Origin of the sequence: Hydrogenophaga sedimenti (genome assembly GCF_051857515.1) — a bacterium.
Lineage (GTDB): Bacteria > Pseudomonadota > Gammaproteobacteria > Burkholderiales > Burkholderiaceae_C > Hydrogenophaga.
The window spans coordinates 275,579-386,803 of the sequence record NZ_JBPZHA010000002.1; the positions used below are offsets into that span (position 1 = coordinate 275,579).

General features: G+C 68.0%; 102 protein-coding genes (2 of these 102 only partly in view). 46 read left to right on the plus strand and 56 right to left on the minus strand.

Translation table 11 applies throughout. The annotated features are described in order from the left end of the window. Positions 1 to 1,513, plus strand: partial view of an arsenical pump-driving ATPase gene (arsA, locus tag ACS5NL_RS03990; protein WP_439352327.1) — the 3' portion only. 275 nt of this gene lie to the left of the window's left edge; only the last 1,513 of its 1,788 coding nucleotides appear in the window; the start codon falls outside the window, past its left edge; its stop codon occupies positions 1,511 to 1,513. Between the two features lie 12 nt (positions 1,514 to 1,525). Here the strand turns inward: arsA and ACS5NL_RS03995 are convergent, their stop codons facing one another. Then, complete coding sequence (locus ACS5NL_RS03995) at positions 1,526 to 2,443, minus strand: LysR family transcriptional regulator (protein WP_439352329.1); 918 nt, start codon at positions 2,441 to 2,443, stop codon at positions 1,526 to 1,528. Between the two features lie 94 nt (positions 2,444 to 2,537). On the opposite strand from ACS5NL_RS03995, the gene ACS5NL_RS04000 reads away from it, so the two are divergent. Together ACS5NL_RS04000 and ACS5NL_RS04005 are read left to right on the plus strand one after the other, a co-directional pair. Beyond that, positions 2,538 to 2,882 (plus strand): protocatechuate 4,5-dioxygenase subunit alpha, encoded by a 345-nt coding sequence (locus ACS5NL_RS04000; RefSeq protein ID WP_439352331.1) that lies wholly within the window; start codon positions 2,538 to 2,540, stop codon positions 2,880 to 2,882. Positions 2,883 to 2,902: 20 nt separating this feature from the next. After that, a complete protein-coding gene (locus tag ACS5NL_RS04005; RefSeq protein ID WP_439352333.1) occupies positions 2,903 to 3,751 on the plus strand; it encodes a class III extradiol dioxygenase family protein in 849 nt (282 codons plus the stop codon). Between the two features lie 409 nt (positions 3,752 to 4,160). On the opposite strand, the gene rpoD is transcribed toward ACS5NL_RS04005, so the two are convergent. Next, complete coding sequence (gene rpoD, locus ACS5NL_RS04010) at positions 4,161 to 6,485, minus strand: RNA polymerase sigma factor RpoD (RefSeq protein WP_439352335.1); 2,325 nt, start codon at positions 6,483 to 6,485, stop codon at positions 4,161 to 4,163. A 305-nt stretch (positions 6,486 to 6,790) separates the two neighbouring features. After that, positions 6,791 to 8,791, minus strand: coding sequence for a DNA primase (gene dnaG, locus ACS5NL_RS04015; protein WP_439352336.1), 2,001 nt, complete (start codon positions 8,789 to 8,791; stop codon positions 6,791 to 6,793). Between the two features lie 43 nt (positions 8,792 to 8,834). Between dnaG and ACS5NL_RS04020 the strand changes: the two genes are divergently transcribed. Next, positions 8,835 to 10,481, plus strand: a complete 1,647-nt coding sequence (locus tag ACS5NL_RS04020) for an acyl-CoA synthetase (protein WP_439352338.1) — start codon at positions 8,835 to 8,837, stop codon at positions 10,479 to 10,481. Between the two features lie 123 nt (positions 10,482 to 10,604). Here ACS5NL_RS04020 and ACS5NL_RS04025 read toward each other — a convergent pair whose 3' ends face one another. Continuing rightward, entirely contained in the window at positions 10,605 to 12,437 is a 1,833-nt protein-coding gene (locus ACS5NL_RS04025; RefSeq protein ID WP_439352340.1) for a gamma-glutamyltransferase family protein, read from the minus strand. A gap of 114 nt (positions 12,438 to 12,551) precedes the next feature. Between ACS5NL_RS04025 and ACS5NL_RS04030 the strand changes: the two genes are divergently transcribed. Further along, complete coding sequence (locus tag ACS5NL_RS04030) at positions 12,552 to 14,492, plus strand: GspE/PulE family protein (RefSeq protein ID WP_439352342.1); 1,941 nt, start codon at positions 12,552 to 12,554, stop codon at positions 14,490 to 14,492. Positions 14,493 to 14,634: 142 nt separating this feature from the next. Here the strand turns inward: ACS5NL_RS04030 and ACS5NL_RS04035 are convergent, their stop codons facing one another. Both ACS5NL_RS04035 and ACS5NL_RS04040 read right to left on the minus strand, forming a co-directional pair. Continuing rightward, the gene (locus ACS5NL_RS04035) at positions 14,635 to 15,393 is read right to left on the minus strand and encodes a 3-hydroxyacyl-CoA dehydrogenase (protein WP_439352344.1); all 759 of its coding nucleotides are present in this window, start codon (positions 15,391 to 15,393) and stop codon (positions 14,635 to 14,637) included. Between the two features lie 190 nt (positions 15,394 to 15,583). Beyond that, entirely contained in the window at positions 15,584 to 16,627 is a 1,044-nt protein-coding gene (locus ACS5NL_RS04040) for an extracellular solute-binding protein (protein WP_439352346.1), read from the minus strand. Between the two features lie 53 nt (positions 16,628 to 16,680). Here ACS5NL_RS04040 and ACS5NL_RS04045 point away from each other — a divergent pair, with 53 nt between their 5' ends. Further along, positions 16,681 to 17,610, plus strand: coding sequence for a patatin-like phospholipase family protein (locus ACS5NL_RS04045; protein WP_439352348.1), 930 nt, complete (start codon positions 16,681 to 16,683; stop codon positions 17,608 to 17,610). A gap of 219 nt (positions 17,611 to 17,829) precedes the next feature. On the opposite strand, the gene ACS5NL_RS04050 is transcribed toward ACS5NL_RS04045, so the two are convergent. Beyond that, positions 17,830 to 18,372 carry a phasin family protein gene (locus ACS5NL_RS04050; RefSeq protein WP_439352350.1) on the minus strand — a complete coding sequence of 181 codons (543 nt, stop codon included), beginning with the start codon at positions 18,370 to 18,372 and terminating at the stop codon, positions 17,830 to 17,832. Positions 18,373 to 18,600: 228 nt separating this feature from the next. On the opposite strand from ACS5NL_RS04050, the gene ACS5NL_RS04055 reads away from it, so the two are divergent. The 3 genes from ACS5NL_RS04055 to ACS5NL_RS04065 all read left to right on the plus strand — a co-directional run bounded on the left by ACS5NL_RS04055 (position 18,601) and on the right by ACS5NL_RS04065 (position 20,845). Further along, entirely contained in the window at positions 18,601 to 19,569 is a 969-nt protein-coding gene (locus tag ACS5NL_RS04055; protein ID WP_439352352.1) for a histone deacetylase family protein, read from the plus strand. 26 nt (positions 19,570 to 19,595) lie between these two features. Beyond that, positions 19,596 to 20,048, plus strand: a complete 453-nt coding sequence (locus ACS5NL_RS04060; protein WP_439352354.1) for an acyl-CoA thioesterase — start codon at positions 19,596 to 19,598, stop codon at positions 20,046 to 20,048. 71 nt (positions 20,049 to 20,119) lie between these two features. Further along, positions 20,120 to 20,845, plus strand: a complete 726-nt coding sequence (locus ACS5NL_RS04065; protein ID WP_439352356.1) for a nitroreductase — start codon at positions 20,120 to 20,122, stop codon at positions 20,843 to 20,845. Here ACS5NL_RS04065 and ACS5NL_RS04070 read toward each other — a convergent pair whose 3' ends face one another. Then, positions 20,846 to 21,670 (minus strand): hypothetical protein, encoded by an 825-nt coding sequence (locus ACS5NL_RS04070; RefSeq protein WP_439352358.1) that lies wholly within the window; start codon positions 21,668 to 21,670, stop codon positions 20,846 to 20,848. It lies immediately after the preceding gene. A gap of 186 nt (positions 21,671 to 21,856) precedes the next feature. Here ACS5NL_RS04070 and ACS5NL_RS04075 point away from each other — a divergent pair, with 186 nt between their 5' ends. Continuing rightward, positions 21,857 to 22,204 carry an FKBP-type peptidyl-prolyl cis-trans isomerase gene (locus ACS5NL_RS04075; RefSeq protein WP_439352360.1) on the plus strand — a complete coding sequence of 116 codons (348 nt, stop codon included), beginning with the start codon at positions 21,857 to 21,859 and terminating at the stop codon, positions 22,202 to 22,204. 10 nt (positions 22,205 to 22,214) lie between these two features. Next, positions 22,215 to 23,195: a 2-hydroxyacid dehydrogenase gene (locus tag ACS5NL_RS04080; protein WP_439352362.1), complete on the plus strand. Its 981-nt coding sequence runs from the start codon at positions 22,215 to 22,217 to the stop codon at positions 23,193 to 23,195. A gap of 10 nt (positions 23,196 to 23,205) precedes the next feature. On the opposite strand, the gene ACS5NL_RS04085 is transcribed toward ACS5NL_RS04080, so the two are convergent. From ACS5NL_RS04085 to ACS5NL_RS04100, 4 genes are all read right to left on the minus strand, one after another. Further along, positions 23,206 to 24,213 (minus strand): ankyrin repeat domain-containing protein, encoded by a 1,008-nt coding sequence (locus ACS5NL_RS04085; protein WP_439352363.1) that lies wholly within the window; start codon positions 24,211 to 24,213, stop codon positions 23,206 to 23,208. Then, positions 24,210 to 24,785, minus strand: a complete 576-nt coding sequence (locus ACS5NL_RS04090; RefSeq protein ID WP_439352365.1) for an RNA polymerase sigma factor — start codon at positions 24,783 to 24,785, stop codon at positions 24,210 to 24,212. Before ACS5NL_RS04090 ends, ACS5NL_RS04085 begins: the two co-directional genes overlap by 4 nt. Positions 24,786 to 24,814: 29 nt before the next feature. Beyond that, on the minus strand, positions 24,815 to 25,708 hold the full coding sequence (locus ACS5NL_RS04095; RefSeq protein WP_439352366.1) for a hypothetical protein: 894 nt from the start codon (positions 25,706 to 25,708) through the stop codon (positions 24,815 to 24,817). A gap of 105 nt (positions 25,709 to 25,813) precedes the next feature. After that, entirely contained in the window at positions 25,814 to 26,746 is a 933-nt protein-coding gene (locus ACS5NL_RS04100) for a LysR family transcriptional regulator (protein ID WP_439352367.1), read from the minus strand. Positions 26,747 to 26,973: 227 nt separating this feature from the next. On the opposite strand from ACS5NL_RS04100, the gene ACS5NL_RS04105 reads away from it, so the two are divergent. From ACS5NL_RS04105 to ACS5NL_RS04120, 4 genes are all read left to right on the plus strand, one after another. Beyond that, on the plus strand, positions 26,974 to 27,591 hold the full coding sequence (locus ACS5NL_RS04105; RefSeq protein ID WP_439352368.1) for a DUF4148 domain-containing protein: 618 nt from the start codon (positions 26,974 to 26,976) through the stop codon (positions 27,589 to 27,591). A 58-nt stretch (positions 27,592 to 27,649) separates the two neighbouring features. Further along, a complete protein-coding gene (locus ACS5NL_RS04110; RefSeq protein ID WP_439352369.1) occupies positions 27,650 to 28,033 on the plus strand; it encodes a cupin domain-containing protein in 384 nt (127 codons plus the stop codon). A 70-nt stretch (positions 28,034 to 28,103) separates the two neighbouring features. Then, on the plus strand, positions 28,104 to 28,373 hold the full coding sequence (locus tag ACS5NL_RS04115) for a MoaD/ThiS family protein (protein WP_439352370.1): 270 nt from the start codon (positions 28,104 to 28,106) through the stop codon (positions 28,371 to 28,373). Positions 28,374 to 28,404: 31 nt separating this feature from the next. Beyond that, on the plus strand, positions 28,405 to 29,499 hold the full coding sequence (locus ACS5NL_RS04120) for a WD40/YVTN/BNR-like repeat-containing protein (RefSeq protein WP_439352371.1): 1,095 nt from the start codon (positions 28,405 to 28,407) through the stop codon (positions 29,497 to 29,499). A 76-nt stretch (positions 29,500 to 29,575) separates the two neighbouring features. On the opposite strand, the gene ACS5NL_RS04125 is transcribed toward ACS5NL_RS04120, so the two are convergent. The 6 genes from ACS5NL_RS04125 to ACS5NL_RS04150 form a co-directional block, all read right to left on the minus strand. Continuing rightward, positions 29,576 to 30,613 carry an endonuclease/exonuclease/phosphatase family protein gene (locus ACS5NL_RS04125; RefSeq protein WP_439352372.1) on the minus strand — a complete coding sequence of 346 codons (1,038 nt, stop codon included), beginning with the start codon at positions 30,611 to 30,613 and terminating at the stop codon, positions 29,576 to 29,578. A gap of 76 nt (positions 30,614 to 30,689) precedes the next feature. Then, positions 30,690 to 31,037 (minus strand): hypothetical protein, encoded by a 348-nt coding sequence (locus tag ACS5NL_RS04130; protein ID WP_439352373.1) that lies wholly within the window; start codon positions 31,035 to 31,037, stop codon positions 30,690 to 30,692. A 76-nt stretch (positions 31,038 to 31,113) separates the two neighbouring features. Next, complete coding sequence (locus ACS5NL_RS04135) at positions 31,114 to 32,532, minus strand: sensor histidine kinase (RefSeq protein WP_439352374.1); 1,419 nt, start codon at positions 32,530 to 32,532, stop codon at positions 31,114 to 31,116. Beyond that, positions 32,529 to 33,191, minus strand: coding sequence for a response regulator transcription factor (locus tag ACS5NL_RS04140; protein ID WP_439352375.1), 663 nt, complete (start codon positions 33,189 to 33,191; stop codon positions 32,529 to 32,531). Before ACS5NL_RS04140 ends, ACS5NL_RS04135 begins: the two co-directional genes overlap by 4 nt. A gap of 80 nt (positions 33,192 to 33,271) precedes the next feature. After that, positions 33,272 to 33,535 (minus strand): hypothetical protein, encoded by a 264-nt coding sequence (locus tag ACS5NL_RS04145; RefSeq protein WP_439352376.1) that lies wholly within the window; start codon positions 33,533 to 33,535, stop codon positions 33,272 to 33,274. A 134-nt stretch (positions 33,536 to 33,669) separates the two neighbouring features. Further along, positions 33,670 to 35,445 (minus strand): DEAD/DEAH box helicase, encoded by a 1,776-nt coding sequence (locus tag ACS5NL_RS04150; RefSeq protein WP_439352377.1) that lies wholly within the window; start codon positions 35,443 to 35,445, stop codon positions 33,670 to 33,672. A 327-nt stretch (positions 35,446 to 35,772) separates the two neighbouring features. Here ACS5NL_RS04150 and ACS5NL_RS04155 point away from each other — a divergent pair, with 327 nt between their 5' ends. From ACS5NL_RS04155 to ACS5NL_RS04175, 5 genes are all read left to right on the plus strand, one after another. Beyond that, positions 35,773 to 37,956, plus strand: a complete 2,184-nt coding sequence (locus ACS5NL_RS04155; protein WP_439352378.1) for a DUF1631 family protein — start codon at positions 35,773 to 35,775, stop codon at positions 37,954 to 37,956. A 24-nt stretch (positions 37,957 to 37,980) separates the two neighbouring features. Further along, positions 37,981 to 38,535 (plus strand): hypothetical protein, encoded by a 555-nt coding sequence (locus ACS5NL_RS04160; protein ID WP_439352379.1) that lies wholly within the window; start codon positions 37,981 to 37,983, stop codon positions 38,533 to 38,535. A gap of 53 nt (positions 38,536 to 38,588) precedes the next feature. Continuing rightward, positions 38,589 to 40,250, plus strand: coding sequence for an energy-dependent translational throttle protein EttA (ettA, locus tag ACS5NL_RS04165; RefSeq protein ID WP_439352380.1), 1,662 nt, complete (start codon positions 38,589 to 38,591; stop codon positions 40,248 to 40,250). Positions 40,251 to 40,387: 137 nt separating this feature from the next. Beyond that, positions 40,388 to 40,936, plus strand: a complete 549-nt coding sequence (locus tag ACS5NL_RS04170; RefSeq protein ID WP_439352381.1) for a DUF1415 domain-containing protein — start codon at positions 40,388 to 40,390, stop codon at positions 40,934 to 40,936. A gap of 94 nt (positions 40,937 to 41,030) precedes the next feature. Beyond that, a complete protein-coding gene (locus ACS5NL_RS04175; protein ID WP_439352382.1) occupies positions 41,031 to 43,079 on the plus strand; it encodes a DUF1631 family protein in 2,049 nt (682 codons plus the stop codon). A gap of 22 nt (positions 43,080 to 43,101) precedes the next feature. Here the strand turns inward: ACS5NL_RS04175 and ACS5NL_RS04180 are convergent, their stop codons facing one another. The 12 genes from ACS5NL_RS04180 to ACS5NL_RS04235 form a co-directional block, all read right to left on the minus strand. Next, entirely contained in the window at positions 43,102 to 44,436 is a 1,335-nt protein-coding gene (locus tag ACS5NL_RS04180; protein ID WP_439352383.1) for a TAXI family TRAP transporter solute-binding subunit, read from the minus strand. A gap of 54 nt (positions 44,437 to 44,490) precedes the next feature. Further along, positions 44,491 to 44,835, minus strand: a complete 345-nt coding sequence (locus ACS5NL_RS04185) for a copper-binding protein (protein WP_439352384.1) — start codon at positions 44,833 to 44,835, stop codon at positions 44,491 to 44,493. Between the two features lie 16 nt (positions 44,836 to 44,851). After that, entirely contained in the window at positions 44,852 to 45,325 is a 474-nt protein-coding gene (locus ACS5NL_RS04190) for a DUF411 domain-containing protein (RefSeq protein ID WP_439352385.1), read from the minus strand. Positions 45,326 to 45,346: 21 nt separating this feature from the next. Next, on the minus strand, positions 45,347 to 45,868 hold the full coding sequence (locus ACS5NL_RS04195; protein WP_439352386.1) for a cupredoxin domain-containing protein: 522 nt from the start codon (positions 45,866 to 45,868) through the stop codon (positions 45,347 to 45,349). Between the two features lie 8 nt (positions 45,869 to 45,876). Next, positions 45,877 to 47,274 (minus strand): multicopper oxidase family protein, encoded by a 1,398-nt coding sequence (locus ACS5NL_RS04200; protein WP_439352387.1) that lies wholly within the window; start codon positions 47,272 to 47,274, stop codon positions 45,877 to 45,879. A gap of 1 nt (position 47,275) precedes the next feature. Further along, entirely contained in the window at positions 47,276 to 48,529 is a 1,254-nt protein-coding gene (locus ACS5NL_RS04205; RefSeq protein WP_439352388.1) for a TolC family protein, read from the minus strand. A gap of 73 nt (positions 48,530 to 48,602) precedes the next feature. Then, entirely contained in the window at positions 48,603 to 48,962 is a 360-nt protein-coding gene (locus ACS5NL_RS04210; RefSeq protein WP_439352389.1) for a DUF2946 family protein, read from the minus strand. Positions 48,963 to 49,031: 69 nt separating this feature from the next. Then, positions 49,032 to 49,319 (minus strand): hypothetical protein, encoded by a 288-nt coding sequence (locus ACS5NL_RS04215; RefSeq protein ID WP_439352390.1) that lies wholly within the window; start codon positions 49,317 to 49,319, stop codon positions 49,032 to 49,034. 15 nt (positions 49,320 to 49,334) lie between these two features. Then, positions 49,335 to 50,090, minus strand: coding sequence for an amino acid ABC transporter ATP-binding protein (locus ACS5NL_RS04220; RefSeq protein ID WP_439352391.1), 756 nt, complete (start codon positions 50,088 to 50,090; stop codon positions 49,335 to 49,337). Between the two features lie 31 nt (positions 50,091 to 50,121). Then, entirely contained in the window at positions 50,122 to 51,228 is a 1,107-nt protein-coding gene (locus ACS5NL_RS04225) for an amino acid ABC transporter permease (RefSeq protein WP_439352392.1), read from the minus strand. Positions 51,229 to 51,238: 10 nt separating this feature from the next. Continuing rightward, the gene (locus tag ACS5NL_RS04230; protein WP_439352393.1) at positions 51,239 to 52,438 is read right to left on the minus strand and encodes an amino acid ABC transporter permease; all 1,200 of its coding nucleotides are present in this window, start codon (positions 52,436 to 52,438) and stop codon (positions 51,239 to 51,241) included. A 113-nt stretch (positions 52,439 to 52,551) separates the two neighbouring features. Then, positions 52,552 to 53,580 carry an amino acid ABC transporter substrate-binding protein gene (locus ACS5NL_RS04235; protein ID WP_439352394.1) on the minus strand — a complete coding sequence of 343 codons (1,029 nt, stop codon included), beginning with the start codon at positions 53,578 to 53,580 and terminating at the stop codon, positions 52,552 to 52,554. A 310-nt stretch (positions 53,581 to 53,890) separates the two neighbouring features. Here ACS5NL_RS04235 and ACS5NL_RS04240 point away from each other — a divergent pair, with 310 nt between their 5' ends. Beyond that, complete coding sequence (locus tag ACS5NL_RS04240) at positions 53,891 to 55,585, plus strand: long-chain fatty acid--CoA ligase (RefSeq protein ID WP_439352395.1); 1,695 nt, start codon at positions 53,891 to 53,893, stop codon at positions 55,583 to 55,585. A 6-nt stretch (positions 55,586 to 55,591) separates the two neighbouring features. Here the strand turns inward: ACS5NL_RS04240 and ACS5NL_RS04245 are convergent, their stop codons facing one another. After that, positions 55,592 to 56,446 carry a DUF2189 domain-containing protein gene (locus tag ACS5NL_RS04245; protein WP_439352396.1) on the minus strand — a complete coding sequence of 285 codons (855 nt, stop codon included), beginning with the start codon at positions 56,444 to 56,446 and terminating at the stop codon, positions 55,592 to 55,594. 88 nt (positions 56,447 to 56,534) lie between these two features. Further along, positions 56,535 to 56,978: a bacteriohemerythrin gene (locus ACS5NL_RS04250; RefSeq protein ID WP_439352397.1), complete on the minus strand. Its 444-nt coding sequence runs from the start codon at positions 56,976 to 56,978 to the stop codon at positions 56,535 to 56,537. Between the two features lie 143 nt (positions 56,979 to 57,121). Here ACS5NL_RS04250 and ACS5NL_RS04255 point away from each other — a divergent pair, with 143 nt between their 5' ends. Next, a complete protein-coding gene (locus ACS5NL_RS04255; protein WP_439352398.1) occupies positions 57,122 to 57,862 on the plus strand; it encodes a 2OG-Fe dioxygenase family protein in 741 nt (246 codons plus the stop codon). Here the strand turns inward: ACS5NL_RS04255 and ACS5NL_RS04260 are convergent. From ACS5NL_RS04260 to ACS5NL_RS04300, 9 genes are all read right to left on the minus strand, one after another. Then, positions 57,832 to 58,143, minus strand: a complete 312-nt coding sequence (locus tag ACS5NL_RS04260) for a YkvA family protein (RefSeq protein WP_439352399.1) — start codon at positions 58,141 to 58,143, stop codon at positions 57,832 to 57,834. The two genes, ACS5NL_RS04255 and ACS5NL_RS04260, sit on opposite strands and share 31 nt — an antisense overlap. Before the next feature lie 135 nt (positions 58,144 to 58,278). Then, the gene (locus ACS5NL_RS04265; protein WP_439352400.1) at positions 58,279 to 59,736 is read right to left on the minus strand and encodes a VWA domain-containing protein; all 1,458 of its coding nucleotides are present in this window, start codon (positions 59,734 to 59,736) and stop codon (positions 58,279 to 58,281) included. Positions 59,737 to 59,763: 27 nt separating this feature from the next. Continuing rightward, positions 59,764 to 61,122: an AAA family ATPase gene (locus ACS5NL_RS04270; protein ID WP_439352401.1), complete on the minus strand. Its 1,359-nt coding sequence runs from the start codon at positions 61,120 to 61,122 to the stop codon at positions 59,764 to 59,766. 4 nt (positions 61,123 to 61,126) lie between these two features. Continuing rightward, on the minus strand, positions 61,127 to 62,311 hold the full coding sequence (bktB, locus tag ACS5NL_RS04275; protein ID WP_439352402.1) for a beta-ketothiolase BktB: 1,185 nt from the start codon (positions 62,309 to 62,311) through the stop codon (positions 61,127 to 61,129). Positions 62,312 to 62,424: 113 nt separating this feature from the next. Next, the gene (locus ACS5NL_RS04280; RefSeq protein WP_439352403.1) at positions 62,425 to 63,192 is read right to left on the minus strand and encodes an SDR family NAD(P)-dependent oxidoreductase; all 768 of its coding nucleotides are present in this window, start codon (positions 63,190 to 63,192) and stop codon (positions 62,425 to 62,427) included. A gap of 32 nt (positions 63,193 to 63,224) precedes the next feature. After that, on the minus strand, positions 63,225 to 63,881 hold the full coding sequence (locus tag ACS5NL_RS04285; protein ID WP_439352404.1) for an RluA family pseudouridine synthase: 657 nt from the start codon (positions 63,879 to 63,881) through the stop codon (positions 63,225 to 63,227). Next, positions 63,878 to 64,360 carry a HugZ family pyridoxamine 5'-phosphate oxidase gene (locus ACS5NL_RS04290; protein WP_439352405.1) on the minus strand — a complete coding sequence of 161 codons (483 nt, stop codon included), beginning with the start codon at positions 64,358 to 64,360 and terminating at the stop codon, positions 63,878 to 63,880. The genes ACS5NL_RS04285 and ACS5NL_RS04290 overlap by 4 nt, the downstream gene beginning before the upstream one ends. 8 nt (positions 64,361 to 64,368) lie before the next feature. Next, complete coding sequence (locus tag ACS5NL_RS04295; RefSeq protein WP_439352406.1) at positions 64,369 to 64,965, minus strand: OmpA family protein; 597 nt, start codon at positions 64,963 to 64,965, stop codon at positions 64,369 to 64,371. A 57-nt stretch (positions 64,966 to 65,022) separates the two neighbouring features. After that, positions 65,023 to 65,571 carry a FecR family protein gene (locus ACS5NL_RS04300; RefSeq protein ID WP_439352407.1) on the minus strand — a complete coding sequence of 183 codons (549 nt, stop codon included), beginning with the start codon at positions 65,569 to 65,571 and terminating at the stop codon, positions 65,023 to 65,025. A gap of 127 nt (positions 65,572 to 65,698) precedes the next feature. Here ACS5NL_RS04300 and ACS5NL_RS04305 point away from each other — a divergent pair, with 127 nt between their 5' ends. The 3 genes from ACS5NL_RS04305 to ACS5NL_RS04315 all read left to right on the plus strand — a co-directional run bounded on the left by ACS5NL_RS04305 (position 65,699) and on the right by ACS5NL_RS04315 (position 69,341). Further along, a complete protein-coding gene (locus tag ACS5NL_RS04305) occupies positions 65,699 to 66,754 on the plus strand; it encodes a tRNA dihydrouridine synthase (protein ID WP_439352408.1) in 1,056 nt (351 codons plus the stop codon). 31 nt (positions 66,755 to 66,785) lie between these two features. Then, positions 66,786 to 68,351, plus strand: coding sequence for a glutamate--cysteine ligase (gene gshA / locus ACS5NL_RS04310; RefSeq protein WP_439352409.1), 1,566 nt, complete (start codon positions 66,786 to 66,788; stop codon positions 68,349 to 68,351). Positions 68,352 to 68,441: 90 nt separating this feature from the next. Further along, positions 68,442 to 69,341: a dienelactone hydrolase family protein gene (locus ACS5NL_RS04315; RefSeq protein ID WP_439352410.1), complete on the plus strand. Its 900-nt coding sequence runs from the start codon at positions 68,442 to 68,444 to the stop codon at positions 69,339 to 69,341. 17 nt (positions 69,342 to 69,358) lie between these two features. Here the strand turns inward: ACS5NL_RS04315 and ACS5NL_RS04320 are convergent, their stop codons facing one another. Continuing rightward, positions 69,359 to 69,655 carry a 2Fe-2S iron-sulfur cluster-binding protein gene (locus ACS5NL_RS04320; RefSeq protein WP_439352411.1) on the minus strand — a complete coding sequence of 99 codons (297 nt, stop codon included), beginning with the start codon at positions 69,653 to 69,655 and terminating at the stop codon, positions 69,359 to 69,361. A gap of 214 nt (positions 69,656 to 69,869) precedes the next feature. Between ACS5NL_RS04320 and ACS5NL_RS04325 the strand changes: the two genes are divergently transcribed. Beyond that, on the plus strand, positions 69,870 to 70,058 hold the full coding sequence (locus tag ACS5NL_RS04325; protein ID WP_439352412.1) for a YgaP-like transmembrane domain: 189 nt from the start codon (positions 69,870 to 69,872) through the stop codon (positions 70,056 to 70,058). Here ACS5NL_RS04325 and ACS5NL_RS04330 read toward each other — a convergent pair whose 3' ends face one another. Further along, a complete protein-coding gene (locus ACS5NL_RS04330; RefSeq protein WP_439352413.1) occupies positions 70,059 to 70,541 on the minus strand; it encodes an SRPBCC family protein in 483 nt (160 codons plus the stop codon). Positions 70,542 to 70,656: 115 nt separating this feature from the next. Here ACS5NL_RS04330 and ylqF point away from each other — a divergent pair, with 115 nt between their 5' ends. Both ylqF and ACS5NL_RS04340 read left to right on the plus strand, forming a co-directional pair. Beyond that, a complete protein-coding gene (gene ylqF, locus ACS5NL_RS04335; protein WP_439352414.1) occupies positions 70,657 to 71,640 on the plus strand; it encodes a ribosome biogenesis GTPase YlqF in 984 nt (327 codons plus the stop codon). 18 nt (positions 71,641 to 71,658) lie between these two features. Next, entirely contained in the window at positions 71,659 to 72,060 is a 402-nt protein-coding gene (locus ACS5NL_RS04340) for a carboxymuconolactone decarboxylase family protein (RefSeq protein ID WP_439352415.1), read from the plus strand. A 19-nt stretch (positions 72,061 to 72,079) separates the two neighbouring features. On the opposite strand, the gene ACS5NL_RS04345 is transcribed toward ACS5NL_RS04340, so the two are convergent. From ACS5NL_RS04345 to ACS5NL_RS04365, 5 genes are all read right to left on the minus strand, one after another. After that, entirely contained in the window at positions 72,080 to 72,361 is a 282-nt protein-coding gene (locus ACS5NL_RS04345) for a DUF427 domain-containing protein (RefSeq protein WP_439352416.1), read from the minus strand. 13 nt (positions 72,362 to 72,374) lie between these two features. After that, on the minus strand, positions 72,375 to 72,521 hold the full coding sequence (locus ACS5NL_RS04350) for a hypothetical protein (RefSeq protein WP_411363935.1): 147 nt from the start codon (positions 72,519 to 72,521) through the stop codon (positions 72,375 to 72,377). Between the two features lie 66 nt (positions 72,522 to 72,587). Beyond that, entirely contained in the window at positions 72,588 to 73,589 is a 1,002-nt protein-coding gene (locus ACS5NL_RS04355; RefSeq protein WP_439352417.1) for a transglutaminase family protein, read from the minus strand. Beyond that, positions 73,555 to 76,071, minus strand: a complete 2,517-nt coding sequence (locus ACS5NL_RS04360) for a circularly permuted type 2 ATP-grasp protein (RefSeq protein WP_439352551.1) — start codon at positions 76,069 to 76,071, stop codon at positions 73,555 to 73,557. Before ACS5NL_RS04360 ends, ACS5NL_RS04355 begins: the two co-directional genes overlap by 35 nt. A gap of 98 nt (positions 76,072 to 76,169) precedes the next feature. After that, positions 76,170 to 79,688, minus strand: coding sequence for a transglutaminase family protein (locus ACS5NL_RS04365; protein WP_439352418.1), 3,519 nt, complete (start codon positions 79,686 to 79,688; stop codon positions 76,170 to 76,172). Positions 79,689 to 79,813: 125 nt separating this feature from the next. Here ACS5NL_RS04365 and ACS5NL_RS04370 point away from each other — a divergent pair, with 125 nt between their 5' ends. Genes ACS5NL_RS04370 through ACS5NL_RS04385 form a run of 4 tightly spaced genes read left to right on the plus strand, consistent with a single transcriptional unit; the run spans position 79,814 to position 85,571 of the window. Beyond that, the gene (locus tag ACS5NL_RS04370; protein WP_439352419.1) at positions 79,814 to 82,240 is read left to right on the plus strand and encodes a DNA internalization-related competence protein ComEC/Rec2; all 2,427 of its coding nucleotides are present in this window, start codon (positions 79,814 to 79,816) and stop codon (positions 82,238 to 82,240) included. 44 nt (positions 82,241 to 82,284) lie between these two features. Further along, on the plus strand, positions 82,285 to 83,724 hold the full coding sequence (locus tag ACS5NL_RS04375; RefSeq protein WP_439352420.1) for a circularly permuted type 2 ATP-grasp protein: 1,440 nt from the start codon (positions 82,285 to 82,287) through the stop codon (positions 83,722 to 83,724). A gap of 2 nt (positions 83,725 to 83,726) precedes the next feature. After that, positions 83,727 to 84,689: an alpha-E domain-containing protein gene (locus ACS5NL_RS04380; protein WP_439352421.1), complete on the plus strand. Its 963-nt coding sequence runs from the start codon at positions 83,727 to 83,729 to the stop codon at positions 84,687 to 84,689. Positions 84,690 to 84,734: 45 nt separating this feature from the next. Continuing rightward, complete coding sequence (locus ACS5NL_RS04385) at positions 84,735 to 85,571, plus strand: transglutaminase family protein (protein WP_439352422.1); 837 nt, start codon at positions 84,735 to 84,737, stop codon at positions 85,569 to 85,571. Between the two features lie 105 nt (positions 85,572 to 85,676). Here ACS5NL_RS04385 and mltB read toward each other — a convergent pair whose 3' ends face one another. The 4 genes from mltB to ACS5NL_RS04405 are packed head-to-tail and all read right to left on the minus strand — an operon-like array spanning position 85,677 to position 90,692. Next, positions 85,677 to 86,729, minus strand: a complete 1,053-nt coding sequence (gene mltB, locus ACS5NL_RS04390; protein WP_439352423.1) for a lytic murein transglycosylase B — start codon at positions 86,727 to 86,729, stop codon at positions 85,677 to 85,679. 41 nt (positions 86,730 to 86,770) lie between these two features. After that, the gene (locus ACS5NL_RS04395; protein WP_439352424.1) at positions 86,771 to 88,795 is read right to left on the minus strand and encodes a transglutaminase TgpA family protein; all 2,025 of its coding nucleotides are present in this window, start codon (positions 88,793 to 88,795) and stop codon (positions 86,771 to 86,773) included. Beyond that, complete coding sequence (locus tag ACS5NL_RS04400; RefSeq protein ID WP_439352425.1) at positions 88,792 to 89,775, minus strand: DUF58 domain-containing protein; 984 nt, start codon at positions 89,773 to 89,775, stop codon at positions 88,792 to 88,794. The genes ACS5NL_RS04395 and ACS5NL_RS04400 overlap by 4 nt, the downstream gene beginning before the upstream one ends. After that, the gene (locus tag ACS5NL_RS04405) at positions 89,772 to 90,692 is read right to left on the minus strand and encodes an AAA family ATPase (protein WP_439352426.1); all 921 of its coding nucleotides are present in this window, start codon (positions 90,690 to 90,692) and stop codon (positions 89,772 to 89,774) included. The genes ACS5NL_RS04400 and ACS5NL_RS04405 overlap by 4 nt, the downstream gene beginning before the upstream one ends. 25 nt (positions 90,693 to 90,717) lie before the next feature. Between ACS5NL_RS04405 and ACS5NL_RS04410 the strand changes: the two genes are divergently transcribed. The 3 genes from ACS5NL_RS04410 to ACS5NL_RS04420 are packed head-to-tail and all read left to right on the plus strand — an operon-like array spanning position 90,718 to position 93,745. Continuing rightward, positions 90,718 to 91,671: a histone deacetylase family protein gene (locus ACS5NL_RS04410; protein WP_439352427.1), complete on the plus strand. Its 954-nt coding sequence runs from the start codon at positions 90,718 to 90,720 to the stop codon at positions 91,669 to 91,671. Between the two features lie 20 nt (positions 91,672 to 91,691). Next, entirely contained in the window at positions 91,692 to 92,465 is a 774-nt protein-coding gene (locus tag ACS5NL_RS04415; protein WP_439352428.1) for an enoyl-CoA hydratase, read from the plus strand. Next, the gene (locus ACS5NL_RS04420; protein WP_439352429.1) at positions 92,459 to 93,745 is read left to right on the plus strand and encodes a mechanosensitive ion channel family protein; all 1,287 of its coding nucleotides are present in this window, start codon (positions 92,459 to 92,461) and stop codon (positions 93,743 to 93,745) included. The genes ACS5NL_RS04415 and ACS5NL_RS04420 overlap by 7 nt, the downstream gene beginning before the upstream one ends. A 30-nt stretch (positions 93,746 to 93,775) precedes the next feature. Here the strand turns inward: ACS5NL_RS04420 and ACS5NL_RS04425 are convergent, their stop codons facing one another. The 3 genes from ACS5NL_RS04425 to ACS5NL_RS04435 form a co-directional block, all read right to left on the minus strand. Further along, the gene (locus ACS5NL_RS04425) at positions 93,776 to 95,068 is read right to left on the minus strand and encodes a TRAP transporter large permease (RefSeq protein WP_439352430.1); all 1,293 of its coding nucleotides are present in this window, start codon (positions 95,066 to 95,068) and stop codon (positions 93,776 to 93,778) included. Then, the gene (locus ACS5NL_RS04430) at positions 95,065 to 95,562 is read right to left on the minus strand and encodes a TRAP transporter small permease (protein ID WP_439352431.1); all 498 of its coding nucleotides are present in this window, start codon (positions 95,560 to 95,562) and stop codon (positions 95,065 to 95,067) included. The genes ACS5NL_RS04425 and ACS5NL_RS04430 overlap by 4 nt, the downstream gene beginning before the upstream one ends. Positions 95,563 to 95,647: 85 nt before the next feature. Beyond that, on the minus strand, positions 95,648 to 96,664 hold the full coding sequence (locus ACS5NL_RS04435; protein WP_439352432.1) for a TRAP transporter substrate-binding protein: 1,017 nt from the start codon (positions 96,662 to 96,664) through the stop codon (positions 95,648 to 95,650). Positions 96,665 to 97,028: 364 nt separating this feature from the next. On the opposite strand from ACS5NL_RS04435, the gene ACS5NL_RS04440 reads away from it, so the two are divergent. The 4 genes from ACS5NL_RS04440 to ACS5NL_RS04455 all read left to right on the plus strand — a co-directional run bounded on the left by ACS5NL_RS04440 (position 97,029) and on the right by ACS5NL_RS04455 (position 101,646). After that, positions 97,029 to 97,778: an electron transfer flavoprotein subunit beta/FixA family protein gene (locus ACS5NL_RS04440; RefSeq protein ID WP_439352433.1), complete on the plus strand. Its 750-nt coding sequence runs from the start codon at positions 97,029 to 97,031 to the stop codon at positions 97,776 to 97,778. 12 nt (positions 97,779 to 97,790) lie between these two features. After that, positions 97,791 to 98,720 (plus strand): electron transfer flavoprotein subunit alpha/FixB family protein, encoded by a 930-nt coding sequence (locus ACS5NL_RS04445; protein WP_439352434.1) that lies wholly within the window; start codon positions 97,791 to 97,793, stop codon positions 98,718 to 98,720. Between the two features lie 135 nt (positions 98,721 to 98,855). After that, the gene (locus ACS5NL_RS04450) at positions 98,856 to 100,646 is read left to right on the plus strand and encodes an acyl-CoA dehydrogenase (protein ID WP_439352435.1); all 1,791 of its coding nucleotides are present in this window, start codon (positions 98,856 to 98,858) and stop codon (positions 100,644 to 100,646) included. Between the two features lie 19 nt (positions 100,647 to 100,665). Next, positions 100,666 to 101,646: an NAD(P)H-dependent flavin oxidoreductase gene (locus ACS5NL_RS04455; RefSeq protein ID WP_439352436.1), complete on the plus strand. Its 981-nt coding sequence runs from the start codon at positions 100,666 to 100,668 to the stop codon at positions 101,644 to 101,646. 30 nt (positions 101,647 to 101,676) lie between these two features. Here the strand turns inward: ACS5NL_RS04455 and ACS5NL_RS04460 are convergent, their stop codons facing one another. Then, positions 101,677 to 103,953, minus strand: a complete 2,277-nt coding sequence (locus ACS5NL_RS04460; protein WP_439352437.1) for a penicillin-binding protein 1A — start codon at positions 103,951 to 103,953, stop codon at positions 101,677 to 101,679. A gap of 122 nt (positions 103,954 to 104,075) precedes the next feature. Here ACS5NL_RS04460 and ACS5NL_RS04465 point away from each other — a divergent pair, with 122 nt between their 5' ends. From ACS5NL_RS04465 to ACS5NL_RS04495, 7 genes are all read left to right on the plus strand, one after another. Then, the gene (locus ACS5NL_RS04465; protein ID WP_439352438.1) at positions 104,076 to 107,153 is read left to right on the plus strand and encodes a transglycosylase domain-containing protein; all 3,078 of its coding nucleotides are present in this window, start codon (positions 104,076 to 104,078) and stop codon (positions 107,151 to 107,153) included. Positions 107,154 to 107,284: 131 nt separating this feature from the next. After that, positions 107,285 to 108,694: a DUF2130 domain-containing protein gene (locus ACS5NL_RS04470; RefSeq protein ID WP_439352439.1), complete on the plus strand. Its 1,410-nt coding sequence runs from the start codon at positions 107,285 to 107,287 to the stop codon at positions 108,692 to 108,694. Positions 108,695 to 109,007: 313 nt separating this feature from the next. Next, positions 109,008 to 109,337, plus strand: a complete 330-nt coding sequence (locus tag ACS5NL_RS04475; protein ID WP_439352440.1) for a hypothetical protein — start codon at positions 109,008 to 109,010, stop codon at positions 109,335 to 109,337. Positions 109,338 to 109,419: 82 nt separating this feature from the next. After that, positions 109,420 to 109,785, plus strand: coding sequence for a hypothetical protein (locus tag ACS5NL_RS04480; protein ID WP_439352441.1), 366 nt, complete (start codon positions 109,420 to 109,422; stop codon positions 109,783 to 109,785). Between the two features lie 81 nt (positions 109,786 to 109,866). After that, complete coding sequence (locus ACS5NL_RS04485) at positions 109,867 to 110,409, plus strand: hypothetical protein (RefSeq protein ID WP_439352442.1); 543 nt, start codon at positions 109,867 to 109,869, stop codon at positions 110,407 to 110,409. A 280-nt stretch (positions 110,410 to 110,689) separates the two neighbouring features. Further along, entirely contained in the window at positions 110,690 to 111,058 is a 369-nt protein-coding gene (locus ACS5NL_RS04490; protein ID WP_439352443.1) for a DUF1428 domain-containing protein, read from the plus strand. Positions 111,059 to 111,162: 104 nt separating this feature from the next. After that, positions 111,163 to 111,225, plus strand: partial view of a GreA/GreB family elongation factor gene (locus tag ACS5NL_RS04495; protein WP_439352444.1) — the 5' end (the start) only. Its footprint extends 420 nt past the window's final position; the window shows 63 of its 483 coding nt (coding positions 1–63); its start codon is at positions 111,163 to 111,165; its stop codon lies beyond the right edge, outside the window.

Consider the following 111,225-nt stretch of genomic DNA (forward strand, 5'->3'; position numbering starts at 1 on the left):
GGCCTACCGCCAGCGCGTGCTGGCGCAGATGGCGTCAGGGGCGAGCGACGGTGAGCGTGCCACGGTGCGCGAGCAGCTCTCGGGCGCCTGCACCACCGAGATCGCCGCCTTCGACGAGTTCGCCGCGCTGCTGGCCGGCGAGGGCGTGGAAGGTGGGTACGACCACGTGGTGTTCGACACCGCACCGACCGGCCACACGCTGCGCCTGCTGAGCCTGCCCAAGGCCTGGACCGGCTTTCTCGCCGGCAACGACCGTGGCGCGTCCTGTCTCGGTCCGCACTCGGGCCTGAAGATGCAGGAGGCGCGCTTCAACGCGGCGCTCCAGGCCCTGAGCGATCCGGCGCAGACGACGGTGGTGCTGGTGACACGGCCGGACCCGCGGCCCATGCAAGAGGCCGCGCGCACCGCCGAAGAGTTGCGGCAGCTTGGCCTGGGCAACCAGCGGCTGGCGGTCAACGGCGTGTTCCATGCCATCAGCGCCAGCGACCCCATCGCCACCGCCATCGAACGGCTGGGCCGCGAGGCGCTGGACAGCATGCCCGGTGCGCTGGCCCGTCTGCCGCGCGACGAGGTGCCGCTGCGTGCCTTCGACACCGTGGGCCTGCCTGCGTTGCGGGCGCTGCTGCAGGGTGGCGAAGTGGCGACGCCCGAGCCCGCAACGGCAGGGCCCCTGCTGTCCGCCGGGCCACTGTCCCGTCTGGCCGACGAGCTCGCCGCCACCGGTCACGGCCTGGTCATGGTGATGGGCAAGGGTGGTGTGGGCAAGACCACCATCGCCGCCGCGCTCGCCGTCGGTCTGGTGCAACGTGGCCACAGCGTGCACCTGACCACCACCGACCCGGCCGCCCACGTGGCCGACGCGCTCAACGGCAGCCTCGAAGGCCTCAAGGTCGGGCGCATCGATCCCAGGGCCGAGACCGCCGCCTACATCGCCAAGATCATGGCCACGCGCGGCAAGGACCTCGACGAACAGGGCAGGGCCCTGCTGCTCGAAGACCTGCAGTCGCCCTGCACCGAAGAAGTCGCGGTGTTCCACGCCTTCAGCCGCGTGGTCAACGAGGCGCGGTCGTCGTTCGTCGTGCTCGACACCGCGCCCACCGGCCACAGCCTGCTGCTGATGGACGCCACCGGCGCCTACCACCGGCAGATGACGCGGCAGTACGAAGGCCGGACGCAGGGCCAGGGCCTGCACATCATCACGCCGCTGATGCGCCTGCAGGACCCGGACACCACGCGCGTGGTCATCGTGACCCTGCCCGAGGTCACGCCGGTGAGCCAGGCCGCGGCGCTGCAGGACGACCTGCGGCGCGCGAAGATCGAACCGTGGGCCTGGGTGATCAACAAGAGCATCGCCGCCACCGGCACCACCGATCCGCTGCTGCAGGCGCGGCTGGCGGGCGAGGTGCGGCAGACCGAGCGCATTGCGAACGGGCTGGCGAAGCGGACCTTTGTGCTGCCGTGGTTGCCGCAGGCGCCGGTCGGGGTGGCGGCGCTGGGCGCGCTGGTGCGCTGAGGCGCGGCCGCGTCAGGCCGGAGGCTGGTCCGCCATCACCCCCGGCACCAGCGCCTCCAGCGTCCCGCGCAGCCAGCGGTGCGCCGCGTCGTCCTGGTGGCGGCGGTGCCAGATCAGGTACATCGGCAGTTTCGGGCAGGGCAGGGGCATGGGCACGCTCGCGAACCCGGCCAGCAGGCCCCGGCCCAGCAGGCTGGGGGCGGCCGCCAGCAACTGGCTGCCGCGCAGGAAGCCGGGCATGCCCGCAAAGCCGGGCACCATGACCGCGAAGCGCCGCCGCACGCCGCGCGCGGCCAGCGTGCGGTCCAGGTCCAGCGCGCGCCGGGGTTCGTAGACCACGGTGATGTGGTCGGCCGCGAGGTAGTCCTTCAGCGAGGCCGGCGCGGCGCGGGCAGCCGGGTCATGGAACACGCGGTATTCGTCCTCGAACAGGCGCTTTTGCAGGATGTCGCTGCCTTCGGGGGGGCGCGGGCTGATCGCGAGATCGCAAGCGCCATCGCGCAGCATCTCCAGGCTGGGAATCGCCGACGGAATCACCCGCAGCGCGACGCCGGGCGCTGCCTCGCGCAGGCGCACCATCAGTGGCGGCAGCAGCACGTCGCGCTGGAAGTCGTTGGCGGCGATCGTCACGGTCGCCTGCCAGCGCGCGGGGTCGAAGGCGCCCGAGTGGGCGAAGCCCTGCAACTGGCGCAGCAGCTCGCGGGCCTGCGTGGCCAGTTCGCCCGCCCGCGCGGTGGCGACGATGCCGCGGCCGCTCTTGACGAACAGCGCGTCGCCGGTGATCGCGCGCAGCTTGTCCAGCTGGTGGCTCACCGCCGACTGCGTGACGCCCAGCGCATGGGCCGCACCGGTGATGCTGCCCGCCTCGACAACCGCGACCAGCAACTGCAGCAGCCGGGCATCGAGGTCTGACCAATCGAATTCATTCATGTATTTGATGATCATTCATCTGTTTATCTTTGGCAATGGGCTGGGAATACTTCCGCCTTGACCGAAGTCAATCCACCCCTTGCAGGAGACAACCGTGAGCAAGACCATTCCCGGCACCACGCCATTCGACGGTGGTGCGGCCCAGAAGGGCTACGCGCTGAACAAGATGTGCTATTCCTTCAACCACAAGGCCAACCGCGACGCCTTCGTGGCCGATCCCGAGGCCTACATGCAGCAGTACGGTCTGAACAGCGAGCAGGCCGAGGCCATCCGCTCCAAGCAGGTGCTGGCCCTGATCGCCGCCGGCGGCAACGCCTACTACCTGGCCAAGTTCGCCGGCATCTTCGGCCTGGACATGCAGGACATCGGTGCCCAGCAGACGGGCATGACCAAGGACGAATTCAAGGCCAAGCTGGTCGCCGCCAACGCTCAATGCTGAATTAACCGGAGACACAAGACATGGCACAACTCATCGGTGGCCTGGCCACATCGCACATCCCCGCCATCGGCGGCGCCATCCACAAGGGCAAGCAGAACGAGCCTTACTGGAAACCGTTCTTCGACGGCTTCCCGCCGATCCACCAGTGGCTGGGCAAGGTCAAGCCGGACGTGGTGGTGGTGTTCTACAACGACCACGGCCTGAACTTCTTCCTCGACAAGATGCCGACGTTTGCGGTGGGCGCCGCCGCGACCTACAGCAACGCCGACGAAGGCTGGGGCATTCCGACGCTGCCGCCGATCCCGGGTTGCCAGGAACTGTCGTGGCACCTGATCAACCAGCTGATCGCCAAGGAGTTCGACATCGTGACCTGCCAGGAGATGCTGGTGGACCACGCCTGCACGCTGCCGTTCAAGCTGTTCTGGCCCGAGCACGAAATCGCACCGGTGCAGATCGTGCCGATCAACATCAACACGGTGCAGTTCCCGCTGCCGACCGCCAAGCGGGTCTACAAGCTGGGCAAGGCGGTGGGCGAAGCGATCCAGAGCTGGGACAGCGACAAGCGCGTGGCGGTGATGGCCACGGGTGGCCTGAGTCACCAACTGGACGGAGAACGCGCTGGCTTCATCAACAAGCAGTTCGATCTGCAGTTCCTGGACAGCATGGAAACCAACCCGGAGTGGGCGACGCAGTTCAGCGATCTGGAGCTGGTGGAGAAGGCGGGCACGCAGGGTGTGGAGCTGCTGATGTGGCTGGCGATGCGGGCGGCGCTGACGGCCGGTGGTTCGGGGGTGCGCAAGGTGCACAGCAACTACCACATCCCGATTTCCAATACGGCGACGGGCGTGCTGGCGCTGGAGACGGTCTGACCTGTTGCTTTTCTCGCCGAGTGAATGAGGGGCCTTCGTGGCCCCTTTTTCATGCCTGCTTGTTGGGCGGGTGCCGGAAGCGACCGGTGCCCGACTCCGCTCATGTCCCCCGAACCGGCTGCGCCGGTTCTCCTCCTTTACTTCGCTGCGTCAGGCACCGATCACTTCCGGCACCGAAGCACTGTTGGCACACCACTGGGGGAGTTCCCTGGTGATCGCGTTGACCGTGGCTGGGTGGGCCTGCAGAGCGAAGTAAAGGAGGAGGCGGCCGCAGGCCGCCGGGGGACATGAGCGGCGCAGGCCCATCCAGCCGCGGTCAACATGGAGGGGAAGTTCAACGGCAGAGCGTCGAAAAACAAAACGGGAGCCCGAAGGCCCCCGCAATGTGACAAAGAAACGCTGAAACGGATTACAGCGAATCGATGAAGCTGCGCAGCTTGTCCGAGCGGCTCGGGTGCTTGAGCTTGCGCACCGCCTTCGACTCGATCTGACGGATGCGCTCGCGCGTCACGTCAAACTGCTTGCCCACCTCTTCCAGCGTGTGGTCGGTCGACATCTCGATGCCGAAACGCATGCGCAGCACCTTGGCTTCGCGTGGCGTCAGGCTGTCCAGGATCTCCTTGACCACCTCGCGCAGACCGGCTTGCATGGCGGCCTCGATCGGCGCCGTGTTGGCCTGGTCCTCGATGAAATCGCCCAGGTGCGAATCGTCGTCGTCGCCGATGGGGGTTTCCATCGAGATCGGCTCTTTCGCGATCTTCATGATCTTGCGGATCTTGTCCTCGGGCATCTCCATCTTCTCGGCCAGGATGGACGCATCGGGTTCGAAGCCGTGTTCCTGCAAATGCTGGCGGCTGATGCGGTTCATCTTGTTGATCGTTTCGATCATGTGCACCGGGATGCGGATCGTGCGCGCCTGGTCGGCGATCGAGCGCGTGATCGCCTGGCGGATCCACCACGTGGCGTAGGTCGAGAACTTGTAGCCGCGGCGGTATTCGAACTTGTCCACCGCCTTCATCAGGCCGATGTTGCCTTCCTGGATCAGGTCCAGGAACTGCAGGCCGCGGTTGGTGTACTTCTTCGCGATCGAGATCACCAGACGCAGGTTGGCCTCGATCATTTCCTTCTTCGCGTCGCGCGAGGTGGACTCGCCCTGGTTCATCCGTTTGTGGATGTCTTTCAGGTGCGACAGCGGCACGACCACGCTGCTCTGGATCGTGATCAGGCCCTGCTGCAGCTCCTGCACCGGCGGGATGTTGCGTTGCATCACCACGCTCCACGGCTTGCCAGCGGCGGCCTGCTTCTCGACCCACTTGAGGTTCAGCAGGTTGGCCGGGAATTCCTTGATGAAGGTCTCCTGCGGCATGCCGCACTTGTCCACGATGATGCGGCGCAGTTCGCGTTCCTTCTTGCGCACCTCGTCGACCTGACCGCGCAGCGTGCCGCACAGCTTCTCGATCGCCTTGGCGGTGAAGCGGATGGTCATCAGCGTTTCGGTGATGGACTGCTGCGTCTTGACGTAGTGGGGCGTGCCGTAGCCTTCCTTGTCGTAGATCTTGTGCAGCTTCTCGAACTGGTCGCGCATGGTGTCAAAGCGCAGCAGCGCTTCGCGCTTGAGTTCTTCGAGCTTGCGGGTCAGGGCCTTGGAGCCGCCCTTGCCATCGTCGTCGTCGGCCTCGTCGTAGTCGTCGAAGTCTTCTTCGGCCACGTAGTCGTCGGCGGCATCGGCGTCGGCGAAACCGTCGACCACGGTCGAGATCACGACCTTGCCTTCACGGATTTCTTCGGACATCGCCAGCAGCTCGGCGATGGTGGCCGGGCTTTCGCTGATCGCGGCCATCATGTCGTTGAGGCCGCCCTCGATGCGCTTGGCGATCTCGATTTCGCCTTCGCGCGTCAGCAGTTCGACGGTACCCATCTCGCGCATGTACATGCGCACCGGATCGGTGGTGCGGCCGAATTCGCTGTCCACGGTGGACAGCGCGGCTTCGGCGGCTTCTTCGGCCTCTTCCTCGCTCGAACCGGTGGGGGCGTTGTCGGTGATGATCAGCGCTTCGGCATCCGGTGTCTGTTCGTACACCGCCACGCCCATGTCGTTGAGCAGGGCGATCACCACTTCCAGCGTCTCGGCATCGATCAGCTTGTCGGGCAGGTGGTCGTTGATTTCGCTGTGCGTCAGGTAACCACGCGTCTTGCCCAGCTTGATCAGGGTCTTGAGGCGTTCGCGGCGCAGCTTGGCTTCTTCTTCGGACAGGACGGTTTCGTCCAGGCCGAATTCCTTCATCAGCGCGCGCTCCTTGGCCTTGCTGATCTTCATGCGCAGCGGCTTGACCTTCTCGGCCGGCGCTGCCGGGTCGGCGACTTCCTCGACCACCTCTTCGGCCAGATCCTCTTCGATGTCGCTCAGGTCGGCGTCATCCAGATCGCTGTCTTCCTTGGCGGCGGCCTTGGGCTTGCGGCCACGCTTGGCGGCCGGCTTGTCGGCGGCGGCCTTGGCCGGACGACCCGGTTTTTTCTTCGCCGGTTCTTCGGCGTCGACGGTGTCGAGTTCGTCGGCCTTGGTCTTGCCGGTCTTGGCGGCGGCTTTCACGGGGGCCTTGGCGGCGCTCTTGGCAGGGGCTTTGTCGGTCACGGGGGCAGAGACTTTCTTTTTCGGCTCGGGAGCTGCGGCCTTGGCGGCAGGCTTGGCGGCTTTGGTGCTGGGGGCAGGCGTACTGGCTTTCTTCGCGGGCATGGATACCTCAAAAATCGTCAGGAAAGAAACCGGCTGAGACACACAAAAATCGCCAGAATGCCGCCATTTCGGGCGCGGATCCGGTGGTTTTTGTCGGGCGAATCAAGCACTGAAGCCCGTACTTCGCCGGGGAAGTGCGGGCCTGCAAGCTGTGTGGGCGAACATTTGGTGTGCAGTCCTTGCGGGGTGCGCCGGGACCGGAGTGCGGTCGCCGGGTTGGCCTGGGGGAGTCCCGTGTAACCCCTGTCCTGGGGAGTGGCCGGTGCCGGAGGTGCTGCTGTCGCGCTTGCGGTGCAAACCTTGAATTATATCGGATTGCCCGGTTTTAGCGCCTTGATGCGCTCATTGAGCTCCCGCAGGCGCTCGCGGGCGGCCGGGTCGGTCTCGGCCTGCACCGACAGCGCCTGGCTCAGCCGCATCAGCTCGTCGCGGCGCAGCAGGTCCATCACACCAGCCAGTTCGCTCAGTTCGGCATCGCTGTCGGCGGCGACCGTGGCCTGTTCGACCTCGGCGCAGGCATAGCCTTCGAAGGCCTCGTTTCGCAGGGCTTCGCGCAGGGCGGCCCAGGACTGGGCGCCGTGTTCGTGCAGCTGGGCTTCGAGCCAGGCGAAGACCGGGCCGTGCGGAGCGGGCATGTGCGCCAGCATGGCGTGGTCGTCGGCCGACAGGCTGTCCCAGGCGGCGGCGTTGGCCAGCAGCAGGCCGACCGCGCGGTCCGCGCGGCTCTTGCTCGCGGTCTGGCGGCCCAGCATGCGTGGTGGCGGGGGCGGTCCCTTGCGCCAGTTGCTGCGGCCACCGCCGCTTCCGCCGTTCCACTGTCCCCGGCTGTAGGTTTCGGCCGGCGCGCTCCAGGCGCCAGGGCCGGCTTGTGGGGCCGGGGCGGACGTCGAGGTGGAATAGGGCGAGGACTGGTGGTCCGAGCCAGACGGGGCGGCTTGTCCCTGGGGCGCAGGCTGGGCGCGCTCTTCGCGTGGCCGGCGCGGTCCGCGGTCGTCGCGCTGCCAGAGTTGTTGCAGGTCCGGCGTGCCGATGCCGATCTGCTGCGCCAGTTCGCCCAGCAGCTGCCGCTTGAGGGCGCCTTCGGGCAGGGCGTTCCACAGTGGCCGGGCCTGGCTGGACAGGCGGGCACGTCCTTCGGCCGCGGACAGGTCGCAGTCGGCGCTGGCCGCGTCGATCAGGAACTTCGACAGCGGCACCGCCTGCTTGACGAAGTTCGCGAAGGCGTCGGCGCCGTGCTCGCGGATGTAGCTGTCCGGGTCGTGTTCGGTCGGCAGGAACAGGAACTTGACACTGCGGGTGTCGGTGGCCAGGGGCAGGGCGGCGTCCAGGGCCTTGCGCGCGGCGCGGCGGCCGGCGCCGTCGCCGTCGAAGCTGAACACCACCGCGTCGGTGAAGCGGAACAGCTTGTGCACGTGGTCGGGCGTGCAGGCGGTGCCCAGCGTGGCCACGGCGTTGGCAAAACCCAGCTGAGCCAGGGCCACCACGTCCATGTAGCCCTCGGTCACCAGGGCGTAGCCGTGCTGGCGGATCGCGGTGCGGGCCTCGAACAGGCCGTACAGCTCGCGGCCCTTGCTGAACACCGGGGTTTCGGGCGAGTTCAGGTACTTGGGTTCGCCCTTGTCCAGCACGCGCCCGCCGAAGCCGATGCACTCGCCCTTGACGTTGCGGATCGGGAACATGATCCGGTCGCGGAAGCGGTCGTAGCGCTTCGCCTCGCCGTCCTGGCCCTTTTCGTCCTCGTGCTCGATCACCAGGCCCGACTCGACCAGCAGCGGCTCCCCGTAGTCGGGGAACACGCCGGCCAGATGGCGCCAGCCTTCGGGCGCGTAGCCCAGGCCGAAGTCCTTGGCGATCTGGCCCGACAGGCCGCGGCCCTTGAGATAGTTCACCGCGCGGGGCGAGGCCTTGAGGTCTTTCTGGTAGGCCTTGGCCGCCTTCTCCAGCACGTCGGTCAGCGTGGCCTGCTTCTGGCGCTGCTGGGCGGCGCGCTCGCGCTCCTGCGGCGAGACGTCGTCCTCCGGCACCTGCAGGCCGACCTGCTGCGCCAGGTCCTTGACCGCCTCGACGAAGTTCATGCCGGCGTGTTCCATCAGGAAGCCGATGGCGTTGCCGTTGGCTCCGCAGCCGAAGCAGTGGTAGAACTGCTTGGTCGGGCTGACGCTGAACGACGGCGATTTTTCGCCGTGGAACGGGCACAGCCCCATGAAATTGGCGCCGCCTTTCTTCAGCTGGACGTAGCGTCCCACCACGTCGACCACGTCGACGCGGTTGAGCAGTTCCTGGATGAAAGATTGCGGTATGGCCACGGGGCTATTCTCCCCCACGACGTCCACGAACCCGGAGACCCGCATGACGAGCATTTACGACCAGGACCTGCCCCGCAACGAAGCCAACTTCGCGCCGCTCTCGCCGCTGTCGTTCATTGAACGCACGGCCGAGGTGTATCCCGACCGGCTCGCGATCGTGCACGGCGGCCTGCGCCAGACCTGGGCCCAGACCTACGCCCGCACCCGCCAGCTCGCCAGTGCCCTGCAGCGCGCCGGCATCGCCAAGAACGACACGGTGGCGGTGATGCTGCCCAACACCCCGCCCATGGTCGAGGCGCACTTCGGCGTGCCGATGGCCGGCGCCGTGCTCAATGCGCTCAACACCCGGCTGGACCCGGAGGCCATCGCCTTCATGCTCGACCACGGCGAAGCCAAGGCCGTGATCGTCGACCCCGAATTCGCCGGCACCATGGCCAAGGCGCTCAAGCTGCGTCAGGCCACCACGCCGCTGTTGCTGATCGACGTGCAGGACGCGCTGTTCACCGGCGAGAGCTCGCCCATTGGCAGCACCACCTACGAAGCCTTCCTGGCGGGCGGCGACCCGGCCTTCGCCTGGCACTTGCCTGGCGACGAGTGGGACGCGATCGCGCTGAACTACACCAGCGGCACCACCGGCAACCCCAAGGGCGTGGTCTACCACCACCGCGGTGCGGCGGTGAACGCGATCAGCAACATCCTGGAATGGGACCTGCCCAAGCACGCGGTCTACCTCTGGACACTGCCGATGTTCCACTGCAACGGCTGGTGCTTTCCCTGGACCATCGCCGCGCGGGCCGGCGTCAACGTCTGCCTGCGCCGGGTGGACCCTCAGGCCATCTTCGACGCCATGCGCGACCACGGTGTGACGCACTACTGCGGCGCGCCCATCGTGCACGGCCTGCTGGTGAATGCGCCGGCAGCGATGAAGGCCGGGGTGCCGGCCGGCATCAAGGCCATGGTGGCGGGCGCTGCGCCACCGGCCTCGATGATCGAAGGCATGGAGCAGATGGGCTTTGACCTGACCCACGTCTACGGCCTCACCGAGGTCTACGGCCCGGCCACGGTCTGTGCCAAGCACGCGAGCTGGGATGCGCTGGACATCGGCGAGCGCGCCCGGCTGAACGCGCGCCAGGGCGTGCGCTACCACCTGCAGCGCGATGTGCGCGTGCTCGACCCCGAGACGATGAAACCGGTGCCGCAGGATGGCGAGACCATGGGCGAGATCATGTTCAAGGGCAACATAGCCATGAAGGGTTACCTGAAGAACCCGAAGGCGACGGCCGAGGCGTTCGCCGGCGGCTGGTTCCACAGCGGCGACCTGGCGGTGCAGTACGCCGACGGCTACTTCAAGATCAAGGACCGCAGCAAGGACATCATCATCTCGGGTGGCGAGAACATCTCGTCGATCGAGGTGGAGGATGTGCTGTACCGCCACCCCGACGTGCTGGCCGTGGCGGTGGTGGCGCGGCCCGATGCGAAGTGGGGCGAGACGCCGTGCGCGTTCGTCGAGCTGAAGTTCGGTGCGCACACGACGCCCGAAGACATCGTGCGGCACTGCAAGCAGCACCTGGCCGGTTTCAAGGTGCCGCGTTATGTGGTGTTTGGCGAGCTGCCCAAGACGAGCACGGGGAAGATCCAGAAGTTCGAGCTGCGCAAGCGGGCGGGCTCCGCCAGCGCGATCGACGTTTGACCATGACCCACCCCGGCGCCGCACCTGCGGTGCGTCACCCCCTCAAGGGGGCAACGCGAGCAGCCCGGCAAAGCCGGTTCTGCCGCGTTTTGGCGTGTTCACCCCCCGCTCCGGGCTCGGTGTTCAGTCACCCGCAACGATCCCTTCGCGCCGCGGGTCGGCACCGCCGAGCCAGACCGGCTGACGGTCCTTCTGGACCCGTTGCAGAGCCTGCAGGCCGCTGGGCATCGGCGTCTCGCTGACCGTGTGACCCAGCCCCTGGAGCGCCTGGACCGTTCCGACCGGGAAGCGGCCGGCTTCCAGCAACAGCGGTCCGCCCACCGACCCGAAATTCGGCAGGTCGATCGCCGCCTGCGGGCTCAGACCACCACCCAGTGCACCCAGCAGGGTCTTGGCGGTGAAATGGATGATCAGCGCACCGCCCGGGCTGCCGGCGCTCATCAGCAGCGCGCCCGTGGCCTTGTCGAACACCAGCGTGGGCGACATCGACGAGCGCGGGCGCTTGCCCGGTTCGACCCGGTTGGCCACCGGGCGGCCCTGCGCGTCGCGCGGGGTGAAGCTGAAATCGGTCAGCTGGTTGTTGAGCAGGAAGCCGCCGGGCAGCCTGGCGTCGCCGACCATCTGCCTTGCGCCGAAGGCCGACTCGATGGTGGTGGTCATTGCCAGCGTGTTGCCGAACGGGTCGGCGATGCTGATGTGGCTGGTGCCGTATTCCGGCTGGTCGGGCATCGGCGCCCAGGACACGACGGCGGTCGCGTCGGGTTGCCCGGCCGGTGCCTGCGGCAGGCGCTGGGTACCGATCAGGCGCGCGCGCTGGTCGAGATAGGCCGGGTCCAGCAGGCTGCTCCAGCGCCCGGCGGGCGGCGGCACCCGGTCGGGGTCGCCCAGGTAGAGCGCCCGGTCGGCAAACGCCAGCCGTGAGGCTTCGGTGTAGGCGTGCAGCCAGAGTGCGTCGGGCGTGCCATCCAGCGGGCGGGTGCCCTGCGGCGTGCGCGCCAGCAGCCCCAGGATCTGGCCGATCGCGACCGCGCCCGAACTCGGTGGCGGAAAGCCGCAGATGCGCAGCGCACGACCGACGGTGTCGTGGTCGAAGCACAGGGCTTCGCGTTCGACCGGCCGGTAGTTGCGCAGGTCGCTGGCGCTGAGCTGGCCGGGATTGCTGGCGTGTTGCCGGACCCGCTCGACGATGGCCTGGGCCAGAGGCCCTTCGTGCAGGGCTTTGGGCCCTTGTGCCGCGAGGTCGCGCAGCACCGCAGCCAGGGCCGGGTTCTTCAGCACATGGCCGACCGGGTGCGGCGTGCCGTCGGCCCGGTAGAAATAGGCTGCCGCGACCGGGTCGGTCTTGAGCGCGCTTTCTTCGGACAGCAGGGTGAACAGGCGCGGGCTGACGGCGAAGCCCTGCTCGGCCAGCGTGATCGCGGGCTCGAACAACCGGGCCCAGGGCAAGCGGCCGTGCTGCCGGTGGGCCAGGGCGAGCATGGCGACGGCGCCCGGCGTGCCGACCGAACGGCCGCCGACCACGGCCTCCATGAACGGCATCGGCTTGCCGTCACCGCCCAGGAACAGGGTTTCGGTCGCCGCCGCCGGCGCGGTTTCGCGGCCGTCGAAGGCCTGCACCCGCCGGCCGTCGTGGTGCAGCAGGAAGGCGCCGCCGCCGATGCCGCTGGACTGTGGCTCGACCAGGGTCAGCACCATCTGCACCGCGATCGCCGCGTCGACCGCGCTGCCACCGGCCTTGAGCACCTGCAGGCCGGCGTCGGCCGCGAGCGGGTTGGCGGCGGCCACGGCCATGTGCGGGAAGGTCCAGCCGGGCTTGGGCGTCCAGCCGGAGGCCGCTTCGGGCTGTGCGACGGTCTGGGGCGGCGGACGGTAGAAGCCGTCTGGTGGGACTGTGGTGCTGCAAGCGGCGAGCGCTGCGGTCAGCCACAGGGCGAGAAGGCGTGAGAACGAAGACATCGTCGGGACTCTCCTCTGGGCCGGGCGCCGCTTGCCCGGGATCAAACACATTGTTACCGGTATGGGGTATCTTGAAGTTCAGGGATCTGCGATGTGCAGACCCGTGGAGACCCGATGACCCTCACCGCTACTCCGGACCATTCCAGCGCCACTTTTCTGGCCACCGCGCGAGCCGCGGTCCATACCTTGCCGCAACTCCTGGCGGCCCAGGAACTGCACCACCGGCTGCCGATTGTCGGCCTGCCCGATGCCCTGCTGCAACTGCGCCTGCTGGACCAGGCCACGGTGCATGCGCTGATGGCCGAAGACCCGGACCTGCTGCGTTCGCGTTCGGGCGAGCTGGTGCAGCGCCTGCTGCTGACCGACGACGAACTGCAGCGCGCGCTGGCGCGGGTGGCGGGCTTGCTGGAGATCGAGGTGCTGGGGTTCGACGGCGATCCGAAGGCCTTCCAGCTGTTGCCTTTGCGGCAGGCGCACGCGCTGCACGTGGTGCCACTGGGCATGGCCAACGAACAGTTCTACGTTGCCGCGTGCGCGCCGACCAGCAAGGACCTGCACCACCAGTTGTGCTCCCTGACCGGTCACTCGGTGGCCATGGTCTGGGCCAGCCGCGAGGCGATCGAACGGCGGCTGGAGGTGCAGGACCGGGTGGAACGGGCGGGACACGCCCGCAGCGCGCCGGCCATCGTCGACGACGTGCGCCGGCGGCTGACGCCCACGGGTGCGCCACCTGCCGAACAGGCGACCGTGGACGATCTGGTGATGCAGGCGATGGTCGAGGTGGGGTCGGCCGCCGAGGCCGAACAGCTGGCTTCGGCCAGCGAGTCGGCCGGCATGGTGCGGCTGGTCAACGAGATGATCGGCGAGGCACAGCGCCTGCACGCGTCCGACATCCACATCGAGTCCAACGCGGGCGAAGCCCTGACGTCGATCCGCTTTCGCCGCGACGGCGACCTGGAACCCTACCTCTGGCTGCCGGCCAAGCTGCGCGCGCCGCTGGTCTCGCGCCTGAAGATCATGGCGCGGCTGGACATCTCCGAGCGCCGGCGGCCGCAGGACGGCAAGATCGATTTCGCCGAGTTCGGTGGCCGGCCGCTGGAGTTGCGGGTCGCGGTGATGCCGACCCACGACGGACTCGAAGATGTGGTGCTGCGCCTGCTCGAATCGGCCAAGCCGCTGCCGCTGTCGGGTCTGGGCCTGCAGGCGCGCGACCTGGAGACCATCGCCAGCTTCTCGCAGCGCAGCTTCGGCATGGTGCTGGCCGTCGGCCCGACCGGGTCCGGCAAGACCACCACGCTGCACTCGATGCTGGCCGAGGTGAACACGGCTGAGAAGAAGATCTGGACCGCCGAAGACCCGATCGAGATCACCCAGCCCGGTCTGCGCCAGGTGCAGATGAATTCCAAGGTCGGGCTGACTTTTGCGAGCGCGATGCGCAGCTTCCTGCGGGCCGACCCGGACATCATCATGATCGGCGAGATCCGCGACGCCGAAACCGCCAAGATCGCGATCGAGGCCTCGCTCACCGGCCACCTGGTGCTCTCGACCCTGCACACCAACAACGCCAGCGAGAGCGTGGTGCGCCTGCTCGACCTGGGCATGGACCCGATGAATTTTGCCGATTCGCTGCTGGGTCTGGTGGCGCAGCGTCTGGTGCGGGCGCTGTGCACGCACTGTTCGCACGAGCGCGAACTCGACGACGTCGCGTGGACGGCCCTGATGGAGGAATACCGCGAGGGCAGCGACATGCCACTGTCGCAGGCGCAGGACCGGCTGCTCGAAGCCGCCGGCGTCGCCTCTCCCGGCGAGGTGCGCATGCGCCACGCGGTCGGCTGCGACCACTGCGGCGGCAAGGGCTACAAGGGGCGGCTGGGCATCTACGAGATCCTGCAGAACAGCCGGGCCATCAAGCAGCTGATCCAGCAGCGCGCGCGGCCGACCGACATCTTCGATCTCGCGGTGCGCGAAGGCATGCGCAGCCTGCGCCACGATGCACTGGAAAAGGTGGTGCAGGGCCGCATCGACCTCAAGCAGGCCCGCACAGCGTATCGCTGAACCTGTCAGAGGCCAGACACGGTCAGGGAGGAGCTCGCCGGCGCGAGACTCCCCACCCAGGATGCGGTGGAACCGGCTTTGCCGGGCCACTCGCATCGCCCCCTTGAGAGGGTCGCGCGCAGCGCGCCAGGGGCGGTCCCTGTCAGCGGGGGGCGAGGCGGATCGCGCCGTCCAGGCGGATCACCTCGCCGTTGAGCATGTCGTTCTCGATGATGTGTTTCGCCAGCTTGGCGTAGTCCTGCGGCGTGCCCAGGCGGCTGGGGAAGGGCACGCTGGCGGCCAGTGCGTCCTGCACTTCCTGCGGCATGCCGAACAGCATGGGCGTGCCGAAGATGCCGGGGGCGATGGTCATGTTGCGGATGCCGTTGCGCGAGAGGTCGCGCGCGATCGGCAGCGTCATGCCGACCACGCCGCCCTTGGAGGCCGCGTAGGCGGCCTGGCCGATCTGGCCGTCGTAGGCGGCGACGGAGGCGGTGGAAATCATCACACCGCGCTCGCCAGTGGCCTCAGGCTCGTTCTTGCACATGGCTTCCGAGGCCAGGCGGATCATGTTGAAGCTGCCGACCAGGTTGACCATGATGGTCTTGGTGTAGACGGCCAGCGAGTGCGCGCCGTTCTTGCCCACGGTCTTCTCGGCGGGAGCGATGCCGGCGCAGTTGACCAGACCCATGAGCTTGCCCATGGACACGGCCTTGGCGACCACCGCCTGGCCGTCGGCCTCGCTGCTGACGTCGCACTTGACGAAGGCGCCGCCGATCTCCTTGGCGACTGCCTCGCCTTTTTCCACCTGCATGTCGGCGATCACGACGGTGCCGCCGTGGGCCGCCAGCATGCGCGCCGTGCCTTCGCCCAGGCCCGATGCGCCGCCGGTGACGATGAATACCTTGCCTGCAATTTCCATGTGCTGCTCCTCTTGGGTGGAATTGACGTTAACGTAAACGTCAATTATGGCCGACAAAAAAGCCCGCGGGAAGCGGGCCGGAAAGAGCGCAGGGAAGTCCATCCAGGGCACCGCGGATCCGGCTCTGCCGGTCCGCCAGTGCCGCCCCCTTGAGGGGGTGACGCGCCGCAGGCGCGGCGCGGGGGTGGGCTTACTTGAAGCCCACGCGGTCCAGCATCTGCTGCACCTTCACCAGATTCTTCGCGACCACGCCCAGCGGGATCTGTTCGGCCTTGAAGTTGTCGCCGCCCATGGCCTTGAGTGCCGGGTTGTCGATCTTCACGCCCTTGGCGGCCGCGAACTCGTGGTTGCCGTTGGCAAAGTACTCTTGGGCGAACGGGCTGGCCAGGTATTCCATGAAGGCGATCGCGTTCTCGCGGTTCTTGGCGTGCTTCGCGACCGCAGCGCCGGCGATGTTCACGTGCGTGCCGGTGGTGCCCTGGTTGGGGAACACGACCCGGACTTTCTCCATCGCTGCGCGCTCCTGCGGGTCGGCGGACTTGATCAGCCGTGCCGCGTAATAGGTGTTGGTCAGGGCCACGCCGCATTCGCCGGAGGCCACGGCCTTGATCTGGTCGGTGTCGCCGCCCTTGGGCGCGCGGGCCATGTTGGCGACCACGCCCTTGAGCCAGGCTTCGCCCTTGGCGTCGCCCATGCGTTCGACCACCGTGGCAAACAGGGACAGGTTGTAGGGGTGCGAGCCCGAGCGGGTGCAGACCATGCCCTTGAGCTTGGGATCGGCCAGCTGCTCATAGGTGGCGACGTCGGCCGCCTTGACGCGCAGCGGGTCGTACACGATCACGCGGGCGCGGGTGGAGAAGCCGGTCCAGGTCACGCCATCCTTGGTGGCATCGGCGCGCAGATGGGCCGGAATTGCGGCGTCCAGCTTGGCCGACTTGATGGGCTGGAACAACCCCTGGGCGTCGGCCGTGGCCATGCGGGCGGCGTCGACCAGCAGAATCACGTCGGCCGGCGAGGCCGAGCCCTCGGCCTTCAGACGCGCCACGATGCCGGCATCGTCGGCGTCCACGCGGTTGATCTTGATGCCGGTGGTCTTGGTGAACTGGTCGTACATCGCCTCGTCGGTCTGGTAGTGACGGGCGGAATAGATGTTGAGCACCTTGTCCTGCGCATGGGCGTTCAGCGCGGCGGTCGCGGCAGCCAGGACAATCGGGAGGATGGCAAGTTGGCGCATGGGAGATCGGTCTTTCTGCGTGGACGAAACGATGGATGGCGATGTTAACACTAATGCGAATTGTTCTCGATCATAGAAAATGGATTCTGGTCTCCGGCCTGGTCGCGGTGCTGCTGTCGGGCTGCTCGCTCCTGCCGACACAGGGTGGATCGCCGCCCGGGCCGCCGCCCGTGGTCGAGGTTCCCCAGCGCCCGCCGCGCCTGGGGCTGGCGCTGGGCGGCGGCGCCGCTCGCGGGTTTGCCCACGTCGGTGTGATCCAGGTGCTGGAGGCCAATGGCATCCGGCCCGATGTGGTGGCCGGCACCTCGGCCGGCAGTCTCGTGGCAGCGCTGTACGCCAGCGGCAAGTCCGCGGCCGAGCTGGAACGCGTGGCGCTGGGCATGGACGAGGCCACGCTGACCGACTGGGTCATGCCACTGGGCAGCCGCGGCCTGATGCGGGGCGAAGCGCTGGCGCGCTACGTGCGCCAGGCCGTGGGCGGCAAGCTGATCGAGCAGATGAAACTGCCGCTGGGCATCCTGGCCACCGACCTGGGCAATGGACAGGGGGTGCTGTTCCGCCGCGGCGATGCGGCGCAGGCGGTGCGGGCTTCCAGCGCGGTGCCCGGCGTGTTCAATCCGGTGACGATCGCCGGCCATGACTATGTGGACGGCGGTCTGGTGGCGCCGGTGCCGGTGCACCAGGCGCGCGAGATGGGGGCCGAGGTGGTGCTGGCGGTGGACATTTCAGCCGACCCGCAGGACATCGCCGCCGACGGCCTGCTGACCCTGTTGCCCAAGACGACGGCCATCATGGGGCAGAGCATCAACCGGCTGGAACTGGCCCGGGCGGACGTCGTCGTGCGGCCTTCACTGGCAGGCGTTGGCAGCGCGGACTTCACCGCGCGCCAGCGCTCGATCGACGCCGGCCGCGCCGCCATGCTGGCCGCCTTGCCACGGCTGAAGGCGGCGCTGGCGCACACCCGCGCGATCGAGCCGCACTGAGGCGTCCGCGCGGACATAAAAAAAGCCCCCGCTTTGCAGCGAGGGCTTGAAGGGGTCCGATGAAATCGGAATTTCGAAAAGGACCCGAGGAGACAACCAGAAAAACGGTCTGAGGTTTCAGCGCCGCCTTCACAGGTCAGGCGCCAGTCTGCTTGAGTTCCATGTTATCGGCCTTGATCGAAGTCAAAGGCCGGAACTTCGGCAGAAACCTGGGGCAAATCAGCGCTTCTTGGCGGGGGCCTTGGTGGCGCTGACGGCCTGGGCGGTGACCGTGTTGAAATTGGCTTCGGCCATTTCGGTGGCTTGCTTGACGGCCTTCTGCACCGATTCCAGGGCGTTGTTGCTGGCAGAGACGGCGCTCTTGAACACGGCGACGGCGGTTTCGGTGCCGGCGGGGGCGTTCTTGGCGGCGTTGTCCACGAAAGCGTTGAATTTCTTCTGTGCGTCGGTGGCTTGCGCTTCAGCGGCCTTGCCGAATTCGGCGCCGGTGCCCGAAGCGATGTCGTACAGGTGGCGGCTGTAGGCCACGGTCTTTTCGGCCAGAGGCTGGAACAGGCTGGCTTGCAGCGTCAGCAGTTCCTGGGCGTCCTTGACGGACAGCAGGGCTTGCGTGCTGTTGGCGGACTCGGCCAGGGCGGCCTTGGTGGCTTGCACGTTCAGCTCGACCAGCTTTTCGACGCCTTCGAAGGCTTTCTGGGTCAGGCCGAAGAGGGTTTCGATGTTGGCTTTCTGGGCGGCAACGATTTGTTCAGCGGTCAACATGTTTCTTTCTCCTGTGAGGTTTTGAAGGGTAGTTGAAGGCTGCTTCGAGAACTTGGCGCTGTCTGGACGCTGTTCTTGTCGTTCGCTTTGCTGCGCTGCAACATGGTTTGAATTATAGGGACACCAACGTGGTGCGCAAGTGTTTTTTGTTGCGCTGCAGCAATCTAGGGGTGAATTTCTAAAACCGGGGCGCTGCACCCCGGCGCCGTGTGCGGGCCACAATGGCGCGTGCACGCTTTCTACGCCGACCACTTCATCCTGCCGCTGCCCGCCGGACACCGCTTTCCCATGGCCAAGTACGGCCGGTTGCGCGAGCGCCTGATGGCCGAATACCCCGCCGTGCAGTTGGGGCAGGCGCTGCCGGCGAGCGACGGCGAACTGGCGCTGGTGCACAACCCCGCCTACATCCAGGCCGTGCAGCAGGGCACGCTGAGCGCCGCCGCCCAGCGCGAGATCGGCTTCCCCTGGAGCCCGGCCATGGCCGAGCGCGCGCGCCGTTCGGTGGGGGCCACCATCCAGGCCTGCCGCGCCGCCTTGGGCGGTGAAGGCCTGGCCGCCAACATCGCCGGCGGTACGCACCACTCCTATGCCGACAAGGGCAGCGGCTTCTGTGTGTTCAACGACGCCGCCGTGTCCGCACGGCTGATGCAGGCCGAACATGCGCGCCAGCACCGGGCGCGGGGACCGCTGAAGGTGGCGATCATCGATCTGGACGTGCACCAGGGCAATGGCACGGCGCGCATCTTCGCCAGCGATGCATCGGTGTTCACGCTCTCGCTGCATGGCGAGAAGAACTTCCCGTTCCGCAAGGAGCCCGGCGACCTGGACGTGGAGTTGCCCGATGGCACTGGCGACGCCGCGTATCTGGAGGCGCTGGAGCGGGCGCTGGACGAACTGGCGCACCGCTTCGAGCCCGGTCTGGTGATCTACCTGGCGGGTGCCGACCCGCACGAGGGCGACCGGCTGGGGCGCCTGAAGCTCACGTTCGACGGTCTGGAGGCGCGCGACCGCCGTGTGATGGACTGGGCCTGGCAGCGCCGCCTGCCGCTGGCCTTTGCCATGGCCGGCGGCTACGGCACCGACATGGAAGCGACGGTGCAGGTGCAGATGAACACCTACCGCGTGGCGCTGGAATACCACGCCCGCTGGTCTGCGCTGGAGCGCACCAGCGAGCGCACGGCCGTGACAGCGGGCTGAGGGCAGGGTAGGCAGAATCCGCGGCCATGAACGCACCCGTCCACCCGACCGCCCGGCCCCAGGCCAAACCCCGCGACCACTACCGTGTGTTCCGTTCCATCGGCACGCGCTGGATGGACAACGACGTCTACGGCCACGTCAACAACGTCGTCTACTACAGCTGGTTCGACACCGCGGTCAACGCCTGGCTGATCGAGCAGGGCGCGCTCGACATCCATGGTGGCGGCGTGATCGGGCTGGTGATCGAGACCCAGTGCAACTACTTCGCGCCCCTGGCCTTTCCGCAGACCGTCGAAGCCGGCCTGCGCGTGGCGCACCTGGGCAGCTCCAGCGTGCGCTACGAGGTCGGCCTGTTTGCCCAGGGCGAAGCGCTGGCCGCCGCCTGCGGCCACTTTGTGCATGTGTACGTGGACCGCGAAACGCGCCGGCCTGTGCCGCTGCCGGCGCTGCTCAAGACCACCCTGCAGACCATCGTCTGAAGCCTGCCGGCAGAAAGCGGGGCAACTTGCCATAATTGACGTTGACGTAAACGTCAAAACAGGAGACACCCATGAGCCAGAACCCGCCCGCCGCGCCCGTGATCGATGCGTCCAGCGTCGACGCCGCCATCACCACCCGCCTGTCGGCCCGTGCCTTTCTGCCCCAGCCCGTGCCACGCGCCACGCTGGAACACATCCTGGAGGTCGCCGCGCGCGCGCCCTCGGGCACCAACACCCAGCCCTGGAAGGTCTATGTGCTGCAGGGCGCCAGCCGCGACAGCCTGGTCGAAAAGTGCTGCGCCGCGCACGACGCGTTGCGCGCCGACCCGTCGCTGGCCGGGCAGTACCGCGAGGAATACGACTACTACCCGACGCAGTGGGTCAGCCCCTACATCGACCGCCGGCGCGAGAACGGCTGGAGCCTCTACGGCCTGCTGGGCATCACCAAGGGCGACAAGGACAAGATGCACGCCCAGCACCAGCGCAATTTCCGGTTCTTCGATGCACCGGTCGGCTTGATGTTCACGCTGGACAAGATCATGGGCCGCGGCTCGCTGGTCGACTACGGCATGTTCCTGCAGAACATCATGGTCGCCGCCAAGGCACACGGGCTGGACACCTGCCCGCAGGCGGCCTGGAACGGCTTTGCCAAGATCATCCTGCCGCACATCGGCGCGGGCGAGAACGAGATGCTGGTCTGCGGGATGGCGCTGGGCTACGCCGATCCCGCCGACAAGGTCAACGGCTTTGTCACGCCGCGCGAGCCAGTGGCTTCCTTCACCCACTGGCTCGGCTGATCAACGGTCCGGATCGGGCACGTAGCCCCGGTTCGCGCCCGGGAAGGCGCTGGGCCGGCGGTCGCGCCAGCGCGGGCGGTCCGGCGGGATGATGCCCATTGCGATCAGGTTCTCGCGGCTGTCGTAGCGGATGCGGATGATTTCGTCCGGACGGTCGCTGCGGCGTTCGAAATCGGTTTCACCCACGCGGTCGCGTTCGCGATCGCCATGGCCCGTGCCCAGCGGCGTGCCGGGCTCGCCGCCACGGGCCGATTTCTCCTGCATCTGCGGCGCCGACTTGGTGCCGGGCGAAGACGGCGAGCTGCGGTCGAACGGCGGGAACGGGGGCAGGGGCGGGCGTGGCAGCACCGAAGCCTGGCGCTCCCGGAACACGGCCACACCGATCACACCCACGTCGTCCGGGCGGCCCGTGCGGGCGGCGTACGAGCGCGGCAGGCTGGTGAACTCGAACGCCGCGATTTCCTTGCGGCTCTTGCGCCAGCCGTTGACGTCGTAGCGCTGGTAGGGATCGAGCACATAGCCGGCCTGGTCGGGCGATGCCGTTTCGCCGGTGATCACGTTCACGCCATCGACCGACACCACGTTGAGCAGCCGCTCGCGGCTGTCGTTGCGCAGTTCGATGCCATAGCGGGCACCCGGTTCACCCGCGATCCACAACTCGCCCCGGTACTGGTACATCGGCATCACCGTGTCGCGGTCGCGATCCACGACGCGCACGTCGGTCAGGCGGCCCATGGCCATGGCGGGCACCGTGCTCAGCAGGGCTGCCGCGGCGGCGGCACCCAGCGCCATGCGACGGGAAAGAAGCGGGGTGTTGGTGTTCATGTGTGGTCTCCTCGGACCGTTGGTTGGGGTGGCTGCAGTACACCGCCACTGCGTCAAGATTTTTGCCCTGGTCTGCAAAGTCTGTGTAAACAGGTGTTCGAAGTGGTGCCATGAGGGCGGTCGCCGGAAGTCCTGGCGCCGGGCTGGAATAATCGGCCTTCCGTTTTTACACCCGAGGACACTTCCATGATCACCACCCCCAGCGGCCTGCAGTACGAAGACACCGTGGTCGGCAACGGCGACATCGCCCAGGCCGGCCGTCCCGTGCAGGTGCACTACACCGGCTGGCTCTACAACGACGGCGTGCAGGGCGCCAAGTTCGATTCGAGCAAGGACCGCGGCCAGCCCTTCGAATTCCCGCTGGGTGCCGGCCACGTGATCAAGGGCTGGGACGAAGGCGTGCAGGGCATGGCCGTCGGCGGCACGCGCCGCCTGGTGATCCCGGCCGCGCTGGGCTACGGTGCGCGCGGTGCGGGCGGCGTGATCCCGCCGAACGCCACGCTGCTGTTCGAAGTCGACCTGCTGGCGGTCTGATTCGTTGCCCATGAGCCGTCCCGCCATCCTGATCGCGCGCACGGTGTTCCCCGAGGTGGTGGAACGCCTGCGCGAACATTTCGAGGTCGAGACCACGCCAGCCGGCATGGTCTGGTCATCGAGCGAGTTCGTCGAACGCCTGCAGGGCAAGGCGGGGGTGCTGACCACCGGTGGCGAGCGCATCGACGCGGCGCTGCTGGCGGCCTGCCCGCAGCTGAAGATCGCCGCCAACCTCGCGGTCGGATACAACAACTTCGATCTGGAGGCGATGACGGCGGCCGGCGTGCAGGCGACCAACGCTCCCGACGTGCTGACCGAGACCACGGCCGACTTCGGTTTCGCGCTGCTGATGGCGACCGCGCGGCGCATCACCGAGAGCGAACATTTCCTGCGCGCGGGCCGGTGGAAGCAGTGGTCGCTGGACCTGTTCGCCGGCGCCGACATCCATGGCAGCACGCTGGGCATCCTGGGCATGGGCCGCATCGGCCAGGCCATTGCCCGCCGTGGCGCGCACGGCTTCGGCATGCGCGTGATCTATCACAACCGCTCGCGGCTCGATGCGGAGAAGGAAGCCGCCTGCGGCGCGGGTTACGTCCCGCGCGACGACCTGTTTGCACAGGCCGACCATGTCGTGCTGGTGCTGCCCTACACGCCCGCCGCGCACCACACCGTGGGCGCAGCCGAGCTGGCACTGATGAAACCGACCGCCACCCTGGTCAACATCGCCCGCGGTGGCATCGTCGACGAGAACGCGCTGGTCGCGGCGCTGCGCGAGAAGCGCATCGCGGCCGCGGGACTGGACGTGTTCGAGGGCGAACCCCAGGTCAACCCCGACCTGCTGACCGTGCCCAATGTGGTGCTGACGCCGCACATCGCCAGCGCCACGCTGCCCACCCGCATGGCCATGGCCATGCTCGCGGCCGACAACCTGATCGCCTACCTGACCACCGGGCGGTCGAAGACGCCGCTCAACAGCGTGACGCCGCGCTGAGGCCGCGAACTCAGCGCAACAGCGGCAGCAGTTCCCGGTGACCGGCGCGCTCCGCGTGGTCGGCGGCGGTCAGCCCTTGCGGGTCGCGCAGGCTGCGGTCCGCGCCGGCATCCACGAGCAGCCGCACGATGGCGCCATCGCCCCGGTCCGCCGCCAGCATCAGTGGCGTGTGATCTTTCGCGTCCCGCTGGTTCGGGTTGGCGCCCCGGGCGAGCCACTGGCGCACCGCGGCGGCGTCGCCCGCCGTGACGGCGGCGTGCAGCGGGTACGCCGGAGGCGCGGCCACGGCGTCGGCGGCGCTGTTCTCCCTGCGTTCGCGGGCCAGGCCCGGCGCAGGACTGCGTGCCACAGCGCCCGCACCGCTTCCTTCGGCCAACGCGGCGGCGGGCGGCGGTGCCAGGGCTGTTGCCGGTGCCGGTGATGCAGGGGCCATGGCCTCCGGAGCCTGTGTCGCCTTGGGCATGGGCGCTGGTTTTGCGGCGGCCATCGGTGCGGGGGGCACCACCGGTGCAGCGGGCGCAGGTGGAGCAGGTGGAGCAGGAGGCACGAGAGCGACTTCGGGTTCCTGAGCCGGCGCCATCTTGGATGCGCTGCGGGTGCTGTCCACCGCGGCAGGCTTTGCGGCGGAGCGCGCGGGCGCTGGCACCACGGGCGGCGTGACCGCAGGCGCTTCGGGTGCTGCGGGGGCCGATGCGGTGGGTGCAGGGCGCTGCGCCGCTGTGCCGAACGCCGCTTCCTTTTCCTCCGGCCTGCTGCGGTCGAACTGCAGCACCAGCAAACCGACCAGACCGACCACCGCCAGGCTGCCCAAAGCCCGCCATGTCCAGGCGCTGTCATTGGCGGCAGGTCGTGTATCTGGCTGCGCCGTGTCGGCGCGAGAGGCGGCGGCCGCCCGCGCATGCGCCAGCACGTTCTCGCGCAGCGCCGGACCGGGCCTGGCCGCGTCCAGCGCGTTGGCTTCGCGGTAGCGCTCCAGCAGTGGGTCCTGCGGCATGTCGTCGGGGTGATCGCGGCTCATGCGTGGGCCTCCAGGGTCTCGCGCAGACGGGCGCGGGCGTAGCGCAGGCGGCTCTTGGCGGTTTCCTGGCTCACGCCGGTGGCCTGCGCGATCTCGGCCAGGCTCATGCCCGCTTCCGCCTGCAGCAGGAAGGCTTCGCGCTGCACGGTGGGCAGGGCTGCGAGCGCGTCGAGCAGCGCCTGCGCCAGCTCGCGCGAGTTGAGTTGACGTTCGGGGCCGAAGCCCGATTCGGCGGCCAGCATGTCGGCCAGCGCCGCGCCGTCTTCCGACTCGGCGTCCAGGCTGGCGTGTGCCTTGTGTGTGCGCCAGTGGTCGACCACGCGGTGGTGGGCCATGGTGAACAGCCAGGTGCGGAACTTCGCCCGCGCCTCGTACTGTGGCGCCTGCCGCACCACGGCAAACCAGACTTCCTGCACCAGATCGTCGGCCAGCGCCGCGTTCTGCACGCTGCGCTGCACGAAGCGCCACACCGGCAGGGCGTGGCGGTCGTACAGGGTTTCGAAGGCGTGCGTGTCCCCGCCGGCGTAGGCGTGCATGAGTTGCTCGTCGGTGGGGGCGTCGGCCGCGGACATGCGGCGATTATGAAAGGCCCGCGCGCTGCTCAGTACGGGTCGGGCACATAGCGTTGAGAGCGCGAACCGGGGAAGGCTTGCGGCCACGTGGGTGCGGCATCGGGCGGCAACACGCCCATCGCGATCAGGTTCTCGCGGCTGTCGTAGCGGATGCGAATGACTTCGTCGGGGTTCTGGCTGCGGCGCTCGAAACTGGTGTGGCCCACGCGGTCCGTCTCACGTTCGCCGTGGCCCGTGCCCAGCCGGGGGGCGGCGGCGGGGGCCGGGCGGCGCACCATGTCCGAGGCGTCGGCGGGAGCACTCTTGGCGCTGCCGGCGGCAGACGCAAACGATTCGTTGGCTGCCGCCGGGGACGCGGGAGCGGCGCTGCGCTCCAGCTGGTCGCGCTCCATCTCGCTGAGTTCCCGGCGCTCGCGCCAGGAAGGTCGCACCGGTGCGGGCGGCGTGGCGCTCACGGGCGGCGCTTCTTTTTCGCGGAACACCGCGACACCGATGACGCCGACGTTGGCCGGGCGGCCTGTGCGTGCTGCGTACGACGAGGGCAGGGCGGTGAAGTGGAAGGCGGCGACCTCGGCATCGGTCTTGCGCCAGCCCGTGATGTCGTACTGCTGCCAGGGGCTGAGCACATAGCCGGTCTGGCCCCACGCGGCGGTTTCGCCCGACACCACGTTCACGCCGTCGACCGACACCACGCCCATCACGCGGCCCGGTGCGGCATTGCGCACCGACACGGCGTAACGCGCGCCCGGGCGCCCGGCGACCCAGTATTCGCCGCGGTGCCGGACCACCGGCAGGGTCCCGCCGCTGTCGCGGTCGACGATCTGGATGTCGGCCAGGCGGCCGACGGCCTGGGCCGGCAGCGAGCCCATCAGGGCGAGGGCCGCCAGAGCGGGCAGGGTGAGGCGACGCAGGGTGGTGTTCATGAGGACTCCTGAAAAAAGGGATGGAGCCCACTGAAACGAACCAGAGCGCCGGCCGGGGTTAAACCGGCGCAAAAATGTTCAACCGGCTGCGGGGCGCCGCCGGCTTCAGCACATGTTGCAGGTGGCCAGCGCCCGCGCCACGCGTTCGCGCGTCTGTTCGCTCAGGTGGTCGAGAAACACCTGGGTGCGCTGGGGCAGGAACTTGCGGCTGGGCAGGGCGGCATACAGCGTGAAGCGGCCGGTGATCCAGGGCGCCAGCACGCGCACCAGTGCGCCGCTGGCCAGGTGTGCGGCGGCCAGTTCGACGGTGGTGCCGGTGATGCCGGCGCCATCGAGCGCCGCCCGGATCAGCGTGTCGGTGTGGTTGGCCCAGAGCACCGGCCGCACGTCCACCAGCACCTCATCGTCGCGGTCGCTGCGGAACAGGCGCCACTGGCGGTTGCGCAGGCCCATGTCGGGCTTGATGCGCAGGCAGTCGTGCTGCAGCAGGTCCTGCGGCTCTCGGGGTGAGCCCCTGCGCGCCAGGTAGTCGGGTGAGGCCACCAGAAAGGCTTCGGTGGCGTTCACCTTGCGGGCGATCACGTTGGCATCGAAGCCCTCGTCGGCCCCCATCAGGGTGATGTCGTAGGCCTCGACCGGTGGTTCCCGGTGGCTGGCGACCTCGATGTCGAGCTGGATCTGTGGATAGCGCTGGTGGAAGCTGGCCACCAGCGGGGCCAGCACGTGTGTCGCCAGCACCGGCGGCGCCAGCACGCGCAGCGTGCCCGAGAGTTCCTTGGTCTGCGAGCTGACCAGCGAGTGGGCGTCGTCGAGGTCCTGCAGGATGTGGCGCACCCGCTCCAGGTAGGCCTCGCCCGCGTCCGTCAGCGACTGCCGGCGCGTGGTCCGCTGCAGCAGCCGGGTGCCCAGGTGCTCCTCCAGGTCGGCCACCAGCCGCGTCACCACGGCCGGCGACATGTCCAGGGCACGGGCGGCAGCGGCAAAGCCGCCTTCGTCCACCACGCGGAGAAACACACGCATCGAAGTCAGTCGGTCCATGGGGCGAGTCTGTGGGTCAACAAGCGGTGGATTATTTCTGAAATAGAAATGGACTGTCGACGATCAGGTGATTTTTCTCTTTGGTTGGAAATTTTAAAGTTCACCCATCGCAGCGACAAACGCTTCAGAAACACAGTGCAAAGAAGCGATACCGCCACGAAAAGACAGCCGGCCCACCGGTCGACACCATTGATTCCGTTGTTCACCACTTCTTGAAAGGAAGCATCATGAAAGCCAACGTCCTCTCCTCCATCGCCCTCACCGTGGCCGCCCTGTCGGCTGGCCAAGTCTTCGCCGCCGACACCGACGCACCCCTGACCCGCGAACAAGTCCGTGCCGAACTGCTCCAGGCCCAGCAAGCCGGTGACGTGATCGGCGACAACGAGTCCGGCCGCACCCTGCGCGAGATGTATCCGAACCGCTACCCGGCCGCCGCCACGGCACAGGCCAAGACCCGCGCCGAAGTCAAGGCCGAGCTGGCCACCGCCCAGCGCGAAGGCAATGTGATCGCCGACAACGAGTCCGGCCGCACCGCCCGCGAAATCAACCCCAGCGCCTACGCCGCCGCGTCCACGGCCTCGGGTCTGACCCGCGAAGAAGTGCGCGCCGAACTGCGTGCCGCCCAGCAAAACGGTGACGTGATCGGCGACAGCGAATCGGGTCGCAAGCTCAACGAGATCTACCCGAACCGCTACCCGAAGCAGACCGTGGCCCAGGCCAAGACGCGCGAACAGGTCAAGGCCGAGCTGGCCGAAGCCGTCCGCAAGGGTGACATCGTGGCCGACGGCGAGAGCGGCAAGAAGCTCAACGAGCTGTTCCCCAGCCGTTATCCGAAGGCCAACTGATCTCACGGACCGGCCCCGTCCGGTCGTCTGGTACAACCCTGAGCCTCAGGAGATGACCATGACGACCTTCAACAAGGTGGTGCTCTACACGGGCACCGACGGACGGGCGGCGTTCCGCGAGGAATCGGTGGAACTCAGCGAAGGCACGCCGGCGGCGTGCCTTTCGCCGTTGATGCCTTCGGGCGGCTACCAGTTGCGCCAGAGCCCGGTGGGCTTTCGCAGCCAGTTCCACTGCACCGGTGCGCCGCAGTGGCTGTTCGTGCTGCAGGGGCAGATGGAGATCGGACTGCAGGACGGCAGCTCGCGCACCTTCGGACCGGGCGACCACTTCTATTCCGCCGACACCCTGCCCGAAGGCGTGACCTTCGATCCGGCCGTTCATGGTCACTGGAGCCGCCAGGTCGGCGAGCTGCCACTGGTGACGCTGTTCGTCCGCGGCTGACCCCACCCGCCGAGGGGTTCCGGGCTTGCACCCGGACCGGTCTGCACAGACACTGCGGGCGGAGCCCGCCATGGTCACGGTCGAATTCGCCCCCGCCCTGCGACGTCACGTGGATTGCGAACCCCAGCAGGTGTCGCCGGGTTCGCTGCGCGATGCGCTGGAGCAGGCGCTGGAGGCCGCGCCGGCACTCGCTGCTTACGTGTTTGACGACCAGCGCGCGGTGCGCAAGCACGTGGCGGTGTTCGTCAACCGCCATCTGGTGCAGGACCGGGTGCGCCTCGACGGGCGGCTGGAGCCGGGCGACCGCGTGCTGGTCGTGCAGGCGCTCAGCGGAGGCTGAACAGGCCCCGCCACCCACACAGGAGACCGACATGCCGACGATGCTCGTGGCCAGCCGAAAAGGCCTGTTCGTGTGGGAGGGGCAGGGCACCGGCTGGCGCATCACCGCCCACCATTTCGCCGGCGAGCCGGTCACCAGCGTGCTGGCCGATGCGCGCGACGGCCACTGGTACGCCGCGCTGCGGCTGGGGCACTTCGGCGTCAAGCTGCACCGCAGCGCCGACCGCGGCCGGTCGTGGACCGAGGTGGCCGCTCCCGCCTTTCCACCCAAACCGACCGAAGGGCCGATGGCCGACGACACGACGCCCTGGACCGTCGACCTGGTGTGGTCGCTGGCGGCCGGGGGTGTTGACGAACCGGGGGTGCTCTGGGCCGGCTGCCTGCCGGCGGGCCTGTTCCGCTCGGACGACCGCGGGGCGAGCTGGTCGCTGAACCGGCCGCTTTGGGCGCAGCCGGGCCGGCGCGAATGGTTCGGTGGTGGCTACGACCACGCCGGCATCCACTCCATCCTGGTCGATCCGCGCGATGCCCGCCACATGACGTTGGGTATTTCCTGCGGCGGCGTCTGGCAGACGCGCGATGGCGGTGCCCGCTGGACCCTGACCGCGCAGGGCATGAAGGCCGACTACCTGCCGGCCGAGAGCGCCGACGACGGCAACACGCAGGACCCGCACGCCATGGTGCAGTGCCAGGCGAACCCCGACGCGCTGTGGGTGCAGCACCACTGCGGCATCTACCGCTCCACCGACGGTGGCGCGTGGAGGCAGGCGATCGCGGCACCGGCGCCTTCGGGCTTCGGCTTTGCCGTCGCCTGCGACCCCGTCAACCCGCAACGGGCCTGGTTCGTGCCGGCGCAGGCGGATGTCTGCCGGATTCCGGTGGACGGGCGTCTGGTGGTGCTGCGCACCGACGATGGTGGCCAGAGCTTCCAGGCGTTCGGCGACGGGCTGTCGCAGCACCACGCCTACCACCTGGTCTACCGGCACGCGCTGGATGTGGACACCAGCGGCCAGGTGCTGGCGATGGGCTCGACCACGGGCGGGCTCTGGGTCAGCGCCGATGCGGGCGAACACTGGCAGGAACTCTCGCGCGACCTGCCCCCGCTGTCGACCGTCCGGTTGGTTTGAATCCCCACGCTCCACCGCTGCGCGGGTCGCTGCCCCCAAGGGGCTGACCTGTCTTGGGGCGGCCCGGCGACAGGTCCTAGACCGGCTGGTCCGGCAGTCGCAGGCGCAGCAGCGCGCGCACGAAGCCGTGGTCGCTGCGGCTGCGGTCGCGGCCTTCGTTGAGGTGGTCGTTGAACACCTCGACCCGGCGCACATCGCCGATGGCGGCCCGGCTGGTGGCCACGAACTCCTCGCTGACCAGCAACTGGTCCAGCACTTCGGGGTAGCCCTGGTGGATGTGTGAATAGGCCACGTCGCGGCGCAGTGCGGCATCGCCCTGCACGTCCCAGGCACTGAACAGCGCGTTGTCGCGCGCGCCCTTGTCGTAGGCCACTTGCGAGGTCGCGGCGATCAGCTGGGTGGTCACGCTGTGCGGACCGTCGTTGAGGTCGCCCATCACGATCAGCGGCAGCCGCGTGCGGTGCAGCAGTTCGACCACCTTGAGGCGCAGCGCCAGCGCCTCGGCCGCGCGCATGAGCAGCGAGCGCAGCGAGCCCACGGCCTGGACGGCGGGATCTTCGGTGTCTTCCAGTGTCTTGCCCTGTGCGTCCTGCAGGTACTTGGGGCGCTTGGACTTCAGGTGGGCGGTGATGACGGCAATTTCCTGCCCATGCTTCATGCGCAGCGTCGCCAGCAGCGGCGGGCGCTCGAAACGGGTGTGTGGCCCCAGACCGGGCACCTGCACGATGGCTGCGGCCGGGAAGTCGGTGATCGACTGCACCGTTTCAAGCTTGAGCCGGGTCACCAGCCCGACCCGCGGCGTGCCCTGCGCACCCTGCTGTCCCGGGCCATTCTCCGCACCGGGCACAAGCACCGTGCCGTACTGCAGGCCGCTGCGAGCCACCGCCGCGCGCAGCGCCAGTTCGTCCCACACCTCCTGGACGGCCAGCACATCGGCGTTGAGCACGCGGAAGCGGTCGCCGAGCCAGTCCACCTTGCGCTCGAATTCGTTCTGGCTGTACGGATCCTGTCCGACGTAGAAGTGGCGCCCGGGCTGCGCCAGATTGAGCACATTGCAGCTGGCCATGGTGAGCGTGGCCCAGCGGGTCGTCGGAACGGGGGTGTTGGCGGTCATGGGCCGACTGTACCCAGATGCGGGCGAAAAAAAAGCGGGACAACCGTCCCGCTCTTTGCTGAGAAAACCTGAACGATCAGGACTTCTTTTCTTCAGCCTTCTTTTCTTCCATCTTGGCAGGAGCAGCTGCCTTCTTGGCCTTCTTCATCTTCTTGGCCTTCTTGGCGGGAGCAGCTTCAGCCTTCTTCTCTTCGGCCTTGGCGGCAGGAGCGGCTTCAGCCTTCTTTTCTTCGGCCTTGGCGGGGGCAGCGGCGGCGGGAGCGGCAGCCTTCTTTTCTTCAGCCTTGGCGGGAGCGGCGGCAGCGGGAGCAGCAGCGGCGGCGGGAGCAGCAGCAGCGGCCGGGGCAGCGGCGGGAGCGGGGGTGGCGGCCACGGCAGCGGCGGCGGACACGGAGGCGATCAGGGCAATCAGCAGTTTGTTCATGATGTCAAAGGAATGTAGTCAGCCCGGGGCGGGTGCCCTGAGCGGGCCGATTATGGCGGAACCCCGGGGTCGAAAATTAAGGTTTGCTTATGGTGGAGGGCGTGTCCAGCGGCAGCCGGATGCGCACGGTCAGCCCGCCACCCGGTGTTTCATCCAGCTGCAGCGAGCCGGCATGAAGACCGACGGTTTCCCGCACGATGGCCAGTCCCAGGCCGCTGCCGGTCACGTCGGTCTGGTTCAGCCGCACGAAACGCTGCAGCACCTTCTCGCGGTCCTCGCAAGCAATGCCGGGCCCGTTGTCGCACACCTCGATCGCCGCCTCCGGTCCGTCGCGGTGCAGGCTGACGTCCACGCGCGAGCCCGCCGGCGCATAACGCAGCGCGTTGTCGATCAGGTTGTCCAGCATGGCGCGCAGGGCCTGGCGGTCGCCGGACATCTCCAGGGGCTCGGTGTGGATCAGGCCCAGGTCGACATCGCGCTGGTCCGCCTGGGCCGAGAACGCGACCACGGCCTGCCGCACCAGCTTGTCCAGCGCCACCGGCTCACGGTGCGGCTCGCGCTGGTCGGGCTCCAGCCGGGCCAGTTGCAGCAGCTGGGCCGCCAGGTGGATGGCGCGTTCGATGCCGGAGTCCAGGTCGTCCAGCGCCGCCTGCCGTTCGGCATCCTGGGCGCGCCGGGCCAGCTGGGCCTGCAGCTTGATGGCGGCCAGCGGCGTGTTGAGTTCGTGGGCGGCGTCGGCCAGGAACTGGCGCTGGCCCGCCAGCAGGTGGTCCAGCCGGGCCAGCAACTGGTTCAGGGTGTTGGCCAGCGGTGCCAGTTCGTCCGGGAGGTCTTCCAGCGGCACGGCGTGCAGTTGCGAAACATCGCGTTGCCCGATCTCGCTGCGCAGGCGGTCCAGCGGGTGCAGTGCGCGCGAAACGGCTTCGTGGATCAGCACGCCCAGCAGCACCACCAGCACCGCCATCGGCAGCAGCAGCCACATCACCAGCGTCGAGAAGCCCTGGTTGCGTTCGGCGCGGCTGACGGCGACCTGGGCGGTCCGGGTTTCGCGAGGCAGGGTGAACACCCGCCAGGTGTGGTCCTGCCAGACCACCGTGTGCAATCCGGGCGGCTGCAGCGGCGGACCTTCGTCCAGCGCCGACGAATAGATCAGCTTGCCCTTGGTGCTCCAGATCTGGCTGACGAACTGGCCTTCATCGGGTTCGTCGTCGGCCGGTTCTTCGATGGTGGGCTCTTCGTCGGTCGGGCTGGCGGGTGTGGTCTCGGCACCGGTGGCGTAGCTCGGAACCGGGGCCGGCGGCTGGCGGCTGGCAGGGGCGGGAACGGGCGTCTCGTCGTGCCGCAGCACGGTGTGGGCGATCTGCTCCAGCCCGTAGTCCTGCACATCGTTGAACCCGTCCAGGGCCAGGCGGTAGGTGAGCAGACTGACCACCAGCGCCGTGATCAGCAGGGCGGAGATCTGCCAGAGCAGCAGCCGGGAACGGATCGAGCTCAAGCGACTTCCACCAGCTTGTAGCCCACGCCGCGCACGTTGCGGATCCAGGGCTCACCGAGCTTGCGCCGCAGGTGGTGCAGGTGCACCTCGATGGCGTTGCTGGAGATCTCTTCCCCCCAGCCGTAGAGCTTGCTTTCGAGCTGCTCGACCGACAGCACCGCACCGGGTTTCTGCATCAGCGCCTGCAGCAGGTCGAACTCGCGCTGCGACAGCGACAGCAGCTTGTCGCCCAGGCGCACCTCGCGCTCGATCGGACTGAGCGCCAGCCGGCCCATCTGCAGCGTGGGATTGGCCTGGCCCGGCTGGCGGCGGGCCAGCGCGTGGATGCGGGCGACCAGCTCGTCGAGATCGAAGGGTTTGGTCAGGTAGTCGTCGGCACCCTGGTTGAGGCCCGCGACGCGGTCGCGGATGGCGTCGCGCGCGGTCACCATCAGCACCGGGGTGGCCTGGCGGCGCTGGCGCATGTGTTGCAGCACCTGCAGTCCGTCGACTTCGGGCAAGCCGATGTCCAGCAGGACCACGTCGTAGACCAGCGCCTGCAACGCGGTGATGGCGTGCTGGCCGTTGCGGACCCAGTCGACCGTGAAGCCGGCCAGGGTCAATGCTTTTTCCATGCTGGTGCCCAGCATGGCATCGTCTTCAGCAAGCAGCAGTTTCATGGGCGTGCGCAACCGTCAGGATTCCCGCATTGAAACAAAAAAAGGCGGGTCGCCCCGCCTTTTTGATGAGAAGCCCGGGATCAGGACTTCTTTTCTTCCATCTTGGCAGGAGCGGCAGCCTTCTTGGCGTGCTTGGCCTTCTTGGCATGCTTGGCGTGCTTGACAGCCGCCTTCTTGGCGGGAGCGGCTTCGGCCTTCTTCTCTTCAGCCTTGGGGGCGGCGGCGGCCGGGGCAGCAGCAGCGGCGGCAGGAGCAGCAGCCGGGGCGGCGGCAGGAGCCGGCGTGGCGGCGTTGGCGGCGAAAGCGGTGGCGGAAACGATCAGGGCGGCGAGGAGCTTGTTCATGGTGAGGTTCCTTGGGTTGGTTGGGTCCAGGAGACTTTCCCCTGCGACACGTCCATTGTTCTGACCCGGACTTAGTGACGACTTAATGTCACTTACCGGTCGCTTAAGGTCCCGCAGCCGCGCCGCCCTGGTGTTCAGCGGATGCGGCCGTAGCTGGTGCGCAGCGGGTCGGCACCACCGCCGCCATTGCCTCCGCGCTGTCCACCACCACCGCCTTTGCCCTTGTTGCGGTTGCCGGTGCGCATCGAATCGATGCTGGTGCGCAGTGGATCGGGCTGGCCGCCGGGTGCGGCGACGCGGGCGCGCGGCTCGCGGATGCGCAGGCTGCCCAGGTGGGCGTTCGGGCCGGGCTGGCGCTCGGGACGGTCCTCGCCCTCATAGCGGTCCTCGCGCGGGGCGCGCGGCGGACGGTCGTTCTGGCGCGGCTGGTTGTTGCCATTGGTGTTGGCATTGGCCTGACGCGGCTGGCTGTTGCCACCACCGCTGCCACGGCGGTTGCGGTTGCGGCGGCGACCTTCGCCCTGACCCTCGGCGGGCGGCTGGCCGTCACCGGCTTCTGCAGAGCGCTGGCGCGGCGGCTGGTTGCCACCACCGTTGCCGCGTCCGCTGCCGGTGCTGCCATCGGCCTTCTTCTCGCGGATGCGGGTCATCATTTCCTGGCGCGCGGCCTTGGCGGCGGCGGCCATGACATCGCGGCTGGGCGGCTTGCCGGCGCCGCCCCAGATGGTCTGGCGACCCATGGCGATCGGCTCGGCCTTCTCGCCGGGTTCGGGCATGAACTCCTGGAAGATCTCGACCGGAATCTCCTGCTTGGTGAAGCGCTCGATGTCCATCATGAAGCCTTCTTCGTCCAGGCTCACGAGGTTGACGGCTTCACCGCTCTTGCCGGCGCGACCTGTGCGGCCGATGCGGTGCACATAGTCTTCGCAGACGTTGGGGATTTCGTAGTTCACCACGTGCGGCAGCTCGTCGATGTCGATGCCGCGGGCGGCGATGTCGGTGGCCACCAGGGCACGGATCTCGCCGCTCTTGAAGCCGGCCAGCGCCTGGGTGCGGGCGCCCTGGCTCTTGTTGCCGTGCAGCGCCATCGCTTCGATGCCGTTCTTGGTCAGGTACTCGGCGACGTTGTTGGCGCCGAACTTGGTGCGGGTGAACACCAGCACCTGGCTCCAGTTGTGCTTGTTGATGATGTGGACCAGCAGGGCCTTCTTCTTGCCGCGGCCGACCGGATGGATCACCTGGGTGATGCGCTGCACCGTGGTGTTGCGCGGCGTGACCTGGATGCTCAGCGGGTCCTTGAGCAGGTTGTTGGCCAAGTCGCGGATCTCGTCGCTGAAGGTGGCCGAGAAGAGCAGGCTCTGCTTGGTCTTGGGCAGCAGGGCCAGCACCTTCTTCACGTCGTGGATGAAGCCCATGTCCAGCATGCGGTCGGCTTCGTCGAGCACCAGGATCTGCACCTGCGAGAGGTCCAGGAAGCCCTGCTGCTGCAAGTCCAGCAGGCGGCCGGGCGTGGCCACCAGGATGTCGACGCCACGCTTCATGGCGTTGATCTGCGGGTTCATGCCGACACCGCCGAAGATCACGGTGGAGGTCAGCGAGAGGTGCTTGCCGTAGGTGCGCACCGACTCTTCGACCTGGGCCGCCAGTTCGCGGGTGGGGGTGAGCACCAGGGCGCGGACCGCGATGCCGCCGAAGCGGTTGGCGCCGCGTGTGCTTTCGGAGAGGCGCTGCAGCATGGGCAGCGTGAAGGCCGCGGTCTTGCCGGTGCCGGTCTGGGCGCCGCCAAGCAGGTCGCGCCCGGCCAGGACGGCGGGAATCGCCTCGACCTGGATGGGGGTGGGGGTTTCGTAACCGTGCTCGCGCACAGCTTGCACGATGGCCGGGGCCAGGTTCAGATCGTCAAATTTCATGGGTGAGGCGCCCGTCCAGGGCGCTGGGGCATCTGCCTGGGCGGTCACCTAGGGTGGCCGTTCAGTTGAAGGCAGACGGGGTCTACAAGATGGACCGGCGGGCTCGAGAATCGGGTCGACGGGCCTCCAGCGGGGGTGCTGGTGTTGCGAGCCACTGATACTGCGCAACAGCCCATATTGTCGCACGTCTTGCATTTCGACCGTCCGGCGCACTGGCCGGGTCGCTTCGGATGCCTTGCTTTCATAATGGGGTGCGCATGGTGAACCGCCCTCGACCAGCGGCGCCGCGCGACCCAGGCAAGGCCCGAAACCTGTCCGAGAGCCCGAATGACAACCCCGAAAATGATCCGCGCCGGCGTGGCCAACGACACGAGCCGGCTCAAGCCCACGCTGCAGCATTGCCTGGAGGCGGCCCTGTCGATTGCCGACAGCATGGTCGACGAGATGCTCGAAAAGGTGGCGATGATCGTCGACCCGGACCGGCTGACGCCGCTGCCGATGGAGCTGGAGGCGATTGACCAGGATCTGATCCTGCATCTGCTGGACGAGTCCGATGTCATCAAGGCGGCCTGGCAGCACCACCTGCGGCGGTTCTTTTTCCATGGCGAGGGGCGCGACCCGGAGACGCCGTCGATCGTGCGGTTCGACGACCTTCGCCTGATGGACGACCAGCACATCGACGCCAGCATCGAGTTCTCGATGGTCGAGCAGGCGCTGACCAAGTCGACGTCCGACCTGCTGCCGCGGCTGAACGCGCTGGTGAGCAGCCTGATGGGCTGGATGACCGTGCAGCCGGACCTCAACCCCCTCAAACCCTCGGCTTACGCGCGCGCGCTGCGCGCCGTGATGGTCGAGCAGGTCGACGACACCGAACAGCGCAAGGCCCTGTTCGTGCCGCTGGCCGGCATTCTCGGCGACAGCCTGCGCACGGTGTATCGCGAGCTGATCCAGTGGCTGCTGGCGCATGGCGTGGAGCCGATCGAGAGCGCGTCCCAGATCGCTCCCGCGGACGGCGCGCCGCGCAACGCGGTCGGCCGCACCCTGCTGACGCTGGGCCGGCTGCGCCAGCTGCTGGCGGGTGACCTGAATGCGCCGCCGCAGGGCGGGCCGGCCTACCTGCACACCGTGCCGGCATCGCTGACCGCGATCGAAGACATGGACATGATCGAGCCGCTGCTGGCGCGTCTGCGCCAGCGTGCCGCGCCCGATCCGGCGAAGGCCAATGTGGTCGAGCTGCCGGTGGTTTCCGGGCAGAGCCTGGGGCGTTTGCTGGGCCAGGAGGTGGTGCGCCTGATGCTGGACAACCTGACGCAGGACGAGCGCCTGCTGCCCGCGATCCGGCAGCAGCTCGGCCTGCTCGAACCGGCGCTGGCCCTCCTGTCCCAGAACGATCCGCGCTTTTTCAGCGACCGGCAGCACCCGGCGCGCCAGCTGCTGGAGAGCGTCACCCAGCGCAGCCTGGCCTTCACGAGCCAGGATGAGGACGGCTTTTCCGACCTGCTGCAATCGGTCCGTGGTGCGGTGCGTTCGCTGGCGCGCGTGCCCGCCACCGAAGAGGTGTTCGCACGGCTGCACAAGCGGCTGCGCCGGCGCTGGGAAGAGGACGATGCGCGCAAGAACCAGCGCCGTGCCGAGGCCGCCCGGGCGCTGATGCACGCCGAGCAACGCCAGCTGCAGGCGGAACGGCTGGCGCAGGAGTTCCAGCAGCGCATGCAGGACAAGGAGGTGCCCGAATTCGTGCAGCGCTTCCTGACCGGCCCCTGGGCCCAGGCACTGGCGGAATACCAGCTGTCGGCGGTCGTGCCCGGTGACGACACGGAGGCGCTGGAGACGGTGGCCGACGACCTGCTCTGGAGCGTGCAGCCGACGCTGATCCGCCGCGACGTCGATCGTCTGGCGCGGCTGGTGCCCCGCCTGCTGTCGCAGATACGCGCCGGCCTGCAGCGCATCGACTACCCGCTGGAGGCGACGGGGCAGTTCTTCGATGCCCTGGTGTCGCTGCACGAAAAGGCCTTCGACACGCCGACGCTGACCGCGGTGGATGCGGTTGTTGCCGAACCGGCCGCGGCCGAAGTCACGGTCGCGGAAGCCGGCGGGACCGAGGGTCCGGCGGCGCCGGAAGAGACGTTCTGGATGGCGGGCAAGGAGGCCGAAGACGCGGGTTTCGTCGATGCCGACACCGGACCGATGTCGCTCGATGGCCTGACCGTGATCGAGATGGAGCTGTCGACCGGCGCCTGGGTCGATCTGAAGGTGCAGGGCGAATGGGTCCGGGCCCAGCTCACCTGGACCAGCCCGCGCGGCGGTCTGTTCATGTTCATTTCCGCCAGCGGCCTGGCCCATTCCATGACCCGCCGCACCTTCGACCGGCTGCTCGGCGCCGACTCGCTGCGCATCGTCTCGCGCGGCGGTGTGGTCGAGGGCGCGCTGGACGCTGTGGCCCAGCAGGCCCTGCGCAACACCCAGGAGGGTGACGGCGGCGATGCGTCGCCTTTTGATTCACCGCCCTGACGCACCCGACAAGGACTTTCCCGCGTGACCACCACCTTCGGCTACCACCCTTCACAAGACCGCGTCTGGATGCGGGTGCACGAGCAGGACATCACCATCTGGCTGACCCGGCGCATGGTGCGCAACATCGTCGGCCCCATGCTGCGGGTGTTCGAGGCCTCGACGCCCGGGCAGCAGGGGGGTGCTGCGCCGCGGGCGCGGGCCTCGATCGAACACCACCTGTCGCTGCACGAGGTGGCGCCGGGGCAGAAGCCGGCCCAGATCCGGGCCGGCCACGAGCAGCCCAGCGAGGAGTCCGATCCGCAGGAGCGCCTGTGCACCCAGATCACGACGCAGGCGACCGCCCAGACCGTGACCCTGAACTTCGAGACCAGCGCGGGTCCGCTGTCGCTGCGCCTGAGCCGCCAGGGCATGCACCTCTGGTACCGGGGGCTGGCGATGGTGATCAAACAGGCCCAGTGGGACCTCAGCGAGGCCATGCCCGAGTGGCTGCAGGCCGGCATGACGCCGCCTGCGGTGCAGGCGCTCATCGACAAGCCCTTGCCGCCCGAACCCGAGGAACCGCCCCCCGGGCGATAATCGTCGACTTTCCTTTTTGCCCCGTTTCCCCGGACAACCGCGATCCCACAGCCATGGCCCAATACGTCTTTTCCATGAACCGAGTCACCAAGACCGTGCCGCCCAAGCGGCAGATCTTGAAGGACGTCTCCATCAGCTTCTTCCCTGGCGCCAAGATCGGCGTGCTGGGGCTGAACGGCTCGGGCAAGTCTACGCTGCTCAAGATCATGGCCGGCATCGACAAGGAAATCGAGGGCGAAGCCATCGCCATGCCGGGCATCCAGATCGGCTACCTGCCGCAGGAACCGCAGCTCAACCCCGACCAGACCGTGCGCCAGGCGGTGGAAGAGGGCATCGGCGGAGCGCTCAAGGCCAAGGCCCGTCTGGAAGAGGTGTACGCCGCCTACGCCGAAGAAGACGCCGACTTCGACGCCCTGGCCGCCGAGCAGGCCGAACTCGAAGCCATCATCGCCGCCAGCGGTTCCGAGAACTCCGACCTGCAGCTGGAACTGGCCGCCGACGCGCTGAACCTGCCGCCCTGGGACGCCACCATCAAGAACCTGTCCGGTGGTGAAAAGCGCCGCGTGGCCCTGTGCCGCCTGCTGCTCTCGCGCCCCGACATGCTGCTGCTCGACGAACCGACCAACCACTTGGACGCCGAATCGGTCGAGTGGCTGGAGCACTTCCTGCAGCGTTTCCCCGGCACCGTGGTGGCCATCACCCACGATCGCTACTTCCTGGACAACGCGGCCGAGTGGATTCTCGAACTTGACCGCGGCCACGGCATTCCGTGGAAGGGCAACTACTCCGACTGGCTGGACCAGAAGGAACGACGCCTGGAGACCGAGCAGAAGTCCGAAGACGCCCGCACCAAGGCGATGAAGGAAGAGCTCAAGTGGGTGCGCTCCAACGCCAAGGGCCGCCAGGCCAAGAGCAAGGCGCGTCTGGCCCGCTTCGAGGAACTGAGCGACGTCGAATACCAGAAGCGCAACGAGACCAACGAAATCTTCATTCCGGTGGCCGAGCGCCTGGGCAACCAGGTGATCGAGTTCAAGGGCGTGAGCAAGTCCTTCGGCGACCGCGTGCTGATCGACAACCTGAGCTTCTCGGTGCCCCCGGGCGCCATCGTCGGCATCATCGGCCCCAACGGCGCCGGCAAGTCGACGCTGTTCCGCATGATCCAGGGCGTGGAGACGCCGGACTCGGGCGATGTGACCATTGGCCAGACCGCCAAGCTGGCCTTCGTGGACCAGAGCCGCGAGAGCCTGGACGGCAGCAAGACCGTGTGGCAGGACGTCTCGGGCGGGCTGGACAACATCACCGTGGGCAAATTCGTCATGCCCTCGCGCGCCTACATCGGCCGTTTCAACTTCAAGGGCAACGACCAGCAGAAGCTGGTGGGCAACCTCTCGGGCGGTGAGCGCGGCCGCCTGCACCTGGCCAAGACCCTGGCCCAGGGCGGCAACGTGCTGATGCTCGACGAACCCTCGAACGACCTGGACGTCGAAACCCTGCGCGCGCTGGAAGAGGCGCTGCTGGAGTTCGCCGGCTCGGCGATGGTGATCTCGCACGACCGCTGGTTCCTCGACCGCATCTGCACCCACATCCTGGCCTGCGAAGGCAACTCGCAGTGGTACTTCTTCGACGGCAACTTCACCGAGTACGAAGCCGACAAGAAGAAGCGCCTGGGCGAAGAAGGCGCACGTCCGAAAAGAGCCCGTTTCAAAAGCATTTGACGCCCCCTGCGCAGGACTGTCCCACCCCTGCGCCGGCCCGATGCTCGGGCCTTCACCCCCTCAAGGGGGCAGTGCCTGCGGGCCGGGAAACCCGGACCCGCGGCACTCTGGACCAACTTCCCTTCTTTCTCTGTATCATGGAACTCTCTGACGACACCGTCTTGGCCGACACCCGCCGCTGGATCGAGAAGGCGGTGATCGGGTTGAACCTGTGCCCGTTCGCGCGTTCGGTGTACGTGAAGAACCAGGTGCGCATCGTGGTCAGCCGCGCGCGGCACCTGGACGCGTTCCTGGACGAACTCGACCGCGAGCTGGACCTGCTGGTGAATACGCCGGCCGAAGAGATCGACACGACCCTGCTGGTGCACCCCACGCTGTTTCCCGACTTCGAGGTCTTCAACGACTTCATGAATGTGGTCGACGACGTGGTGGTCGAGCACGAGCTCGAAGGCATCGTGCAGGTGGCCAACTTCCATCCGCAGTTCCTGTTCGAGGGCGAGGCGGAAAACGACCCCAGCCACTTCACCAACCGCGCCCCGTACCCCACGCTGCACCTGCTGCGCGAGGACAGCGTGGAGCGTGCCATCGCATCGGACGCGGGCGACGCCGAGAAGATCGTCGAGCGCAACATCACCACCTTGCGCGAGCTGGGCGCCGAAGGCTGGAAGGCCTTGCTGAAGCCCTGAACTGGGCGTTTTTCCGGGGCTGATCCGGGCTTTGTGCCCGGGCCGGGTGCACACAATCGTCGGACATCTGACCGACTTTGCACCCCACCCCGCCATGAACGCCCGCGCCGAACTGCCGTTTGACACCTGCCTCCAGGAGGCTCTTTCGCTCTCGGGCGGATGGATGGCGCGCTGGGTCGCCCAGCTGGGCGCCGCGCTGTCGCAGCAGGAGGTGTTGACGCCGACCTCACAGGGCAAGCGCGGACAGGCCCAGGCCCGTGCCGCGCTGGCCGCCTGCAGCGAACGGCTGGCGCAGCGCTGGCACGCGACCTTCACCGATGCGGTCCGCGCCGACATCGCCCGCGAAGGCCGCGCCGCCTCGGGCTCACGCTCGTCCGCGCAGAAGATGCTCAGCCTGCACGACCTGGAGCTCATGGACCATGGGCAGGTGCAGGCTTCGGTCGAGCTCGCCCGGCTGCACCAGGTGATCAAGCTGGCGGTGGACGACGACCTGATCGTGCTGACGGCCCTGCTGAGCGCGGCCCAGGGCCTGCGCAGCGTGCGTCCCGAAGCCAACCCCCTGCGGCCCGAGGTGGTGGTCGAATCGCTGACGACGGCGCTGGTGCAGCTCAATGTCGACGACGCCTCGCGCCAGCGCTGGTTCCACGCCGGCGCGGTGGCGCTGGGGCAGGCGCTCAAAGGTTTCTATGGCGGCCTGATTCAGCGGCTGGAACTGCAGGGCGTGCAGCCGGCCGGCTTCGTGGTGGTGCCGGTGACGGTGCCGCGTGGCGTGGCGGCAGCCAACCGCGGTGCCGCCGCGATCGCCAACGAGGCGGACGGGCAGCCGCTGGTGCTGACGCTGGACCACCTGCACCAGCTGCTGGTGGGCAATCTCGCGCACAGCGGTTCGGGTGTGTCCGACCAGGGCACTTCGGGTTCGGGCAACGCCATGGTGCGCACCCTGGCGGGCGAGGTGGTGGCGCAGATGCTGCGCAGCATCGCCGACGACCGCCGCCTGCTGGAACCGGTGCGCGATCTGGTGCTGCAGCTCAAGCCCGCGCTGCTGCACCTGGCCAAGACCGATCCGCGCTTCTTTGCCGACCGCAACAACCCGGCGCGCCGGCTGCTGGAGGTGATCACGGCGCGCGGCCTGGCCTTCTCCAGCGAGCAGGACACGGGTTTCGCCGATTTCGCTCTCCAGGTGCAGCTGACGGTGCAGTCGCTGCAGACACCGTCGGCCGGTCTGCCCGAACGCTTTGCCGAGCGCATGCGCCGGCTGGCGAGTTTCGGTCCGCCCGAAGATGGCACGGCGATGCAGACCCTGGTGCGCGTCGAGCAGCGCCACCTGCTGGCCGAACGCGTCGCCAGCGAGATCCGGTCGCGTCCGGACTTTGCGCGGGCGCCCGCGCTGGTCCGGCGTTTTCTCGTCGGTCCCTGGGCACAGGTGATCGCCCACGCGCGGCTGCATGTGGAAATGCTGGGTGATGCCCCGCTGCTGGCCGAACTGCCCAGCGAGCAGGATGCGCCCGCGCTGCGCTACATGGACATCCTCGGAGACCTGCTGTGGTCCTGCCAGCTGTCGCAGGCCAGCCAGAACCGGCCGCGGCTGATCCGGGTCATCCCGCTGGTGCTGCGCACGCTGCGCGAAGGGCTGGACACGATCGACTTTCCCCGGGCGCAGGCCGAGTCGATCTTCCAGATGCTGATGGGCCTGCACGAAGCGGCCTACAAGACGCACCGCAGCGAAGACTTCATCAACTCGTCGCTGCGGCGCTCGTCCGACGCGCCGCGCGAACCCTGGCTGCACGGCAGCGAGGCCAGCGCATCGGGCTTCATCGACACCCAGCTGATCGAGCCCGATTTCCTCGACACGGTACCGATGTCCGCCGAGCTGCAGGTGGCGGAAACCCTGTCGGTCGGCGCCTGGGTGGAGTTGCAGCAGGCCCAGCAGAGCCAGCGCTGCCAGCTGCGCTGGGCCAGTCCCCACCGCACCATGTTCCTGTTTGCCACCGCAGATGGGCGCCCGGTGTCCCTGACGCGCCACGGCATGGACCGCCTCACCGCCCTGGGTCGCCTGCGCGTGGTGGCCGAGCAGGGCGTGGTCGACGAGGCACTGGCGGCCGTGGCCCGCCTGGCCTGGGTCAACTCGGGCAAGCTGGGCTGAACGGGGCCGGCGCGGTGGGCGTTCAGCCCTTGCGCAGCAGCTTCTTGCGCACCAGCCCGATGTTGCTGCGCAGCGCGTACAGCTCGTCGGTGTAGGACAGCGGCACCACGACCTGTTCCACGCGCGACTCAAGCTGATCGAGCTGTTCCAGCAGTTCGCCGACAGGCGGTGGTGCCTCGCTGGTGTCGGTGAAACGCTGCTCGATGCTGCGCAGCTCGGCGTACCAGCGGAACACGCGCGAACGGATGCGGAAGGTGTAGAGCGGCGGCACCACGCGCGAGAGCGGCAACGCCAGCGCCAGGATCAGGCCCATCGCCAGCCACATGCGCTCGACCAGGTTGGCCAGCCAGAACGGCAGGTAGCGCTGCAGGAAGGGCGGGCCGCTCTTGATCGCGCGCACCGCCTCCGGCGAGATCGGCACCTCGCTGTGCTCCAGGCTCGGGTACTCGCGCGCCCGGTTGAACCAGCTGCCGCCGCTGTGCAGGCCGGTCGCCGACTGCGCGAACAGCTGCAGGATGGCGGGGTGGGTCTTGGCACCGGCCAGCAGGCTGGTGGTCGAGGCGACCAGGTGCATGTCGCGCTCGGGGATGTTCTTCGAGAGGTCGACCACGCCCTGCGGCATCACGACCGGCGTGAGGTAGCCGAAGCGGCGCGAGTAGGCCTCGCTCTGCGTGAAGTCCAGCAGGCGCACGCCCGGCGACTGCAGCAGCATCTGCACCATCAGCGATTCGGGCGCCGAGGCGAACACCACGGCGTCGATCTGGCCGTCGAGGAACGCGACCGTGGCGGGTGTCTGTTCCAGCTCGCTCAGCTGCAATTGCTGGCGGTCGATGCGGTTGACGTCCAGCAGGGTCGAGAACAGGCGTGGCACACCGCTGCCGGGGGTGCCGACATTGACGCGCCAGCCGGCCAGGTCGCTGAGCGACTGGATGACCGGACGCTGCTTCAGGCGCATCGCCGCGTCCTCGCGGTAGAACAGCCACAGCGGCTCGACGAACAGGCTGCCCAGCGAGGTGATGGCCTCTTCGTCGTCGTAGCCGATGTCGGCGCTGCCGCCCTGCACGAAGCCCAGATCGGCCTTGCCGGTGCGCAGCAGTTCGAGATTGGCCGACGAGCCCTGAGAGGGCAGCAGTTCGACCTGGATGCCGTAGCGCGCCAGCGACTGCGCGTAGCGTTTGCCGAACTCGTCGTAGGCGCTCTGCGCCGGTCCGGTGGCAAGCACCACGCGCTTGGGCGGGTTGGGGTCGAGCCACCAGTAGGCCAGCGCCAGCAGCAGCAGGGTCAGCAGCGCGAACGGTCCGAGCGACGCCAGCAGGTCCCGCAGCGACAGCAGGGTGTAGCGGATGTTGTGGGGCATTGCGCTACCTTAGCATGGGCGCCCGGGCCAACAGGGGGCGTCCCGGGCCAGCGGTCAGGGCGCTGGAACGATGTCGACCGCGGTGTAGGCCCCCTTGATCCGGTCGGCCCGGAAGCGGACCTTGTCGCCGACCTTCAGGTCCGCCAGCTGTGCCGGGTCCTTGACCTGGAACACCATGGTCATCCCGGGCATGTCGAGGTTCGGAATGTCGCCGTGCCGCAGCGTGACCTTGCCGGCCGCGGTGTCGATCTTGCGGATCTCGGCGTCGACCTGGGGCAGGGGCGAGGTGGCGGCCGGGGCGGCGGGTGCCGCCGTGTTCTGGGCCAGCACCGGGGGGGCCATGGTGGCCAGCGTGGCCAGCAGGCCGGTCGTGGCGAGCAGGGTGCGGATGTGTTGCATCGGGGGACCTCCGGAATCAGCTGCGGAAATAGGAACGGTAGACACGGCTGCTGCCATCGGCCATCACCAGCAGCACGTCGAACGGGTCCTTGCGGCCGCCGTACTCCGGTCCGTCCATGCCGGGGCTGCCCACCGGCATGCCCGGCACGGCCAGGCCGAGCGCCTTGGGCTGCTCGGCCAGCAGGCGGCGGATGTCGGCCGCGGGCACGTGGCCTTCGATCACGTAGCTGCCGATCCGGGCGGTGTGGCAGGAGCCGTATTTTTCCGGCAGGCCCAGCCGCTGGCGGACCGCGGCGTTGCCAGTCTCGAACAGCTGGGTCTGGAAGCCTTCGCGCTGCAGGTGGGTGATCCAGTCCTTGCAGCAGCCGCAGCTGGGGTCCTTCCAGACCTGGGCCACGGGCAGGGCCGCGGTGGGGGTGGCGGCGCGGGCCGCCAGGGTGGTGGCGCCCAGCAGGGTGGTCGCGCCGATGAGCAGGGAACGTCGTTGCATGGTGTGCTCCTTGGGATGGGATCAGGGCCTGGGGATCACGCGCAGGGTGCCGCGCATGCCGGCTTCGAAGTGGCCCGGGATCAGGCAGGCGAACTCGAAGTCGCCGGGCCGGTTGAAGGTCCAGGTGATGTCGCCGCGCTGGCGCGGCGACACATGGGCCATGTAGGGCTCGTCGTGCTGCATGCCCGGGTGCTTCTTCATCAGTTCCGCATGGGCCTGCAGTTCTTCGCTGGTGCCGAGCACGAGCTCGTGCAGCGTCTTGCCGCGGTTGGCGATGCGCAGACGCACGGTCTCGCCTTCGCGCACCTCGATGTGCGAAGGGGTGAAGCGCATGTCGTCGCCCATGCGGATGTCGATGCGTCGCGTGGCTTCGGCGGTTGCGGCGCCAATGCCCCAGGGCTTCTGCTCGCGCACGACCTCGGCGTCGGTGGCCTTGGGGTGGGCATCGCCGTGGGCGAGGGCGGACAGGGGCAGCAGCGCCGGGGTGGCCAGGGCCAGCAGGTGGCGCAGCGCGGTGCGGCGGCGGGTGGGTGTCGGGGTCATGTGGATGCTCAGTGGTTATGTGCCGGGCCCGGTTTGCGCGCACTGGCGTCGGCCGGGGTGCTGGCAGGATTGGAGGATGCCGCAGAGGACGGCGCCCGTGTGGCCTGCGCGGGTGTGGGCACCTCGCGGGCCTGGGTGCCCGCCGGAATGTTGTACCAGCCCGGGTCGCTGTAGTCGCCGGGTTTCTGGTCGGCGCGCACCTTGATTGTGCTGAACATCCCGCCCATCTCGATCGGACCGAAAGGGCCGGTGCCGGTCATCATGGGGAAGGTGTTGGCCGGCAGTTCCATCTGCATTTCCCCCATGTCGGCCATGCCGCGCTCACCCATGACCATGTAGTCGGGCGTGTGGCGCTGGATCTTCTGCACCAGGCCGCGGTGGTCGACGCCGATCATGGTCGGCACCGCGTGACCCATCGCGCCCATGGTGTGGTGGCTCTTGTGGCAGTGGATCGACCAGTCGCCGGGCTCGTCGGCGACGAACTCGATCTGCCGCATCTGGCCGACGCCGAGGTCGGTCGTGACCTCGGGCCAGCGCGCGGTTTTCGGGACCGGGCCGCCGTCGGTGCCGGTGACCTCGAACTCCATGCCGTGGAGGTGGATCGGGTGGTTGGTCATGGTCAGGTTGCCGATGCGCAGCCGCACCCGTTCGCCCAGTCGCGCCACCATCGGGCTGATGCCGGGAAAGACGCGGCTGTTCCAGCTCCAGAGGTTGAAGTCGAGCATGGTGTTGACCTGCGGCGTGCGGCTGCCGGGCTCGACGTCGAAGGCGCTGAGCAGGAAGCAGTAGTCGCGCTGCACGTCGGCGATCAGCGGGTGCCGTCCTTTCGGATGGGTGATCCACAGGCCCATCATGCCCATCGCCATCTGCGTCATTTCGTCGGCGTGCGGGTGGTACATGAAGGTGCCGGGGCGGCGCGCGACGAACTCGTAGACGAAGGTCTTGCCGGGCGGGATCTGCGGCTGGGTCAGCCCGCCGACGCCGTCCATGCCGGCCGGCAGGCGCTGGCCGTGCCAGTGGACGGTCGTGTGCTCGGGCAGGCGGTTGGTCACATAGAGGCGCACCCGGTCGCCCTCGACCACCTCGATGGTCGGGCCCGGGCTCTGGCCGTTGTAGCCCCACATGTTGACGCGGAAGCCGGGGGCCATCTCGCGCACCACGGGCTCGGCGACCAGGTGGAATTCCTTGACGCCGTCGTTCATGCGCCAGGGCAGGGTCCAGCCGTTGAGCGTGACCACGGGTTGGTATGGGCGACCGGCGCCCGTGACGCCGGGGGGCATCCAGGGCGGGGCGGTGTCGGCCGAGGTCTGTCCGATGGCTTCGGGGATGGCGGCCAGCGCCGCGCGGCCCACGCTGGCCGTGGCGACCGCCGCGGCGGCACCGGTGAAAAAGTGGCGTCGTTGCATGTCAGTGGTCCTTGGCGGGGGCGCCGTCGGTGGCCGACGGGGTCGAAGAGGTGTTGTCGCTGGCGCGATGGGGGCCGCCCGCGCTCAGCAGCTGCCAGTCCAGCAGCGCGCTCCAGTAACCGTGGCGCGCCTGCGCGGCATCTCTGGTGGCCGCGAGGCGTTCGCGCGTGGCCTCCAGCAGGTCCCAGGTGCTCTGGAGCATGCCGTTGTAGCGCAGCTGGGTCTCCTGTTGCTGCGCCGTCAGCAAGGGCAGCAGGACCGATGCCGTCTCCCGGGCCATCGCATGCTGGTCCTGCAGCCGGCCCCAGGCCTCGCGGGCCTGGGAGCGGCGCTCGGCGGTGTTTCGTTGCCATGCCGCCTGGGCCTCGACCACCTCGGCCGCCGCCGGGTCGCGCGGCATGGATGGCGGCCCGGACAGGCCGGGGCGGGCGGCTGGCCCGCCGGGCCCGACCAGGACGGCCAGGGCCTGTTCAGCGGCGCGCTGTTGTTGTGCCAGGCGCGCGGCGGACACGGACGGGCGCAACCGCTCGGCCTCGATCCGTTGCTGTGCCAGGGCCGTGTCGGCCTCGAGGACCAGCGCTTCGGGGTCGGAGGGCATGGGCTCGGCCACGGCGGAGGGGGCCTCGGGCAACCGGGGCGGCAGGCGGCCGGCAAGGTCGGCCGGTGCGCGGCCATCCGCGGCCCCGATCAGGCGCGCCAGTGTTTCCCGGGCCGAGCGCTCGGCCTGCTGCGCCTGCAGCAGGGCCAACCGCTCGCGGGCCTGCGTGATCTGCTCCCGCAGACCGCGGGCCAGGCTCCAGTTGCCGGCGTTCACCATGCGCTGGCCCAGCTCGGCCCCGACCTCCGCCACCTCGCTGCGGGCCTTCTGCAACCGCAGGGATTCGCCCATCAGCACCGCGTCCAGCCAGGCCTGCCGGGTGCGGAAAGCCAGCGTGAGCCGGGCCAGATCCTGCTCCCGTGCCCGGACCGGATTGGGGTCGGCCGGGCCGAGCAGTTCCGGGTGTTGCCCCAGGGCCAGGCGCACCGCTTCGTCGACCGGCAGCGGTGCTGCTTGGCCCGCGGAGGGCACTTCTGCAGGGAGGTGCCGGCTTTCCCAGCGGACGATGTCGGCATGCCCGCGGGGGAATTCCCCAACGCGCTCGATGCGTTCGCGCCACCGCAGGGTGTCGTCCGACGGCGTGTCGGGGGCCGCCCAGACGGGCGGCAGGCTGGCCAGTGCCACGATGGCAGGCCAGGCCCATTTCAATGGAACCATGTGTATCTCCTGACTTCACGGACCGGTGCACGCGCACGGCAGGGCCGCGCGGACGCACCACGGGTAGGGAAGTTCAGGCGATGGGGGGCTTGTGGCCTGCGCGGGGGAGGGCGCTGGCGAAACGCACCGGGCCGGTGCTCTGGCGCGCCGGCGGCAGCGGATGCTGTGCCACCGGCAACAGTGGTGCCGCAGCGAGCGCAGGACCGTTGCAGATGTCGCAGACCGCATGGGGAACGGCGCCGTCCGCCTGGGCGGGATCGTTGTCGTGGTCGGCGAGGGATTGCGGCGCGGCCTGCATGGCATGGTCGGCGCAGTGGGCGACGGCGGTCGCTGGTGCCGCGGGCGCCGCGGGCGCCGTCAGCGTCATGGCGTCACCGGCCCAGGCCCGCCAGGGCAGCAGCACGATCAGGAAGAGGACGAACCAGCGACGCATGGAGGGAATGATACGCCCGGCGATCAAAAGTTCAGGCCGGGTGCGACCCGTGGCTGTTGCGGTGGCGGCTCAGCGGGCGGACAGGCAGGCGCCCGCCTTGTCGATCCACAGCTGCACGCTGTCGGCCAGGTCGCTCTGGCTGAACGAGCAGCTTTCTTCGGCAAACAGCGCGCTGCTCTCCAGCCGGTCGAGCAGGCCGTTGAGCACCTCGCCGTAGCGCGGTGGCAAGGCGGCCAGCAAGGCCGCCTCGCTGCGCGCGGCGGCAGAAAACGCGTGCGGCGACAGCGCGCCGCTGCGCAGACCGTCCAGCGCCTGCTGCAGTGTCCCGAGCCGTTCCCGGAAGTTGTCCTGCGTCATGACCGTGCTCCTGTTTCAGTGGCCCAGGATTTTGGACAGGAAGTCCTTGCTGCGTTCGTTCTGCGGGTGGTTGAAGAACTCCTCGGGGGTGTTCTGCTCGACCACCTGGCCCTGGTCCATGAAGATCACGCGGTCGGCCACGGCCTTGGCGAAACCCATCTCGTGGGTCACGCAGAGCATGGTCATGCCCTGGTCGGCCAGCCCGATCATCACGTCCAGCACCTCCTTGATCATCTCCGGGTCGAGCGCCGAGGTCGGCTCGTCGAACAGCATGATCTTGGGCTTGAGGCACAGCGCGCGGGCGATCGCCACGCGCTGCTGCTGACCGCCGGAGAGTTGCAGCGGGTACTTGTTGGCGTGTTCGGCGATGCGCACGCGCTCGAGCTGGTGCATCGCCTTCTCGATCGCTTCGTTGCGCGGCATCTTCGCCACCCAGGTCGGCGAGAGGATCAGGTTTTCCAGCACGGTCAGGTGCGGGAACAGGTTGAACTGCTGGAACACCATGCCGACCTCGCGCCGCACCTTGTCGATGCCCTTGAGGTCGTCGCCGATCACGGTGCCGTCGACCGTGAGCTTGCCCTGCTGGTATTCCTCCAGCGCGTTGACGCAGCGGATCAGGGTCGACTTGCCCGACCCCGAGGGACCGCAGATCACGACCTTCTCGCCCTTGGCGAATTCCAGGTTGACGTCGCGCAGCACGTGGTAGCCATTGCTGGCGTACCACTTGTTGACGTTTTCGAAGTGGATGATGGGAGCTTCTGCTTGGCTCATGGTGAAAGTCTTTCTTGTCGGGGTCGGGAGTTCAACGCACCTTGCTCACCGATGTGCGCTGCTCGACCCACAGGGAGTAGCGCGACATCGCAAAGCAGAACGTGAAATAGATCAGGGTGATGAAGAAGTACGCCTCAAGCTTGAACGGGCGCCAGTCGGCGTCGGAGTTCAGCGCCAGCGCCAGCGCGCCGGTCAGCTCGTACAGCGAGACGATGGTCACCAGCGAGGTGTCCTTGAACATGCCGATGAAGGTGTTCATCAGCGAAGGCACCACCAGCGACAGGGCCTGCGGCAGCACGATCTTGCGTTGCGTCTGCCAGTAGGTCAGGCCCAGTGTGGCGGCCGCTTCGGTCTGGCCCTTGGGCAGCGCCTGCAGGCCGCCGCGCACCACCTCGGCCATGTAGGCGGCCGAGAACAGCGTGATGCCGACCACGACGCGGATCAGCACGTCGATGCTCACGCCCTGCGGCATGAACAGCGGCAGCATGAACGAGGCCATGAACAGCAACGTGATCAGCGGCACGCCGCGGATCAGCTCGACATAGAGCGTGCACAGGGTCTTGATCGCCGGCATGGTCGAGCGGCGCCCCAGCGCGACCAGGATCGCCAGCGGGAAGGCCATCGTCATCGAGATCACCGTGAGCATCACGGTCAGCGGCAGGCCGCCCCACTGGTCGGTGGGCACCTCGGTCAGGCCCAGCACGCCGCCCTTCATGAGCGTGAAGTACACGACCAGCATCACGGCCCAGATCATCGGCAGCATCCGGTTCCAGAAACGCGGCATGCAGCTGGCGGCCACCACCGCCAGCATCAGCGCGGTGGCGATCACCGGCCGCCAGTGTTCGACCAGCGGGTAGCGGCCCATGACAATCTGGCGTCCCTTTTCGGACACCACGCCCCAGCAGGCGCCAACGCCGCGCACGCTGTTGCACGCTTCGAGGTTGGCACCGAACACGGCGTGCACCACGGTCCAGTTCAGCGCGTGGTAGAGCGCGAACAGTGCCACGCTCAGCAGAGCCAGCGTCATCAGGCTGTTGAGCGGTGTCGAGAACAGGTTGGTCCTGAGCCAGGCGCTGGCCCCGGTGGAATTGCCCGGCATCGGGCGCGGCGAGATCGGTTGAAAAGTGGCTTGGTTCATGGTGCGCTCCTCAACGTTCGCGGATCGCCGCACTGGCGTTGAACCAGTTCATCAGCGCCGAGGTGATCAGGGACAGCGTCAGGTAGACCGCCATCACGATCGACAGCGCCTCGATGGCACGACCGGTCTGGTTGAGCGAGGTCTGCGCGATCGATACCAGATCGGGATAGCCGATGGCCACCGCCAGCGACGAGTTCTTGGTCAGGTTCAGGTACTGGCTGGTGAGCGGCGGAATGATCACGCGCAGCGCCTGTGGCAGCACCACCAGCCGCATCGACTGGCGCTTGCTCAGACCCAGCGATGCCGAGGCTTCGTGCTGACCGAGAGAGACCGAGGCGATGCCCGAGCGCACGATTTCGGCAATGAAGGACGCGGTGTAGAACACCAGGCCGATCAGCAGGGCCATGAACTCGGGCGTGACGGCCGCGCCGTTTTCGATCTGGAAGTCACCACGGGTCGGCAGGCTCCAGGTGGTCGGTGCGCCGCCGAGCAGCCAGCCCAGCAGCGACAGGCCGACAACGAGTGCGAGGTTGACCAGGAAGACAGGGCGTTGCTGTCCGGTCTGGTCGAAGTGCCGGCGCGCCATGCGGCTGTAGAACCAGGCCGCGAACAAGCCCGCCGCCCCACCCGTCAGCGCCAGGCTCTGGCCGGTGTGCCACTCGGGCCAGGGAAACGAGAAGCCGTTCTTGCTGAGGAAAAAATGGCCGAACTGCCAGGCGTCTTCATAGGCCGGCAGCACCTCGGTGAACACGATGTACCAGATCAGCAGTTGCAGGTACACCGGCACGTTGCGGAAGAACTCGACGTACCAGTAGCAGATCTTGCGCAGCAGGTAGTTCCCGGAGAAGCGACCCACGCCGACCAGGGTGCCCAGGATGGTCGCGAGCACGATGCCGACGATGGCCACCTTCAGGGTGTTGAGCAGGCCGATGGAAAACGCTGTCCAGTAGTTGCTCATCACGTCGTACGGAATGAGCGTCTCACTGACGTCGAAGCCGAACGGTTCGCTGAGGAAGTCGTAGCCGCTCTGGATGCCGCGCTCGCGCATGTTGGCCAGCGTGTTGCGCACCAGCAGTGCCACGAAGCCGACCACCGAAAGGATGGCGATGATCTGGTAGAGGACACCGCGTCCTTCTCGGCTGTTCCAGGAAATGGATCGGCGGCGCCGGCCGGGTTGCGGCCGCGCTTCGATCATCGGACTTGTGTTCATGACGTCGGTCCCGATTCAGGATTCAAGAGGCGTAAAAAAACCGGCACAAGCACCTGGGGAATTCCTTCCACAGGCCGCTTGTGCCAGTGTTCATCCACGAAGGTGGAGAAAGATCAGCGCAGGGGCGGGGCGTACAGGAAGCCGCCGTTGCTCCACAGCGCGTTCTTGCCGCGCGGCAGGTTCAGCGGGGTCTTCGGACCGACGTTGCGCTCGAAGATCTCGCCGTAGTTGCCGACGGCCTTGATCGAGCGGGCCAGCCACTCCTTGTCCAGACCCAGGAGCTTGCCCAGGTCTTCGGTGGAACCCAGCATGCGACCGACTTGCGGGTCGGTGCTCTTCTTCATCTCTTCCACGTTGGCGGCCGTGATGCCGTATTCCTCGGCTTCGATCAGGCCGTTGAGCACCCATTTGGTGATCGCGAACCACTCGTCGTCACCACGGCGCACCATCGGGCCCAGCGGTTCCTTGGAGATCAGCTCGGGCAGGATCACGTGGGCTGCGGGGTCCTTGGCTTCCTTGGCGCGGGTCGAGGCCAGGCCGGAGGCGTCGGTCGTGTAGGCCTGGCAGCGGCCGGAGAAGTAGGCGCCGGTGGAGGCTTCGAGCTTCTCGAACACCACGGGCTTGATGTTGAGCTTGTTGGCGCGCGAGTAGTCGGTCAGGTTCTTCTCGGTCGTGGTGCCGGACTGCACGCAGACCGTGGCGCCCTTGAGCTGCTTGGCGCTGGTGATCTTGCCCTTGGGCACCAGGAAGCCCTGGCCGTCGTAGTAGTTCACGCCCACGAAACTCAGGCCCAGCGAAGCGTCGCGGGTGAGTGTGTTGGTGGTGTTGCGAGAGAGCACGTCGACCTCGCCGGACTGCAGCGCCGTGAAGCGTTGCTGGGCATTCAGCGGCACCCACTTGACCTTGGTGGGATCGCTCAGCACGGCGGCGGCCAGTGCCTTGCAATAGTCGGCGTCCAGGCCGGTCCAGTTGCCGCTGGCATCGGCTTGCGAGAAGCCGGCCAGGCCGGTGTTGACGCCGCAGATGACCTGACCACGGCTCTTGATGGCGTCCAGCGTCTTGCCGGCGTGTGCGGGCAGGCTGGTCAGGGCGGCCACGGCACCCAGAGACATCACGGCCAGTTTCAGGGAATTCATTTTCATCGGTCACTCCGGTTTGTAGGGAAGTTGTGAACAGCAGGGTGAAGGTGCACCGGATCGGGGCACCCCGCGCCCGCCGAACGAATGTATTACCGCCCAGCAGGGCAGGCATCGGGGTTTACGTGGGAAAACTATGCGAAGAATGTATGGTCGCATCGCTTGCCGGTTTGACCCGAGTCCATGCTCATCGCTGCAGCAGGTTCCATGCCAGCGGGTGGCTCTGCGGGCCGTCCCGCCAGCGACAAGTGTGCTTTCCTTTTTGCAGCACACAACCGTATGCTTCGGTCGAAAAAGCGTACCAGGAGACAAGCCCATGACGACCGACTCGCCCACCGCCGCCCGCCCGCACCACCGCTTCTGGCCGCGGCGCCTGCCACACGCCATCACGCCGCCCGCGACCTCGCTCTGGTTCAACCTCTGGGTCAGCGCACAGCGTTATCCGGACAAGCCGGCGCTGGTGTTCTTCGACCGCACCACGAGCTACCGCGAGCTGCACGATCAGGTCGAGCGGCTGGCCGCACACCTGCACCAGCATGGGGTGAAGGCCGGGGATCGCGTGATCCTGTTCATGCAGAACTGCCCGCAGTGGATCGTGGCGCACTACGCGATCCTGCGCGCCAACGCGGTGGTGGTGCCGGTCAATCCGATGAACCGCGCCGAGGAACTCAAGCACTACATCACCGACCCCGACGTCAAGGTCGCGATCAGCGCGGCCGACCTGGCCGGTGACCTGCTGCAGGCCAACGCGGCCCTGCCCGAAGCAGAGCGCCTGTCGCACCTGGTGGTGGCCCACTACTCGGACGCGATCGGCCCGGACGCGGCCATCCCTCCGGCCTGGACCGCCTGGCTCTCGACCCGGCATCCGGTGCCTTCGATGCCGGGCGGCACGGTGGTCGACTGGGCCGAGGCGCTGGCCTGCACCGCCGCGGCGCCGGTGCACGACCGCCATCCTGCGGACCTGAGCGTGCTGCCCTACACCAGTGGCACCACCGGTCTGCCCAAGGGCTGCATGCACACCCACGCCTCGATCATGCACAACGCCGTGGCGGGACAGCTCTGGACCGGCGGCACGCACGAAAACGTGTCGCTGGTGGTGGTGCCCATGTTCCACATCACCGGCATGGTGGTCGGCATGCACTCGGGCATCTACACCGGCGCCACGCTGGTGCTGATGCCGCGCTGGGACCGCGAGCTGGCCGGCCGCCTGATTTCACAGTGGAAGGTCACGCACTGGAGCAACATCCCGACGATGGTGATCGACCTGCTCGCCAGCCCGCGCTTTGACCAGTACGACCTGTCCAGCCTGGTCTTCATCGGCGGCGGTGGTGCGGCCATGCCGCAGGCCGTGGCGCAGCGCCTGTTCGAGCAGTTCGGCCTGCGCTACGCCGAGGGCTATGGCCTGACCGAGACCGCCGCACCTTCGCACAACAACCCGGCCGATGCGCCCAAGCAGCAGTGCCTGGGCATTCCCTTCCTCAGCGTGGACGCACGCGTGGTGGACCCCGACACCCTGCAGGAGATGCCGCAGGGCGAGGCGGGCGAGATCATCATCCGTGGTCCGCAGGTGTTTTCCGGCTACTGGAAGCGTCCCGACGCCACCGACGCGGCCTTCATCGATTTCGACGGCCGGAAGTTCTTCCGCTCCGGTGACCTGGGGCGGGTCGACGAGGACGGCTACTTCTTCATCACCGACCGCCTCAAGCGCATGATCAACGCCAGCGGCTTCAAGGTCTGGCCGGCCGAGGTCGAGGCGCTGATGTTCAGGCACCCGGCGATCGCCGAGGCCTGCGTGATCAGCACGAAAGACGGGTACCGCGGCGAAAGCGTGAAGGCGGTGGTGGTGCTGCGCGACGCTGCCCGCGGTCAGACCACCGAACAGGACATCATCGACTGGTGCCGCGAGAACATGGCGGTCTACAAGGCGCCGCGGGTGGTGCAGTTTGTCGACGCGCTGCCCAAGAGCGGCAGCGGCAAGGTGATGTGGCGCCTGCTGCAGGAAAAGGAGTAGACGCCGTCAGTCCTGGGCGGGAACGATCTGGCGGTATGCATGCCAGGTCGCGTGGCCGATCACCGGCCCGGCGATGAACAGGCCGAGGAACAGCGGCAGCATCGCCAGCAGGATGGTGCCGGTGATCAGCGCGCCCCACACGAACATCACGCCCGGGTTCTGCAGGCAGGCCCGGATGCTGGTGAGGCCGGCCGAGACCGCGTCCACCTTGCGGTCCATGATCATCGGGATCGAGATCACGCTGGTCGTGAAGATGATGCTGGCGAACACGGCGCCGACGATGGTGTAGGTGATCACGAAGCCGATGTTTTCGGGGTCGATCAGCATCGCCAGCAGGTTGGCTTTCTCCGGCAGGGTGTTGAAGCTGACCGCGAACACCACCAGCGAGGCGCGGCCCCACAGCATTTCCAGGATCAGCAGCACGCCGGCGAAGATCGCCATCGTGCTCTTGGTGGGGCGCCAGGCCTGCAGCGAGGCGCGCAGCGAGGGGCGGTGGTCCTGGGTTTGCAGCGCCTTGCTGGCGTCGTACAGGCCCAGGCAGAGGAACGGGCCCATCAACAGGAAACCGGCGCTCAGCGCCAGCACATACGCCGGCGCGTTGGCGAAGACCGCCAGCAGCGCGTGGCCCATCAGGAAGAAGCACAGGCCATAGAACAGGCCGATGCGCGGACAACGCCGGAAGTCCTGCCAGCCCAGCCGCATCCACTGCAGCGGGTCCGAGGTCCGCAGTTGCGCCAGCGGCAGCGAGAAGACCGACGCTTCACGTTCGGCGGCCGCGCTGGTTTCGCCGTCCGCGACCGGATCGGCGTCGGAAATGTTCCCTGCTAATGCTGCGGCGTCTGCCTGCAGAGCTTCTGCCATGGAGATCTCCTTTTGACAAAGATCAATATAGCCATGGCTTCAGCGGGGGCTTACATGGTTTTCCCCGAGACCCTGCCGGTGACAGGGTTCAGGTCGGCGCGTGCGACCGGGCGCTTCGTTGGGTCTCGCGCCGCGCCGACGGTTCGGCCTGTGCGCTGCGCATGTGCAGCGCCAGCGCCGCGTCCAGCGTCTGGGTGTGCTTGGCGAACCAGACGCCCAGTTCACCGGCCATGTTGCGCACCGCAGCAAAGTCGCCGCCGCGCGCCAGCGCCAGACCTTCTCGCAGCACATTGAGCACGACCTTGTGCTGCATGATGTGGTTGTCGGCGGCGGCGAACCTGGTGCGGCGCATCCACTCGTCCTCGCGTCCGAAATGCAGCATGGTGTGTTCGATCACCGCCGACCAGGCGGACGGCAAGGCATCGTCGGGCGCGGTCTGCGCAAACGCGAGCAGTTCCACGAACGCGTGGTGCACGTCGTCCATCGGCGGGTAGTCCAGCACCAAAGCTTCGGACCATTCAACTGTGTTCATGGGCACCTCCGTGTCAGTTGGTCCAGCTTGGCAGCGCAGCCCGGGGCGATCTTTGATCCAGCGCAGAAACTTCACGCATCGCACCTGTGCCGACCCGGTTTCCGCGTGGCATTTGAGCCACCGCAGCCCGCTACACTGCCCGCATGACCCGCGCTTTTGATCCTCCTTGCTCACCGCTGGCGCGCCGCGACGCGGACCTCGCCGCCCATGGTTTTTCCCTCCTCGGCGCGGCCGACGTGCGCGACTGGCTGGCAACCGATGCCGGCGAACTGGAACGCTTGCACGGCGCCTGGAACCATCTGCCCGCCGACGGCTATCTGCGCGACGGCGGCCGCTACCGGCGCCGGCGCCACAGCTGTTTCGTGGTCGATGGCGCGGTGGTGACCGAAGCGCCGCACCGCGCGCACTGGCAGCCGCTGGAATACAACGCGCTGCACGGCGGCATGCAGCGCTGGTTCGAGCCGATGGAGCCGGCCACGACGGCGAACCCGCTGTGGCAGCGCATCCTGGTGCGGGTCGGCGAAGCGGTGTCGGCGCTGCACGGTGCGCGGCCCTGGTTCGTCGAGGCCCATCCGTTCCGCATCGACACCACCGACGGCATCGGCCGGCCGACACCCGAGGGCGCGCACCGCGACGGCGTCGACCTGGTGGCCGTGTTCATGCTGGAGCGCCACGCCATCAAGGGTGGTGAGAGCCGCGTCTTCGAGGCCGAAGGACCGGCCGGCCAGCGCTTCACGCTGACCGACCCCTGGTCACTGCTGCTGCTGGACGACGCGCGGGTGATCCACGAGACCACACCGATCCAGCCGCTGGCGGCCGACCAGCTGGGCTGGCGCGACACGCTGGTGCTGACTTACCGGCGCAGCGGTTTCCAGGGGGATTGAGCCTGCGAGCCATCGGCGCGCGCCTCGGCGTGTTCGCGGATGTGCGCCGGCAGGCGTGAGAGCAGCCAGCGCAGCGCCAGCGGCACGATCACCAGATCGTCCAGCACGCCGACGACCGGCAGCACGTCGGGAATCAGGTCGATGGGCGAGAGCAGGTAGAGCACGATGCCGGCCGCGCCCGCCTTGAGCCAGCCCGGGGCATCGGGATGCCCCAGCGCATACCAGAGCCGCTTGGCGTCACCGCGCACGGCCACCCAGATCACCGACAGACGTTTCCACATACGGCTCACCTCCAGAACACTTGCAGCGTGCCCGGACCATCCGGACGGCGCGAAGTGTGGGGCAGTGGACCCGGTTTGCAAGACCTGGGTTCCCGCCGTCCGTCACCAGGCGCAGGGTGTGCGCAAAACGCACGCTCAGCGCCGGATGGCGTTGGGGAAATACATCGCGGTCAGGCTGCGGCTGTGCACGGGAGAGAAGCCTTCGGCGGCCGCGCCGCTGGCCTGGCCGTAGCGCCGCCAGTCGCGCACCCAGTGCAGGGCGTCGCAGATCTCGACCAGACCGATGGTCTCGCGGTCGCCGATCAGGATGCCGTGCACCCGCAGCGCGAGCCGCTCCTTGGCGCGGCGCAACTGGGCCAGCGTGGCCGGGGTCAGACCGAACTCGCCGTCGCTGACGATCAGCACGTCGGCGTCCTGCCAGCCCTGCTGCTGCACCTGTTCGATCGCGCGTTCGATCGGCGTCTGCACGTCGGTGCCGCCATCGAAGGCCTGGCCCATCAGGTCCAGCAGCGCGTCCAGTCCGGCCGCGTCGCGCGTCAGCGGGCGTTCCAGCAGTTCGCCCGGGCCGCCGAAGGCCAGCAGCTGGCAGGCGCGGTCGCCCGCGTGCGCACTGCGCAGCGCCTGCAACACGCAGGCCTTGGCCACGTTCTCGGGGGCGCCCTGCATCGAGCCCGAGGTGTCCAGGCAGACGATCAGCGGGCCATGGCCCAGGTGGGCGTCCTGCTGGCGCGCGGCGGCGCCGTCCGGCTGCGGCCGGGGTTGCGGACGCTGCTCGCGCGCGCGGTCGTCGTAGGTCAGCAGCTGCGCCTCGGCAAAGCGAGCGCGCCACAGGCGGCGCAGCACCGGATGGGTGAGGTTCAGGCTTTCGCTGCCGGTCATGCGCGCGATCACGCGCGAACGGTGCACCCCGTCCACCGCGGTGGGTTCGGGGCGGCGCTCGTCGTCCTCGGTCGGCCGTGGCGCGGCCTGGTCCGTGGCGGGCTGTTCTGGCCTGGCGGTGCGCGCGGTGGGCTGGTGGGCATCCAGCGCGCGCCGGCCCACGCCATCGATGAACTGCGCCAGCGCCGGCAGACGTTCGAGCAGGCCGCCGATGCGCCGCGCCTCGGCCCACTCGCGGCGGTTGAGCTGGCCCTTGAGGTCGTCCCAGTGCAGGTGCGACAGGTCGCCCAGCGACTTGAGCAGCGACATCGCTTCTTCCCAGCCCTGGCGTTGCAGGGTCCAGTTCTCGCGGAACTCGCCGGCCATGCGGTCGATCGCGGAAGCCCGTGTCTCCTGCGCCGGCCGCTCGATCAGGCTGTCCAGGTGCCAGAGCAGGCTCTGGACCATCTGCCGCGTGAGCGAGGGGTTGCCTTGCGTGAGGGTCAGCAGGTCCAGTTCGCCCAGCAGAGCCCGCAGCGGGGCGACCGCCTCCGGGTCACCGAGGTCCAGCCGCGCATCGGGCAGCCGGCCGGCCAGCAGGGCGTCGTGCCAGGGCAGGGCCTGCGCCAGCCGCGCCTCGGCCGTGCCACCGCTGCAGACCACCGACCAGCGCCAGAGTTCGCGCGAGAGGCCGTCGAGGTGGTGGTAGGGGCGGTCGGCGGGATGTTCGGACATGGCCTTGGAGCCGCTGCCGCGGTGTGCTCAGTCCTGCCAGCTCACCGGCGTGGGCACGAATTCCGACTGGTCTTCCTCCAGCCGGGGCAGGGCGGCGAAGCCCCCGTGCAGGTCGGCCAGTTGCACCGCCAGCGCGTCGACATGTGCGCAGCGCTGCGTGTGCACCGCCACGATGCGCTCCCGCCACGACGGCGGCAGCCAGCCGTGCGCCACCGCCTGGGCCAGCACCAGGTCGGCGGTGGCATGGACGCCGGATTGCACGGCCTGCACCCGGGCCTGCACCTCGGCCACCTGCGCCACGCGGGCGCGGATGTGCAGCGCGCCATAGCGGCGGTGGGCACGTTCGCTGGTGATGCGCACCAGCTCACTCTCCGAGGTCGGGCCCGCGATCGCGCGCGCCAGGGCCAGCTTGCCGGCGCTGTCGTCCTGCGCGTCGGCGGGGGCGCGGCGCTCGATGTCGAGCTGCTGTTCGAACGCCTGCGCGGCACGTTCCAGGCCATCGATGGCCAGCGGCGTGGCCTGGGCCACGGTCTGCAGGAACCAGTCGGTCCAGCCGGGCACCTGCTGCGGGTCGCCGGCCAGCACGAAGGGCAGCACCCAGGCGTCCCAGGCCGACACCTCGTTGGCGTCGCGGCTGGCGGCCTGCACCTGCAGCAGCGCGGCGGTCTGGCGCCAGCGGCGGTCGGACACGGTCTGCTGCGTGTTTCTGGCGCGCTCGCGCGCGGTTTCCAGCAGCGCGATCACCGCCTCGCCCAGCGATACCTCGGCCGCCTGCTCACGCAGCGCCGCCAGCGAGGCGGACGACAGCCGTGCATCGGGATGCGCCTCGCCTTCGGGACGTGCCGCCTGCAGCAGCGCAGCGAAGTGCGCGTCGTCCACCGGCATCACCGGCACGCGCAGCAGGAAGCGGTCGTAGAAGGCGTGCAGGCTCTCGTCCTGTGGCACCTCGTTGCTGGCGCCGACCAGGCAGACCAGGGGCACGTCCACGCGCTGGCTGCCGTTGTCGAAGCAACGTTCGTGCAGCAGGCCCAGCAGGGTGTTGAGGATGGCCGAGTTGGCCTTGAACACTTCGTCGAGGAAGGCGACTTCGGCCGAGGGCAGGTAGCCTGCGGTCAGCCGCTCGTAGCGGTCGTCTTCCAGTGCCTTCAGGGACAGCGGGCCGAACAGCTCCTCGGGCACCGAGAAGCGGGTCAGCAGCCGCTCGAAATAGTGCGCACCGGGCAGCAGGCGCTGCAGGCGCCGCGCCAGTTCGCTCTTGGCCGTGCCCGGCGGGCCGAGCAGCAGCACGTGCTCGCCCGCCAGCGCCGCCAGCAGCAGCGCCCGGGCTGCGACGTCGCGCTGGAGCAGGCCGCGCTCGAGTTCATCAATGGCGGCTGTCCAGCGCATGGCGTCACACGCGTTCAAAGATGGCCGCGATGCCTTGCCCGCCGCCGATGCACATCGTCACCAGCGCATAGCGGCCCTGGATGCGCTGCAGTTCGTACAGCGCCTTGACCGTGATCAGCGCGCCGGTGGCACCGATCGGGTGGCCCAGCGAGATGCCCGAGCCGTTGGGGTTGACCTTGGCCGGGTCCAGGCCCAGTTCCTTGGTCACGGCGCAGGCCTGGGCGGCAAAGGCTTCGTTGGCTTCGATCACGTCCAGGTCGTTCACGGTCAGGCCGGTGCGCTTGAGCACGGCCTGCGTGGCCGAGATCGGGCCCACGCCCATGATCTTGGGGTCCAGACCCGTGTGGGCGTAGCCGACCAGGCGGGCCAGCGGCTGGGCACCGCGGGCCTTGGCGGCACCGGCTTCCATCAGCACCACCGCCGCGGCAGCGTCGTTGATGCCCGAGGCGTTGCCGGCGGTCACGGTGCCGTTTTCCTTGATGAATACCGGCTTGAGCTTGGCCATGTCTTCGAGCTTGCAGCCGGGGCGGAAGTGTTCGTCGGTCGCATAGGCCACATCCCCCTTCTTGCTCTTGAGCATGACGGGCACGATCTGGTCCTTGAAGCGGCCTTCGGCGGTGGCGCGTTCGGCGCGGTTGTGGCTCTCGACGGCCAGCGCGTCCTGCATCTCGCGGGTGATGCCGTACTTGGCGGCCACGTTCTCGGCGGTCACGCCCATGTGGATGTTGTGGAACGGGTCGTGCAGGGCGCCGACCATCATGTCGACCATCTTGGTGTCACCCATGCGGGCGCCCCAGCGCATGTTCAGGCTGGCAAACGGTGCGCGGCTCATGCACTCGGCGCCGCCGCCGATGGCGATGTCGGTGTCGCCCAGCAGGATGGACTGGCTGGCCGAGACGATGGCCTGCAGGCCCGAGCCGCAGAGGCGGTTGACGTTGAAGGCGGGCGTGCCTTCGGCGCAGCCGCCGTTGATCGCACCGACGCGCGAGAGGTACATGTCCTTGGGTTCGGTGTTGACCACGTGGCCGAACACGACATGACCGACGTCCTTGCCCTCGGTGTTGGCGCGCGCCAGGCTTTCCCTGACCACCAGCGCGGCCAGTTCGGTGGGCGGGCTGTCCTTGAGGCTGCCGCCGTAGGTACCAATGGCGGTGCGGACGGCGCTGACGACAACTACTTCTCGGCTCATGTTCATCTCCTGTGCTTGTGGTGGGTGGGGGTTCTGGTGCGGCCGGCTTCGTCCGCTCAGCCAGCCATGGTATGCCTGTCAGGCTTACACGGGCCTTGTGCGCCGCAGGCCAATCAGGCTCTCACGTCGGCCACCACGTCGGCGCCGAAATCGGGGTGCTTGAGAAATGAGAGCACCTGCGTGGCCGCCTGCTCGGGGCTGGCGAGCTGGTGCTGCGCCTTGAGCTGCTGGAAGCGCGCCAGATCGGGAAAACCGGCCGGATCGCCCGCCCGCAGCTGGGTCTGCATGTCGGTGTCGATCACCCCAGGCGCCAGCGACACGATCTTCGCGCCGTGCTGGCGCCGAGTTTCGTCCAGCGCCACACAGCGGGAAAAGTGGTCCATGCCCGCCTTGGCGGCGCAATAGGGCGCCTGTGCGGCCATCGCCCGCCGCCCCAGCCCGGAGGAAATGTTGAGCACCTTGCGCGGACCGCGCCAGCCGGCGTCGACCCAGGCGCCGCTGGCGTTGAGGAAGGCGGCCGTCAGCAGCATCGGTGCTTCGAGCCCGACCCGCAGCGCGTTCGCGATGCCGTCGGGCGGACAGTGTTCGAGTGGTGCGATCTCGGGAATCACGCCCGCGTTGTTGATCAGCGTGGCGCTGGCCAGGCTGGGCGCATCCAGCTGCGACAGCCACTGCTGCAGCCGCGTCGCCACGGGGGCGGGATCGGCCAGGTCGACCGACCACTGCATCACGGTGGCGCCGCGCGCCTTGGCCAGTTCGTTGAGCTCGGGGCGGGTCTGGCGCGAGAGACACAGCAGCGGGCGGCCAGGCGCGACCAGCTGCCGCGCCATCGCCAGCCCCATGCCGCGCGAGGCGCCGGTGAGGATGACAAGGTCTTGCATGGTGGAGAGTGTGACAGGCGTCGGCGGAGACGTCAGAACGGGCAGGGCGTTTCGAAGCGCATCACCACATCCGTGACCGGATGCGGGATCTCGATGGCCTGCGCGTGCAGCAGCAGCCGGCTGGCCAGCGCTTCCTGCTCCTCGCTGGCGTACAAGGGGTCGCCGACGATGGGAAAGCCGATCGCCATCAGATGCACGCGCAGCTGGTGCGAGCGGCCGGTGACCGGTTCCAGGTCGAGCCGGGTGGTGCCGGGCAGCGGTGATGCTTCCGCTGCGATGCGCCAGCGGGTCTGGCTGGGCTTGCCGATCTCGTGGTCGACCTTGCTGCGCGGGCGCGCCAGCCAGTCCACGATCAGCGGCAGGTCGATGGTGTTCCAGCCGTTGCCGGGCTGCGGGTTGTCCAGGACGCCGGCAACCACGGCCATGTAGCGCTTGTGCACGCGGCGCTTCTCGAAACCCAAGCTGAGCCGCCGCTGCGCCTCGATGCCGCGCGCCATCACGATCAGGCCCGAAGTGGCCATGTCCAGCCGGTGCACGATCAGGGCGTCGGGATAGACGGCCTGGGCGCGGGCGCTGAGGCAGTCCTGGTTCTCGGGACCGCGACCGGGCACGGCCAGCAGACCGGCGGGCTTGTCGAACACCAGCAGGTGCTCGTCGGCGTGGATCAGCGGCAAGGCGTGGAGGCTCATCCAGTCCCTAGCGCGCGCCGCACTTCGTCGGCCGGCAGGCTGCGCGCGGCGCCGAAGCCGGCGACCTGGCGCGCGCCCTGCACCTGCAGGTGCACGAACCGGAAGTCACCCAGCGTGGTCATCATCTCGGCCTCGGGGAAGCGCTGCAGGTAGACCCTGCGGGCGCGGGTTGCGGCCTCGCTGCCCGGTTCGGCGATCACGGCAATGGCGTCCAGCGTCACGCGCGGCAGCGCATGCACCGGCTCTCCATCGGGTTCGGCGGCGCAGACCAGCAGAGAGACCCTCGGATGGCGCAACAGGTTGCCGGTGTGGGCGGCCAGACCGCTCACGTGCAGCACCAGTTCCTGCGAATGCAGATCGATGGCGAATGGCACCATCGAGACGAACACCTCACCCTCGGGGTCGCGGGTGCCCAGGGCGGCCGTGCGGCGCGCGAGCAGCAGCTCACGCAAGGCCCGGGTCAGGCTGTGCTCTCCCATCGGCAGGCTCAGCGGACGATGATCTCGGCCCGGCGGTTGAGCGGTTCGACGACGTCGTCTTCCGTGGGCACGACGGGTTCGCGCTCGCCGCGGCCCACCGCATCGACCAGTTCGGCCTTGAAACCTTTGCCGGTGAGGATGTCGCGGATCGCGTTGGCCCGGCGCAGCGACAGCGCGTCGTTGGCGTCGGCGGCACCCTGGCGGTCGGTGTGGCCGACGATCACGATTTCGCCGCCGGCGCGCGCCCGTGCGGCGGCAATGATGGCGTCGAGTTCACCCGCCGATTCGGGCGTGAGGTCGGAGGTGCCGGGCTGGAAGCGCAGGGTGAACTTCTGGGGTGTCGGCGGCTGCAGGCGCAGCAGGGCCGGGTAGCGCTCCTTCACCTCGGCTTCGCTGGACGCGGCCTTCTTCAGTTCGCCCTTGGTGCTCACCTCGGTGGCGGCATAGGGCGTGTCCAGCAAGGCACTGCCGCCGGCGGTGCTGACGGTCACGGCGGTGGACAGGTTCGGTTGCGGCAGCAGCACCACGCGACCTGCGGGTGCGCAGGCGACACAGAGCAGGGCGGCAAGGGTGGCCGAGGACCACCGGATCAGTGTCTGGACCATGTAGGAATCAGTAGCGACAAAATGTGTCGCAGCGCACGATGATGTTGCTCGGGAGCGTCATCGCCGCAGTCTACTATGGTCTTTCCAGTGGTGATTCAAATAAAACTGGATCGGCTCCAGTTTGGGCGCGGCCTCGACGATGAAGTCGGTGCCGCGCACGCCCACCACGGCCGTGGGCGTCTTGACCTTGAAACGGTCGGGGTTGATCTTGGCCAGCAGACCGGTCACCACGCGCAGCGAACCCTGCAGCAGATCCAGGGCGAAGTTGCCCTCCTGGGTGGTGGCGTCGTACTGGAACTGGCTCAGGTCGGCGGTGGTGTTCGGACCCAGGGTCAGCACCGTGCCGTCCCTGAGCACCATGCTGGCCGCGCCGTCGCGGCCGGTGCTGATGCGTTCGCCAGCGCGCACCGCGTCGCCGGAATGGGGGGCTGCCTGGGCGCCGTCCTTGCCCAGGCGAACCTCGCCCTGCACCTGCTTGAAGGTGCCTGCCCGGCCCGTTTCGGCGCCGGTGCCTGCGGGGGCCTGCGCCCACGCCAGCGAGGCGGACAGCGTCAGCACACCGGCCACAAAGGGGCAGAACAGGCGTCGGGCGGTGGTGGGTGACATGCGGATCTCCATACAACGGTGCACCGAACATGGTAGCCGCTGGGGATCGGCCCCGGGTGGCAGGCCACCTACAATCCCGCCCCTGGCCGGGCGTCCCGTGACACTTGTCACTTCCCCATTCGGCCCCATGTCCTTTTTGATGACACCGACCCTGCTGCTCGCGCCGATGGAAGGCCTGCTGGACGCCACGCTGCGCGATGTGCTCACGCGCACCGGCGGGGTGGACCGCTGCGTGAGCGAATTCATCCGGGTCACCGACACCCTGCTGCCCGAGCGGGCCTTCGTGCGGGTGGTGCCAGAGCTGCTCAACGGCGGGCGCACGCGGGCCGGGGTGCCGGTGCGGCCGCAGCTGTTGGGTTCCGATCCGGTCTGCCTGGCCGAGAACGCGGCGCGCCTGGCCTCGCTCAGCCCGTTTGGCGTCGACCTGAACTTCGGCTGCCCGGCCAAGACGGTCAACCGCAGCCGGGGTGGTGCTGTGCTGCTGGACGAACCCGAGCTGATCGGCCGCATCGTGTCGGCCGTGCGGCGCGCCGTGCCGGCCCATCTGCCGGTGTCCGCCAAGATGCGGCTGGGCTACGGCGACGACGCGGTCGCCGAGGACTGCGCGCGGGCCATCGCCGAGGCCGGCGCCGACGAACTGGTGATCCACGCCCGCACCAAGGCACACGGCTACCGCCCGCCCGCCTACTGGGACCGCATCGCCGAGGTCAAGGCGGCCTTGCCGGCCGGTCGACACCTGCCGGTGGTGGCCAACGGCGAAGTCTGGACCGTGGACCAGGCGCGGCGTTGTCTTGAAGTCACCGGCTGCGACGCGCTGATGGTCGGTCGCGGCATGGTGACCGACCCCGGGCTGGCGCTGGCGATCAAGGCCGAGGGCGATGTGCCCTGGTCGCAGATTCCGCCCCTGCTGGCGACGTTCTGGGTCCAGGTCAGCGCGCGGGTGGACCGGCGCCACCGGGCCGGGCGGCTCAAGCAGTGGCTGAACTACCTGCGCAAGCATTACCCCGAGGCACAGACCGCCTTCGACGCACTGCGCGAATCCAACGATCCGGCGCATGTCGATGCCTGGCTGGCCTGTCACGCGCCCCGGCCGCACCAGCTGCCCGGGCAGGATGCCATCGCCGCTGGCCTGCCACAGACGGCGATCTCCGTGCCGCCGGCAGAGATTGCGGTGGCGTGCTAACGTGCGGCCGCAGTCAAGACAAGAGACCAACATGAAGACCCTGCAACAGCGGCTGGAGAGCCTGGGAACCGAACGCCTCAAGGGCATGCGGCGAGGACTGGAGAAGGAAAGCCTGCGCGCGCAGCCCGATGGCCGGCTCGCGCTCACGCCGCATCCTGCCGCCCTGGGCAGCGCCCTCACGCACCCGCACATCACCACCGACTATTCCGAGTCCCAGCTGGAGCTGATCACCGGCGTGCACGCCAGCGTGGAGAGCTGCCTGGCCGAATTGCAGGAAGTGCACCAGTTCACCCTGCGCAGCCTGCGCGCGCAGGGCGGGGCGGCGGGCGAAGAGATGCTCTGGGCGTCCAGCATGCCCTGCGGCCTGCCGACCGACGAAACGATTCCGCTCGGCGTCTACGGCAACAGCAATGTCGGACGCGCCAAGAGCGTCTACCGCATGGGATTGGGCCATCGCTACGGCCGGCGCATGCAGACCATCAGTGGTATCCACTACAACTGGTCGATGCCCGGCATCGACAACGACGGTTACTTCGCGCTGATCCGCAACTTCCGCCGCCACGCCTTCCTGCTGCTGACGCTGTTCGGCGCTTCCCCGGCGCTGTGTTCGACCTTCGTCGAAGGCCGTGAACACGAGCTGCAACCCATGGGCAACTGCGGCTCGCTGCACATGCCCCATGGCACCAGCCTGCGCATGGGGCGGCTGGGCTACCAGAGCGATGCGCAGTCGTCGCTGGCGGTCAGCTACAACGGGCTCGAAGGCTATGCCGCCTCGCTGCACGACGCGCTGACCCGTCCCTGGCCGGCCTACGAGGCGGTCGGCATCCGCAACCCGGGTGGCGACTACAACCAGCTGGCGACCACGCTGCTGCAGATCGAGAACGAGTTCTACGGCACGATCCGTCCCAAGCGCGTGATCCGCCAGGGCGAGCGCCCGCTGCACGCCCTGCGCGAGCGCGGCGTCGAATACATCGAGGTCCGCCTGATGGACCTCAACCCGTTCGAGGCCATCGGCATCGACGCGCCGACCCTGCGCTTCCTGGATGTGTTCCTGCTGCACTGTCTGCTGGCCGACAGTCCGCGCGACACGCCGGAAGAAATCCGCGAGCTCGCCCGCAACCAGCACCTGACCGCGGCGCGCGGCCGCGAGCCCGGCCTCGAACTGATGCGCCACGGCGAGGCCGTGCCCCTGCAGCAATGGGGCCTGGAGATCATCGACCAGCTGGTGCCGATCGCGGCGGCGCTGGACGCCTCGGGCGGCGGTTCGCTGCACGCCGACGCGGTGGCGCAGGCGCGGGCTTCCCTGCTGGCGCCCGACACCTTGCCGTCGGCGCGTGTGCTCGCGGCCACGCAGCGCGAGCACAGTGCCTCGTTCATCGACTTTGTCCGCACCCGCTCGCAAGCCATCCGGCAGCAACTGCTGGATCTGCCCTGGACCGAGGCCCAGCAGGTGCGCTACGAAGCCATGGCGAAGCAGTCGGTCGCCGACCAGAAAGCCATCGAGGCCAGCGACTCGATGCCGTTCGAGATCTACCGCCAGGAATACGTGTCGCCGGCTCGTCTGATGCCGCGTTCGGTCGTCGCCCAGGCGGCCTGAGCCACCCCGGAAACCCTGTTCGCGCCGGGTGTATCACGCCCGGCGCCGATCGGATCTAAGCTGTGTCTCTCACTGTTCAGGGAGACCACCATGCCGCCGACCCCGCGTCTGACCGCCGCCGATTTTGATCAGGAACTGCTGATCCTGTTTGACGCGTATGTGCACGGAGACATAGACCGGCGTGGTTTTCTCGACCGCGCGGCCAAATTCGCCGTTGGGGGCCTCACGGCCGCTGGTTTGCTGGCCGCGCTCAGCCCCGACTTCGCGATCGCGCAGGTGGTGCCGCAGGGCGACCCGCGCATCAGCACCGAGCGCATCGAATTTGATTCTCCCTCGGGCTACGGCAAGCTCAAGGGCTATCTCGCCAAGCCCGCCAACGCCAGCGGCAAGCTGCCAGCGGTGCTGGTGGTGCACGAAAACCGCGGCCTGAACCCGCACATCGAGGACATCGCGCGCCGGCTGGCGGTCGACGGTTACCTCGCGCTCGCTCCGGATGCGCTGACCCCGCTGGGCGGCTACCCGGGCGACGAAGACAAGGCTCGCGAACTGTTTGCCAAGCTCGATCAGGGCAAGACCCGGCAGGACTTCATTGCCGCCGCCGTCGCGCTCAAGGCGCGGCCCGAAGGCAGCGGCCGCCTGGGCGTCGTCGGCTTCTGCTACGGCGGCGGCGTGGCGCACACGCTGGCCACCCAGCTGCCCGATCTCGCGGCGGCGGTACCGTTCTACGGCAACCACCCGCCGGCCGAAGATGCGGCCAAGGTCAAGGCGCCGCTGCTGATCCATTTCGCGGGTGCCGACGAGCGCATCAATGCCGCCTGGCCCGCCTACGAGGCCGCTCTCAAGGCGGCCGGCGTGCGCTACACCGCGCACCAGTACGCCGGCACGCAGCACGGCTTCAACAACGACACGACACCGCGCTTCGACGCCGCGGCGGCCAGGCTGGCCTGGGACCGCACCCTGGCCTTCTTTGCCCAGACCCTCAAGACCTGAAGCGGTTCGGCCGCGGGTCAGTCGCGTGGCGGCACCAGGGTGACCTCGCTGGTCGCGAACGCCACGCAGGGCAGCACGGCACCGCCCGTCTTTTCCTCCGGCAGCAGGCCGGGCCACTCGACCCCGTAGCGCACCGTTCCCGACACCAGATGGCCGATGCAGCTGCGGCAGGTGCCGTTGCGGCAAGAGGCCGGCCAGGGCACGCCAGCCTGCTGCATGGTCTGCAGCAGGGTCCGGTCCTCCGGCGCAGGCAACGACAAACCATGCACGGGCAGGTGCAGGGTCCGGGTGCGGGGGATATCTTGGCTGGGCATGTCCCGAATCTAACCGCTGGGGAAACTGCCTGTTGAACAGGCAAACTGTAGAAAATCCATGCAGAACAAGGACTTGGGCTGCCCGTACAGGGCTTCTCCACACTTATCCACAAGCTTGTCCCGGATTTCTTGGGACAAGTTGAGAAGCATCAAGGCGGCGCAGAGAGGGGGTGGGTAGAATTCAGGGTTTTCCCTAGGCCGAGATTTCCTCACCATGTACAGCCTGACCGGCGCAGACCGGACCTACCGCTTTTTCAGTGGCGCCCTGATCCTGCTGGCCGCCATCTTCTCCCTCACCGGCCTGCTGCAGGTGATGGCCCTGGCCTCGGCCGGCCTGGTGCTCACCACCGCGATCATCAACGCCTGCCCGCTGGTCGAACTGCAGGTCCGCGCCGAGTCCTGATCAGGCTTCGCCGCCGAAGCGCTTGATCAGGTTGGCAATGTACTTCTCGACCAGCTTCTCGAACTCGCCCTCGACCACCGGCACCACCACCATCTTCATCAGTCCTGGCAGAGGCACCTCGATCTCGCCCTGGATCGCCAGCACGATGCCGGTCGACTTCTTCTGATCGGTGACCGCCCAGCTGCCCGAGACCTGGGCATTGCCCACGCCCTTGACCGGGGTCCATTTCACCGAACCCTGGCCCTTGGCCGCGTCCCACTTGCTGACGTACTTGCAGGCGTAGAGGGTCTGGATGTTGACCTGCGCCGTGCCCACCTTTTCCATTTCCCAGCGGTAGGTGTTGCTGCCCATGTCGACCAGCTGGTCGACTTTGGGAAAATGGCTGACCGATGTCGGCACATCGGAGAGCACCTCGAACACCTCGGCGGCCTTGGCCTTGACGGCAAACTCGTAGCCCAGATCGATGTTGACGGTGATGGCCATGGGGTCTCCTCTTGGTTGGGGTGGCTGAAAATTCATTGTGGCACGCACCGCGCGCGCCGATCCCGGGAGCCGACTCCAAAGAGGCGCCCGTACAGACACGAGAGAACAACGATTCATGAGCATCCAGTGGTTCCCCGGTCACATGCACCTCACGCGCCAGGCGATCGCCGACCGCGTGAAGGAGATCGACGTCGTGATCGAGATGCTCGACGCGCGCCTGCCCGGCTCCAGCGCCAATCCGCTGATGCAGCAACTCACCAGCGGGCGCCCGACGCTGAAGGTGCTCAACAAGCAGGACATGGCCGACCCCGAGCGCACCGCGCTCTGGCTGGCACATTACAACGCGCTGCCCGACACGCAGGCGATCGCGCTGGACGCCAGCGTGACCGCGCCGGCGCGAGCGCTGATTGACGCCTGTTTTCAGCTGGCGCCCAAGCGCGGTGGCATGGTCAAGCCGATGCGGGTGCTGATCTGCGGCATTCCCAACGTCGGCAAGTCCACGCTGATCAACACGCTCAAGGGCAAGCGCGCGGCCAAGACCGGCGACGAGGCCGGCGTGACGCGCACCGAGGCGCGCATCGCGCTGGCCGACGACTTCTATCTGTACGACACGCCGGGCATGCTTTGGCCGCGCATCTTCGTGCCCGAGAGCGGATACAACCTGGCCGCCAGCGGCGCGGTGGGCAAAAACGCCTACGACGAGGAAGAGGTGGCCTACGAGCTGATCGCCAAGCTCAAGACCGACTATCCGGCGCTCATGGAGGCGCGTTACCAGCTGGGCCTGTCGCCCGAGGCCTGGGCCCAGACCCACGACGACGAGCTGGTCGAAGCCATCGGCCGCAAGCGCGGCGCGCTGGCCGGCGGCGGCAAGGTCAACCTGCAGAAGTCGGCCGAGCTGGTGATCGCCGATTTCCGTTCACAGCACCTGGGCCGCATCACGCTGGAAACGCCCGAGCAGTTCGCGCGCTGGCTCAAGGCCGGGAAGAAAGCCGACGCCGAGCGCGCCGAGCGCAAGAAAAAGCTGCGCGAGGACGGGCACATCAGCCCGGAGCGCAAAGCCAAGGTGGACAAACGCGCTGCCGCCCGCAAACCCCGTTGATTCCCTCCGAGACCTCGAATGTCCACCGTCGCACCGAGCCCCAACCCCGAATCCGATCCCCGCGTCAAGGCGGTCTTCGACGACATCCGTGCCACGCGCAAGACGGATTTCATCAACAACATGTGGCGCTACCTGGCCTTCGACCCGGCGCTGCTGGAGCAGACCTGGGCCGAGGTCAAGCGGGTGATGGCCATGCCGTCGAGCCTTGACCCGCTGACCAAGGAAATGGTCTACATCACGGCGTCGGTCATCAATGGCTGCAGCTACTGCGTGCACTCGCACACCGCGGCGGCGACGGCCAAGGGCATGACGCGCGAGCAGCACGCCGAGCTGATGTCCATCGTCGCGCTGGCCGCCAAGACGAACCAGCTGGCAACCGCGCTGCAGGTGCCGGTGGACCCGGTGTTCGACAAGGGCTGAAGCCCGGCGGGGAAGGGGCTCAGCCCTCGACCTTCACGCCCTTCCAGAACGCCACCCGCCCGCGGATGTTCTCCGCTTCGGGCTTGGGGTCCGGGTAATACCAGGCGGCGTCGGTATTGAGTTCGCCGTTGACCAACAGCGAGAGGTACTTCGCTTCACCTTTCCACGCACAGGTGGTCCGGTGGTTGCTGAAGGTGACGAAGCTGCGGTTGAGCGCCGCTTCGGGGAAGTAGTGGTTGCCTTCGACCAGCACCGTGTCGTCGCTGTCGGCGATCACGGCGCCGTTCCAGGTGGCTTTCATGCGGCGGTCCGGCTCACTTGAACTTGTCCTTTTCCTTGCCGCGCGGAATGACCGACGTGGTGGGGGCGACCGGGCGGTCGGAGGTGGCGGGGCCCTTGGGCAGCGAAGAGTCCTTCTTCGGCTTCTTGCTCATCTTTTCGTTGCGTTGTTCTTTGCCCATGGTGTGCTCCAGATAGGGCCGCGTGAGGCGGCGGATACCCCGATGTTAATGGCGCCGCGCGGGCGTTCAATCCGCGGCCTGCAGGACCTGGAGTTCTTCGGGCGGTGCGACGGTGACGGCCACCGTCAGCGTGTGCTGCGCGCCGCCCTGGATCACGCCGCGCATGGGCGAGACATCGGAGAAGTCGCGGCCGGTGGCCAGCTGCACATAGTCTTCGCCGGGGCTGTTCTCGCCGGCCCGGTTGTTGGTCGGGTCGAAGTGGAACCAGGCACCCTGTCCCGGCACGCTCGGCGCGGGCTCGGGCACGTAGACCGCGACCCAGGCGTGCGAGGCGTCGGCGCCGATCAGCCGCGGCTGGCCGGGTGGCGGCTGGGTCAGCAGGTAGCCGCTGACGTAGTAGGCCGGCAGGCCCAGGCTGCGCAGGCAGCCGATCATGATGTGCGCGAAGTCCTGGCAGACGCCCTTGCCCTGCGCGAGCGCGGTCAGGGCCGGCGTGCTGATCTCGGTGCTGGCGGTCTCGTAGGTGAGTCCGGTGTGGATGCGCTGCATCAGCGCGCTGGTGGCTTCGAGCATGGGCCGGCCGGGCGCGAAGGCGGGCCGGGCGAAGGCGGCGAAGCGGTCGTCGCGCGGCACGTGGGGCGAGGCGAACAGGAATTCGCTGGCGGCGTTGAACGGCGCGTGGGCGCGGTAGCGGAACTGTTCGCGCACGGCCTCCCAGCCCAGGGCCTGCCAGGCCGGCGAGGTGGCGCCCGAGGGCACCGGGCGCGGCACGCGCGTGCGCACCAGGCAGTCGGCCTCGACCGTGAGCGTCTCGTGCGGGGCCTGCAGCGAGAAGAAGCTGCACACGTTGCCGTAGGCGTCGCGCACGTCGTTGCGGGTCGCGGGTTCCGGGTCGATGCGCAGCGCGTGCGAGAGCACGGTCTGGTTGGCGGTGTCGACCGGTGTCAGGTGCACCAGGTGCTGGGCGAGATCGACGCTGCCCTGGTAGGCGTAGGTGGTGGTGTGAACGATGCGCAGGTCCATGGCGTCGGGCTCAGGCGCCCAGGCTCTGGCGGCGCTGGTCGGCATGGCTGAAGTGCAGCCGGGTGATCTCGTCGGAGAGGTCGGCGGCCGCGGCCTCGCAGTCGTCCAGCAGGGCCTGCAGCGCGCTGTGGGTGCGCTGGCCGTCCTTGTGGCGTTCCCAGCCGCTGAGTTCGGTCAGCACCCAGGCGTCGGGGTCGGGCAGTCCCTGCGCCAGCACGGCGTCCTGCGGCGTGGCGCTTTGCGAGAGCTTGGCCAGCCGCGCGCGCAGCGTCTGCACCACCCATGCCAGCGAGCGCGGGTTGTCGCGGTCCATCACCAGCAGGTCGACCAGCGCCACCATGTCGCGCCGCTGCTGGTACATCGCGTGGAAGGTGATGGTGCTGTCGAACAGCGCGACCACGGCCTCGAACCCGCTCGGGTCGTCCAGGCTGTGGTGCTCAAGCGCGAGGCGCAGGGCCCGCGAGAGCGTGATCAGGCGTTCGATGTGGCGACCGACCGAGAGCAGACGCCAGCCGCTGTCGCGCACCATGCGGTCGGTCTGTGCGCCGGTGATGGCGGCCAGCCGCTCGCTGGCGTTCTGCAGCGCGGCCATGGCTTCGGTGGTCGCGTACTCGGCGTCGGCGGCCATGGCCATGCAGTCGCTGGCGAATTCGGCGTCGGCGTGTTCGATCAGGTTCCAGTGTTCGGGCGAGAGCCGGTCGCGCACCTGGGTGGCGGCCTGGCGCAGCGCGTGCAGGTTGAACCCGACGCTGAAGCTGGAGCCGTGCAGCGGCGAGCCCGGATCGGGCGAGAGGCCGGCCATCAGCGCGCGCGCGAAGACCCGGACCGACTGCTCGGCGGCGGGCACGTCGGGCAGCACCAGCGCGTTTTCCACCGCGATGGCCGAGAGCCAGCCGAGCAGGGCGCGCGAGCTGGGCTCTTCGCCACCGAGGTGGTCGAGCGCGATGCGCGCCAGGCGCACGCCGTTTTCGGCGCGCTCGGTGTAGCGGCCGAGCCAGAACAGGTTTTCGGCGGCGCGGCTGGTGACCGGGCGCTTGTGGTGCGCCAGCGCCAGTGTGCTCGGCGCCGACTGCAGCAGGCTGGTGGTGTCGACTTCGCCGCCGGTGTCGACCCAGCAGTCGGCGCTGCTGCCGCCGCGTTGCATCGAGGCCATCAGCTGCCCGCGCGGCGCCAGCCGCACCAGCCCGCCGGGCAGCACGCGCCAGCTTTGTGGCCCGTCGGCCAGCGCGAACACGCGCAGCAGCGACGAGCGCGGCAGCAGGCGGTCGCCGGTCCAGGTCGGGGTCTGCGACAGTGGCAACCAGGCCTGCACGGTGTAGTCGTCGGGGTGCCGCACCATGCGGCCGGCCCATTCGTCGAGCTCGCGCGGATTCAGGCTCTGCCCGATCGCGGTGTCCAGGCCCGAGCTGGGGTAGGTGGGCTTGATCACGCCATCCTTGAGCAGGGGCAGCACCTCGCGCAGCGCGGCGTCTTCGCCGCACCACCAGGTCGGCAGCGAGGGCAGGCTCAGCTCTTCGCCCAGCATGTGGCGGCTGATCGCGGGCAGGAAGCCGAGCAGGGCGCTCGACTCCAGCGGCGCCGACCCCGGCGCGTTGGCCAGCAGCAGGTTGCCGGCGCGCAGCACCTGCAGCAGCCCCGGAATGCCCAGCGCCGAATCGGCACGCAGCTCCAGCGGGTCCAGCCACTCGTCGTCGACCCGCTTGATCAGCGCATGCACCGGTTCCAGACCCTTGAGGGTCTTGAGGTACAGGCGCTGGTCGCGCACCGTCAGGTCGTTGCCTTCGACCAGGGTCAGACCGAGGTAGCGCGCGAGGTAGGCGTGCTCGAAGTAGGTTTCGTTGTAGGGGCCCGGTGTCAGCAGCGCGATGCGGGCGTCCTCGCCTTCGGGCGCCATCGACTTGATGCCGTCCATCAGCGCGCGGTAGCTCGATGCCAGGCGCTGCACCTTCATGGCCGAGAACGCCTTGGGGAACTGGCGCGCGACCGCGATGCGGTTCTCCAGCAGATAGCCCAGGCCCGAGGGCGCCTGGGTGCGTTGTCCGATCACCCACCAGCGGCCGTCCGGGCCGTGGGCCAGGTCGAAGGCCACGATGTGCAGCCAGGTGCCGCCGACCGGCGTCACACCCTGCATCGCGCGCAGGTAGCCGGGGTGCCCCTGCACCAGCGCCGCCGGCAGCAGGGCGCGCTGCACCAGTTCGCGCGGACCGTAGAGGTCGGCCATCATGGCGTTGAGCAGCTTGGCGCGCTGCAGCACGCCGGCCTCGATCTGCGCCCAGTCGCTGGTGCCCAGCAGCATCGGGAACAGGTCTAGCGCCCAGGGCCGCTGCTGGCCCGAGGCGTCGGCGTAGACGTTGTAGGTCACGCCGTTGTCGCGCACCTGGCGCTGCAGGTTGTGGTTGCGCCGGTTCAGGTCGGCCAGGCCTTCGGTGCCCACGTGTTCGACGAATTGCGACCACAGCGGCGACAGGCCATGCCCGGAGGCGTCGCGCAGCCGGTCGAGGTGCCCCGGGTCGGCGGGCACCGACATCGCCAGCGCCCAGTCGGCGGGCGAGTCGGGGCTCAGGTCGTCAAAGAGGGACTCGGGGTTGTCGTGGCTCACGGTGTCCGAGTATGCCCGCGTCCCCCTCAGGACCGCAGGTCGAGCGTGAAGGGGAATTCCCGGCTTGACGTGGCCGGTCCCGGCACCAGCTTGCCCGAGGTATGGCCCATCTGGAAGAAGCGCGAGAGGCGCCGGCTTTCGGCTTCGTAGGCGTTGATCGGGAAGCTGTCGTAGTTGCGGCCGCCCGGGTGGGCGACGTGGTACTGGCAGCCACCGAGCGAACGGTCCATCCAGGTGTCGACGATGTCGAAGGTCAGCGGGGCGTGCACGCCGATGCTCGGGTGCAGGGCTGACGGCGGGTTCCAGGCCTTGTAGCGCACACCCGCCACGTACTCGCCGGCCGAGCCGGTGGGCTGCAGCGGCACGGTGCGGCCGTTGCAGGTGATGACGTACCGGCTGTCGTTGTAGCCCGAGACCCGCAGCTCGACGCGTTCGAGCGACGAGTCCACATAACGCACGGTGCCGCCGGCGGCGCCTTCTTCGCCCATCACGTGCCAGGGCTCCAGCGCGTTGCGCAGCGTCAGCTCGATGCCGCGCGCGGTGACCTGGCCGATCAGCGGGAAGCGGAACTCGAAGTGCGGCTCGAACCAGGCCATGTCGAACGGGTAGCCGGCCTGTTTCAGGTCGGCCAGCACGTCTTCGAAGTCCATGCGCAGGAAGGTCGGCAGCAGCATGCGGTCGTGCAGCTCGGTGCCCCAGCGGGTGAGCTTGCCGATCCAGGGCTTCTGCCAGAAGCGCGAGATCATGGCGCGCAGCAGCAACTGCTGCGCGATGCTCATGCGGGCGTGGGGTGGCATCTCGAAGGCGCGCAGCTCCAGCAGACCCAGGCGCCCGGTGGACGAGTCGGGCGAGTAGAGCTTGTCGATGCAGAACTCGCTGCGGTGGGTGTTGCCGGTGACGTCGATCAGGATGTTGCGCAACGTGCGGTCGACCATCCAGGGCGGCATGTCCTCCCCGTGCGTGGCGCGGTTCTTCTCGATCTGCGCCAGCGCGATCTCCAGTTCGTAGAGCTGGTCGTTGCGCGCTTCGTCGACCCGCGGCGCCTGGCTGGTCGGGCCGATGAACAGACCGCTGAACAGGTAGGACAGCGAGGGGTGGTTGTGCCAGTAGGCGACCAGGCTGCCCAGCAGCTCGGGGCGGCGCAGGAAGGGCGAGTCGGCCGGCGTGGCGCCGCCGAGCACGAAGTGGTTGCCGCCGCCGGTGCCGGTGTGGCGGCCGTCGGTCATGAACTTCTCGGCGCACAGGCGCGTCTGGTGCGCGGCCTCGTAGAGGAACTCGGTGCGCTCGACCAGCTCGGCGAAGCTGCTGCTGGGGTGGATGTTGACCTCGATCACGCCGGGGTCGGGCGTGACCTGCAGCATCTTCAGGCGCGGATCGCGCGGCGGCGGATAGCCTTCGAGCACCACCGTCACGCCCAGCTTGTCGGCCGTGGCCTCGACCGCCGAGAGCAGGTCCAGATAGTCTTCCAGCCGCTGCATCGGCGGCATGAACACGTACAGGTGCTGGCTCTTGCCGCCGCTGTCCTTCTCGGCCTTGGGGCCGTTGGCGCGCTGCGGATCGCGGGCTTCGACCACCAGCGCGGTGCGGGTCAGCCAGGCGGCCGATTCGCCGCGCTGCGGGAAGCGCGCCGACAACGCCTGTGCGGGCGCGGCGCCCGGGTGGGGCTGGCCACGGCGCAGGCCCAGCGCTTCGGATTCACCGCGCTGCTCGGCTTCCTCGAACCAGTCGGTGCCTTGCAACGAGACCATGCCGCCTTCGGCGAAGCCGCCGCCGACCGCATGCGGATGGACCTGGTGCCGCAGTGCCGTGCCGGTGGGCAGCGGGTCGCGGGCGGAATGCGGGTCCTGCTCGATGTGGTACGGGTAGTCGCCCTTGGAGACCCAGGGCAAGGAGTCCAGCGGCAGGCGGTAGCCCATGGGCGAATCGCCCGGAATCAGGTACATGCGCTCTTCGCGGAAGAACCACGGACCGGTCGACCACATCGCGCCCGAGACGCGGTGGTAGGTGCTCTTGCCGTTGTTCGACAGCGGGCCATGGCCCGAGGCCTGCAGCGGCAGCACATAGCCGATCACGCTGTCCAGCCCCTGTCCGAAGACGCGCCGCAGCCGCGAGCGCTCCTGCTCGTCGTCGAGCTTGCTGTCCAGCGGGTCGACGTTGACCGGCAGGCGGCGTTCGCGCCACAGGAAGTACCAGGTGTCTTCGTAGCCGGGCGTGATGTACTGGGTCGACAGGCCGAGCTTGCGCGCCAGGGCCTGGGTGAAGCGCTGCGCGTCGTCGGCGGTGTAGTGGGCCTCGTCGCGTTCGTCGGCCAGCAGGGCCGGGTTGTTCCAGCAGGGTTCGCCGTCGGCGCGCCAGAAGATCGACAGCGCCCAGCGCGGCAACTGCTCGCCCGGGTACCACTTGCCCTGTCCCATGTGCACGAAGCCACCGTGGCCATATTGCTCGCGCAGCCGGCCCACCAGCTCGGTCGCATAGCCGCGCTTGGTCGGCCCGAGCGCGTCGGTGTTCCATTCGGCGGCGTCGCGGTCGGCGGTGGCGACGTAGGTCGGTTCACCGCCCTGCGTCAGGCGCACGTCGTGCTTGACGAGATCGGCGTCGACCTGTTCGCCGAGCTGGAGCACCTCGGCCCACTGGTCTTCGGTGTAGGGCTTGGTGACGCGCGGCGATTCGTAGACGCGCGTGACCTTCATCTCGTGGCTGAAGGTGACCTCGCACTTGTCCATCACGCCTTCGACCGGCGCGGCGCTGGACGGCTGTGGCGTGCAGGCCAGCGGCACGTGGCCTTCGCCCGCGAGCAGGCCCGAGGTCGGGTCCAGCCCGATCCAGCCGGCGCCGGGCAGGAACACCTCGCACCAGGCGTGCAGGTCGGTGAAGTCCTTCTCGGGCCCGCTGGGGCCGTCGATCGCCTTGACGTCGGGGGTGAGCTGGATCAGGTAGCCCGAGACGAAGCGCGCGGCCAGGCCCAGGTGGCGCAGCAGCTGCACCAGCAGCCAGCCCGAGTCGCGGCAGGAGCCGCTCTTGAGCTTGAGCGTTTCTTCGGGCGTCTGCACGCCCGGCTCCATGCGGATGGTGTAGCCGATGTCCTTCCAGAGTTTCTGGTTGATGCCGACCAGGAAGTCGATGGTGCGCTGCTCGCTGCGGTCGACGGTGGTCAGGTAGTGCTTGAGCAGCGGCGTCAGCGGCGCGGCCGCGAGGTAGGGTGCCAGTTCCTGCTTCTGCGCATCTTCGTAAGTGAAGGGAAACTTCTCGGCGCGCGGCTCCAGGAAGAAGTCGAAGGGGTTGTGCACCGCCATCTCGACCACCAGGTCGATCGTGACCTTGAACTCGGTGGTCGGCTCCGGGAAGACCAGGCGCGCCTGGTAGTTGGCGAACGGGTCCTGTTGCCAGTTGATGAAATGGCCGGCCGGTTCGACCTTCTGCGAATACGAGAGCACCTTGGTGCGGCTGTGCGGCGCCGGCCGCAGGCGGACCACCTGCGGGCCCAGCTTGACCAGCCGGTCGTACCGATAATGGGTGATGTGGCTCAGAGCGACATGGATGGCCATGCTGGGATCACTTTCAACAGGGAGGCACAAACAATGAACATCAGGCTGCCGGTGCGGCAACCCGCACGCGCCCGATCCGAACTAGCAAGTCCCGCGCCACGGGACTGCAGCCAGCCCGGCTGACCATGATGCACCCGGTGTGGGCAGCGCTGCCCGGCGTGGTGCTGGGCGTAGCGCTGCAGCTGCTGCAGGCGCGGCTGTGGACCGGATCGACCTACGCCATCTTGCTCCTGGTCGCGGCCTTGCTGGCCTTGCTCGCGGCTTGGACCCACCGGCGGCGCTGGCATGCCCTGGTCCCGGTGGCGGCCGGGCTGCTGGCCGGGGCACTGGCGGCCGGCGGGTGGACGGGTCTGCGCGCGGTGCATTTCGCCGCACACGCGCTGGCCCCGGGCCTCGAAGGCGTGGACATCACCCTGGACGGCCAGATCGCGTCCATGCCGCAGCGTGGTGCGGACAGCGACCGCTTTGAATTCAGTGTCGACCGTGCCACGCGGGATGGACAGGCGGTCCGCGTGCCACCCCGCCTGTTGATTGGCGATTTCCACGGTCCGGCCGCGGGTCGGGCCTGGCGGGCCGGCGACGCCTGGCGCCTGGTGGTGCGGCTGCGCCGGCCGCACGGCCAGTCGAACCCGTATGGCTTTGACCGCGAGCGCTGGCTCTGGGAGCAGGGTATCGGCGCCACCGGCAGTCTGCGCGACGGCCCGCACGACACGCCGCCGGTCTGGCTGGGCCGCCCGGGTCTGCACCCGGTCGAGGCCGCACGCCAGTGGGTCGGCGAACGCATTGCGGCCCGGGTGACGGACCCGCGCAGTGCCGGCGTGCTCGCGGCGCTGGTGGTGGGGGACCAGAGCGCGATCGATCACCAGGACTGGGCGCTGTTCCGCCAGACGGGCGTGGCCCATCTGATGAGCATCTCCGGCCTGCACGTCACGGCCTTTGCCTGGCTGGCGACCTTGTGGATCGGTGCGGGCTGGCGGCGTCTGGCGTTCGTCTGGCCAGGGGCGCTGATGGCGCTGCCGGCGCCGGTCGCCGCGGGCTGGGGCGGGGTGATCGCGGCGGCGGCCTACGCGCTGTTCGCCGACTGGGGCGTGCCGGCGCAGCGCACGGTGCTGATGCTGGCGCTGGTGGTGGGCCTGAGGCTCTCGGCCCGGCGCTGGCCCTGGCCGATGGTCTGGCTGCTGGCGATGGTGGCGGTGTTGCTGCTCGACCCCTGGGCCTTGCTGCAGCCGGGCTTCTGGCTGAGCTTCGTGGCGGTGGGCATCCTGTTCGCGGCCAACGATCCGGGGCGCGTTCGCCACCGTTCCGGCAACGAGGTCCTGCCGCGCTGGCGGCGTGTCCTGCGGCCGGCGCTGGCCCTGCTGCGGGAACAAGGCCAGGTCACGGTGGCGCTGGCGCCGCTGGGCCTGCTGCTGTTTGGCCAGGTGTCGGTGGTGGGCCTGATCGCCAACCTGTTCGCGATCCCCTGGGTGACTTTTCTGGTGACGCCGCTGGCGATGCTGGGCGTGGTGGTGCCGCCGCTGTGGGATGCGACCGCGCTCGTGGTGCAGTGGCTGGTGGCGCTGCTGGAATGGCTGAACCAGTGGGGCTGGGCTGCGGTGTTCCGGCCCATTCCGCCCTGGCCGCTGGCGGTGTGTGGCGTACTGGGCGGGTTGCTGCTGATGCTGCGCCTGCCGCTGGTGCTGCGCTCGGCGGGCCTGCTGATGGTGGCGCCGATGCTGCTCTGGTCGCCAGCGCGGCCGGCGGCGGGCGAGTTCGAGGTGATGGCGGTGGATGTGGGGCAGGGCAGCGCGCTGCTGGTGCGCACCGCCGGCCACAGCCTGCTCTATGACACCGGGCCGCGCTATGGCGCCGGCAGCGACGCGGGCGACCGCGTCGTGGTGCCGCTGTTGCGCGCACTGGGCGAGGCGCCGGCCACCGTGGTCGTGAGCCACCGCGACAGCGACCATTCGGGCGGTTCGGCGGCAGTGCGCGCGGCCTGGCCGGCGGCGCGCTGGCTGGCCTCGTTCGGCGAGGGCGAGCGCTGCCTGGCGGGGCAGCGCTGGACCTGGGATGGCGTGTCGTTCGAGGTGCTGCACCCGGCGCCCGACCTCTACGGGCCGGATGGCGAGGGGCGGCTCTCGACCAACGCCATGTCCTGCGTGCTGCGGATCGACAACGGGCGGCGCTCGGCCTGGCTCAGCGGCGACCTGGACGCCGAACGCGAAACCCGGCTGGCCGTGGCGCAACCCGGGTTGCGGGCCGACCTGCTGATCGCGCCGCACCACGGCAGTGCATCGTCGAGCAGTCCGGTGCTGCTCAATACCCTGCAACCCTCGGTGGTTCTGATCCAGTCGGGTTACCGCAACCGCTTCGGACACCCGGCCCCGCTGGTGATCGACCGTTACCAGGCGCGCGGCATGCGGTGGGAGAGTTCGCCCCAATGTGGTGCGGCCACATGGCGCAGCGATGCGCCCGATCAGGTGCTTTGCCACCGCGAAATGGCCCGCCGCTACTGGCACCATCCGGGTGCAGAGACCATGGTGGTGACAGACGAAGGAGAGGCCGGTTTCTGAGCACTGGCCCACTCCTTGCTATGCTGAGAGCAGGAGAAAAGCCCATGAGCCGACCGATGTTTGACGAAATGAACGCCTCGCCCAGCGAGGTACGGGCCCACTACCAGAACTACGCTCGGTGGCTGGCGCAACAACCCGAGGAGGTCATGGCGTCCCGCCGCGAAGAGGCGGAAATGATCTTTCGCCGCGTGGGCATCACCTTCGCGGTGTATGGCGCCAAGGACGAGGACGGCGCCGGCACCGAGCGGCTGATTCCGTTCGACCTGATCCCGCGCATCATTCCGGCGCACGAGTGGAAGAGCATGCAGGCCGGACTGGTGCAGCGTGTCACGGCGCTCAACCGCTTCGTGCACGACGTCTACCACGGGCAGGAGATCGTCAAGGCCGGCATCATCCCCGCCGACCAGATCTTCCAGAACGCCCAGTTCCGCCCCGAGATGATGGGCGTGGACGTGCCCGGCGGCGTGTACTCGCACATTTCCGGCATCGACATCGTGCGCGCGCCCAACGCGCAGGGCGAGGGCGAGTACTACGTGCTCGAAGACAACCTGCGCGTGCCCAGCGGCGTGAGCTACATGCTCGAAGACCGCAAGATGATGATGCGGCAGTTCCCCGAACTGTTCACCCAGAACCGCGTGGCGCCGGTGGCGCATTACCCCGACCTGCTGCTCGAAACCCTGCGCGCCGTCAGCCCAGCGACCACTGCCGAGCCGACGGTCGTCGTGCTCACGCCTGGCATGTACAACAGCGCCTACTTCGAGCACGCTTTCCTGGCGCAGCAGATGGGCGTCGAGCTGGTCGAGGGCCAGGACCTGTTCGTCAAGGACAACTTCGTCTACATGCGCACCACCAAGGGGCCGCGTCGGGTGGATGTGATCTACCGTCGCGTCGACGACGACTTCCTCGACCCGCTGGTGTTCCGCCCGACCTCGACGCTGGGCTGCGCCGGCCTGCTGGGCGTGTACCGCAGCGGCAACGTGACGATCTGCAACGCGGTGGGCACCGGGGTGGCGGACGACAAGTCGATCTACCCCTACGTGCCCAAGATGATCGAGTTCTACCTGGGCGAGAAACCGATCCTCAACAACGTGCCGACCTTCATGGGCCGCAACCCCGACGACCTGAAGTACATGCTCGACAACATGGCCGAGCTGGTGGTCAAGGAAGTGCACGGCGCCGGCGGTTACGGCATGCTGGTCGGCCCGGCCTCGACCAAGGCCGAGGTGGACGAGTTCCGCGCCGTGGTCAAGGCCAAGCCCGACGGCTACATTGCCCAGCCCACGCTGAGCCTGTCGACCTGCCCGACCTATGTGGAGAACGGCATCGCCCCGCGTCACATCGATCTGCGGCCCTTCGTGCTCAGCGGCAAGGAAGTGCAGATGGTGCCCGGCGGCCTGACCCGCGTGGCCCTCAAGGAAGGCTCGCTGGTCGTCAACTCGTCACAGGGTGGTGGCACCAAAGACACCTGGATTCTGGAGAACTGAGCATGCTTTCGCGTACCGCCGACCACCTTTTCTGGATGTCCCGCTACACCGAGCGGGCCGAAAACACCGCGCGCATGCTCGATGTGAACTACCAGACCTCGCTGCTGCCGCAGTCCGCCGCCGTGGCGCAGGTCGGCTGGCAGGGTCTGCTGTCGATCAGCGAGCTGATGACCAGCTACACCGCCAAGTACGGACAGGACATCACGGCGCGCAACGTCATGGACTTCATGGTGCGCGACGAGTCCAACCCGTCGAGCATCGTGTCCTGCCTGCGGGGCGCGCGCGAGAACGCGCGGGCGGTGCGCGGCGCGCTGACCACCGAACTGTGGGAAACGCAGAACGCCACCTGGCTCAAGCTGGCCGGCTACCTCAAGTCCAACGACTTCGAGCGCGATCCGGGCGCCTTCTTCGAGTGGGTCAAGCACCGTTCGCACCTCTCGCGCGGCGTGGCCGTGGGAACGATGCTGCAGGACGAGGCCTTCCACTTCTACCGCATGGGCTCGTTCCTGGAGCGGGCCGACAACACCGCGCGTCTGCTGGACGTGAAGTTCCACGCGGTGCAGAGCGACTTCTTCGGTGCCGCCAGCGAGCAGGATCAGGAATACGACTTCTACCACTGGAGCGCGATCCTGCGCTCGGTGTCCGGCTTCGAGGTCTACCGCAAGGTGTATCGCGACGTCATCACGCCCGAGCGCGTGGCCGAGCTGCTGATCCTGCGCCCGGACATGCCGCGCAGCCTGGCGGCCAGCATGAACGAGGTGGTGGCCAACCTGAGCGTCGTGGCCAACGACATCTCGGGCGAGACCCAGCGCCGCGCCGGCAAGCTCAAGGCCGACCTGCAGTACGCGCGCATCGACGAGATTCTCTCGACCGGCCTGCACGCCTTCCTCACCCAGTTCCTCGACCGGGTGAACGAACTGGGTGGCCGCATCAGCCAGGACTTCCTCGTCCCCTCGGTGCATTGACTCGTCCGGGTACCATGCGGGTCCCCGGCGCAACCCGGAGCCCGCATGAAACTCGTCATCCACCACAACACCCTTTTCCGTTACAGCCAGCCGCTGCTCTACACGGTGCAGTCGCTGCACCTGTGGCCGGTGAGCAGCGCCTGCCAGAGCGTGGAGTACTGGGAGCTGCGCGTGCCCGGCACGCTGCACAGCCAGCCCGACATCGAGGGCAACCGCGTGCACAGCTTCTCGCTCTCGGCCCGGCCGGAGCAGGACCTGCGCGAGAACAGCATTGCCGGGCGGGGCACGGTGCTGACCCATGGCGTGTCCGAGTTCACCGATCCGCCGACGCTGCCGCCGCCCGGTTTCTACCTTCGGTCCACGCCGCTGGCCGAGCCGCACCCGCGCATGGCCATGTGGGCACTGCAGGTGGTGCCCGGTTTGATGGCGGCGCTGGCGCGGGGCGAGCTGCCCTCGGTGGCCGACCTCGTGGCCCTGGCGGGAGCGGTGGGCGACAAGGTGCAGTACCGCAAGGGCAGCACCGGGGTGGAGACCACGGCGCTCGAAGCGTTCGACTGGGAGCTGGGCGTCTGCCAGGACCAGGCCCATGTGATGGTGGCCGTGTGCCGCAGCATCGGCCTGCCGGCGCGGTACGTGAGCGGGTATTTCTACGCGGCCAACGAGCCCGATCTGGCCAGCCACGCCTGGGCCGACGTCTGCATGGACCCGGTGAACCGGCGCTGGATCAGCCTGGACGTGACCCACCGCTGCCCGACCGACGAACGCCACATCCGGCTCGCGGCGGCCACCGACTACAGCGCCTGTCTGCCGATCAAGGGGCTGCGCCGCGGTGGCGGCGAAGAGAGCATGGCGGTGGACATCCGCATCGGGCCCTGGGCGTGATTTGCAACACCCCCGCAGCGCTTCGCGCTACCCCCTCAAGGGGGCGGCACTGGCCGTCCGGCAGAGCCGGTCCGGCGGTGCCCAGGTGGGCATAACTTCAAGCGGTTACGGTCGGCGGTTGACCAGGGCTTCGATGGTCTGGCCCAACTCGATCACCGCCATGGCGTAGTAGCTGCTCCAGTTGTAGCGGGTCACCGCATAGAAATTGTCGGTGCCCGCCACATAGGTCGGTGCCGATCCGCCGTTGGCCGGGTCGCCGTTCTGCAGCTCGATCAGCGCCAGCTTGCCGGTGTGCTTCTGGCCCTCGGCATCGAGCACCGCGCCCCTGGCACTGAAGCTCTCGACGCTGAAGCTGGGCAGGATGTCCGGCGCGAGCAGCCCTTCCTTGTCGAGCCGGGTCGGGTCGAAGGTCACGGGGTAGTGGGTCGCCTGCCCGGTCTGCCAGCCGTAGCTCTTGAAGTAGTTGGCCACCGAGCCGATCACGTCGGCCTGGCTGTTGAACAGGTCGACCTTGCTGTCGCCGTCGTAGTCGATGGCGTAGCGGGCCCAGCTGCTGGGCATGAACTGCGGCCAGCCCATGGCGCCGGCGTAGCTGCCGCGCACGGCCTGCGGGTCCATGCCGGTGCGGTGCGTGAGGCTGAGGAATTGCTCAAGCTCGCTGCGGAAGAATTCGGCACGGGCTTCGGCCCGTGGATGGCTGGCCGGAAAGTCGAAGGCCAGCGTCGCCAGCGCGTCGATCACGCGGTAGTTGCCGGTGTGCTGGCCGTAGATCGTCTCGACGCCGATCACGCCGACGATCAGGCTGGCGGGCACGCCGAATTCGCGCTCGGCGCGTTCCAGTGTGTCGCGGTTGGCTTCCCAGAAACGCTGCCCGGCGCGCAGGCGCACCGGCTCGATGAAGCGGGCGCGGTAGGCCGCCCAGTTCTTGTAGGCGGCCTTGGCGACCGGCAACGAGAAACGGATCACGCTGGGCTGGCGACGGGCCGCGCCGATCTGCTGGCGCACCCACTGCACATCCAGGCCTCGGCGTTGCGCGAGATCCTCGGCGAAGGCCATGGCGACGGGCGATTGCGCGTACACGGCAATCTCGGTGGTCGCGGTGGCCGTTGCGGGCGGGGTGTCGCCGCTGGCCTGCGCCAGCGGAGCGAAGAGGACCATGGCAGCGGCCCACAGGCGGAGGAAGGAGGGGTATCGGGCGCTCATCGTGTTGCCCGTGCGGGCCAGGCGATCTGTCGGAGTTCGGATTGCAGGGACTCCAGCGTATCGCCACTGCGGGGTGCGTAGCGCAGGGCTTCCAGCCGCAACAGCCAGGCGCCCAGTTGCCGCGTGAAATCGTTGTCGCCGAAGTGTGCGGACGCGACACGGGCGAGCTCGCGCGGCGTGCTGTGCTCGGCCGCGGTGAGTCCGGTTGCCGCCAGGCGGCGCCGTACACGGGCGAGCGTGCGCAGCCATGGGTCGTGCTGCTGGCGCTCCCACAACGTCCAAGCCACGCCGGCGAGGCTGACCGCCACGACCACGCCGATCAGCACATAGGCCAGATCGGTCCAGCTGGGCGACTCGAAGCCGAGGTTCCTGAGCAGGTCGAGCTGGCGGCCCTGCGTGTAGTTGAGCACCCACTGGTTCCAGCCGTTGTTCACCGCATCCCAGGCGTCGCGCATGCGCTGCACCAGCGTCGGGTCGATCGTGCCCAGGGCGGTGGCGATGGCCCCCTGGGGGGTGCGCAGCCGTTCCACGGAGCCGGTGCGACCGGGGGCTACCGCGCCGGTCGGATCGACCCGCACCCAGCCCCGGCCTTCCAGCCAGACCTCGGCCCAGGCGTGGGCGTCGCGCTGGCGCACCACCCAGTAGCCGTCGACCACATTGAGCTCACCACCCTGGTAGCCGGTGACGATGCGGGCCGGGATGTCGAGGGCCCGCATCAGGATCACGAACGAGGAGGCAATGTGCTCGCAGAAGCCTTCCTTGCGGTCGAACCAGAATTCATCGGCGGTGTGGCGGCCGTACACGCCGGGGTCGAGCGCGTAGGAATACCCGCCGGTGCGCAGCCGCGCCAGGGTCGCCTCGATCAGTGCCGGCGCGGACTGCGGTCCGGTCCCGAACTCCTTGCGCATGCTCTGCGCCAGGGCCAGCGTGCGCGGGTTGAAACCCGGCGGCAGCGTGGTCTGGTCTTCCAGCGCCAGGGAGGGCAGCAGTGGCCCGTGTCGGAACGCCGTGTGGCTCTCGGCGCGGTAGCGCAGCAGCTCGGTGATCGGACGCCGCGTGAGCCATTGCAGCTCCGGTGTCATGAACGGCCTGTAGTTGGGCAGGTCGGGGGCGCTGGTCGTCGCCTCCAGCATCAGCAGCCAGGGCCGCATGGTCGGCTCCAGCGTGACCTCGTAGCGGACCGGATCGCCCGACACCTTCAGGTCGGCCTGCAGCTCCATGTAGGCCGGGAAGGCCGATTGCAGCGGCTTCCAGTCGACGCCGTCGAAGCTGGTCAGCACCGGGCCGCGGAAGTACAGCTCCCGCTGCGGGGGCGGCGACCCGTCAAAACGCACGCGCAAGGCGATGCGGTCGTCCAGCGCCAGTTCGGCGAGCTGGCCCACGCGCATGTTGCCCGACAGGCCCATGCGGCTTTCCGTGCTGTCGCCGGGCATGCCCCACAGCGGCGACAGCCGCGGGAACAGCATGAAGGCGACGAACATGATCGGCGCGCCCAGCGCCGCCATGCGCGCGGCGATGCCGACCATCTGCAGCAGCGGTGGCCGGCCGACCGGCATGTGGGCATTGACCACGGCCGTCAGCAGGCCCAGCAGCGCGATCAGGATGCCCGCTGCCGTGAGCAGCGACTGCGAATAGAAGAAGTGCGTCAGCAGGGTGAAGAAGCCCAGGAAGAACACCACGAAGGCATCGCGGCGCGCGCGCAGCTCCAGCGTCTTGAGCGCCAGCAGCACGACGATCAGCGTGACCCCGGCATCGCGTCCCAGCAGCGTCTTGTGCGTGAACCAGGTGGCGGTCACCGTCACCAGCAGCAGACCGACACGCCAGGGCCAGCCGGGCAGGGGCTTGCCGCGCAGGGCCAGTGACGCGCGCCAGAGCAGCACGCCCGTGGTCAGCGCCGAACACCACCAGGGGATGTGCTGCACCTGCATCAGCATCACCCACGCGATGACGGCGAGCAGGAACAGGGTGTCCCGCGTGTCGCGTGGCAATGCGGCAGAGAAGCCAAGCAAGCGCTGCTTCATGCCAAGGCCATCGCTTCCAGGCAGCGCGAACGGTGGGCGGCGCCCTGGTCCGGCGGGAACTCGTGGCCGGGAATGCGCAGACCGTAGTCCAGCCCCATGCGTTCGGCCATCAGCACCCAGGCCGTCAGCCGCGACAGGCGGGCCTCCATGTCCGGTGCGCCGCAATGGTTGTGGTCGAGCCAGAGTTGCTGGCGCTGCGTCGACAGCGCGTCGCGGCTGACCAGGTCGTTGCGTCCGGCGGCGAAGGTCTGTGCGGCCTTCTTCCAGACAATCGACTTCTGCGGGTCGCCGCGCCGGTAGGCGCGCACGCCGTCGAATTCGCCGGTGGTCTGCACCCGCGCGTTGCCGGCGAAGCCGGGCTGTGGTTCGCCCGGTGGCAGCGGCGGCGGGTGGGGTTCGGGGGCCGGATAGACCAGCAGCTGCGCGGCCGGCCGCCAGATGGTCCAGACCCGGAAGGTGCCCAGGGGGAACAGGGTGACGGCCGTGAGCGCCGGCAGCGCGTGCAGCCCGCGCCGCGGCACGGCCCAGGCCACCTGCATGGTGGTGGTGCCCTGCGCCGGCACATCGGTCCAGGCCAGGTGGGTGTCGTCCTTCAGTTCTTCGGCGGTCACGCCGACGCCGATGCCGTGGCGCGGGTTGGAACGGTCGTTGCCCAGCCGCAGGCCCAGCACCGCCGGTTGCCCGGCATGGGTGGGCGCCGGTGGTGTCAGGTGCAGCGACAGGCCGCGCAGGTTGGCGTGGCAGATGTGCATGCCGACCACGGCGCTGCCGGCCAGCAGGAAGGTCAGCAGGTAGCCGAGGTTGAGCTGGTAGTTGATGCTGCCCACCAGCAGGACCAACAGCGTGAAGGCGAGCATCCAGCCCGCGCGGGTCGGCATGATGTAGACGTTGTGCTGGTTCAGCACCAGCGTGTCGGTGCGCGGCAGCCGCTCGTGGAACCAGCGGCGCAGGCGTTGGCGCAGCGGGGCGAGCGGGTTCACGGGAGCGGCGTGGCGTCGGTCATGGCCCGCACCTGCTCGGTCGCACCGCGGCCGGCGTCGCTGACCGGAATCAGGCGGTGCGACACGGTCTGCGGCAGGATCGCTGCGATGTCGTCGGGGGCCACATAGTTGCGACCCTGCAGGAAGGCCTGCGCCTTGGCCGCGCGCAGCACCGCCAGCGTGGCGCGCGGCGAGAGGCCTTGCGCGAACCAGCGGCCCGAGCGGGTGGCGGCCACCAGATCCTGCAGGTATTCGAGCACCGGCTCGGCCGCGTGCACGGCCTGCACCTCGGCCTGCAGCCGGGCCAGATCGTCCGGCGTCAGCACGGCCGGCATCTGTTCGATCAGCTCGCGCCGGTCGGCACCCCGCAGCAGTTCGCGCTCGGCGGCACGGTCCGGATAGCCCAGCGAGATGCGCATGTGGAAGCGGTCCAGCTGCGATTCGGGCAGGGCGTAGGTGCCCAGCTGGTCGAACGGGTTCTGCGTCGCGATGACGAAGAAAGGCTGCGGCAGGGTGCGGGTCTCGCCCTCGACCGTGACCTGCTTTTCTTCCATCGCTTCGAGCAGCGCGCTCTGCGTCTTCGGGCTGGCGCGGTTGATCTCGTCGGCCAGCAGCACCTGCGCGAACACCGGGCCGGGGTGGAACACGAAGGCCTCGCGGCCGCGCTCATAGATGGACACGCCCACCAGGTCGCTGGGCATCAGGTCGGCGGTGAACTGGACCCGCGCGAACTGCAGGCCGAAGGAGCGGGAGAGGGCATGCGCCAGCGTGGTTTTTCCGACGCCGGGAACGTCTTCGATCAGCAGGTGTCCTCCAGCGAGAAGGCAGCCGACGCAGTCGGAAACCTGGGGGGCTTTGCCCACGATGACCGTGTTAAGCTGGTCCAGAAGCTGTCGGATTTTTGTATCGGCATGCATCCGTGAACCTTACCGTAAAAAAGCGATGAGTCAGGCCACCGGTTATTTCACCCACCCGGACTGCCGGAGACACGAAATGGGTCCGGGGCACCCCGAATGCCCGGCGCGGCTGGACGCGATCGAAGACCGCTTGTTGGCCAGCGGACTGGGCGCGGCGCTGGTCCGCCGCGACGCCACGCCGGCGTCGATGACCGAGCTGGAACTGGCCCACGGCCGCATGCACCTGGCCTCGCTGCGCGGGCTCTCCGACGGACTGCGCGACGAGATCGCCGCCGGCGGTCCGACCCATGCGCAGATCGACCCCGACACCTCGATCAACATCCATTCCTGGGACGCGATCCTGGTCGCCGCCGGTGCCGCCATCGACGCGACCGACGCGGTGATGGCCGGTGAACTGGCCAACGCGTTCTGCGCGGTACGCCCACCCGGCCACCACGCGACCCGCCACCAGGCGATGGGCTTCTGCTTTGTCAACAACGTGGCGGTCGCAGCCAAGTACGCGCTGGAGCGCCACGGCCTGGAGCGCGTGGCGATCATCGACTTCGATGTGCACCACGGCAACGGCACCGAAGACATCGTCGCGGGCGACGAGCGCATCCTGATGTGCAGCTTCTACCAGCACCCGTTCTATCCGCCCTGGGACCATTCGAATGCCCCGAATCTGGTGAACCTGCCGGTGCCGGCCTACACCCGGGGCATGGACATCCGCGAGCTGGTCGACATGATGTGGCTGCCGCGGCTGGACGCCCACAAGCCGCAGATGATCTTCATCAGCGCCGGTTTCGACGCCCACCGCGACGACGAGATGGGCCAGCTGGGCATGGTCGAGAACGACTACGCCTGGATCACCGAACGCATCAAGGAAGTGGCCCGGCGCCACGCGAAGGGCCGCATCGTGAGCTGCCTCGAAGGCGGCTACGACCTCGGCGCCCTGGCCCGCAGCGTGGAGGCCCATCTGCGCGCGCTGGCCGATCTCTGAACCGTCTCCCGATCTTCAACATGAGCGACGACATCCTGATCCACCGCCGCGACGAGCGCGGCGTGCACACCCTGACCCTGAACCACCCCAAGGCCTTCAATGTGCTGTCGGAGGCCATGCTGGCTGTCTTCCAGCGCGCGGTCGATGCGGTCGCCGCCGACGCCGGCGCGCGCGTGGTAGTGATCGCCGCCGAAGGCCGGGCCTTCTGCGCCGGGCACGACCTCAAGGAGATGCGCGCACGGCCCGAACTGGCTTACTACCAGTCGCTGTTCGCGACCTGCTCGAAGCTGATGATGTCGCTGCGCAGGCTGGAGGTGCCGGTGATCGCCCGGGTGCATGCGCTGGCCACGGCCGCCGGTTGCCAGCTGGTCGCGCAGTGCGACCTGGCGGTGGCGGCCGACGGCGCGACCTTTGGCGTCAACGGCATCGACGTCGGCCTGTTCTGTGCCACGCCCGGTGTCGCGCTCTCGCGCAACATGCTGCCCAAGCAGGCGATGGAAATGCTGCTGACCGGCGACTTCATCTCGGCCGCCGAAGCGAAGGAGCGCGGGCTGGTGAATCGGGTGGTGCCGGCCGAGGCTCTCGACGCGGAGGTCGAAACCCTGGTGGCGCGCATCCTGGGCAAGCCGCGGGAGGCCATCGCGATGGGCAAGACCCTGTTCTACCGGCAGCTGGAAACCGGCATGGAGTCGGCCTACCAGCTGGCGGGTCAGACCATGGCCTGCAACATGGTGCACGGCGTGGCGCAGGAAGGCGTGCAGGCCTTCATCGAGAAGAGGGCACCGCAATGGTGAAGGGTGTGACAACACCGCCACCGATCCAGGACCTGGACGCCTGGCTGGCGGGTTTCAAGCAGGCCACGGTGTGGATCGAACTGGTGGGTCTGGGCCTGAGCGTCTTGGCTGCCTGGGGCCTGGCGGCCTTGCTGCGCAAGGCGCTGAACAAGCAGGACGACCGGTCCTCGATCCTGTTCGGGCGCCAGGTGATCGACGGCGTGCTGTTTCCCTTGCTGCTGCTGGTCTTTGCCCTGGTTGCGCGTGGCGTGATTGCATCCGAGCTGCCGCTGGCCGTGTTCAAGGTGGCGATTCCGGTGCTGGTGTCGCTGCTGGTGATCCGGCTGGGCGTGAAGGTGCTGCAGGCCGCGTTTTCGCAGGCGCCCTGGGTGCGGGTGATGGAACGCACCATTTCCTGGCTGGCCTGGGGTGTCATGGTGCTCTGGGTCAGCGGCCTGCTGCCGCTGGTGCTGGCGGAGATGGAGGACATCACCTGGCACATCGGCAACAGCACCGTGAGCCTGCGGACCATGATCGAGGGCACGCTCACGGCCGGCGCGATGCTGATTCTGACGCTCTGGCTCTCGGCGGCGATCGAGGCGCGGCTGCTGCGCTCGGCGGTCGGCGGCGACCTGTCGCTGCGCAAGGCGCTGAGCAATGCGACCCGCGCGGTGCTGATGTTCCTGGGCCTGATCGTGGCGCTGTCGGCGGTGGGCATCGACCTCACGGCGCTGTCGGTGCTCGGCGGCGCGGTGGGGGTGGGCATCGGCCTGGGCCTGCAGAAGCTGGCGGCCAACTACGTCAGCGGTTTCGTGATCCTGACCGAGCGCAGCATGCGCATCGGCGACAACGTGCGGATCGACAACTTCGAGGGCCGCATCACCGACATCACCATGCGCTACACCGTGATCCGCTCGGCCACCGGCCGCGAATCCATCGTGCCCAACGAGATGCTGGTGACCAACCGGGTGGAAAACCTCTCGCTGGCCGACCCCAAGGTCTGGCAGTCCACGGTGGTGTCGGTGGGCTACGACACCGACGTCGATCTGGTGCGCCGGCTGCTCGTGGCCGCTGCGGTTCTGCAGGAGCGTGTGCTGAAAGATCCGGCGCCCAATGCAGCGCTGTCGGCGTTCGGCGCCGATGGCGTCGAGTTCACGCTGGGCTACTGGATTGCCGATCCGGAAAACGGCCAGCTCAACCTGCGCTCCGAAGTGAACCTGGCGATCCTGCGGTCGCTGCGGGAACACGGCATCGAGATTCCGTATCCGCAGCGCGTCGTCCACACCCGGCCGGCGGCCTGACCCACGGTCGGGTGCCGGCCTCGCACTCCTTCATTTCATGAGGCCGGGCAGCCACAGCGAGATCATCGGGAAGGCGATCAGGATGCACAGCCGCACCACGTCGGCGGCCACGAAGGGCCAGACGCCGCGGAAGATGGTGTTGAGCTTGACATCCGGCAGCAGGCTGTTGATCACGAACAGGTTCATGCCCACCGGTGGCGAGATCATGCCGATCTCCACGATGGTCACGATCAGGATGCCGAACCACACGGGGTCGAAGCCCAGGGCCGTGATCACCGGGTAGAACACCGGGATGGTCAGCAGCACCATGGACAGCTCTTCCATGGCCAGACCCAGGATGATGTAGATCACCATCATCATGATCACCACCATGATGGGGTGCGGGCTGAACTGCAGGATGAAGTCGCGCAGATCGCCCGGCATCGACGTGAAGTTCACGAAGTTGCTGAAGATCATGGCCGCGATCAGGATGGTGAACAGCATCGCCGTGGTGCGCGCGCTTTCGACCAGGATGTCCATCAGCGCCCGCGGTGTGAGCGAGCCGCGGAACAGGGCGAACATGAAGGCGCCCGCCGCGCCAACACCCGCGCCCTCGGTGGCGGTGAACACGCCGCCATAGATGCCGCCGATCACCAGCGCGAACAGCAGCACCACGCCCCACACACCGCGGATCGCCGTCCAGCGCTGGGACCAGCAGGCGCGCTCGGCGGGAGGGCCGGCGGCCGGGTCACGCCAGGTGACGAACACCACGGCCAGGCAGAGGCAGACGATGGCGACGATGCCGGGCAGGATGCCGGCGATGAACAACTTGCCGATGTCGGTCTCGGTGATGATCCCGTAGATCACCATGATGGTCGAGGGCGGGATCATGATGCCCAGCGTGCCGCCGGCGCCGATCGATCCCGCGGCCAGCGAGTCCTTGTAGCCGTGGGCCTTCATCTCCGGGTAGGCCACGCGCGTCATCGTGGCGGCCGTGGCGATCGACGAGCCGCAGATCGCGCCGAAGCCGCCCGAGGCAATGATGCTGGCCATGGCCAGGCCACCCCGCTTGTGGCCGACGAAGGTGTTGGCGGCCGAGAAGAGTTCGCGCGCCATGCCTGCGCGGGCCACGAAATTGCCCATTAGCACGAACAGCGGAATCACCGACAGCACGTACTGGAAGCCGGTTTCGAACACGACCTGGCTGGTGCTGGCAAAGGCGGCGTGCCAGCCGCGCAGCAGTCCCAGGCCGGCGAGCCCGACCAGAGACATCGACACCGCCAGCGGAACACGCAGCAGCGCCAGCAGAAAAACGGCCGCAAAGCCGAGGGCGGCTTCGGTCATACGGCGCCTCCCTGGTCGTCACCGGCGCGGCGGGGTGGGAAGAACACGAACAGCAGGTGGACCATGGCAGTGATGAAGAGGAGGCCGGCCATCAGCCAGGCCACCGGGGCAATGGAAAACTGGAGGTAGACGGTGGTGTCGCCGTATTCGGCAAACCGCTGGGCGCGCAGCACCAGCAGCCAGGCCAGGCCGCCGAAGGTCGTGGCGCTCACCAGCTCGACCAGCCGGTCCTGGATGCCCTTGATCCAGTCGGGAATCAGATGGTCGAGCGAGTCGAACACCACATGTTCGCCGCGCCAGGACACCAGGGGCAGGGCGCCGAAGATCACCACCACCATGAGGACCTCGGTCAGTTCCAGCCCGCCGGGCACGGAGTGGTCGAAGAATTTGCGGCCGGTGACATCGATCAGCGTGAGCCACATGATGGTGAACAGCGCCATGGCCGAGATCAGGCCGGTGGACCAGCGCAACAGTTTTTCGAAGGTCTGGAACATGGTGGTGGGAGCAGGAAAAAAGAAACCGGCGGGGCCGCTGGAACAGTCCCGCCGGTGATCAGATCGCGCTTGGCTGGCGCTGGCCTTACTTGATCTTGGCGATCTCGGCGCGGAACTCGGCCAGCACGCCGCGGGCGTTCTTCAGGCCCTTGGCCTCGGCGGCCGCGACCCACTTGTCTTCCAGGGCGGCCTGCTTGGCCTTGACCTCGTTGACGAAGGCCTCGCTGGCCTGGATGCGGGCCACGCCCTGGGCCTTCTGGGCGCCATTGACGGAAGCGTCGTCGGCCCGCTCCCAGTTGACGCCGTAGGTCCGCGCCACGTACTCGCCCGACAGCTTGTCGACCACGGCCTTGTCCTGCGCCGACAGGGCGTCGTACTTGGCCGGGTTCATCATGAAGACGAAGCTGGTGTTGTAGAGGCCACCGGGGAAGGTGGTGGCGTGTTTGATCATGGACAGCTTGAATGCGCTGACCGACTCGTCGGGGAACAGGGTGCCGTCCATCACGCCGGTGGAGAGCAGTTCGAACGCTTCCGTGGCGGGCTTGAGGGTTGTGTTCCAGCCCAGCAGCTTGGTCAGCTCGTTGATGTTGCCGCCACCGATGCGCCATTTCAGCGAGGCGGCGTCGGACGCGTGCGTCACCGGCTTCTTGCTGTTGAAAATGATGCCGGGGCCATGCGTGAACACGCCCAGCACCTTCACGCCCTTGTGTTCGCCCAGCGGTGCGAAATACTTGCTGTAGATGTGCTGGTAGGCCACCGAGGTGGCGATCGCGTTGTCACCCAGGAAGGGGAACTCGGCGACCTGCGTGTTGACGAACCGGCCCGGGGTGTAGCCGTCAACGGTGAACGAGATGTCGGCCAGGCCATCGCGCACGGCATCGAAGGTGCCGGGAGGCGCCGACACCATCTTCGGCAGGATGTTGCACTTCATCCGGCCGGCGCTTTCCTTCTCCAGGGCATCGCACCACTGCTTCTGCGACACGCTCAGCGGGTGGGTCGGCGCCACCCAGGACGACGCGGAAAACACCGTCTGCGCGGAGGCACCGGCGCCGACAAACAGTGAGGAAGCCAGGATGGCCGCGCTGGCCAGACGGAATTTCATGCAGTGTCTCCGGGAGGATGTATTTGGTTATTCAATATAAGCACAAGGCTTGATTTCACTATAGGCGAATACCCAAGGGGGGCTTCTACTGACTTACCCGGATTAGCCGACCGACCGGTTGGTTTTCAGGGAATTCCCTTGCTTTGTCGTCGGGGCGGCAGACGGGTCAAGGGGCATTGGCGATCATGCGCACTCTTCCTCTATAATCGAAAAAAGCACGATCGTTCTATTTTGTGGCCATGCAGCAAAGGTATGTCCATGAATGTCGCGGTGCTTGCCGCACGCCTACAATCCGAATTGACGTGCACGTCAACTCGGGCACCCGTTTCAACCCGCCTTTCCCATTCATCAGGAGCAACCGAACATGAAGGTCATCGTCCCCGTCAAACGCGTGGTGGACTACAACGTCAAGGTGCGCGTCAAGAGCGACGGCACTGGCGTGGACATCGCCAACGTCAAGATGAGCATGAACCCGTTTGACGAGATCGCGGTGGAAGAAGCCGTGCGACTCAAGGAAAAGGGCGTGGTCACCGAAGTGATCGCCGTCTCCTGCGGCGTGGCCCAGTGCCAGGAAACCCTGCGCACCGCGATGGCCATCGGCGCCGACCGCGCCATCCTGGTGGAAACCGATGTCGAGTTGCAGCCGCTGGCCGTGGCCAAGCTGCTCAAGGCTCTGGTGGACAAGGAGCAACCCGGCCTGATCATCCTGGGCAAGCAGGCGATCGACGACGACGCCAACCAGACCGGCCAGATGCTGGCTGCGCTGGCCGACCTGCCGCAAGCGACGTTTGCCAGCAAGGTCGAGATCGCCGACGGCAAGGCCAAGGTCACCCGCGAAATCGACGGCGGCCTGGAGACGCTGGAAATCACGCTGCCCGCCGTGGTCACCACCGACCTGCGCCTGAACGAGCCGCGCTACGTGACGCTGCCCAACATCATGAAGGCCAAGAAGAAGCCGCTGGAGAACGTCAAACCCGCCGACCTGGGTGTCGATGTGACGCCGCGCCTGAAGACGATCAAGGTGGCCGAACCCGCCAAGCGCGGTGCCGGCATCAAGGTGCCCGACGTGGCTGCCCTGGTGGACAAGCTCAAGAACGAAGCCAAAGTGATCTGAGGAAGAAACAACATGACCGCACTCGTCATTGCCGAACACGACAACGCCTCCATTAAGGGCGCGACCTTCAACACCGTCACTGCCGCCGCCGCTTGCGGTGGTGAGGTGCACGTGCTGGTGGCCGGCCACAACGCCGGCGCCGCCGCTGCACAAGCCGCGCAGATCGCCGGCGTTTCCAAGGTGATCCACGCCGACGCCGAAGGCTTCGCCCACGGCCTGGCCGAGAACATTGCTGCCCAGGTGCTGGCCATCGCCGGCAACTACAGCCACATCCTGTTCCCCGCCACCGCAGGCGGCAAGAACGTGTCCCCGCGCGTGGCCGCCAAGCTGGACGTCGCCCAGATCAGCGAAATCAGCAAGGTCATCAGCGCCGACACCTTCGAGCGCCCGATCTACGCCGGCAACGCGATTGCCACCGTGCAGAGCAGCGACGCCACCAAGGTCATCACCGTGCGCGCCACCGGCTTCGACGCCGCAGGTCAGGGCGGATCGGCCGCCGTGGAAACCGTGGCCGCTGCAGCCGGCAACGGCAAGAGCGCTTACCTGGGCAGCGAAATCGCCAAGAACGACCGTCCCGAACTGACGGCGGCCAAGATCATCGTCAGCGGTGGCCGTGCGCTGGGCAGCAGCGAGAAGTTCAACGAAGTGATGACGCCGCTGGCCGACAAGCTGGGCGCGGCCATCGGCGCCAGCCGTGCGGCCGTGGACGCGGGCTACGCACCCAACGACCTGCAGGTCGGACAGACCGGCAAGATCGTGGCGCCGCAGCTGTACATCGCCGCCGGCATCTCGGGCGCGATCCAGCATCTGGCTGGCATGAAGGACTCCAAGGTGATCGTGGCGATCAACAAGGACCCCGAGGCGCCGATCTTCTCGGTCGCCGACTACGGCCTGGAAGCCGACCTGTTCACGGCCGTGCCGGAACTGGTCTCGAAGCTGTAAATCCCCACCCCACGACAGCGCTGGAGCCGACCCCCCTCCAGCAGCAGCCGAGGAACCGGCTTGGCCGGGCCTCTGGCTGCGCCCCCTTGAGGGGGTGACGCCGCAAGGCGGCGCGGGGGTGATTCAGGAGACACCATGAGCTACACCGCACCACTCAAGGACATGCTGTTCAACATCGAGCACCTGGCGCGCATCGACCAGGTTGCCGCTTTGCCCGGCTTCGAAGACGCCGGTCTGGAAACCGCGCAGGCTGTGCTGGAGGAGTGCGCCAAGCTCAACGAAGGCGTGATCGCGCCGCTGAACTTCGAGGGCGACAAGAACCCGTCGTTCTTCAAGGACGGCACCGTGACCACCACGCCCGGTTTCAAGGAAGCCTTCAAGCAGTACGCCGAAGGTGGCTGGCAGGGCCTGCAGCACCCGGTGGACTTCGGCGGCCAGGGCCTGCCCAAGACCATCGGCGCGGCCTGCGGCGAAATCCTCAACAGCGCCAACATGAGCTTTGCGCTGTGCCCGCTGCTGACCGACGGAGCCATCGAAGCGCTGATCACCGCCGGCAGCGACCAGCTCAAGGACGTGTACCTCGAAAAGCTGGTCAGCGGCGAATGGACCGGCACCATGAACCTGACCGAGCCGCAGGCCGGTTCCGACCTGGCCGCCGTGCGCAGCCGCGCCGAGCCGCAGCCCGATGGCTCCTACAAGGTTTTCGGCACCAAGATCTTCATCACCTACGGTGAGCACGACATGGCACAGAACATCGTGCACCTCGTGCTGGCCCGCGTGACCGGCGCGCCGGAAGGCGTGAAGGGCATCAGCCTGTTCGTGGTGCCCAAGTTCATGGTGAACGCCGACGGCTCGCTGGGCGCGCGCAACGACGTGCACTGCGTCTCCATCGAACACAAGATGGGCATCAAGGCCTCGCCCACCGCGGTGCTGCAGTACGGCGACCATGGCGGTGCCGTGGGCTACCTCGTCGGCGAAGAGAACCGCGGCCTCGAATACATGTTCATCATGATGAACGCCGCGCGCTACGCCGTGGGCGTGCAGGGCATCGCGGTGTCCGAGCGCGCGTACCAGAAGGCCGTGCAGTACGCCAAGGACCGTGTGCAGAGCCGTCCGGTGGACGGTAGCTTCACCACCGCCGCGCCCATCATTCACCACGCCGACGTCAAGCGCATGCTCATGACCATGCGCGCTGCCACCGAAGGCTGCCGTGCCATGGCCAGCGTGGCCGCCGCTGCGTATGACGCGGCCCACCACCACCCCGACGCCGAAGTGCGCAAGCAGAACGCCACGTTCTACGAATTCCTGGTGCCGCTGGTCAAGGGCTACAGCACCGAGATGAGCCTGGAGGTCACTTCGCTGGGCGTGCAGGTGCACGGCGGCATGGGCTTCATCGAAGAAACCGGCGCGGCGCAGTACTACCGCGACGCCAAGATCCTGACCATCTACGAAGGCACCACCGCGATCCAGGCCAACGATCTGGTGGGCCGCAAGACCTCGCGCGACGGCGGCACTTCCGCCAAGGCGATTGCCGCGCAGATCGAAAAGACCGAAGCCGAACTGAAGGCCCGTGGCAGCGCCAACGCGCTGGCCGTGGCCAAGCGCCTGACGGCCGCGCGCCTGGCCTTTGTGGACGTGGTGGACTTCATCGCCGCGAACACCCGCAGCAACCCCAACGCGGCCTTCGCGGGCAGCGTGCCCTACCTGATGCTGGCCGGCAACCTGATGGCGGGCTGGCAGCTGGCGCGCGCGCTGCTGGTGGCCGAAGACCTGTCCGCCAAGGGACAGGATGCGCCCTTCATGCACGCCAAGATCACCACCGCCCGCTTCTACGCCGACCACCTGCTCAGCCGCGCGCCGGGCGTGCGCGATGCGATCGTGGAAGGTGCCGAGGCCGTGACGGCGCTGCCCGCCGAAGCGTTCTGAAAAACATACAGGAGACGACATGACCCAACGCCAACGCTACCTGCCCCCGGTGCTGCAGAACCTGCCGTTCCCGGTGATCGGTTCGCCGCTGTTCATCATCAGCAACCCCAAGCTGGTCATTGCCCAGTGCAAGGCCGGCGTGGTGGGCTCCATGCCCGCGCTCAACGCGCGCCCGGCCGCGCAGCTGGAAGACTGGCTGGCCGAAATCACCGAAGCACTGGCGGCGCACGACGCCGCGAACCCCGACAACAAGGCCGCGCCGTTCGCGATCAACCAGATCGTGCACAAGAGCAACGACCGGCTGGAGCACGACCTGCAGCTGTGCGCCAAGTACAAGGTGCCGATCATCATCACCAGCCTGGGCGCGCGCGAAGACGTGAACCAGGCGGTGCACGGCTGGGGCGGCGTGGTGCTGCACGACGTGATCAACAACGTGTTCGCGCACAAGGCGATCGAGAAGGGCGCCGACGGCCTGATCCCGGTGGCGGCCGGCGCCGGCGGCCACGCCAGCGTCAAGAGCCCGTTCGCCATGGTGCAGGAAATCCGCGAGTGGTTCGACGGCCCGGTGGCGCTGTCGGGCGCCATCGCCTCGGGCGGCGCCATCCTGGCGGCGCAGGCCATGGGTGCCGACTTCGCCTACATGGGCTCGGCCTTCATCGCCACGGATGAAGCGCGTGCGGTCGACGGCTACAAGCAGATGATCACCGAGAGCAACTCGGACGACATTGTCTACAGCAACTTCTACACCGGCATCCACGGCAACTACCTCAAGGGCAGCATCAGGAACGCCGGCATGGACCCGGACCACCTGCCCGAGAGCGACCCGAGCAAGATGAACTTCAGCACCGGCGAGGGCGCCAACGCGGCCAAGGCGTGGAAGGACATCTGGGGCTGCGGCCAGGGCATCGGTGCCATCCGCGAAGTGATGCCGGCGGCCGACCTGGTGGCCCGCCTCAAGCGCGAGTACGCCGAGGCCAAGGCCCGCATCTGCGGCGGCTGAAGCAGACGCGGCGGCGTCCGCCGCGCCTGCCTACTTGAACAGGTCCTTGATCGCGTCGAGGATCGTGGGCGGGCCGGCCAGCGCGGAGCCGGCGCCGTCGGTGATCGATTCGACCGCCCCGCCGTTGGCCCACTCGGCATATAGCCAGTCGTCCTTGGCGCGGGTCAGTCCGGCAGGCGCCTCACCCGGCGCCGCAACCGGCACGCCCTTGAGCGCGGCGGCCATGTAGTCGTTCCAGATCGGCAGCGCCAGGCGGCCACCCGATTCCTGGTCGCCGAGGCTGCGCGGCTTGTCATACCCCATCCACACCACGGCAGCCACGCCGGGCTGGTAGCCCGCGAACCAGGCGTCGAGCACGTCGTTGGTGGTGCCGGTCTTGCCGTAGATGTCGGTGCGCTTGAGGCGCGCCTGCGCCTTGGCGGCGGTGCCGACGCGCGTCACGTCGTTGAGCAGGCTGCCCATGACGTAGGCGTTGCGGGCCGGGATGGCACGGTTGTCTTCGTTCAGCGGCGTGGTGGGCGGGGCTTCGAACAGCACCTTGCCCTGCGCGTCGGTGATCTTCTCGATCACCACCGGCTCCAGCGACCAGCCGCCGTTGGCCAGCGTGGCGTAGGCGCGCGCCATCTGCAGCGGTGTCACCTGGCCGGTGCCGAGCGCCAGCGTGAGGTTGTCGGGTTGTTTGGCGACGTCCAGGCCGAAGCGGCCAAGCCAGTCGCGCGCCTTGGCGGTGCCGGTGTGCTGCAGCACGCGCACGCTCACCAGGTTGTTGGACTTCGCCAGACCCTCCCGCAAGGTGATGGGACCGCCGGCGCTGGGACCGGCGTTGCCCGGTGACCAGCCATTGGCGGCGGTGAACGGCGATTCGTCGACCAGGGTCGAGGGCATGACCCGCTCTTCCAGCGCTGCCGAATACAGCAGCGGCTTGATGGTCGAGCCGGGCTGGCGCCAGCCCTGGGTCACGTGGTTGAACGGCTGGTGCGTGAAGTCGAAGCCACCGACCAGCGCGCGCACGCGGCCGGTGTGCGTGTCCAGCGACACCAGCGCGGCTTCGGCTTCGGGCCACTGGCTGATGGACCAGTTCTTGCCGTCCTGGACCAGCCGCAGCACCGAGCCGCGGCGGATCTTCAGCGTGTTGTCGGCCTTGGCCGACAGCCCGGGCGATGCCCAGCGCAGGCCGTCACCGGTGATGCGGGCCTGCTCGCCGCTGGCCAGCTGCACCCGCACTTCCTTGGCGCTGGCGGCGAGCACCACGCCGACCCGCAGCAGATCGTCGTCCTGGTGGTCCTTGAGGACTTCGGCCGCGGCGCGTTCCAGTTCCGCACCGTCGTCCGGCAGATCCCCGAAACCTTCGGGACCGCGCCAGGGGCCGCGCCGGTCCTGCGCCAGCACGCCGCGCTGCACCGCGGCATAGGCCGCGCGCTGGTCGGCGGCGCGCAGCGAAGTCATCACCCGGATGCCGCGCGAATAGGCGCCTTCGCCGAAGCGATCGACCACGGCGCGGCGCGCCATCTCGGCCACGTGCGCCGCCTCGACGTCGCGCTGACCGGGTGGGCGGATCACCAGCTTCTCGGCGCGCGCGGCGGCCAGCTGGGCGTCGTTGATCACCCCCACGGTGCGCATGCGTTCAAGCACGATGCGCTGGCGCGCGGTGGCGCGCTCCAGGTTCGCGACCGGATTGGCGTAATAGGGGTTCTGCGGCAGGCCGGCGAGCATCGCGGTCTCGGCGATGGAGAGCTGGTCCATGGACTTGCCGAAGTAGGTCTGCGCGGCGGCGGCGAAGCCGTAGGCGCGCTGGCCCAGGAAGATCTCGTTGAGGTAGATCTCCAGGATGCGGTCCTTGGACAACGCCTCCTCGACCTTGAAGGCCAGCATGATCTCCTTGGCCTTGCGCTCGAAGGTCCGCTCGCGCGTGAGCAGCATGGTGCGCACCAGCTGCTGGGTGATGGTGCTGGCACCCTGCTTGCGTCCACCGGTGATCAGGGCCAGGGCGGCGCGCGCCATGCCCTTGGGGTCGACGCCGGAGTGTTCGCGGAAACGCGCATCCTCGACCGCCAGCAGCGCGTCCTGCATCAGCTTTGGGGTCTTCGACAGCGGCACGTATTCGCGCCGTTCGGCACCGAACTGCGCCAGCTCCACACCATCGGCCGTGAAAACCTGCAGCGGCAGCTTGGGCTGGTAGTGGACGATGCGGTCGATCGGGGGCAGGTCGAACGTGGCGGCGCTGGCCGCGGGGGCGGTCAGCAGCAGCGGGGCCGGGGCAATGAACGCCAGGCTGACGATCAGGTGGCGCGAATGACGCAAAGACATGGGCGTGAATTATCCGGTGGGGCCGTGAACTGCAGATGCACCCGGCGTAACTGAATGTGCCATCATGGTTTTCGTCACACTGGTGTCGGGTCTGATGTTGCATAGTGGGCTCCGTACAGCACATGGAACTTTCCAAACCAGAAGAACCCGGCGGGGATGGCGGTCATCCGGTCTCCCGCGCTCCAGGCCCGGCGCCTGGCGCAGGACGCCGCCTGAGCAGGCGCTGGTGGCTTGGCGGTCTGCTGGCGCTGGCCTTGCTGGCGGCGGGCGTGGTCTGGCTGCTGCTGGACGAGGTGCACACCTCGCGCTGGCAGGCCCGGCTGTTGAGCGAATACGCCAGCGAGCTGGGTTACCACAGCGCCGCCGGGGCCAGCGACAGCGTGCGGTTTCCCGCCCAGGGGCCGTTCGACCAGCGGCTGGGGTACACCGACATCCCGGCCTTTGTGGCCAAGCTCGAACCGCGCGGCTTCGCCATCACCGAGCAGGTGCGACAGAGCCCGGCTTTGCTGACCCATCTGGACCGGGGCCTGTACGCACCTTATGCCGAAAAAAGCCGGGCCGGCCTGACCGTGCTCGACTGCCACCGCTGGCCGGTCTACCACTTCCGCTACCCCTACCGCAGCTTCGAACGCTACGAACAGGTGCCGCCCCTGGTCGCGCAGGCCTTGCTGTTCATCGAGAACCGCGACCTGCTCGATGCCGGGCGGCCGCAGATGAACCCCGCCGTGGACTGGGTGCGCTTTGGCCGCGCCGTGCTCGGGCAGCTCGGCAGCCATTTCGACCCCGCCTTCGACACGCCCGGTGGCAGCACCCTGGCCACCCAGATTGAAAAGTACCGCCACTCGCCCGATGGCCTGACCCACAACGGCCGCGAAAAGCTGCGCCAGATGGCGTCGGCCGCCGTGCGTGCCTACCGCAAGGGCGCGGACACGTTGCCGGTGCGGCGCCAGATCCTGCTCGACTACCTGAACACGGTGCCGCTGTCGGCCGCGCCCCGCTACGGCGAGGTGCACGGACTGGGCGACGGTCTGTGGGTGTGGTTCGGCACCGACTTCGAGCGCGCCCGCCAGCTGCTCTCGTCCGCTGACCCGGGCGCCGGAGTCGGCCAGGCCGAACGCGCCCAGGTGCTGCGCCAGGTGGTCGCCCTCATGGTGGCCCACCGCCGGCCGTCCTGGTACCTGGCGCAGGGGCGCCACGACCTCGACCAGATCACCGACGCCTACCTTCGCCTGCTGGCCGGCGCGGGCATCATCGACACCGCCTGGCGCGACGCCGCACTGCGTCAGCGGCTGGTGTTCCGCGACATGGCGCGACAGCCGCCGCAGTGGCCCGCCAGCCCGGGCAAGGGCACCACCGCCGTGCGCAGCCGCCTGGCCGGCTGGCTGGGCAGCTCGCTCTATGCGCTCGACCGGCTCGACGCCAGCCTCGACACCACCCTGAACGCCGGCCTGCAAGACGCCGTCAGCCACTTTCTGGATCAGCTGGACGATTCGGCCTTCGCGCGCTCGCAGGGCCTCATGGGCGAGCGGCTGCTGCAACCTGCCTCGCTGGGCGCCGTGCGGTACAGCTTCACCCTGCTGGAGCGCACCGACGGTGCCAATCTCGTGCGGGTGCAGACCGACACCACCGCCCAGCCGCTGGACATCAACGAAGGCAGCAAGCTCGAGCTGGGCTCCACCGCCAAACTGCGCGTGCTGGCGACCTATCTGGAGCTGGTCACCGAGCTGCACACCCGGCTGTCGCCGCGGGACCCCGGTGCCCTGCGCGAGACCAGCGTCGACCGGCAGGACACGCTCACGCGCTGGGCCGTGCAATACCTGAGCAGCAGCCCCGACCGCAGCCTGGAGGCCATGCTCAATGCCGCCCTGGACCGCCGTTTTTCGGCCGATCCCGGCGAACGGTTCTTCACCGGTGGTGGCCTGCACGTCTTCAGCAACTTCAACGCCGACGACAACCACCGATCGCCCACCTTGCGCGAAGCCTTGCAGGCCTCGATCAACCTGCCTTTTGTGCGGCTGCTGCGCGAAGTCGTGCGCCACACCATGTACCAGGTGCCTGGCAGCACCGCGCGCCTGCTCGAAGACAGCAACGACCCGCGCCGCGACACCTACCTGGCCCGCTTCGCGGACCACGAAGGTCAGACTTTCCTGCGCCGCTTCTGGCGCAAGACCGAACAGAGCAAGCCCTCGGAACTGCGCGCGCTGCTGCTGGAAGGGCTGCGTCCCACGCCCGAACGGCTGACCGCGGTGTTCCGCTATCTGGACCCCCAGGCCTCGCCCGCGGCGCTGGACGCCTTCCTGCGTGAACGCCTGGGCGACAAGGCGCCCGACGCGACACGGGTGGAGCGCCTGCACAAGCGGTTCGCGCCCGACGCGCTCGATCTGCCCGACCGGGGCTATGTGGCCGGCGTGCACCCACTGGAACTCTGGCTGGTGGGCTACCGCCTGCAGCACCCCGATGCGCCGCTGGCGCGGGCGCTGGCCGACAGCGCCGACGAGCGGCAGGCGGTCTATGGCTGGCTGTTCCGCACCCGCTTCAAGAGCGCGCAGGACACCCGCATCTACACCCTGCTCGAAGTCGAGGCCTTCCTCGACATCCACAGCCGCTGGGCCCGGCTGGGCTACCCCTTCGGCCACCTCGTTCCTTCGCTGGCCACGGCCCTGGGCAGCTCGGGCGATCGGCCGGCCGCGCTGGCCGAGCTGATGGGCATCATCGTCAACGGCGGCGTGCGCCTGCCCAGCCGGCTCATCAACACCGTGCAACTGGCCAGCGACACGCCCTGGGCCACCACGCTGGGCCCGACGCCGGTCGAGGGCGAACGCGTCATGACACCCGAAGTGGCGCGCGCGCTGCGCAAGGCCTTGTCCGATGTGGTCGAGCGCGGCACGGCGCGCAGACTGTCGGGCAGCTTCCACACCGGCAGCGAAGACCTGTCGCCCGGCGGCAAGACCGGCACCGGCGACAACCGCGTGGTCGTGCGCGGGCGCCCCACACTGGCCCTCAACCGCACCGCCACCTTCGTGTTCTACCTCGGGCCGCGCTACTTCGGCACCCTGACCGCCTATGTGGTCGGGCCGGACGCGGCGGGCTACCGCTTCACCTCCGCACTGCCGGTGCAGATCCTGACTTCGCTGGCGCCGACCCTGATGCCCTACCTGGACACGTCCACCGCCGACGCCTGCCGGAGCGGGCCGCCCTGACCGGAACCACCACGCCAGGACGTGGGTATATTGGTTCCATCCGGCCACGGCCGGTTTCCAGGCTTGCGGGGCAAGGGGCAGGGCCCCGGACGCGCAAGCCCTTTCAGACCGAAGGCGGGAGAGCCACAGGCATGCACGACATCATCTGCCCACACTGCGGCAAGGCATTCAAGATCGACGAGGCCGGTTACGCGGACATCCTCCAGCAGGTGCGCGACAGCGCTTTCGAGCAGCAACTGCACGAGCGGCTGGAGCTGGCCGAGCAGGACAAGCGCAACGCCGTCGAGCTGGCCACCACCAGGGTGGCCAGCGAGTTGCAGACGGCGGCCATGACCAAGGACGCGGAAATCCAGGCGCTGAAGGCCAAGCTCGATGCTGGTGACGTGGCGCGCAGGCTCGCCGTGGCCGAAGCGCTGGGCGCCGTGGAAAAGCAGCGCGACGCGCTCGCCAACGAACTGGAGCAATCCCGGCGCGACCAGCAGGCCACCGCCGACCTGGCCGCCGCCAGGCTCGTGAACGAACTGCAGAAAGCCGCGGCCGCCAAAGACGCCGAGATCCAGGCACTGAAAGCCCGGGTCGACGCCACCGCCGTCGCGCAGCGGCTCGCCATCACCGAGGCCGTCAGCGCGGTCGAGAAAGAGCGCGACGAATTGAGGGGCGGTCTGGAGCGCGCTGCGCTGGAAAAGCAGCTGGCCCAGCAGTCGCTCAAGGACAAGTACGAGACGCAGATCAAGGACCGCGACGACGCCATCGAGCGCCTGCGCGACATGAAGGCTCGCCTGTCAACCAAGATGATCGGCGAGACCCTCGAACAGCACTGCGAGACCGAATTCAACCGCATCCGGGCAACGGCATTTCCGCGGGCCTATTTCGAAAAAGACAACGACGCGCGCACCGGCAGCAAGGGCGACTACATCTTTCGCGACGCCGACGAAGCGGGCACCGAAATCGTCTCGATCATGTTCGAGATGAAGAACGAGGGCGACCGCACCGCGACGAAAAACCGGAACGAAGACTTTCTGAAGGAACTCGACAAAGACCGCACCGAGAAAGGCTGCGAATACGCCGTGCTGGTCTCCCTGCTCGAACCCGACAGCGAGCTCTACAACACCGGCATCGTCGACGTGTTCCACCGCTATCCGAAGATGTATGTGGTCCGCCCGCAGTTCTTTCTGCCCATCATCACGCTGCTGCGCAACGCGGCCATGAACTCGCTCAAATACAAGTCGGAACTGGCGCTCTTCAAGGCGCAGAACATCGACATCACGAACTTCGAGAGCGAGCTGGAAGGCTTCAAGACCGCGTTCGCGAAGAACTACGACCTGGCCTCCCGGCGCTTCCAGACGGCGATTGAAGAGATCGACAAGTCGATCGACCACCTGCAAAAGACCAAGGAAGCCCTGCTCGGCGCCGACCGCAACCTGCGCCTGGCCAACGACAAGGCGCAGGATGTGACGATCAAGAAGCTGACCCGGGGCAACCCGACGATGGCGGCCAAGTTTGCCGAACTGAAGAATCAGGGTTCCACGGATGGCGGTTAGGGTGGGGAAGGGGCAGGGCTGAATTGCTCTGGGTTTTCCAAGGACTGTTCAAGGCTGGGCGCAGTCGTTCACCGGAGCTTGATGGCGGCCGCTCCCGACCCGTTGCGGTCGTACAAGGAGCCAAAGTGAAGCGGTAACTGGTTGGTTGTGGATGCCGGGTTTCGTGGTCTACTTCTACCTGTATAAAAATCAGGTATTCGCATCCAACCCTTTGATCCGATTGAATTTTTTTGGAGGTTGATGTGGCCAGAATATTCCGCAACGTCCAGCTTATCCCGCGGGTTCTGCGGGATACATTCCGTTATCGCGCTCAATGAAGCTCGTACATCACGACTCCTTCGATGATCGTCAGCAGGCGCTCACGGCGGCACTTATTGAAGCAATTGCCCGTGAATTGAAGAAGGTCGATGCGCCCGAAGAGCTTGTGGAGCAACTCACCGGCTCAATTGCTTTCGCGGTCACCGCTTTGATTGACGACTCCGCATCCGAAGACTTCGCTGGCGGAACGCTTTCACCCATGCTCACCTTCCAGGTTGGAGAGGAAGAACTGGCTTACGCAGGTGGAAATACATGGATGCACGAGTATGTGGCCCGGTTGCTGCCCTCAGTTCTTCAAAAGCTTAATGGTGCGAGCAGTGCATAGAACGCGCCATAACCTTTCAATGCAGCGGACCTGCGCCAGTTGCGCTGGCTGGTCCGCTGACTTCAAACGTTAAACGGCAGTCATGGCAGCATTCAAGCATCACAGCACTTTCCCAAAGGAAAAGGACATTCAAGGGCACTTGTTCCCGCATGTCTGCTTCCATTGCAAGAAGTCTTTTAAAAAGCCGATCAGCGAAGCGCCAAGACGTTGCCCGCAGTGCGGAGGGGAGATGGTGAGGCTCAGTCGCAAATTCTCAGCACCTGCCGCAGCCGACACTCTTCAATGGAAGAAAGTACAGTTCTTGGTGGAGCACGGTTTTTTATTTCAGTCAGTCTACGAACCAACGGAATCAGGGGGGCGGCAGAAGACAAGCTATCCGGCGACATTTGAGCAGGCGAAAGAGTTTGTTGTTGCCTTTAAGTCGCAGGCGGTGAATCGTGCCGCTTAACATTTTGGCCCACGCGGACACTCAGCAGCAGATAGCCGCTTCGCGGCGTTTGCTGAGTGCCGGTCGCCTCCAACGTTAGATATGGAGAAAAAGGAAGAGCGTAGGCTGGCGCGAAAAATTGTTCGCGCAGTTGCAAAAGAGTTTCAAGCGATCGGATTTCTGCATACAAAGCCAACGTTCATCGTGAGACCGTTTAAGGGCTTTGTTCAGTTCATGCATTTCCATAATTATTCATTTGGTCCAGACCTTCGCGTCCACTTTGGTATCCGGGTCTTGAATGATCCTTTTATCGCTGTAGCCCTGAATGGTCCATCCTCTGATGAAGGTGGGCGCTATTGGCCTGACGAAGAGCACACAATGATATGTACATCGCGGCTCGTCGAACTCGTCAGACGCGAAGGGTTGCCGTGGTTTTCTGTTCTATCCAGCGCAGAGATGTTGTTGACTTCTCTGGAAACTCCGCTCCGCGAGAGTGATCGAACGGCACTGCTGGAGGATATGGATGGTCGAAGGAATGAGGCAAGTTGGCAGAATTCAATGCGTTTGCTGGGCTTGCCCCATGAACGCTCTAACGGGGCGCTGGAGCCAACTGCCGTGAGCAGCGTTGGCTCATTTGAGCATTGAGCGACTGCTTTTCTCCGCCGCCATCGTCCGTTACTGGCCGATAGCAGACCTTCGTGACAACGGACTGTCAGACTGCTACCGCTGCCAAGGCATCTATGCTGAGAGCACTGCGGCTGGCGACTCATCAAAAAAATCTGCTGCAGCATTTGCTCCATGGCCGCACAGGGTGTCTGTCCTCCTGCCGGCATGCGATGTCGAATTGGCTCCCGGTCGTTCGTCGTTGCAATGCGAGGCGCACTCAGGCCAGTGCGCTGTCCGATCAACCCCACAGGAGTGAGACATGTCATACATCGATGGTTTCGTGATCGCGGTCCCGACCGCCAACAAGCAGCAGTTCATCGACCACGCTCGCCATTTCGACGCGTTGTTCATCGAGCTGGGCGCCATCCGTGTGATGGAGTGTTGGGGCGACGACGTTCCCGACGGCAAAGTCACCGACTTCCGCCGCGCAGTCCAGGCCACGGCCGAGGAGACGGTGGCTTTTTCATGGGTCGAATGGCCGGACAAGGCCACGCGCGACGCCGGCATGAAGAAGATGCTGGAGGACCCGCGCATGGACCCGTCCACACCCGGCAACCCGCCCATGCCCTTCGACGGAAAACGCATGATCTTCGGCGGCTTTGAACCGGTGGTCGAAGTGAAGGCTTGAGGGACGCTGCATGGCTTCACACTTCGGCCAGTTCCTGCCGTTCGATGCCCCGAAATGGGCGACAGGGCCGTGCCCCCGCTTGTTTGAGATGCCCACCTTTCATCATGGATAAATTCTTGCTGCAGCAGCAGGTGCTGGAACGGCTCGCCGAAGACCTGCTGCAAGTC

Bases quoted from the DNA above. Each gene is read 5' to 3' on its own strand.
- ACS5NL_RS04215 (WP_439352390.1), bottom strand. From the start codon at position 49,319: ATGACGCAGGACAACTTCCGGGAACGGCTCGGGACACTGCAGCAGGCG.
- ACS5NL_RS04100 (WP_439352367.1), bottom strand. From the start codon at position 26,746: ATGGACCGACTGACTTCGATGCGTGTGTTTCTCCGCGTGGTGGACGAA.
- ACS5NL_RS04205 (WP_439352388.1), bottom strand. From the start codon at position 48,529: ATGGTTCCATTGAAATGGGCCTGGCCTGCCATCGTGGCACTGGCCAGC.
- ACS5NL_RS04320 (WP_439352411.1), bottom strand. From the start codon at position 69,655: ATGCCCAGCCAAGATATCCCCCGCACCCGGACCCTGCACCTGCCCGTG.
- ACS5NL_RS04265 (WP_439352400.1), bottom strand. From the start codon at position 59,736: ATGTCCGAACATCCCGCCGACCGCCCCTACCACCACCTCGACGGCCTC.
- ACS5NL_RS04195 (WP_439352386.1), bottom strand. From the start codon at position 45,868: ATGACCCCGACACCCACCCGCCGCCGCACCGCGCTGCGCCACCTGCTG.
- ACS5NL_RS04435 (WP_439352432.1), bottom strand. From the start codon at position 96,664: ATGAAATTCCGTCTGGCCAGCGCGGCCATCCTGGCTTCCTCACTGTTT.
- ACS5NL_RS04425 (WP_439352430.1), bottom strand. From the start codon at position 95,068: ATGACCGAAGCCGCCCTCGGCTTTGCGGCCGTTTTTCTGCTGGCGCTG.
- ACS5NL_RS04130 (WP_439352373.1), bottom strand. From the start codon at position 31,037: ATGAACAAACTGCTGATTGCCCTGATCGCCTCCGTGTCCGCCGCCGCT.
- ACS5NL_RS04270 (WP_439352401.1), bottom strand. From the start codon at position 61,122: ATGCGCTGGACAGCCGCCATTGATGAACTCGAGCGCGGCCTGCTCCAG.
- ACS5NL_RS04020 (WP_439352338.1), top strand. From the start codon at position 8,835: ATGACGAGCATTTACGACCAGGACCTGCCCCGCAACGAAGCCAACTTC.
- ACS5NL_RS04420 (WP_439352429.1), top strand. From the start codon at position 92,459: ATGGTGAAGGGTGTGACAACACCGCCACCGATCCAGGACCTGGACGCC.
- ACS5NL_RS04125 (WP_439352372.1), bottom strand. From the start codon at position 30,613: ATGACCGCCAACACCCCCGTTCCGACGACCCGCTGGGCCACGCTCACC.
- ACS5NL_RS04175 (WP_439352382.1), top strand. From the start codon at position 41,031: ATGAACGCCCGCGCCGAACTGCCGTTTGACACCTGCCTCCAGGAGGCT.
- ettA (WP_439352380.1), top strand. From the start codon at position 38,589: ATGGCCCAATACGTCTTTTCCATGAACCGAGTCACCAAGACCGTGCCG.
- ACS5NL_RS04285 (WP_439352404.1), bottom strand. From the start codon at position 63,881: ATGAGCCTCCACGCCTTGCCGCTGATCCACGCCGACGAGCACCTGCTG.
- ACS5NL_RS04225 (WP_439352392.1), bottom strand. From the start codon at position 51,228: ATGAACCAAGCCACTTTTCAACCGATCTCGCCGCGCCCGATGCCGGGC.
- ACS5NL_RS04485 (WP_439352442.1), top strand. From the start codon at position 109,867: ATGGAGAAAAAGGAAGAGCGTAGGCTGGCGCGAAAAATTGTTCGCGCA.
- ACS5NL_RS04240 (WP_439352395.1), top strand. From the start codon at position 53,891: ATGACGACCGACTCGCCCACCGCCGCCCGCCCGCACCACCGCTTCTGG.
- ACS5NL_RS04450 (WP_439352435.1), top strand. From the start codon at position 98,856: ATGAGCTACACCGCACCACTCAAGGACATGCTGTTCAACATCGAGCAC.
- ACS5NL_RS04455 (WP_439352436.1), top strand. From the start codon at position 100,666: ATGACCCAACGCCAACGCTACCTGCCCCCGGTGCTGCAGAACCTGCCG.
- ACS5NL_RS04330 (WP_439352413.1), bottom strand. From the start codon at position 70,541: ATGGCCATCACCGTCAACATCGATCTGGGCTACGAGTTTGCCGTCAAG.
- ACS5NL_RS04475 (WP_439352440.1), top strand. From the start codon at position 109,008: ATGAAGCTCGTACATCACGACTCCTTCGATGATCGTCAGCAGGCGCTC.
- ACS5NL_RS04120 (WP_439352371.1), top strand. From the start codon at position 28,405: ATGCCGACGATGCTCGTGGCCAGCCGAAAAGGCCTGTTCGTGTGGGAG.
- ACS5NL_RS04440 (WP_439352433.1), top strand. From the start codon at position 97,029: ATGAAGGTCATCGTCCCCGTCAAACGCGTGGTGGACTACAACGTCAAG.
- ACS5NL_RS04115 (WP_439352370.1), top strand. From the start codon at position 28,104: ATGGTCACGGTCGAATTCGCCCCCGCCCTGCGACGTCACGTGGATTGC.
- ACS5NL_RS04300 (WP_439352407.1), bottom strand. From the start codon at position 65,571: ATGTCACCCACCACCGCCCGACGCCTGTTCTGCCCCTTTGTGGCCGGT.
- ACS5NL_RS04340 (WP_439352415.1), top strand. From the start codon at position 71,659: ATGTCCACCGTCGCACCGAGCCCCAACCCCGAATCCGATCCCCGCGTC.
- ACS5NL_RS04325 (WP_439352412.1), top strand. From the start codon at position 69,870: ATGTACAGCCTGACCGGCGCAGACCGGACCTACCGCTTTTTCAGTGGC.
- ACS5NL_RS04315 (WP_439352410.1), top strand. From the start codon at position 68,442: ATGCCGCCGACCCCGCGTCTGACCGCCGCCGATTTTGATCAGGAACTG.
- ACS5NL_RS04005 (WP_439352333.1), top strand. From the start codon at position 2,903: ATGGCACAACTCATCGGTGGCCTGGCCACATCGCACATCCCCGCCATC.
- ACS5NL_RS04170 (WP_439352381.1), top strand. From the start codon at position 40,388: ATGGAACTCTCTGACGACACCGTCTTGGCCGACACCCGCCGCTGGATC.
- ACS5NL_RS04345 (WP_439352416.1), bottom strand. From the start codon at position 72,361: ATGAAAGCCACCTGGAACGGCGCCGTGATCGCCGACAGCGACGACACG.
- ACS5NL_RS04050 (WP_439352350.1), bottom strand. From the start codon at position 18,372: ATGTTGACCGCTGAACAAATCGTTGCCGCCCAGAAAGCCAACATCGAA.
- ACS5NL_RS04460 (WP_439352437.1), bottom strand. From the start codon at position 103,953: ATGTCTTTGCGTCATTCGCGCCACCTGATCGTCAGCCTGGCGTTCATT.
- ACS5NL_RS04145 (WP_439352376.1), bottom strand. From the start codon at position 33,535: ATGAACAAGCTCCTCGCCGCCCTGATCGTTTCCGCCACCGCTTTCGCC.
- ACS5NL_RS04200 (WP_439352387.1), bottom strand. From the start codon at position 47,274: ATGCAACGACGCCACTTTTTCACCGGTGCCGCCGCGGCGGTCGCCACG.
- ACS5NL_RS04065 (WP_439352356.1), top strand. From the start codon at position 20,120: ATGAGCCAGAACCCGCCCGCCGCGCCCGTGATCGATGCGTCCAGCGTC.
- ACS5NL_RS04190 (WP_439352385.1), bottom strand. From the start codon at position 45,325: ATGCAACGACGTTCCCTGCTCATCGGCGCGACCACCCTGCTGGGCGCC.
- ACS5NL_RS04465 (WP_439352438.1), top strand. From the start codon at position 104,076: ATGGAACTTTCCAAACCAGAAGAACCCGGCGGGGATGGCGGTCATCCG.
- ACS5NL_RS04410 (WP_439352427.1), top strand. From the start codon at position 90,718: ATGAGTCAGGCCACCGGTTATTTCACCCACCCGGACTGCCGGAGACAC.
- ACS5NL_RS04105 (WP_439352368.1), top strand. From the start codon at position 26,974: ATGAAAGCCAACGTCCTCTCCTCCATCGCCCTCACCGTGGCCGCCCTG.
- ACS5NL_RS04280 (WP_439352403.1), bottom strand. From the start codon at position 63,192: ATGCAAGACCTTGTCATCCTCACCGGCGCCTCGCGCGGCATGGGGCTG.
- ACS5NL_RS04230 (WP_439352393.1), bottom strand. From the start codon at position 52,438: ATGAACACAAGTCCGATGATCGAAGCGCGGCCGCAACCCGGCCGGCGC.
- ACS5NL_RS04365 (WP_439352418.1), bottom strand. From the start codon at position 79,688: ATGGCCATCCATGTCGCTCTGAGCCACATCACCCATTATCGGTACGAC.
- ACS5NL_RS04210 (WP_439352389.1), bottom strand. From the start codon at position 48,962: ATGCGTCGCTGGTTCGTCCTCTTCCTGATCGTGCTGCTGCCCTGGCGG.
- ACS5NL_RS04035 (WP_439352344.1), bottom strand. From the start codon at position 15,393: ATGGAAATTGCAGGCAAGGTATTCATCGTCACCGGCGGCGCATCGGGC.
- ACS5NL_RS04180 (WP_439352383.1), bottom strand. From the start codon at position 44,436: ATGCCCCACAACATCCGCTACACCCTGCTGTCGCTGCGGGACCTGCTG.
- ACS5NL_RS04305 (WP_439352408.1), top strand. From the start codon at position 65,699: ATGTCCTTTTTGATGACACCGACCCTGCTGCTCGCGCCGATGGAAGGC.
- ACS5NL_RS04290 (WP_439352405.1), bottom strand. From the start codon at position 64,360: ATGGGAGAGCACAGCCTGACCCGGGCCTTGCGTGAGCTGCTGCTCGCG.
- ACS5NL_RS04380 (WP_439352421.1), top strand. From the start codon at position 83,727: ATGCTTTCGCGTACCGCCGACCACCTTTTCTGGATGTCCCGCTACACC.
- ACS5NL_RS04250 (WP_439352397.1), bottom strand. From the start codon at position 56,978: ATGAACACAGTTGAATGGTCCGAAGCTTTGGTGCTGGACTACCCGCCG.
- ACS5NL_RS04185 (WP_439352384.1), bottom strand. From the start codon at position 44,835: ATGCAACACATCCGCACCCTGCTCGCCACGACCGGCCTGCTGGCCACG.
- ACS5NL_RS04095 (WP_439352366.1), bottom strand. From the start codon at position 25,708: ATGAACACCACCCTGCGTCGCCTCACCCTGCCCGCTCTGGCGGCCCTC.
- ACS5NL_RS04075 (WP_439352360.1), top strand. From the start codon at position 21,857: ATGATCACCACCCCCAGCGGCCTGCAGTACGAAGACACCGTGGTCGGC.
- bktB (WP_439352402.1), bottom strand. From the start codon at position 62,311: ATGAGCCGAGAAGTAGTTGTCGTCAGCGCCGTCCGCACCGCCATTGGT.
- ACS5NL_RS04385 (WP_439352422.1), top strand. From the start codon at position 84,735: ATGAAACTCGTCATCCACCACAACACCCTTTTCCGTTACAGCCAGCCG.
- ACS5NL_RS04220 (WP_439352391.1), bottom strand. From the start codon at position 50,090: ATGAGCCAAGCAGAAGCTCCCATCATCCACTTCGAAAACGTCAACAAG.
- ACS5NL_RS04415 (WP_439352428.1), top strand. From the start codon at position 91,692: ATGAGCGACGACATCCTGATCCACCGCCGCGACGAGCGCGGCGTGCAC.
- ACS5NL_RS04260 (WP_439352399.1), bottom strand. From the start codon at position 58,143: ATGTGGAAACGTCTGTCGGTGATCTGGGTGGCCGTGCGCGGTGACGCC.
- ACS5NL_RS04080 (WP_439352362.1), top strand. From the start codon at position 22,215: ATGAGCCGTCCCGCCATCCTGATCGCGCGCACGGTGTTCCCCGAGGTG.
- ACS5NL_RS04060 (WP_439352354.1), top strand. From the start codon at position 19,596: ATGAACGCACCCGTCCACCCGACCGCCCGGCCCCAGGCCAAACCCCGC.
- ACS5NL_RS04355 (WP_439352417.1), bottom strand. From the start codon at position 73,589: ATGCCGACCAGCGCCGCCAGAGCCTGGGCGCCTGAGCCCGACGCCATG.
- ACS5NL_RS04445 (WP_439352434.1), top strand. From the start codon at position 97,791: ATGACCGCACTCGTCATTGCCGAACACGACAACGCCTCCATTAAGGGC.
- ACS5NL_RS04245 (WP_439352396.1), bottom strand. From the start codon at position 56,446: ATGGCAGAAGCTCTGCAGGCAGACGCCGCAGCATTAGCAGGGAACATT.
- ACS5NL_RS04360 (WP_439352551.1), bottom strand. From the start codon at position 76,071: ATGTCGGTGCCCGCCGACCCGGGGCACCTCGACCGGCTGCGCGACGCC.
- ACS5NL_RS04490 (WP_439352443.1), top strand. From the start codon at position 110,690: ATGTCATACATCGATGGTTTCGTGATCGCGGTCCCGACCGCCAACAAG.
- ACS5NL_RS04155 (WP_439352378.1), top strand. From the start codon at position 35,773: ATGACAACCCCGAAAATGATCCGCGCCGGCGTGGCCAACGACACGAGC.
- ylqF (WP_439352414.1), top strand. From the start codon at position 70,657: ATGAGCATCCAGTGGTTCCCCGGTCACATGCACCTCACGCGCCAGGCG.
- ACS5NL_RS04255 (WP_439352398.1), top strand. From the start codon at position 57,122: ATGACCCGCGCTTTTGATCCTCCTTGCTCACCGCTGGCGCGCCGCGAC.
- ACS5NL_RS04085 (WP_439352363.1), bottom strand. From the start codon at position 24,213: ATGAGCCGCGATCACCCCGACGACATGCCGCAGGACCCACTGCTGGAG.
- ACS5NL_RS04430 (WP_439352431.1), bottom strand. From the start codon at position 95,562: ATGTTCCAGACCTTCGAAAAACTGTTGCGCTGGTCCACCGGCCTGATC.
- ACS5NL_RS04140 (WP_439352375.1), bottom strand. From the start codon at position 33,191: ATGAAACTGCTGCTTGCTGAAGACGATGCCATGCTGGGCACCAGCATG.
- ACS5NL_RS04235 (WP_439352394.1), bottom strand. From the start codon at position 53,580: ATGAAAATGAATTCCCTGAAACTGGCCGTGATGTCTCTGGGTGCCGTG.
- ACS5NL_RS04375 (WP_439352420.1), top strand. From the start codon at position 82,285: ATGAGCCGACCGATGTTTGACGAAATGAACGCCTCGCCCAGCGAGGTA.
- ACS5NL_RS04370 (WP_439352419.1), top strand. From the start codon at position 79,814: ATGATGCACCCGGTGTGGGCAGCGCTGCCCGGCGTGGTGCTGGGCGTA.
- ACS5NL_RS04110 (WP_439352369.1), top strand. From the start codon at position 27,650: ATGACGACCTTCAACAAGGTGGTGCTCTACACGGGCACCGACGGACGG.
- ACS5NL_RS04045 (WP_439352348.1), top strand. From the start codon at position 16,681: ATGCGAATTGTTCTCGATCATAGAAAATGGATTCTGGTCTCCGGCCTG.
- ACS5NL_RS04295 (WP_439352406.1), bottom strand. From the start codon at position 64,965: ATGGTCCAGACACTGATCCGGTGGTCCTCGGCCACCCTTGCCGCCCTG.
- ACS5NL_RS04070 (WP_439352358.1), bottom strand. From the start codon at position 21,670: ATGAACACCAACACCCCGCTTCTTTCCCGTCGCATGGCGCTGGGTGCC.
- ACS5NL_RS04090 (WP_439352365.1), bottom strand. From the start codon at position 24,785: ATGTCCGCGGCCGACGCCCCCACCGACGAGCAACTCATGCACGCCTAC.
- gshA (WP_439352409.1), top strand. From the start codon at position 66,786: ATGAAGACCCTGCAACAGCGGCTGGAGAGCCTGGGAACCGAACGCCTC.
- ACS5NL_RS04040 (WP_439352346.1), bottom strand. From the start codon at position 16,627: ATGCGCCAACTTGCCATCCTCCCGATTGTCCTGGCTGCCGCGACCGCC.
- rpoD (WP_439352335.1), bottom strand. From the start codon at position 6,485: ATGCCCGCGAAGAAAGCCAGTACGCCTGCCCCCAGCACCAAAGCCGCC.
- ACS5NL_RS04025 (WP_439352340.1), bottom strand. From the start codon at position 12,437: ATGTCTTCGTTCTCACGCCTTCTCGCCCTGTGGCTGACCGCAGCGCTC.
- ACS5NL_RS04470 (WP_439352439.1), top strand. From the start codon at position 107,285: ATGCACGACATCATCTGCCCACACTGCGGCAAGGCATTCAAGATCGAC.
- ACS5NL_RS04405 (WP_439352426.1), bottom strand. From the start codon at position 90,692: ATGCATGCCGATACAAAAATCCGACAGCTTCTGGACCAGCTTAACACG.
- ACS5NL_RS03995 (WP_439352329.1), bottom strand. From the start codon at position 2,443: ATGAATGAATTCGATTGGTCAGACCTCGATGCCCGGCTGCTGCAGTTG.
- mltB (WP_439352423.1), bottom strand. From the start codon at position 86,729: ATGGTCCTCTTCGCTCCGCTGGCGCAGGCCAGCGGCGACACCCCGCCC.
- ACS5NL_RS04350 (WP_411363935.1), bottom strand. From the start codon at position 72,521: ATGGGCAAAGAACAACGCAACGAAAAGATGAGCAAGAAGCCGAAGAAG.
- ACS5NL_RS04395 (WP_439352424.1), bottom strand. From the start codon at position 88,795: ATGAAGCAGCGCTTGCTTGGCTTCTCTGCCGCATTGCCACGCGACACG.
- ACS5NL_RS04150 (WP_439352377.1), bottom strand. From the start codon at position 35,445: ATGAAATTTGACGATCTGAACCTGGCCCCGGCCATCGTGCAAGCTGTG.
- ACS5NL_RS04480 (WP_439352441.1), top strand. From the start codon at position 109,420: ATGGCAGCATTCAAGCATCACAGCACTTTCCCAAAGGAAAAGGACATT.
- ACS5NL_RS04030 (WP_439352342.1), top strand. From the start codon at position 12,552: ATGACCCTCACCGCTACTCCGGACCATTCCAGCGCCACTTTTCTGGCC.